This window comes from Pantoea sp. X-Soil-TKNS-1279, from assembly GCF_059730565.1.
In genome coordinates this window covers 230687-346029 of sequence record NZ_AP035949.1, presented here as the reverse complement: position 1 = coordinate 346029, position 115343 = coordinate 230687, and the positions used below count along the sequence as shown (strand labels likewise).

Below are 115343 nucleotides of genomic sequence, written 5' to 3'. Positions count from 1 at the left end.
TTTGGGTACTGCGCGAGCTGGCACGCCAGAAAGGTCAGGCCATGGCCTCAATGCCGGTGGTTTTCACCAGTGTGATCGGGCTGGATAAAGACGCGTCGCTCGATCTTTCAGATGCCTTCCCGCGACAAATCTATGCCATCACGCAAACGCCGCAGGTATGGCTGGATGCAAAAATCAGCGAGTCACGCGGGCGTTTGTTGCTGGAGTGGGATGCGCTGGAGGCGTTATTCCCGGCGGGCATGATCGAGGCGATGTTCAGCAGCTATTGTCAGCTGGTGGAGCAGTTAACCCAATCCGACTGGCGACAGCCGGTGAAGCTGCCCTTACCGGACAGCCAGCAACAGGTTCGCCAGCTCACCAATCAGACCGCGTTGTCCTTCCCGGACTTACGACCGCTGTATCTGCGTTTCTTTGCCGAGGCCCGTAAACATCCCAACGCCACTGCGCTGTTGTGGGGAAAGGAATGGCAGATGGATTACGGCACCCTGGCGCAACAGGCGCTGGCGGTTGCGGGTTATCTGCAACAGCAGGGCGTGCAACCCGGCGACAGAGTCGCCATCACCCATGCAAAAGGTCCACAGCAAATTGTCGCGGTGCTGGGCGTGCTCGCGGCGGGGGGCTGCTATGTGCCCTCCGGCATCAGCTTACCGGAAGCACGTCGTGCGGTGGTCTATCGCGATGCCGGGGTAAAGCGGGTGTTGTGCGATGAAAACAGTTTGCAGCAACTCAGCTGGCCGCAGGGCGTAGCAGTAACCAGCCTCAATGAAGCCTTACAGGCAACGCCACTGGCGGCCCCCTGCATACAGCCTGCTGAAGCAGCGAAATACATCATCTATACCTCCGGCTCCACCGGCACCCCCAAAGGGGTGGTGGTGAGTCATGGTGCGGTAGCCAATACCGTAGATGCCGTCGCCGCGCTGTTCGGCATTAGCGATAACGATCGTTCCATCACCCTGTCGGCCCTCGATTTTGACCTCTCAGCCTACGACATCTTCACTTTCCTCGGACGTGGCGCTTCGTTGGTGGTGGTGGACGAGGCAGAACGGCGTGATGCCGCCGCCTGGGTGGGGCTGATTAATCACTGGCAGGTAAGCGTGATCAGTGCCGTACCCGCATTGATCGAGATGATTACCGTTGCGGCTCAAGCGCATGGACTCAGCAAGGCACTGCGCCTGGTGATGGTCGGAGGCGACCGCGTGGTGCGTCAGCTACCGCAGGCGTTATGGCAACTGTCGCCGCAGACGCGTTTTGTCTCGCTTGGTGGGATGACCGAAGCGGCGATTCACTCGACCTGTTATGAGATCCAGCAGGACGATCCCTGGTGGGCATCAGCGCCGTACGGTGTCCCATTGGCGAATATGCAATGCCGGGTGGTAGACCAGCAGGGAAGAGATTGCCCGGACTGGGTCAAAGGCGAGCTGTGGGTCAGTGGTGCCGGGGTGGCGGCGGGCTACTACGGTGATGAAAAGCGCAGCGCAGAGAAGTTTGTCGAGTGGCAACAACGCCGCTGGTATCGCACCGGCGATGTCGCCAGTTATCGTCCCGATGGCGTGCTGGAGTTCTTTGGCCGGGCCGATAATCAGGTCAAGATCCGTGGTCACCGCATTGAATTGGGTGAGGTGGAGGGCGCACTCAGTCGTCTGCCGCAGGTGGAAAGCGCCGTTGCGGTGGTTTTAACCGGCACGACACGGAAGCTGGCGGCGGCGCTGGTGGCCTCCCAGCCGATCGATCTGGCCGCGGTAAAACAGGCGGCGCAGGCCAGCCTGCCGGATTACGAGGTGCCTGAACACCTGATTCAAATCAGTCAGATTCCGTTGACCGCCAATGGCAAAGTGGATCGTGAAGCGATCACCCGACAGATTGCGGATCAGCTGGCACAGGCAGCACATGCCGATGAACAACTGCCGATCAGTGGTGAGGCGGAAACCCTGTTGGCGCAGCTGTGGTGTGAACTGCTGGCGGTGCCGCATGTGGCGGCCAGTGACAATTTCTTCAGCCTGGGTGGCGACAGCCTGGTGGCAACCCGCCTGATGAGCCGCCTGCAACAGGCGGGCTTCCGTGGGGCGCTGGCATCTCTGTTCAGCACCCCTGAACTCCGCCCGTTTGCGGCCAGCCTGAAACGCGCAGCAACGGCGCAACAACCGGTGTTAACGCATGATGCCACCGGCCGCTATCAACCCTTCCCGCTGACCGATGTGCAGCAGGCGTACTGGCTGGGTCGCCAGGAAGCGTTCACGCTCGGTGATATCGCGGCGCAGTGCTACAACGAATATGAACTGCCGGGGATGGATGTCGCGCGCATGGAGCAGGCATGGCATCAACTGGTGCTGCGCCATGACATGCTGCGTTGTCGCATCACGCCAGACGGGCAGCAACAGATTGTGCAGGAGGTGCCTTTCTACCCCTTCCGCCAGCATCATCTCGGTGACGCTCCGCTGGTTGAACTGCGTCAGCAGATGGCGCGGCAAAAACTCGCACCCGAGAGCGGTCGTCTCTACGACGTCCAGGTGATCCACTACGGTGATAATCAGGTGCGGCTGGCGGTGCTGCTCGACAACCTGATTGTCGATGGCCTCAGTATGCTGACGCTGTTCACCGAGTTGTTCCATTACTACCAGCGCCCTGACCAACCTCTGCCGCTTCTCAACGTCGGGTTCCGTGATTACCAGTGCCTGCGTCAGCAGCAGGGGCAGTCCGCTGAATCCATCCAGTACTGGCAGCAGCGGTTGACCTCGCTACCCGCAGCGCCTGCGTTACCCACCCAGGTAGAACCGGAGACGCTGACTCAGCCTGCGTTTCGTCGCCTGCAGGCCAGGCTGGCAACAGATCAGTGGCAAAAGATCCTGCAACGGGCGCGTCAGGCGCAAATCACGCCGTCCGTGCTGCTGTTGACCTGCTTCTGCGAGGTGTTGAGCCGCTGGAGCGGGCAGCGCTCGCTGGTGGTCAATATGACGCTGTTTGACCGTAAGCCACTCCATCCCGATATCAACCGGGTGATCGGCGATTTTACCTCACTGATTCTGGCGGAATACCACGCCAGCGCGAATGAAAGCTGGCTCAGCCATGCCCAGCGGATGCAGGCGCAAATCTGGCGCGATTTGGATCATCAGGATGTCTCCGCTGTCAGCGTGATGCGTCAGCTGGCGCAACATCATGGTGGTGAAACGCGAGCGGTGCCGGTGGTGTTCACCAGTATGCTCGGCGTTGCCGATGCGCTGGCAAAAGCCGCGCCGTGGCCGGATTTCACGCTGTCCCAGACGCCGCAGGTGTGGCTGGATCATCAGGTGATCGACCTTGAAGACGGCCTGCTGTTGAGCTGGGATTATCTGGAGGAACTGTTCCCGGCACAGATGGTGGAGCAGATGTTTGCCAGCTATTGCCAATTCTTACAGCTGCTTGCCGATGCTGACTGGCAGTTACCACCGCTACGCCAGTTGCCACTTGCTCAGCAGCGGGTGCGCGAACAGATCAACGCTACCGAGGCACCACAACATGGCCCGGCATTGCTGCATCAAGGGTTCTTTGACCAGGCGTGTCTCCATCCGCAACGCATAGCGGTATGGGACGAGCAGCACGGCGGCATCAGCTACGGTGAGCTGCGCGAGCGAGTGCTGGCTGTGGCGGCGGGTCTGCAACAGCAGGGTGTAAAAGAAGGCGACTGCGTGGCGATAGCCCTGCCGCGTGGTGTCGATCAGATAGTGGCAGTGCTGGGCGTTCTGGCGGCGGGTGCTGCGTATCTGCCGGTCAACGGCAAACATCCGCCAGCACGGCAAGCATTGTTGTGCCGCAAAGCCAAGGCAAAGCTGGCGATTGGCTGTGTGGAAGGTGCCACATTGCTCCCCCTGCCACAGCTGCTCAGTTGCACACCGCTGCCTGAGCCGGTGCTGCCCGATGCGGCTGGTCTGGCTTACATCATCTTTACCTCGGGTTCGACCGGTGAACCCAAAGGCGTGGAAGTTGAACACCGCAGCGCCAGTAATACCGTCGACGACATTTGTCAGCGTTATGGCATCCGCAGTCAGGATGTGCTGCTGGGTGTGGCTGCGCTTGATTTTGATCTGTCAGTGTTCGATATCTTCGGTGCATTGAGCCAGGGCGCGAAGCTGGTCCTCAGTGCAGAAGAAGAACATCGCGATGCCGAGGGCTGGCTGGCGTTAATGCAGCAGCACCAGGTCAGCGTCTGGAACAGCGTACCCACGCTGATGGAGATGGTGATTGAAATCGCGCAACTGCGCGGGAATGAATTGCCAGCGCTGCGTCTGGCATTGCTGTCAGGCGATTGGGTCAGCCCGGACATTGCGGCCAGGCTGGAACGTATTGCGCCCCTTTGCCAGACCATCGCGCTGGGTGGCGCAACCGAAGCCGCCATCTGGTCCAATGCCTGGGCGGTTCCGGCGCGGCCACCGCGCGACTGGACATCAGTACCCTACGGTTTACCGCTGCGCAACCAGCAGTTCCGGGTGGTTGATGAACTGGGCTGCGAGCTGCCGGATTGGGTGGCAGGGGAACTGTGGATTGGCGGGATGGGGGTGGCGCGCGGGTATTGTGGCGATCAGACGCTAACCCAGGCGAGTTTTAGTGGCGACTACCCGCAACGCTGGTATCGCACGGGTGATATGGGACGTTACCGTCCTGACGGCATCCTCGAATTCCTCGGACGACGCGATGGTCAGGTGAAGTTACGCGGTCACCGTATTGAATTGGGCGAAATTGAACAACAATTGCAACGTTGTCCGGGCGTACGCCGCGCGGTGGTATTGCTGAAGGGCAGCGGTGTCAGCGCCAGCCTGTACGCCTTCTATGAGGGTGAGGCAACGACTGTCGAACAGCTGCAACGCGGGCTGCGCAGCGTGTTGCCTGGCTGGGCGATACCTGCGGCGATTACCGCTCTCAGCCACTGGCCGCTCACCGCCAACGGCAAAATCGACCGCAAAGCGCTGGCGCAACTCACCACCCAGACCACGCAAACCGCGTTGTCTCTGGACGATCCTCACCAACAGGCGCTGGCAGACATCTGGCAACAGGTGCTGGGTACGCAGCCGGGCCACGCCAGCGAAAGCTTCTTCAGCGCTGGTGGCAATTCGTTACTGGGCACCCGCCTGGTGGCGCAAATCTGCAAACACTTCGGTATCCGTCTGACTCTACGAGACTTTTTTGCTGACGCTACCCTCTCGGGCCTTTGCGCATCCGTCGAAAGGCATTTGGCTGACAAAAACAGTATGGAAGAAGGTTTATTGTGAAAATTTCTGACGTTATCGCACGACTGGAAACCCAGGGCATCGAACTGTGGCAGGAAGACAACAATCTGCGCTTCCGCGCACCTGCCGGGGTAATGACCGAAGCTATGGTGCAGGAGTTGCGCGCCCATAAACCTGCCATCCTCGACTGGCTAAAGCAGCAGGAGAGCGAGGCCTTGCTGCAAGCCGATCCCGATGCACGCTTTGAGCCTTTCCCCTTAACGGAAGCACAGCAGGCATATTTTGTCGGGCGTCATAGCGCTTTTGCGTTCGGCGGTATTGCCTGCCGTGGGTATCTGGAGATTTGTTTTGATCAGCCCGTCACGTCGGCGAAACTCAATCGGGCACTTAATCTGCTGATTGCGCGTCATGACATGTTGCGGGTGGTGATTGAGGAAGAGGGATTCCAGCACGTTTTGCCGCAGGTGCCGCTGTTCCAGCCACCAGAATACGAATGGCCCAATCTGCCAGCCACAGCCATCAGGGCGCGTCTCGACGAGTTGCGCGAAGCGATGCTGGCTGCCCCGGCGGATTATCAGCGCTGGCCGCTTTTTGCTGCGGCCAGTGTCCAGGCGGCAGGGCAAACCCGCCTGTTGCTGTCGATTGAGCTGATCCTGGTGGATTCCGCCAGCCTGTATCTGCTGGTGGATGAACTGGAACAACTGCTGTTTGCGCCCGAAACCCTGCTACCCGCGCCCGCGTTGGGTTTCCGTGATTACGTGATCGCCCGGCGTGCCGCACGCCAGGGTGTGCGCTACCGTAAGGCGCAGCAATACTGGCGGGAGCGTATCCCTGCGTTACCGAATGCCCCGGCTTTACCGTTAAGCACCAGCGCGGAGCAGGCCGTATTTGTTCGGCGTCATCTGCGCCTGTCGCATCAACAGCGTCAGCAACTGAATCAGTTGGCCGCGCAAGCCAGGGTGACGTTGAACGCGCTGCTGCTGGGTGCATTCTCCCAGGTGATGGGGTTCTACAGCGACAGCCGCCACTTCACGCTTAACCTGCCGATTTTCCGCCGTGAAGGGCAACACAGCGACCTTGAACGGGTGGTAGGCGACTTCACTTCCGTGACGCTACTGGAAGTGGATCTGCGTGGCGAAGAGGTTTTTGCGCAACAACTGCTTACCCTCAATCAGCGCCTGTTTGCCGATCTCGACCATAATGCCTTTTCAGGCCTTGAGGTGCTGAGTGAACTGTCACGCCATCATGGTGAGGCAGTGCTAATGCCGGTGGTGTTTACCAGCACCCTCGGTCAGGGTGAACGGCAGGAGGCTCCGGCGCACTATCGTATTGAGCAGGGATTAACCCAAACCCCACAGGTGTTGATTGACTGCCAGGTCACCGCCCAACCCGATGGCATGATGCTGGCGTGGGATTCACGCGAGGGACTCTTCCCTGAGCAGTTTATTGAACACGCGTTTAATGCTTTCAGCGGTGTCATCCAGCACCTGCTGAAAGAGGGTGAATCTTGCCTGAACCAGCGTCAGTTGCTGGCGCTGCCTGCGACACAGGCTGCCATTCGCCAACAGACTAACGCGGATAGCCAGCCAAACTTCGCCCAACTGTTGCATCAGGGGTTCCTGGAGAAGGCAGAACAGCAGCCGGATGCCATCGCGCTGTGGGATGATGCAGGGAGCATGACTTACGGCGAACTGGCCGCCCAGGCTTACGGGCTGGCGGCGGATTTGCAACGGGCCGGGCATGGTCCAGGCGAAGCCGTGGCGGTGATATGTGCTAAAGGGCGTGCTCATGCCCTGGCCCCGCTTGCCATCCTGCTGAATGGGGGTTGCTACGTACCGGTTGATGGGCAACAGCCTGCGCGCCGTCGGGAAGCGATCTTACGCAACGCCGGGGTGCGTTGGGCAATCTGCGACGATGCTGAACAGTTACCTGAGGATGTTGAGGCGATTTCCTGGCGTACCGAGACTGCTGCGGGTGATTTCCAGCCGCTACGAATCGGTCTCCATCAGCCTGCCTATATCATCTACACCTCCGGGTCGACCGGTGAACCGAAAGGTGTGGTCATCAACCACCATGCCGCCTGGAACACTATCGCCGATATCAACCGTCGCTTTGCGGTGAGCGCCGCGGATCGGGTACTCGCGGTCGCTAACCTGAGTTTCGACCTGTCCGTGTACGATCTGTTTGGTGTGCTGGCGGCGGGTGGCACCCTGGTCTATCCCCAGGAGGCGCGAAAGGCTGATCCTTCACACTGGGCTGAACGCATCACCCAATATGGCGTCACGCTGTGGAACACGGTGCCAGCCCAGTTGCAGATGCTGGCGGATACGACACAGCCGCTGCCGACGCTACGCCTGGCGCTGGTATCGGGCGATTGGGTGCCGCTTAATCTGCTGACACAACTGCGGGCGATTTCAGCCGATGCTCAGCTGATCGCATTAGGTGGTGCCACCGAAGCGGCAATCTGGTCGGTATTCCATCCGGTCACGCAGGTCGCCCCACACTGGCAAAGCATTCCGTACGGGAAGCCGCTGGCTAATCAGCAGTTGCATATTCTGGATGAGAATTTACACGATCGTCCTGACTGGGTCAGCGGTGAGATCGCCATCAGTGGTGATGGGCTGGCAGATTGTTACTGGCTGGACCGAGAGAAGACCGCTGCGCGCTTTGTTACTCGTGATGATGGTCAGCGCCTTTACCTGACCGGGGATCGGGGGCGCTACTGGCCGGATGGCAACATCGAGTTTCTCGGGCGTGTCGATAACCAGGTCAAAATTCGCGGCCACCGTGTCGAGCTGGGTGAAATCGCTGCGGTGATGCGTCAACACCCGGCCGTCACCGATGCGGCGGTCTGCCTGACAGAAGGCAATGGCACTGCCAGTAATCTGCTGGGGTTTGCTGAACTGGCTGCGGGTGAACAACCCAGCGCCTGGCCAGCGATGGAAAATGCCCAGAGTCGGGCGCAGCAGATTGAGCAGCAGATTGACGGTGCGGCTTTCGAGGCCTTAATGACCGGTGCGGATCGCGTGGCGATCCTCGCGATGTCCGATCGTCTGCGTCAGGATGGCCTGTTCGCCACCGCCGCTGCCCGTCACACACTGGAGGAAATCTATCAGGCGACCGGGGTGGCGGAGGTTCATCAGCGGCTGCTGCGCCGCTGGCTGGAAGGATTGGTCAGTGCTGGTGCGCTCACCCAGGATGCGCAGGGGCGCTACGGAGACCTGATCCCCTGCGACACCACCACGTTGCAGCAGTGCTGGCGCGAGGTTGAGCAACTTGAGCAGCGTGCCGGTTATGGTAGCCAGACGCTGCACTATATCCGTGTTTGCAGTGATTGCCTGAGTGGGCTGCTGTGCGGTGAAACTGATGTGCGCGGCATTCTGTTCCCGGAAGGCGAGCTGTCGACCGCCCACGCGGCCTACCGCGATAACCTGGTCAGTCAGAGCATGAACGCGATTGTGATTGCGGCGATCACTGCGCTGGCTGCCTCCAGCACTCGCCCGTTGCGCGTGCTGGAAGTGGGTGCCGGAGTAGCGGGCACCGCCAGCGATCTGGTGCCTGCGCTGGCCGCATATCAGCCGGAATACTGGTTTACCGATCTGTCAGAATTCTTCCTCGTTGAAGCGCGCAAGCTTTTCGCCCCTTATCCCTGGATGCACTACGGCATTTTTGACATGAACGAGGATGCCGCTCGCCAGGGGATGGCGGCGAATAGTTTTGATGTGATCCTGTGCGCCAACGTGCTGCATAACGCCCGCAATGCCGGTGACGTGCTGGCACAATTTTCCTCATTGCTGGCACCCGGCGGCACGCTGGTGTTTATCGAACCTTTCCGCCGTCATAACTACCCGTTGCTGGTGTCGATGGAGTTCTTCCCGGAACTGACCGGCTTTACCGACCTGCGCGCCACCACCGATCAAACCTTCTTTACCCGCGAGCAGTGGCTTAGCCTGTTGGCGCAGGCGGGGGCGACGTTAACTGATTGCGCGCCGCTGGCAGAGAGCGCGCTGTCCAGCTCCGGGCAGGGCGTATTTATCGCGCAGTTCAAAACCGACCGTGCCAGCCTGCATCATGATGAGTTGCGGGACTTTCTGCGCGATCGTCTGCCTGGTTATATGGTGCCTGCGCATTTACATCTACTGGATCGTCTGCCACGTACCGCTAACGGTAAAATCGATCGGCAGCGGTTGGTGAATTCAATGCCGCAGCACCTGACAAGGGCGGAGCAGACAGGCCAGGGTAACGCCCCACGCGATGCACTGGAACAGCAGATTGCCGCCGTCTGGGCTGATGTCCTGGGGGTGGCGGACGTGCATCGCGATGCGGATTTCTATGCGCTGGGCGGTGATTCCCTGTTGTTATCCCGCATGATCGGACGTTTGCGCGCCCAGGTCGAAGCCGCGGCCCATTTTGAATGGGAAACCCTGCTGCGCCATCTGCTGCGGGAATCCACGGTGATGGGACTGGCTGAGTTGCTGCGCAACAGCGCGAAGCAGGGTGAGCAGCAGCAACAGGCGCGGGCGGTACTGGTGCCATTGTGGGGGCTGCAGGATTATCGCACCCACTGCTGTGTGCTGCTGCATGCCGGTACGGGCAATCTTCAGCCGTATCAGCATCTGCTGGCAAGCCTGGATAAATCGCAGTTTGATCGTGGTATTGGCCTCGAACTGCCCAGCCAGCAGGCATTTATGGCGCTGGCCCCGCATGAGGCGCTGGTGACGCTGGCTGGTCACTATGCCGATGCGTTGTCAGAACAGGGTGAAAGCTTCACGCTGCTGGGATATTGCCTTGGAGGCTTGCTGGCCGCAGAGATCGCCCGTCAGCTCAGCGAACGCGGCAAAAATGTGCGCGAGCTAGTGGTGATCAGTGCTTATCAGCCGCCGCAGGTGGATGACGTACGCCTGGTGGATTACGTGTTTGCCCGCGCGATCGGGGCCGACCTGGATAAACTCGGTCTGCCGCAGGAGCCGGCGCTGGCGGCAGCCGTCAGCGCGATCCTACAACGCACTCCGCAGCGCATCGCCGAAGACGCATTTGATGGCCTCGAGAGTCATCCCCAGGTGGCGCAAGCACTGACGAGCTGGATCCAGCAGCCACAAGCCGTTCGCCTGCAAGCCTTGCAGACCGCCGGTATGGCGCAGGGAGCCTACCATCAGGAGGATGAAGCCAGCACGCTATTTGCCAGTCGTTATGCCCTGTTCGGACACAGCATGGCGTCGGTGGGGCAATATCGCCCCGATCCCTGGTTTGGCAAAACCATTCTGCTGCGTAACAGCGAGAGCGATCCTCTGTTGCCCGGTACGCCCGGTGATGTTCACGACTACTGGAGCCAGCTGTGCCTCGGGGAACTGATTGTTGAAGATACGCCTGGCGATCACTTTAGCTGCCTGTCCCGTCATCATGCGCCCACCCTGGCGGCGTTGATTACACGCCATACCACGCCGGGAGCAGCCTGATGAACAACAACATCATTGCAGTACTCGGTGCCACCGGTGGCGCAGGACGTGATGTCAGCCGCTGGCTGGCTCAGGCGGGATTTGCATTGCGGTTAGGCGGTCGCCGTCGCGATCCCTTACAGCAACTGGCGTCACAATTGGGTGTGGAAGCTCATCCGGTGGATTTATGGCAGGAGAAGGAACTGCGTGAGTTTTGCCGTGGTTGCGCTGTAGTGGTGAACTGCGCTGGTCCATCCTATCAGGTGCTCGATCGGGTAGCACGAGCGGCTGCCTCGGAGAATGTACATTATGTGGATGTCTCCGGCGATGGCCCGGCATGGCATCTGTTACAGCAGCAACCCGCGGGTGATCAGCACTGGATTGCTGTGTTCTCTGCCGGAATGTTGCCCGGTCTGGCGAATCTGGTGCCGGGCTGGATGAGTCGGCGTGCGGGCGGCAATCTGACGGTCTACAGCGGCGGTATTGAGCGAGTGAGCGGCGCGGCCGCTGCGGATCTGGTGCTGTCGTTAAATGAACAATGCAATGCGTTGCAGGGCAGCGATTACTGGTACGGAGAGGCCGGTGCCAGCTGGCAGCTCGGGCGGCGCAGTCGCCACAGCCTGGCAACCCAGCAGACAGATACGCTGCCGCATTTCCCCGGTCATGTCACCTTACTGCCGTGGCTGAGTGCCGACGCCGAGCGGCTGGCACTGCGCCACAATCTGTCCGGTCTGAGCTGGTACAACGTGTTCAGTGGTCAATGCTTGCGGGAAACCCTGACCGGCCTGCGTGGCAAGGTGGATGGCACATCACAGAGCCTCGCTCTTGCCAGTGCAGCAGTGGAGAAGGCCAGTGAAATTGACCTGGCGGGTTACGCCCCGTATTACCAGATGGTGTTTGACTGGCAGCAGGAGGGGGAACCGCGTCGGCGCGTGGTGATCCGCACGGACAGCAGCCTGGCGCTGACCGCTGCCACTGCCGTCAGCGCGGTGTTGAGTTTGATGCGCGGCGAAATAACCCCGGGCGTGCATTTCGCCGATCGCGTGCTGGCACCGGCGACCGTGCTGGCTGATATCACGCGCCTCCATGCGGGCACCCATATCAGCCAGTATCAGCCAGATATGCAGCCAGAGCAGGGGGTGATATGAGTTCTGCTTCGACGCCCCGTTGCCGCGCGATTGTTTGTGGCACCAGCTTTGGCCGTTTTTATCTGCGCGCGCTCGCGAATAATCCAGCGATTGAACTGGTGGGGATCCTCTCCAGTGGCTCTGCCGCTTCCGCCGGTTACGCGCGTGAGTTGAATATCGCCCACTACACGTCGGTGGCAAGTTTACCAGCCGATATTGATCTCGCCTGTGTGGTGGTGAGGGCGGCCGTCTCGGGTGGCAAAGGGGCGGAAATCGCCAGCCAGTTGTTAAGCCGGGGCATCCATGTGTTACAGGAACACCCACTCCACCCTGACGAGCTGGCCGACTGCCTGCGCACGGCGCATCAGTATTGCGTCCGTTTTGGTATCAATGCCTTTTACCCCTTTGTTGCCCCCATCCGTCAGTTTCTCCGCGCGGCGGAGGTTCTGCGTCAGCATCAGCCGGTGCAATACATTGAGGGCGTGTGCGGCGCACAGGTGCTTTACCCGCTGCTGGATGTGATTGCGCGCGCGCTGGGGAAACTGCGCCCGGCGCAACTGGAACTGATGCAGCCGCGCCAGGTGGGACCTTATACCTGCCTGCACGGCAGCATTGGCGGTGTGCCGCTGACGCTACGCGTCCAGAACCAAATCCATCCGGCTGACGCCGACAACCACGCGTTGTTGCTGCACCGACTGACCATCACCGCCGAAAGCGGCGTACTGGCGCTGGCGGATACCCACGGCCCGGCGATCTGGAGTCCCCGTTTACATACCCATCGTGATGCAACCCATCGGCTGGTGCTGGAAGGGCCAGGGACAGAACGCTTATCAGCACTCAGCAGCGTCGTTTTACCGGGCAGCGAAGCCGTCAGCTTCAGCGAGATTTTCGAACAGGTCTGGCCGCAGGCCATTAACTGCGCGGTGGCGGATTTTCAGCGCTCCATCGACGACAGCGCACTGGCGCAGCAACAGGTGCAATGGGCGTTGGGCGTCACCGGGTTCTGGCATCGGGTGTCATCAGTGCTGGGACCACCAGAACTTATTTATCCCGACACGCCAGCCATGCTGCCGCTGATGGATCGGTTAACTGCGGAGACTTCGCGATGAGCAAACATTTTTTGCGCTTTTATCAGCCCGCTCCCCATGCCCCGTTGTTGCTGGTGTGCTTACCTCATGCCGGTGGGGCGGCCAGTACGTTCCGCCCGTGGCCTTACTTATTCGATGCCTCTGAGGTGGAACTGGCGGTGGTGCAGTATCCGGGACGGGAGGATCGCTTTGCTGAACCCTTTATCGACAATATGCCCGCATTGCTCACCGCCTTGCAGGATGAGTTGCTGCCGCGTCTGGCCGGGCGTCGTTTTGCCCTGCTCGGACACAGTATGGGCGGTGCCATCGCTCATGAACTGGCGCAGATGTTGGCTGTCCAGCGTCTGCAACCGGAGCTGCTGATTATCTCCGGTCGCCAGCCACCGGATTTTCATCCGCTGGATAGCTGCATCCATCTGGGTAGTGACCAGCAGATTCTCGAAGAACTGCTGCGACTCAGTAGCGATAACCAGACCTTGCGCGAACAGCCAGAGCTGGCGGAGTTGTTGTTACCGGTGATCCGCAATGATTACCGGCTGATTGAGAATTACCGCCCACAGCCAGCGCGTTTGCTCACTTGTCCGATCGTGGTGCTGAGCGGTGAAGGGGACAGTGAATTGCCACTGGCTCAAGCCGAAGCCTGGGCGGCATGTACCTCGGCTGAAAGTATTGTGCATCGTTTTCCTGGCGATCACTTCTTTATCGCCAGCCAGCGTGCCGCCGTGGTGGCCTGCGTACGGCAGGCGCTACGTCAGTTCTCCCCCTTGTTCAGTGAAGGATAAGCTATGGAAGACTTCTACTCGCCGGTCGCTGAGTTCTACGATCTGGTTGGCCGCGCGCACTCGGCGGGTGAAACCGCGCTGCGTGAGCGGCTGTCGGTATTCACCGATATTCATGATCCGGTGCTGGATATCGGCGCTGGCACCGGGCGAACGGTGCTGGCGATAGCCGAAACTGTGCCGCTGGTGGATATTCTGGCGGTGGAGCCAGCCCCGGCGATGCGTGCGGTGCTGACGCATCGCGTGGCACAACAGCCGGAGCTGCGGCAGCGCGTCACGATTATCCCGGACACGGTCGACAAGTTGCAGCTACCCGAGCGGCTGGGGGCGGTCGTGGCCTTTGGGGTACTGGGGCACCTGACGGCTGAAGAACGCAGGGCGCTTTGGTCAACATTGCTGCCACGACTCGCACCTGGCGCGCCAGTGTTTGTGGAGTTGCTGCCTGTCGAAAAACCGATGGTGTTGCCGACTATGACGCTGGCAAGTGAGACCATTGGCCAGCGTCACTATCACGCCACCCTTGAAGGTGAGCCTGGACCTGATGACACCATGTTGCTGACGTCATGCTGGACGGTGAGCGGCGGTCCCTGTACCACGCAAGTGATCCGTAACCGCAGCGTCTGGCATACCTTTGGCCTGGACGATCTAGCCCGTGAAACCGGGCTGCATGCCGAACGTCTGACTGCACAGGCGGGGGTGTTGTATGTCTGAATCGATTGCGACTCCCGATCATCGCATCCTGCCGGAAGAGATGCGCTGGCCGGTTGCGTTGGCTGAACGTTATACGCAACGTGGCTACTGGCAGCCGGAGACGCTGGGTCAGTTGATTCTGCAATGGCGGCAGTTTGGAGAACACACTGCGCTGATCGAACCGGGCCGCAGCTGGAGTTATCAGCAGTTAATCAATCAGGCTGGTCGCTTCGCCAGTGAACTCAGGCAGAGGGGGATGCGCAGCGGGGAAACGGCCGTGATTCAGTTGCCCAACGGTGCTGATTTTGTGGTGGCTTTCTTCGCGGTGATCCTCAACGGGGCGGTGCCCGTGCTGATGTTACCTGCTCACCGCCAACGTGAAATCCTGCATGTGGTGGAGCTGGCGCAGGCGCGCTGGTTCCTGAGTGATGCCGAACAGGCGGGTATCGATGTTCAGAGCCTGCGTGCCAACGCCCCGGATTGTCATCGCCTGTTCTCAACGGCAGACCAGCGTTTTGCCTCCAGCCAGGCCCCGGCGATTGACGAATTGCCCCCCGGTGATGCACCGCAAAATATCGCGTTGCTGCTGCTTTCTGGCGGTACCACCGGGTTACCCAAGCTGATCCCGCGTACCCATGCTGATTATCACTACAACTTCCGCGCCAGCGCTGCGCTTTGCCATGTGCAGCCGGATGAGCGTTATCTGGCGGTGCTGTCAATGGCACATAACTTTCCCCTCGCCTGTCCCGGCATCCTTGGCATCTTTTCGCGCGGTGGCTGTGTGGTGGTCCCGGCCACGGTCGCCGCTGAGGATGCGTTTGACGCGATTCGCCAGCACCGCGTGACGCTCACGGCGCTGGTGCCTTCGCTGGCAACGCTATGGCTGGAAGCGGCGGAATGGGAACAACCGGATCTTAGCTCGCTGCGGCTGGTGCAGGTGGGGGGGGCGAAGCTGGCAGCCGATGCCGCTCGTCAGTTGCTTGCCCAGTGGGGATGCCAGTTGCAACAGGTGTTTGGCATGGCGGAAGGGTTGCTGAACTACACGCGACTCGATGATTCACCCGAACTGATTACCACCACGCAGGGCCGACCGCTGTGTGATGACGATGAGATCCGGGTGGTGGATGAGCAGGGCCAGGACGTCGCCAGCGAGCAGGCAGGGGAATTGCTGGTTCGCGGACCTTACACCATCCGTGGCTACTATCGCGCGCCTGAACACAACCGCAAGGCGTTTGCCTCCGAGGGGTTCTACCGCAGTGGTGATCGGGTGCGGCAGTTGCCTGGCGGTGAGCTGCTGGTGGAAGGGCGCACCCGCGACATGATCAACCGCCACGGAGAATCAGTCGCAGCGGATGAAATCGAGGAATGTCTGCGGGCGCATCCGTTGGTGCGCGACGTGACGGTGCTGGCCGATGCGGCCGGGCAGCAACAGGAAGCGATCCATGCGGTGGTCATCGCCCATACCCCTTTCACGCTGGTCGAAATGCGGGCGTTTCTTGAACAGCAGCAAGTCGCGTCATTCAAATGGCCGGACCGCCTGACCCTGGTGGAGGCTTTCCCGCTGACGCCGATTGGCAAAATCAACAAACAAGCGCTGGCAGCCCGGCTGGCGGTTTAATTTTCAGGAGTCAACATGACGGATACACGCACCGAACTTCGACTCAACCTGCCCACAGATCAGGCACTGGCCGCGATTGTCAGCCTTATCCGGCAGAATCCGACAGAGGATTACTACGTCTACGAACGGCCACCCTGCTGGTATGTGGGTATCGGTAAACGTGCGAGTTTAACCCTTTCACCTGATGGCACCGAGGCCACAACCGAAAGCGAACAGGGCTGCCATACCGTGCCGGTTACCTCGTCACTGGCGCATTACGCCCGACAGTTCCATGCGCAACATGCCAGCGCAGGACAACGTGTGTTTGGTATGGCCGGATTTAATTACGCGGCCTGCATTCGCGGTCTACCTTTCCCGACCGGCGAGTGGCCGCTGTTGTCGCTGCTGGTGCCGCGTGATGAACTGGTTTTTGCCGCCGGGGAAGTCAGGATCCTGGCGCAGAATGCCGACCAATGTCAGCGCCTGGCCCAGCAATTACAGGACATCTCTCCGGCACCGACTGGCGGTGCGCTGCTGGCCGACCTGACCGCACAGGGTAAAGATTATCAGCAGCGGGTGACAGGCGCGCTTGAAGAGATCGCCGCTGGTGAATACACCAAGGTGATTGTGTCGCGCGCGCTGGCACTTTCAGCGCGCATTGATATGCCCGCCACCCTCTGGCGCGGCAGAATGGCCAATACCCCGGCACGCAGTTTCTTACTGCAACAGGGAGCGTTTGCCGCCACCGGCTTCAGCCCGGAGATGGTGGTGACGGTCGAGCAGGGCATCGTCACCAGTGAACCTCTGGCGGGCACCCGTGCGCTGTCGGGTTCTGCGGGAGAAGATGCCTACAATCGGGCTGAGCTGCAAAGCGATAGCAAAGAGATTATGGAGCACGTTATCTCAGTCAAAGCGGCGATTGAGGAACTGGAAACGCTGTGCGTGCCTGACTCTGTGGCGGTCACCGACCTGATGTCGGTCCGTGAAAGAGGCAGCGTACAACATCTGGGTTCGCAGGTGCGGGGCGAGCTGGCATCGGGACGCGATGCCTGGGATGCTTTTGATGTGCTGTTCCCGGCGATCACCGCCTCCGGTATCCCCAAAATCCCGGCACTGGCTGCCATCCTCAGACTGGAAGCGGTGCCGCGTGAACTCTACTCCGGTGCGATATTGATGCTGGAAGATGATCAATCGTTTGAAGCGGCATTGGTGCTGCGTAGCGTGTTTCAGGATGCGCACAGAAGCTGGATACAGGCCGGAGCCGGGGTGATTGCCCAGTCGAATGCGCTGCGTGAGCTGACGGAGACCTGTGAGAAGCTTTCCAGTGTCGCGCCTTACCTGGTGGTTTTGCAGGCGAAATGATGGATAGGAGTATCTCCGGTCACTTATCGAGGGTCTCTATGTAAGTTGCACTTGTGCCCCCTTCATCCGCAGGGGGCACATTTGTAATTAGCCTGTCATCCTTTCTTGCCACCCTTGGTTTCTGCATGATGAGAGTGTCAGGAAAGCGTCAAGAATTGATAATGATTATTATTTACATTTTAGCAAGCCTCAGTATGATGACTCTCTGAGTTTCGTTTCGGGAACTAAGCACCTGACCACTTCGCCAGCCGGGTACTTACAAAAGAGGGTTTTTATGCAATCCACTCACCAGTTACATTCTCTGCAGCAGTTGACCGATATGGCGCAAAAATGGGGCTATGACTACGAGCTGGCGAATGCCAACTGCTCGGTGCGTCAGTCTGGCGAGTTTGACGGCACGATCAAAACCGTCACACTGCCCTATGGTGTCGACCTCTGTCTCAACGAGCTGACCGCCAACGGCGACGATCATCGCAGCGGCACGCTCCACCATTGTCTGACCATTTTGCTTACGCTCGACGGCGATGAACCCAATTACCATCTTGATGACGGCAGCCCGCTACCGGCCGAGAGAGGTATGGCGAAGGTGATTGCCACCAAAGATCGTATGCGCCTGTGGTGCCGCAATCCTCGTGGCCATCATTGCCGTAGCCTGGTGATTCAGGCGTCCCCGGAGCGCATCAGTGATAAAGAGCTGGCGGAGCAGGTCGAACGTATTCTGCAACGTAACCATGTCTTCGGGTTTATCGTGCCGCAGTACACCATTGACCGGGCCAATGAGCTGTTTGGCTTTTGCGATAACTGTGTGATTGGCCGGTTGCAGACCCACAGCTGTGTACTGGATCTGATGGCTCAGGTGCTGCGCGCAGCGGATCAGGACCTGCCCCAGGTGGGGGTGATGGCACCGCATCGTGATGTGGCCCGTATGCTGAAAGTGCGAGACAAGCTGGTCACTGAACTGGATAGCAACCATTGCCTGTGTGACCTGGCGCGAGACGTTGGCATCAGCGTCAGCGCACTGAAAAGTAAGTTCCAGGCGGTGATGGGGCAGTCGGTGTTTGCCTTCCTGCGCGATCAGCGGCTCAACCGGGCGCGGCTGGGGTTAGAGTCAGAAGGATGGACGGTCAAACAGGCCGCCTACTATGTCGGTTACCAGCACCCCAGTAACTTCTCGACTGCCTATCGGCGCAAATTTGGTATGCCGCCGCGTGACTCTCTCAGCCTCTGACTGGCTGAAAACATAACTCATTTGGCTTTGCTCATAGCTGAGTTAACTAGGGTGTCGTATGACCGCCCCATACAATTGTGACAGATATAAAAACGATTTTTTTGTCTCTGTTTCAATACCATGGGGATGTCATGCGCACCAGTTCACACCAGCATCGCTTAAAACAAAATCTGACTACCACCATCAAACCTCTTTGCCTGTTGTGCGGTCTGGCGATTTCAGCCCCGGCTTTCACCGCAGAACAAACCACTGATAGTAAAAAAGAAGAAACCCTGGTGGTAACCGCCCGTAAAGTAAAAGAAGATCCGTTGAAAGTCCCGGTCAGCATGACGTTATTTGATCGCCAGACGCTGAACGATCGACGCATTGATGATGTGGAGCACTTAATCCGTGACGTGCCAAACATCAGCTTCAGCTCACTGGGGGATATGCGCTCGACCTATATGTCGATCCGTGGCGTCGGGCCAATGGCACAGCCGCTCGGTTTTGATGATACGTCGGTCGTGACCTACATCGATGGCGTGCCGCAACCTGCCTTCGGTTCGGATCTGCGTTTCCTGGATGTCGAACGGATTGAAGTGTTGCGCGGCCCGCAGGGCACAGTGTTTGGCCGCAATGCGCAGGCCGGAGCGATCAACATCACCACGCGCCAGCCTGGCGATACCTTTGAAGGCACCTTGCGTGCGGAAGCAGGCCTGAACAGTGAATCCGAGAACGTGGGTCAGTTGACAGTTTCCGGACCACTGATTGAGGACCGCCTGGGTGGGCGCTTCTCTGCCGCTTATTCCAACCTCGGGGCCGATGTGGACAACGAAGCGTCAGGCGGCAAGTTAGGCAAGGTCGAAACCGGGGTGTTCCGTGGCTCGCTGGTCTTCACCCCCGACGATCGTACCCGCTTCGTGTTGACCGGCAACTATGAGCGGGATAACAACACGCCGTCCAACTTCATTCTGAAAAATGGGCCGAATTTCCCTACGGTGGAACTGGATCCTAAAGGTTGGGTCGATCGTGAGATCTCCGGACTGTCATTAACGGCGAATCGCCAGTTCGATCAAATGCAGTTCACCTCCGTTTCAGCGGTGAACCATTACGATTTTAAAAACCTGACCAATAACTCCGAGGCGCTGACCTACAGCAAGGTGTTCGGTATGCCGACGTCGGCATTTATTCCAGCCACTGACTGGAGTACGTATGACGAAAGCCAGAACAGCCTGTATCAGGAACTTCGTCTAAGCAGCCTCGATGACGCAGATATTGTCTGGGTCGGTGGCATCAATTATCTGCATGACAGTTACAAACTCACCACCAATTATGATTCGGCGTTCTTCGCTTCCACCAACGGGACGCGCAACGGGGATTATACCACCGACAGCTATGCCGCCTTTGGTGAGGTGACGGTGCCGTTGTTTGGCTCCGAAAAACTAAAAGGGACGTTAGGTGGTCGCTACACCCATGACCGTAAAACCTATGAATCGCTGTATCGGTCCAACGGGTTCCCTGGCACGGTGGCCTCCTTCAATCAGAGCGGGGTGCTGAATTACGACATGGTGACAGGTCGCGCAGCGCTGAGTTATGACCTGACGGATGACTCGACTATCTATGCCAGCGTGGCACGCGGTGCGAAAAGCGGTGGTTTCCCCAATTTTACCAACAACGCCCCCAGCGGTTTGAAGGATGAGCCTTATAAGGACTCCTCCTCATGGAGCTACGAGATCGGCAGCAAAAACCGTTTCCTCGACGGACGTGCTGAACTGAATGCCTCGTTGTTCTACAACACGGTGAAGGATGAAAACCTGTTCGCGCTGGATTCGGCGTCATTCACCTTCGTACCCAAACCGATGGATACCCGTAATTACGGCGTGGAGCTGGAAGGTTCACTGCAACTGGCCGAGCACTGGAAGGTCAGTGGCGGGGCGGGTTACACCCATACGGAGTTGCGCAATGTCTCGGATGATGTCGCGGCTTCATCCGGTGCTCGCGATGGCAACCGGGTACCTGCGGTACCGAAATTCAACACCAACCTGACGCTGCAATATTACGACTCTGCTGCCTGGCTGGGGTTGCCGGAAGCCAATATCTTCGCCCTGGCACAGCATCAATATGTTGGCAGTCGTGAAGCGGATGTCGGCAGCCACTTTAAACTTGATGCCTACCAACTCTACAACGCTAAAGTGGGCCTGGAATTCTCCTCCTTCGATGTCTACGTATTTGGTCAAAACCTGACGGATGAACGTCCACAGTACATTGGTCTGTATTACGGGCCAGGTAGCGAGGCGGTGACCGTTGGACATGGTCGTGTGTTGGGCGTCGGTACACAAATCAGATTCTGATTACCCGCAGCGCCCGGTGTTTTGTCCGGGCGCGTCATTCAGTTGACCCGGATGTAAACATGATGAAATTACGCCTGCCTGGGTGGTTGTTCTTCGGTGTGACAATGATTATTCCCGCCGTTCATGCTGCAACTGACCGTACTCTCCGGGTAGTGATGTTAGGCAGCCAGAGCGAAACGCTTGATTATGGACGTGCGCAAACCTATTACCCCTGGGTGGTGACTGGTAATGTCTGTGATGTGCTGGTGGCGGATAAGCAGGGCAAAACTGACTATCAATTGAGTCGCTCCATTACCCCCAATCAGGACGCCACGCGCTGGACTGTCTCACTGCGTTCCGGGGTACGCTTTTCAGATGGGTCACTGCTGACCGCTGATGATGTGTTGGCGAGTTTGCGCTTTCTGGCCGCATCTCCTGGTTTTGCCGGATTCTTCAGCGATGTTGATATGCAGGCCAGCCGTGTTATCGATGCAGAAACGCTGGAGCTGGCTCTTACCCGCCCACGCGCTGACCTGGTCACCACGGTGTTGACCGCCGCCAGCATGGTATGGAAACAGGGCCGGGGTGATGCGGCGATCCCTGTATGCAGCGGGTCTTATCAGGTCACATCCTTCAATGCGCAGAATGGCGCGCTGCTGAGTCGTAACCCATATGCCTGGCATCCTGCGGCGTGGTTTGATCATATTGAGGTTCGCCCGCTGGCCGATGCCACAGCGCGGGTCAACGCGTTACTGAGTGGTGCGGCGGACTATGCTTTTGACATTCCGGTCAGCAGCGCCCGCAGTGTGGCGGGACGTCAGGGTTGGCAAATCATCCGTAGCGGGGTGGCGAATGCCAGCGGTTACTACTTTGCCATGAACACCCGGGTGAAACCGTTTGATGATGGCGAGGTACGGCATGCACTGAAAATGCTGGTGAATCGCCAGCAGTTGCTGGATGTCGTGCTCGGCGGTTATGGATATCGCGGGAATGATGTGTTCGGCCAGGGACTCAGTGGTTTTGACAACCAACTACCACAGCGCCAGACTGATGTTGCCGGTGCGCAGGCGTTGCTGCAAAAGAAAGGCATCACGCAGCTGACCTTACTGACGGCCGAACTGACTCCAGGGCTGAACGACGCGGCAGAACTGTTGCGTCAGCAACTGGAGGACGCGGGGATATCCCTGAAGGTTGAGACGGTGGCTGCGGCTGACTATCTGGGGGATATTTCACGTCTGCATCAGGCGCAGATGTTGTCGATGTACGCGTTAAATCGTCCCTTCCTGGCGGCGATCCCGATGTTGTTCGGCCATGACAACCCCTATAACTACGGCGGCTGGTACCCGGACGATTTTGCCGCTGGCGTCGAGCAGGCGCGCAAAACGCTCGATCCGCAGCGTCAACAGCAGCAACTCAACCAGTTACAACAACAGTTGTGGCAACAAGGTCCCTATCTGCTCTGGGGTTATCGCGATCAGCTCTCGGCGGCGGTAACCCCTTTGCAAGGGGTTGAGCTGAATCAGGGGATCCCCTTATTCAGCAATGCCAGGATGGTGAACGGGCAATGATGACCAGATTTGTTCTCTGGCGCCTGTTCAGCACCTTGCTGTTGCTGTGGCTGGCGAGCATGTTGATCTTCCTTACCCTGGCGCTGGCACCCGGTGATGCCGCTGTTCAGGCTCTGGGTGAACACGCTACGCCTCAGGCGTTGCAGGCACTGCGTCACCAGTTCGGCCTTGATCAACCGATAACCATAAGATACTGGCAGTGGCTTAGCGGTCTGCTGCGCGGTGATCCTGGCGTTTCCTTTATCAGTCAGCAACCAGTGGCCAAAATTATCGGCCCGGCCGCACAGCGGAGCGGGCTGCTGGCTTTGCTGGCTGCCTGCGGGATGTTGTTGCTGGGCGGCACGGGCGGCGTACTGGCTGCGATGCATCAGGATAAATGGCAGGACCGGTTATTGTCATTCATCGCCATGAGTGGATTAAGTACCCCGGAATTTATTGTCGCCACGCTGATGATCCTGCTGTTGGCGGTTGAGGCAGGTTGGTTACCGGCGGTTTCCCTGCTGCCGCCCTCAGGCAATATCAGTGACCAGTGGTCGATTCTGGTTCTGCCTGCGCTGACCCTGGCGCTGATCAGCGGCTGTTATTTGCTGCGTATGATTCGTGCCTCACTGATCAGGCTAGCTGCCGCCCCCAATATCCTCAGCGCCCGCCTCAACGGTGTGCGCGAGCTGACGCTGGTGTCCCGCCATTTGCTGCCTCAGGCAGTCGGTCCGTTGGCGCAATTGTTTGCCGCCAGTTTGCCCTATCTGATTGGTGGTGCCGTGGTGGTGGAACGCGTATTTGGCTTTCCCGGCCTCGGCGAGTTGCTGCTGACGGCGCTAAATACTCGCGATGCCATGTTGCTCCAGGGCGTAGCAATGTTGCTGGCACTGATTACCGCCCTGTGTTGGTTAACGGCGGATATCCTGGCGGTCTGGCTCGATCCCTGGCGGAGGCGCTCGTGAGAACCGCCACTTTATTGATGATTGCCCTGATTGTCTGTAGCCCGTGGCTGGCGCCCTATAACCCTCAGCGCAGCTTGTCTTTGGCGTGGCAACTGCCGGGGGAAACCTTATGGTTAGGGAGTGATGGGTTGGGACGTGATGTATTGAGCCGTTTGCTGAGCGGTGGTCGCAATATTCTGCTTTTCCCCCTGTTGTGTGCGCTGTGCTCCTCCCTGATTGGCAGCTTGTTGGCGCTGCTGCTGGTTGCTTTACCGGATCGCGGGAGAAGGCTGGTGGTGCTCCTCGATCCGTTACTGTACATGCCCCCGTTGCTGGTGCTGATTGGGGTGATCTATGCCTTTGGCACCGGACAGGTCGCGTTACTGGTCGGGGTTACGTTACTCAATATCCCTTTCACCGTGCGTTACGTGCGTTCGCTGGCGGATCCGATCCTCGACACCGGATATGTCGAGGTGGCGCGTGCGGCAGGCGATGCGCTGCCGTTACTGTTGTGGCGCGAAGTCCTGCCGGTGATCGTTCCCGGCATTCTGACTGATGGGACCACCCGTTTAGTCGCTGCGATTTACCTGCTCGCCTCGGCCAGTTTTCTCGGCATCGCCAGTCCCGGCGGCATTGACTGGGCGTCAATGGTGCGTGATGGGTTACCCGGCCTGATGCTCAATCCCTGGGCTGCATTATTACCCGCGCTGTGTATCGCGCTGGTGGTGGTGGTGATCAGTTTGCAGACCGACCGTTGGAGCAAAAGCTGATGACGTGGATAGCGCAGGTGTCTGGGCTGACGATTTGCAACGCGCAGGGTGATGCGGTGTTGCAGGAGATAAACTTCAAGCTGGCTGCGGGAGGTACTCTGGCAATCATTGGCAGCAGTGGGGCGGGGAAAAGCACCCTTGGTCGGGCGCTGCTGGGTGATCTGGCTCCGGGACAGCGTCACGTCAGCGGGCAAATTGTCTGTTGCGGATGCGAGGTAAGGCAGGCGTCTCCTCGCCAGCTGCAACAACTCAGATTCACACATACCGCGTGGCTCGGCCAGGACCCGGCGCAGGAGCTGACCCCCACGATGACCGTGTGGCGTCAGCTCAATGAATTTTATCACGGCGATGCCAACGCTATTAGCGAGATGCTGGCCTCGCTCGGATTGCCGCAGGATAACGCCTTCCTGCAACGCTTCCCCCACCAGCTTTCGGGTGGACAACGTCGCCGGGTCGCACTGGCTCGGGTGTTATTGAAACGGCCACAGTTACTTATCCTCGATGAACCCTTTGCCGGGTTAGACCAGCGCCACCGGGAACAGATGATGGCGGAACTGCGCCAGTTACAGCGGCAATTTGGATTTGCCCTGTTGCTGATCAGCCACGAACTCAATGCTGTGACGGAGCTGGCGCAGCAGATGCTGGTGCTGCACAACGGGCAGCAGTTGGAGTATGGCGACACCCGGCAGCTTTTCGCCACCCCAAAAAGTCCGCTGCTGCGCGAATGGTTGTCTCCTGTGACGTTGTCACTCCCAGTTGCCAATCAGGAAGCGCCATTGCTGCGGGTTTCACACTGGCAGCCGGGATATTCCCGACCGACGTCATTGCCTGTGCTGGACTTCGAGCTGTCGCCAGGGCAATGCCTTGCAGTCACCGGGCCATCTGGCATTGGCAAAAGCACGCTGGCGCGATCGCTGGCCGGTTTACATCCATCCCATCACGGCGCTATCACCCTGGCCGATCAACCGTTGGCGGGTGATGTGCGCCAGCGCTCCCGCGAACAGCAGCGCGCCATCGCGCTGGTGCCACAGGATCCAGCCCATTCCCTGCACCCGTTGCGTAGCGTCGGACAGCAACTGCAACAGGCGCTTGAACGTTACCGATTATCCCAGCCGCTTAGTGTGGCAGCGCTGCTGCATCAGGTCGGATTGCCTGGCGAGTACGCCAGCCGCTTGCCACGGCAGCTCTCTGGCGGTGAACAACAGCGCGTGGCCCTGGCGCGTGCGTTGGCAGGTCAGCCGAGGCTGCTTATCTGCGATGAAGTGACGTCGGCGCTGGATGTGCTCAGCACCCGCACGATTCTGCAACTGCTGAGTCAGCTCCTGACGCAGGGCATGGCAGTACTTTTTATTACTCACGATTTACCGGCAGCCAGACAGATTTGCACCGCAAGTCTGCATCTCAGTGGTGGTGAAACTGATTCAGGCGCGGTGTTTGACAAGGAGATTTGTGATGACTTCAACCTGCGAGACTGAACCTCAGCAGGCCGGACTGCTACGACCGGTACGAGGCTGGATTACCCTGGCAGTGTTACTCCAGGTGGGTTCATCGGTGCTGGTGCTGGCCCCGCTGATTGGCCTGACAGAACTGGCACGGGTGTTGATGAGTGCGCAAGCAGACCGTGCCGCTTTAGCCTGGCATATCGTGAAAATCTCCGCGTTCTGTCTGGGCGGTGGATTGGCATTGCGTGGGTTGGCCGATCTCACGACGCACCTTGCTGACAATGCGTTCTCCTTGTGGCTGCGTCGCCAGTTAGCCCGGCGTATGGCGCACGCGCCACTCAGCTGGTTCAGTGCCAACAGCAGTGGCAGAATTAAGCAGGGGATGCAGGATGACGTAACGGCCATTCATCATCTGGTCGCGCATGCCTATCTAAATCTGGCAAACGCCGCCGCCACTATCTTGTGTGTCTATGGTTATCTGCTGTCCGTCGATTGGCGTATGACGTTGATCACGCTGATTCCGCTGCCGTTCTTTTTTCTGCTCTATCGCCAGATTATGCGTGCCAGTCAGGCCAAAATGGCGGAATACGGCCAGGAACTGGAACAGGTTAATCGCTCGGTGGTGGAGTTTGTCCAGGGCATACCAGTGGTAAAAACCTTTGGTCAGCACGGCGTTGCTCATCAGGCCTATCGCCGTGCGGTAGACAGCTTTCGCGATTTCTTTCTCGACTGGGTGCGCCCGTTGATCAAACCGGAAAGTCTCTCAGGAGTGATCATTGCGCCGATCACCTTGTTGCTGTTGGTGCTGGTTGGTGGTGTCACCTTTATTCATCTTGGCTGGATGGATATCTGGCAATTGCTGCCGTTTGCGGTGTTGGGACTGGGGATCTCGGTGCCTATTGGCACATTAAGCAACAGTGCGCAGTCTCTGCAGATGGCGAAGGGAGCTTTTACTCGTCTGGCCGGGCTACTGGCAATCCCCCAACAACAGGAGCCAGAGCGGGTAATGCTCAATGCCGGTAACCAGGTGCGTTTTGAGCGAGTCAGTTTCAGCTATGGCCCCGATCGCCAGATTCTGCGTGATATCTCACTGACGCTGGAACCCGGTACGGTGACGGCGCTGGTTGGCGCATCCGGTGCGGGAAAATCAACGCTGGCAAAGTTACTACTGCGCTTTATCGAACCAGACACTGGCCGGATTATGCTCGGGGGTGTCGATCTGGCGAATATTGCTGCCGAACATCTCTATCGTCAGATTGGCTGTGTCTTTCAGGAAGTGAGACTGCTGCGACTCAGTATCAGAGACAACATTGCGCTGGGTCATCCGCAGGCCACTGATCAACAGGTAATTGCTGCGGCGCAGGCCGCCAATATCCATCAACGCATTCTGGCGTTGCCGCGTGGGTATCAGTCGGTTTATGGCGAGGATGCCCGTTTGTCAGGCGGTGAAGCGCAGCGCTTGAGTATTGCCAGAGCGCTACTGAAGGAACCTCCGCTGCTGGTGCTGGATGAAGCCACAGCGCAGGCCGATGCGGAATCGGAAGCGGCCATTCAGGACACACTCGCCAGGCTCATTTCACAACAGGGTCAGCGCTCGTTGCTGGTGGTAGCTCACCGCCTCGCCACGGTGGTGAATGCCGACAATATCGTAGTGCTGGTGCAAGGACGTATTGTTGAACAGGGGACGCACAGCCAGCTGCTGGCTAACCAGGGTGAATACGCACGTTTGTGGCAGGCCCAGTTCTCATCATCACAGGAGGAGATATGCTGCTGACTCGTCTCTCGTCATTACTGGGCAAAGATAACGCGAAGGTTCTGCAACGTTACCTGATCCTGATGGTGCTGTTCTGTGTAGTGCAGGGCATCGTTTTTGCGATGGTCGTGCCGATCATTCAGGCGTTATTGCAGGGTGATATCGCACGGGCTACAGGATGGTTATTGCCGCTCGCGTTGGGTACGTTGCTGACCTGGTATCTCAACTACGTTGCCTCGTTGGGAGGTTTCAAGGTCGCCATCGCCCTGTTGAACACGTTACGTCACCGTATCGGTGATCATGTGGTGATGCTGCCGCTGGGCTGGTTCAGTCCCGCCAATACCAGCCAGCTTGGAGTGCTGCTCAGTCAGGGGGTGATGGAAATTCTGGGGCTGCCCGCGCATCAATTAAGTCCGTTAATGCGCGCCACCCTGACACCGCTGGTGGTGGTGATGATTACCTTGTTCTTCGACTGGCGTATTGCCCTGATTGCGCTGGTGATTTTTCCCCTGGTGGCGCTGATATACTGGTGGGCGGGCAAGCTGGGACGGGCCGCAGACGAGGCTGTTCACCATGCCACGGCGGAGGCCAGCGAACGTATGCTTGAGTTTGCACAGAACCAAATGGTGTTACGAACCCACGGTTGCGGCGAGCAGGGACATGCTAATTTTGATGCTGCCTTACTGGCGCAAAATCGGGCCAGCAAACGCCAGCTATGGCTGGTGCTGCCGCCATTACTGGCTAACTCCTGGCTGGCGCAACTCAGCTTCCTGACCTTGATGGCCAGTGTGACCTGGCTGGGACTGGCCGATAACGATCCCCAGCAATTGGTCACGTTGCTGGCGTTGTTGGTGTTGATTAACCGGGTGATTGATCCCCTTACCGAAGTGGCCGCCTATGGTTCCGGCATCCGCATGGCTTCTGCGCAGATGGATGCGGTGGAACGTGTACTGGCTGAACAGACGCTGCCGCAAACCAACGATCCGCAACCTTACAGCGGCGAGGCAAGTATTCAGCTGCACAACGTGACTTTTGGTTATCAACCTGAACGCCCAATCCTGAAAAATGTGTCGGTCACACTCCCCGCCAATACCACCACGGCACTGGTGGGCTTCTCAGGCGCGGGTAAAACCACCCTTACACGCTTGATCGCGCGTTTCTTTGATCCTGACAGCGGCAGCATCACGCTGGGGGGTACCGACCTGCGTCAGTTAAGCAGCCGCGAGCACATGGCACTGATCGCACCGGTATTTCAGGACAATTATCTGTTCAGCGGCACCCTGCGGGAAAATGTGTTGATTGGTAATCCACAAGCCAATGCAGAGGAGATTGCGCAGGCGGTCAAACTGGCGCGCCTGGACGAGCTGCTGCAACGCCTGCCTGATGGCTGGCAAAGTCAGGTTGGTGAGGGCGGCGGTCTGCTTTCTGGCGGTGAACGGCAGCGTGTCGCTATCGCTCGCGCATTGCTGAAAAACGCACCGATATTGCTGCTGGATGAAGCCACTGGCGCGCTTGATGCTGAGAATCAGGCCGCAATCACCGCCGGATTACAGTCACTGCATCATCGCTGCACATTGCTGGTCATTGCCCATCAGCTCTCGACCATCCAAAACGCAGACCAGATTCTGGTGCTGGATCAGCAGCAAATTATCGAGCAGGGCAGTCATCAGCAATTACTGGCAGCAGGCGGGCGCTATGCCGATTTCTGGCAGGCGCGTAACTGTGCTGAAGGCTGGCGTCTGCAATAAACCGGGGAGGTAATGATGTCCGAAGTGATTTTCAGCAGTGAACAGGCTGCGCAGTATTGGCCGTTGCCTGATGTGGATCTGACCAATCTGGACCTGTTCAGTCACGGATTTCCACATCACGTATTCACAGAGCTACGCCGCCATGATGGGGCTTTGTTCCATCCCCGGACAGCGCTTACGCCTGATGGTGAAGGGTTTTGGGTGTTCACTCGCTATCAGGATATTGCGCTTATCGCAAAAGACAACGACACCTTTTCCTCCGCCGGTGGTGGTGACCGGTCAGGCGGGGGCACCATGATTGAGGATTTGCCACGCGAAATGGGACCGGGGTCGGTAATCAATATGATGGATGACCCACGCCACAAGGCGCTTCGCAGGTTGATTGGCCCGGCTATCACCAATGCCCGTGTGGCGGCGATGGAGAATATACTTTTTGCCGCCGCAGGCTCGGCCGTGCAGGCCGCGCTGCAACAGGAACGTGTCGATTTTGTCTCTGCCATCGCGGCCGAGCTGCCGTTATTTGCTATCGCCAATTTAGTCGGAATTCCACATGATGACCGTCATCAGATTTTTGCGTGGATTAACGCTGTGCTGGACTATTCAGACCGTCAGTTGGGTGAAACCAGCATCAGTAGCCAGCAGGGAATGAAGAACTTTATGGCCTATGGACATAAGTTCGTCGAAGAAAAACGCCAGAATCCAGGCAGCGATATTGTGTCACTGGCCGTTACCGGCGAATTACCCAAAGGGTTGGGAAAACTGACGCCGCTGGAGCAGCTCATGGTGTTCAGCGTGGTGATGGTAGCGGGGCTGGAAACCACGCGTAACGCGATTGCTGGTGGCATTCTGGCCTTTATTCAGCATCCAGCGCAGTGGCAGCGTCTGCAACAAGATGGCAGTCTGATGAATTCAGCACTTGACGAGATTCTGCGCTGGACATCCCCTACGCCCTATAACCGTCGGACGGCAACACGCGATGTGGTTATCGGTGATCGTCTGATTCGCTGTGGAGAAAAAGTGACGTTATGGTGGGCATCTGCCAACCGGGATGAAGTGTATTATGAGCAACCTTTTGCGTTTGATATTGGCCGCCAAAAAAACCTGCATCTGGCATTTGGGGGTGGGGGACACAGTTGTCTTGGTGCCCAACTGGCAAGGCTGGAAATGCGCGTTATTTTGCGTCATCTGTTGGCGCATGTGGATGGCTTCAGCCTGGATGGTGACGTTAATTGGGTGCGCAGTAATAAACATACCGGGATTCGCAGTATGCCGGTGCGGTTTATAAAGCGTTAGCGGATTGCCATACTGTTCCCGAGAAGGAGTGCGGCTTCACGCTGGAGCAGAGTGTGATCGTGAACGCGCTGAATGATGCCGAGCCGGTAAAGATCTTTATCTGTCATGGTCACCAACATAAAGTCTGCATCCTGAGCTGAGCCTGAGGAAATTTAAGACTAGTTCAGGGACGAAATCTGTAAATTGTTCCGTACGACATTAGCGTTTTGGAGTAACAAATGGAAGTGCACATAACGTGAATTATGTTAAATACGATATCCCGTTAATCCCGGAATACCTCCTCTCCCGTAGCGGCGCCTGCTGGGTTTTAATGGTCCAGATAGAGATAATGCATCCAGCTGGTCATTCGCAGCAGCACCTTCCGCATCACCGATACGTGTGTAAAGTGATCTGAATAAACAGCAACCTGAGCAAAGATGCCATCGGGTAATGCATCCACATCAGCATTCGGTTGCAGTTCAATCACTGCCAGGACACCATCAGAGCCAGGTGTGATGGTCAGCGATTGTAGCGTCCCCTGTGCCTGATAGCTGCCGCCAGGAACTACCGGAAGAATGCTGGTCAATTTCCCGGGAAAGACCTGACCCGGAATTGCAGTAAATACCACTTCAGCTTCATCCCCCGGCTCCAGACGTAGCAATGAATTTTGTCGGAATTGCGCAATGATCTGTCGTTTTTGCTCAGGAATAAAAATCATCACTGGTCGCAGTGGCAAGGCTGCGGCATAGGTGCCGGGACGGATCAGCACCTGGGTAACATAACCATCGCTCGGCGCCCGAACGATGGTTTGGTCCAGGTTGTACTGTGCTTCCGCCAGTTGCGCGCGCAGGCTGACAATTTGTGATTGTTCTCCATTAACCGTGCTATCGAGTTGGCTTTTGATCTGCGCCTGTTCCGCCACCGAACTTTTTACCAATGCATCCTGGGCTAAGTAGTTCTGGCGCGCATGATCAATATCACTTTCCGAAAATGGATTAACCTTTGCTTTGCTTCCCTGTAAATAACGCTGGTAGTCTTTTAATAAACGGTCGCGTTCTGCTGATACATTGCTCGTATTCGCAATGGCCTCATCTAATTGACTCTTCAGCGTCTGAATATTTGAAATGGCCGTCGCTAAATCTGCCTTTAATCTGTCCACCCGCGCCTGATAACGCGTACTGTCCAGGCGAAAAAGCATCTCTCCTTTTTTAATTTCAGTGTTCGTTTTGTTGGTCACTTCTTTAACAATACCGGTGACCTGCGGCGTAACAGGAATGGATATCACCGCTTTTTGTGCCAGAGCAGTATAGGGATGGTTATAGTTCATCAACAGGATAAGTGCGCCTACCAGAAAAACGCCACCCAATGCGGCTGTTGGCACCGTCCATTTATTAACCGGTATTTTGAATAGTTTAAAAATGGCCCACGCAAACGCAACATAGGTCAAAATAATCAGTAAATCCATACGATTACTCCGCAGGAGGAGCGTTACTTATACCCTGTTTTCGCTCCAGTTCAGCAACGCGTAACTTAAGTAGTTCCAGCGAATCATTTTGACTTTGCATTCCCCAACCCCGTTCCGGGCGATACAGGGTGGCCCATATCCAGAGAAATGGCCAGATAACATGAAGCGTAAAAAGGCTCACCCAGCCAGCCACATGTATCGCATCGGCGTGAGGATGATTACGTGATTTTGCAATAAGATAAGGGATATCGTGCAGGATAATTATCCCGTAAAAAATAATAAGGAATACAAAGATCAGAACGCCCAGTGCAAAGTAGTTTAGAAACATATCTGCCTCGATATGAAACCAGTCTGCTGATAAATATAGACGTCATAACCAGGACCAGAAAGAAAGATAATAAAAAAATCACCCGCCACGCTTATTATTGGCACTGAGTTTAACGGGTTAAATCATTAAACATACCCCATCATTCTTAACATTGACTGCGCCTGATTCACCGCTTGCGAACGATGAGACACCCCTAACTTTTGATACAGATTCCGAATGTGCGTTTTAATGGTTGTTGCCGCGATCGCCAGCTCACCGGCAATCTGTTCATTGCTGTAGCCAGAATAGATCAGTCCCAGCACTTGCCATTCCCGCTGCGTTAATGGGCTGGTGCGAATGAGTTCCGGAACATCAGGATGATTTAACAAACGGCTGACAAAACCCTCATCAAAATGAGCAAATTTATGGCGGTGATGTTTATTCAGTTCATCAAGGATACGTCGCGCCCGGTGGTTATCCAGTTCATCCAGAATATTGAGCTGAATCAGTTGCCGCAATTGCTGCGCCATCATCTCCCCCTCAATAACAAAATGGCTGACAAAACCCGTGCTGCGGGCCAACTTCAGGGCTTCAATTAAGGTTCGCTGTGCATCAACTTTGCGATCGGTTTGCCAGTAGATTTGGTTCATCAGAAGCAAATTGCGGTTCAAATCACTCATCAATCGTAGTGCGCGTGCGTTGTCATTCAATTCATCCAGCACCACCTCTGCCTGCGTCATATTACCCGACATGATCTGTGCTCGTGCCACGTTACGCCACTGGCCTTGCAGAAAATGATTATTGGCGAACGCCGGTTTCGCCGTCTGACGCATCCAGGTATTGGCGCTTTGTTTATCCCCGGTCATCTGCCAGTAAATCACCCGTACCTCGTCAGCATTGGCGATCCAGTCACTGTGCCAGTTACCGTTATTCAGCAGGTTTTCCAGCCGATTCAGGTGACTGCGGGCATTATCCAGATTGCCCCGCGCCAGCGAGCATTGTGCCAGCAGGCCCAGGCACTGAATTTGTTGCTGCTGCTGATACCCTTTCAACACCCGGATACCCGCGCGAGCCGCCTGCTCGGCCTCATCCAGCCGCCCCCATGCCCACATCAGTTGCGCGCGGATGCGTAACAGGAACTCATGTAGAGGAAATTGCGCCAGGTGTTGTTCATTCACCAACACAAACGCCCGCTCCTGTGTCTCATACGCGCCCTGCAAAAAACCCTGAGCAAACAGAATTTCACTCTGTTGAATCAGGCTCCACAGCGCGTAGTGCCAGGTTTCGTCACGTCGCGCCATTTGCTCCGTCTGACGCATCAGCTTTAATGAATTAACCAGGTCGCCTTTACAATGCATCACTTCACCCAGCACCGACGTGGCGACAATACGGCTGTAATAACAACTTTCAGGCAGGCTCTCCAGCGCCAGCATCGCCAGATGTTCCGCTTCCTCGGCGTTGCCATTGTTGATGGTGACCTGGGCACGAACCGCGTTAAATTCCCCGCGTAATGCCTCGTCGATATCGCGACAACACGCCGCTTCAAAGCGTGCCAGCAGGCTGTTAACCTCATAAAAACGATGCTGACTTTGCATCAACCACGCCTGTAATAACACCAGCCGAGGATTCTCCAGCAACGTCTCCCACGGCAAGGTTTTGAGCGATGCCTCGAGCAGTGTTAATTCGCTCTGATTAAACAGCGTCCAGGCATGGACGAGTAACACATCACGTAACATCCCTGCATCACCGGACGCCAGCGCATGATGAATAGCTTCGCGCGGGTACCCCTGCGCCATCCAGCTTTCTGCGGCGGCGCGATGAATAGCGGGCAACTCGGCGGCAAGTTCCCACTGACAACGCAGCCGCAAAAAACTGCCAAACAACGGATGATAGCTAAACCATTGCCCGGAATTATCCATACGTTGTAAAAACAACCCCTGCCGCTCGATCTCTTCCAGCCGCATCTGTCCGTTCTCTTCCCCGGTAACGCAAGTAATCAGCGCATCGTTCATGGAACGCAGCAGCGCACTTTTCAGCAGAAAATGACGTGTGGCGACGTCAACGTTGTCGAGCACCTCCTCCACCAGATAATCCGAAAGATGGCTGGCGTTGATGCCAGAAAGGCGACGCGCAGAATCCTGGGCGGAGCTGGCCCCCTGACGGGCGGAGAGCGCAATCAACTGCAAGGCAGTGGCCCAGCCTGCTACGTCATCACACAGTTGGTTGCTCTCTTCACAGGCGAGCGGTGCCGTCAGACGCCCATCAAAAAACTGCTTCGCCTCCTGATGGGTAAAGGCCAGCTGCTGGCTACTCAGTTCAATCATTTGTTCACGTACCCGCAGATTGGCGATACCCAGTTGCGGCAAATTACGTGACAGCAGAACCACCGTGAGATTGTCGGGTTGATGGCGCAAAAAGAAGCGCATTGCCTCATGAATGGCGGGATTAGTGATGTGATGATAATCATCGACAATCAGCCACAGCGGTTTTTGCCACTCCGTCAGCTCAATAAACAGTTGCGCAAATAATGCATTGAGGTTCATGTACTGACGCTTTTGTGCCAGCAACTCGCTGCGGGGACACCCCCCTTGCGTAGCTTGTTGCAACGCAGCGATCAGATAATCAGCAAAAGGTTCGGGATGATTATCCCCCTCGTCCAGTGAATACCACCCCAGATTGCTTTGGTCCGCCGCCCACTGTGAAACCAGCGTGGTCTTACCGTAGCCTGCGGGGCTGGTCACCAACACCAGCCGATAATTACCGGCTGCGGTGAGTTTTTGCAGCAGGCGGTCACGCGTGACGGTGCTTTCCAGACGGACAGGGCGACTGAGTTTCGAGGGTATTAACATAGACGCATGCATCTCCCTTACATTTAGCGATTATTTTTTTACGCTTCGAAATTATTATTCACACAACTTCGATTATTCGCGGAGTGATTGCAAGCAAACTCATTAAGTAATCTTTACAAAAGCGGCAGTTATCACATTCCTGACACACTTTCAGATTCCCCTCACCCTCTCCACCCTGCTTATCCTCCCTGGTGAATTTACCGCAGGAGGAGGAGCGTATAGCCAGCCACAGGCACACTGGCGGGCAGACTTTATTCGCTCTCACAGGACATCCGGTTATGACACAGCTTTTTGATCGTTCACGTTTTATGCAATCCCTCACCCGCCAGTGGCAACGTTTTGGTTTACGCGATGCACGCGACATGACACCACATCAGTGGTGGCATGCCCTGAGTGGTGCACTGGCCGATATGCTGGCTGATCTTCCCGCTCACGCCCGCAGCACACCTCAACGTCACGTTAACTATCTCTCGATGGAATTTCTGCTTGGGCGTCTGACCGGGAACAACTTGCTGAATCTGGGATGGTATGACGCCGTTAACGATGCGCTGAAACAGTGGGACATTAATCTGAGTGAGGTGCTGGAATGTGAAACCGATCCGGCATTGGGCAACGGTGGGCTGGGCCGTCTGGCTGCCTGTTTTCTTGACTCGATGGCCACCGTGGGACAACCGGCAATCGGCTATGGCCTGAATTATCAATATGGCCTGTTTCGCCAGCGTTTTGTCGAAGGTAAGCAACAGGAACTGCCGGATGACTGGCAGCGCGATCGCTATCCGTGGTTTAGCCATAACGCCGCGTTAAACGTCACGGTTGGCATTGGTGGCAAGGTGATCAATACACGTTGGCAACCGGCGTTCCTGTTGCAGGGTGAAGCCTGGGATTTGCCGGTGGTCGGTTTTGAAAATGGCATCACGCAACCGCTGCGTCTGTGGCAGGCAAAGCATGCACAGCCTTTCGACCTGCAACGCTTTAACGATGGCGACTTTTTACGTGCCGAGCAACCCGGCATTGATGCCGAGAAACTGACCAAGGTTCTCTACCCCAACGACAATCATGCAGCAGGCAAAAAGCTCCGTCTGATGCAGCAATATTTTCAGTGTGCCTGCTCGCTGGCGGACATCCTGCGTCGCCACCATCAGGCCGGACGCCCCATCGCCACGTTGCCGGATTACGAAGTGATTCAGCTCAATGACACCCACCCCACACTGGCGATCCCTGAGCTGATGCGTCTGTTGCTGGATGAGCATCAGATGGATTGGGAACAGGCCTGGCAGATCACCCGCCGCACCTTTGCTTACACCAACCATACGCTGATGCCGGAAGCGCTGGAGTGCTGGGACGTGCGTATGGTACGCGCCCTACTGCCGCGCCATATGATGATCATCAACACCCTCAATACCCAGCTTAAAAAGCAGGTCGATGCGCGCTGGCCGGGCGATGACGCGTGCTGGGCGAAGCTGGCGCTGGTGCATAACAACCAACTGCGGATGGCAAACCTCTGCGTGGTGGGCGGCTTCGCAGTGAACGGCGTCGCGGCGATGCATTCACAACTGGTGGTGCAGGATCTGTTTCCTGAATATCACAGCTTGTGGCCGGAGAAATTCCATAACGTCACCAACGGTATCACCCCCCGGCGTTGGATTAATCAATGCAACCCGTCACTGGCGCGGCTTATCAGCGACACCTTAGCGCAACCCTGGATCAACAATCTGGATGCGTTGCAGGGCCTCGAAGCCTTTGCCGATGATGCCGACTTCCGCGCGCACTATCGTGCCATCAAGCAACACAATAAAGTTGAGCTGGCGCATTGGGTTCTGGCGCGCACCGGCATCGCTATTAATCCTGAAGCGATGTTTGACGTGCAGATTAAGCGTCTGCATGAATACAAACGCCAACACCTGACATTGCTGCACATCATCGCGTTGTGGCAGACGCTGGTGAGCGATCCGCAGGCGAATCTCGCGCCGCGTGTGGTGTTGTTTGGTGCCAAAGCTGCACCGGGCTATGCACTGGCGAAAAACATCATCTACGCCATCAACAAAGTGGCGCACGTCATCAATCACGACCCGCGTGTCGGTAACCGGTTGAAGGTGGTGTTCATCCCCGACTACAACATCTCGGTGGCGGAGCGCCTGATCCCTGCCGCCGATCTTTCTGAGCAGATCTCCACCGCCGGAAAAGAAGCGTCCGGCACCGGCAATATGAAGCTGGCGTTGAACGGCGCTCTGACCATCGGCACGCTTGACGGGGCAAATGTCGAGATTGCGGAGCAGGTTGGCAGCGAAAATATTTTTATCTTCGGTCACACCGTTGAACAGGTTAACGCGTTGAAAGCACAGGGTTACGCTCCCGCCGTGTGGCGCAAGAAGGATCGTCAGCTCGATCAGGTGCTGAAGGCGCTGGAAGATGGCACCTTTAGCGATGGCGATACCCACGCCTTTGCCGAATTGCTGCACAGCCTTAACGCGCAGGGCGGCGATCCATATCTGGTGCTGGCTGACTTCCGTCACTACCTGAAGGCTCAGGAACAGGCGGAAACGTTGTGGGCCGATCAGGAAGGCTGGACGCGTGCCGCGATCCTGAACACCGCGCGTTGCGGCATGTTCAGCTCCGATCGGTCGATCCGTGATTATCAGCAACGTATCTGGCAGGCGGAACGCTGAGGAATCCGATGAAACCACACAATCTCATCGCGCTGGATTACATCGATGCCCACGGCCAGTCGCAAACTATTTCCGCCGATACCCGCCAGCGCCTGCTGGCGGCCATGCAACCCGCTGTTGCTGAGCGAGCGCCGTTACCCGCCGTGAGGGTGTTTCAGCACGGTCAGCCGCTGGAGTTATCACCAACCCTGACCGGTCCGGCGCTCTGGCGGCTGCAAAGCGAAAGCGGCGATGAGTGGTCAGGACAATGCGTCCCGGACCAATCGCTACGTTTACCCGTTTTACCAGAGGGATATCATCAGCTTACGCTGTCATCAGCCGGCAACAGCTTTAACTGCAAGATTATCGTGACACCGTCACGTTGTTATGAGCCGGGCGAACTGCTGAACGGTGAATCGCTGTGGGGAGCCTGCGTCCAGCTCTATACTCTGAGATCAGAGCATAACTGGGGCATCGGTGACTTTGGCGATTTGAAACTGATGCTTCAGCAAGTGGCGCAGCGTGGCGGTGCCTTCATTGGTCTGAATCCCCTGCACGCCCTGTTTCCGGGGATGCCGGAGAGCGCCAGCCCTTACAGCCCCTCATCACGCCGCTGGTTAAATGTTATTTATATCGACGTGAATGCGGTGGACGATTTTATCCGGAGCGAGGATGCACAACGCTGGTGGCAATCCCCCGCGACGCGGCAGATATGGCAGGACGTGCGTGCCAGCGACTGGGTGGATTATCGTGCCGTAACGCAACTCAAACTGACCGCGCTGCGTCTCGCCTGGACACATTTCTGCCAGCGCGACCTGGCCGATCCCGACGTCAATGCCTTTGAAGCCTTCGTCACCGCCGGCGGTGAAAGTTTGCAACTTCAGGGGGTGTTCGATGCGCTACATGCGGCGTTGCTGGCGCAGGACGAGGGTAATTATGGTTGGCAGGTGTGGCCGCAGGTCTGGCAGCATCCTGACAGCGCAGCGGTACGCGCCTTTCGTATTGAACACAGCGATGAGGTGAATTTTTACCTGTGGCTCCAGTGGCTGGCCGCCCGCCAGTTTGCCGCCTGCTGGGAGGTGTGCCAGCAACAGCAAATGCCAATCGGGTTATACCGTGACCTGGCGGTGGGGGTGGCACAAGGTGGCGCGGAAACCTGGGGCGATCGCCATCTGTATTGTTTACAGGCCAGCGTTGGCGCTCCACCGGATATTCTTGGCCCGCTTGGTCAGAATTGGGGATTGCCGCCGATGGACCCGCAAGTAATGCAGGCGCGAGCCTATCAACCCTGGATTACCCTGCTGCGGGCGAATATGCGCGACTGCGGGGCATTGCGCATTGATCATGTGATGGCGCTGCTGCGTCTGTGGTGGATCCCGCGCGACGGCAACGCGGCCCAGGGTGCCTATGTCCACTATCCGATTGACGACCTGCTGGCCATCCTGGCGCTCGAGAGCCAGCGTCATCGCTGTATGGTGATTGGCGAAGATTTGGGAACCGTGCCGGACGCGATTATTGGCAAACTGCGTGACGCCGGGGTGTATTCCTACAAAGTGCTTTATTTTGAGCAAACCTCGGCAACGGGTTTTCGCCCACCGCGCCAATGGCTGCGTCAGGCGATGGCGGTCGCCACCACCCATGATATGCCGACGCTGCGTGGCTGGTGGCAAAGTGATGACCTGACGACCGGCAGCAAATTGGGGCTGTATCCTGACAAAATTATCCTCGCCGGGTTGCATCAACAGCGGCGGGCGGCTAAACAGGCGCTGGTGCGCAGCCTGCGCCGTACTGGCTACCTGGCGAAATTTACCCGTCAGACCGTGATGAACACCACGCTGAACCATGCAATGCACGGCTTTCTGGCCGACAGCCGCAGCGCCTTGCTTGGACTGCAACCCGAGGACTGGCTGGATATGGCCACACCGGTGAATATACCGGGCACCACCGATCAGTATCCCAACTGGCGGCGTAAATTGCGCGTCACGCTGGAAACGCTGTTTCGTGATGCGCAGGTCAATGCTTTGCTGGCGGATATCCACCAGCGGCGGCAGATCAGTTAGTTTGCGCGATAAATCGCGCCGCTACGGGCCGTTCCGTAGCGGCGTGATTTATCACGCGATTATTGCACGCATAAAAAAGGTGCGCCGTAGCGCACCAGGTGGGGCAACTCAGCACTGCCGGGGTAACATCACCCCTTGCCTTTAACACTGCTGATAAACGTTGGCCGTGCGGTGGTTGATCCCAGCCGTTCGGCCTCATCCAGCAGTTTGAGCGCTTTATCAATGTTGCCCTGCTCAACCGCATGGCGGATGTTCTGATTAAAGTAGCTCTCGGTGTCATTCATAATCGGCGCGCTTTTTGGTGCAGGTGACGTTGTCACAACGGCTGGCGTTGCCGCCTGGGTACTGCCGACCATCACCGGTGCCGGGCCGGACGAACCAAACAACGGCCCCACCAGGATTGACGAGCCAGAACTGGTTTTGACTTTCAGCTTCAGCGTACCGGTGCCGGTGTGGCGCGCGATCGGATCAGGAATATCAGGTATCGCGTTGCTGGTGCCTTTGGCATACGCCTTGGCCGGGTCCAGCAACGTGGTGGTTTGCGTCAGATCCTGCTCGGTAGTAAACACCAGCAAGTAAATCTTGCGCTGGCCGGGCACCGGCGTCAGCTTCATCAACCCTTCCAGTCGGTCCGGTGTCATCACACCCGGTTGCTGATAGGTAAAGAACTTACTCGGAAACCAGGCAGCGGGACGCAGGTTTTCATCCAGCACCAGAACGTTCGGTGCGAACACCTGATTGTTTTCCACCTCGCTGGTTAAAGTGACGTTCAGTTCACCGATATTGGCAGGCAGGCTATAGGCTGCCACCGCGCCCGTTACCCCGGCAGCACCGGTCGGGATAGCGCTGTTCGACAACTTGCTGACCTGAGTGCGCGAAGCATCTACCGGGAGCCAGCTCAATTGTTGCAGGCTGGCGGTTGGGAATGTCGGTGCCGCAGAGAGATCCTGGGGCACGAGGGTGATATCGGCATAGGCTGGCAGACTTTGCCCCGCCAGCAGCGCAGCACTCAGGCAGAGCGCCGCCAGTGTTTTTGTCATTTTCATTGTTTTGGCCTTATGAGCAGATCAGCAGCGACGGAACCAGGCAATGGCCGTCGCTGCCGAATAAACGATCGATAAACTAGCGAATTACCACCAAATCTCCATCTGCGCACCAAACGTCCACTCGTCGTTATTACCGCGACTGTTGGTCAGGATGCCGTTACCGCTGCTATCCGCTGCGGCAAAAGAGGTGATATCGCCAGAGGAGTCTTTGGTGTAGCCCCACTTCTCATCCCATTTGGCGTAGGTCGCGAACAGACGCAGCGCCGGACGCGACCAGATGCTGTCGCCAGCCTGCCATTGTTGCGCGAGGGTGATTTTGTACTGACCGTTGCGCTCATTCGCCTGTTGTGACTTGACGTTGTCGTAGCCCACTTCCAGCAAGGTGCTCATGATCGGCGTCCATTTGTACATCGGACGCACACCCACGGTGTACCATTCGGTACCACGGTTATTGTCGAGATCAATGTCCTGGTACATGGCGACGTACATCAGATCCCAACGATCCGCCAGCGAAATCGCCCCGTGGTCGAGGATCCGGTACATATTACCGTTGTTATTCAGGCTGGTGCCCTGTGGCAGCCCTTTGCCTTGTGAGGTCATGGCATCGGAGGCGTATTGCAACACAAACTTGTTGTAGCCCTTCAGCATGCTTTGGGTATGTTCAGCTGTGAACATCCAGCCATCTTTTGACGCGCCATTTTCCAGATGGTAGCCATCACGCTCATTGGCACGTCCGTAATCAACACCCAGTTCCAGTACGCCATTCGGGTTAGTTTGCAGCCCCGCCAGACGGATATCGAACACATCGTTGGCCGTGGCGGTGGCGTAATCACGCGTTTGATCGCTGGAGAAGGTGTAAGAACCGCCGGATTCTGACGAACGCGTGGCAGCGAAGGAGAGTTTGCCAAAACCGAGATCAACATCTTCCAGACCCGCGCCCGGACCGGAGATATCCCAGTAGTAGAAGTCGATCATATGGACGTCATGGCGTTGATAGAAGCGCTTACCGGCCCACATGGTGGCGCCTGGCAGGGCATCAATCAGGTTTTTGCCTTTGACGTTGGCTTCACGGAACGCCGGGGAGGTCGCTTCCCAGTCGTTTTGCTGTGATACCGAATAGGCCACGTTAGTGTCGAAATAGAAGCTCTTATCACCCTCTTTCCACACTTCCTGGCCCAGTTTCAATTCAGCGTAGGTTTCGCATTCGTTACCCAGACGGTATTTGCTTTGCGCACCGGTTGCCTGAAAACATTGTTGTTCACCACCACTGCCGGTCCAGCCGATGCCGGAACGGGCATAGCCGGTGAAATCCACCGCCATCGATGGGGCAGAGAGCGTACCCGCCGCGATGGCAACCGCGAGAGGGAGTTTGCGCAGAGTTAACATGTTTTTATCTCCTGAGGTCATTGCTTTTCTTGTTTTTACGGGGCTAAACACCAGGCTCCTGATGCAGCCTGCGACAGGCGCTGCCATCTTCACGGAACAGATGGCAACGTTCTGGCGGCAGGCCAATGCCCATCAGGGCGCCCTCTTCTACCAGCACCACGTCTTCCTGGCGGTAAACCAGGTTCTGACGGATGGCGGGGATTTGGATGTGAATTTGCGTTTCAAAACCGAGTTGCTCGACCACCTGCACCTCACCTTCGAGGGTGACATCGGCGATATCGCTGGAAATCAGATGTTCGGGACGAATGCCTAACGACATGTTGCTACCCACCTGCACCCCGGCACTGTCCACCGGCAACCACACCAGTTGATCGTTGGGCAGCCGTACCTGAACCTGCTCAATCGAGGTCGCGGTGACTTTCACCGGCAGAAAATTCATCTTGGGGGAGCCAATAAAACCGGCGACAAAGCGGTTGGCGGGATAGTGATAAAGCTCAAGTGGACGACCGACCTGGGCGACGCGTCCGGTGTCCAGTACCACGATTTTGTCAGCCAGCGTCATGGCTTCGACTTGATCGTGGGTGACATAAATCATGGTGCGTTTCAGTCGCTTATGCAGACGGGAAATCTCAATGCGCATCTGCACACGCAGTGCCGCGTCGAGATTGGATAACGGTTCATCCAGCAAAAACACGCGGGGTTCAGCCACCAGCGTACGACCAATGGCGACACGTTGACGCTGCCCGCCGGAGAGCGCTTTGGGGCGGCGGTCGAGCAGATGCGCCAGTTGCAACACCTCCGCCACCTGATTTACCCGTTGTTGAATCTCCGCCTTTTTCACCCCGGCCAGTTTCAGGCCGAAGGACATATTTTCCGCCACGGAAAGATGGGGATAGAGGGCGTAGGACTGGAACACCATGCCAACGCCACGTTCGGCAGGCGGTACATCATTCATGCGTTGATCACCAATCAACAACTCGCCGCGGGTGATGGTTTCCAGCCCGGCGATCATGCGCAGTAGCGTGGATTTACCACAGCCTGATGGGCCGACAAACACCACGAACTCCCCTTCACCGATCTCCAGATTGATATCTTTCGATACCTCGGTGTCGCCCCAGGTCTTAGTGACATTGCGTAACGCGACGCTCGCCATGATGCTTTTCCTCTCAGCTTGCTAATCCTTGCCCGTATCACGGCGGGCAGACTCCGGCGACCACTATGGGCAAGGCTGACGCCGGTAACATCCTCCACACCAGGCGGATTTATGGGGGAGGAGACGGGAGGAGGAGAGCATGGCTGACAGTCAGGGGTGACGGGGCCGCCAGGCATTTTTGTGATCGGCAATACAAACTGACAGCGCCATTTTTGTGCGCCAGACCGTGATAACCGGGCAGTTTTGCAACGGCGATCACATTGGACGCGCGACAGGCGTAGAGGGGAGGAGGATGAGAACGCAACCTGAATCCACACAATGTGGCGACAACAGAAATTTTCGTTACCGCTAACAGGATGGAGTTATGACGATGAAAACCGGCGCACGCATTCTCGCCTTATCAGCCCTTTCTGCCGTTTTATTTTCGGCAACCGCGATGGCAAAAATCGAAGAAGGAAAACTGGTCATCTGGATCAACGGCGATAAAGGCTATAACGGCCTGGCTGAAGTGGGGAAAAAGTTTGAGCAGGAGACCGGCATCAAGGTGACGGTGGAACACCCGGACAAAATGGAAGAGAAATACCCGCAGGTGGCGGCGACCGGTGACGGCCCGGATATCATCTTCTGGGCGCACGACCGGTTTGGCGGTTATGCCGAATCGGGCCTGCTGGCGGAAATCACCCCGGATAAAAATTTTCAGGAAAAACTCTTCCCGTTCACCTGGGACGCGGTGCGTTTCAATGGTAAGTTGATCGGTTACCCAATTTCAGTTGAAGCCCTGTCGCTGATTTATAACAAGGATTTATTGCCCTCCCCGCCCAAAACCTGGGAAGAGATCGCCGCGCTCGACAAGCAAATGCGTAAACAAGGCAAAAGCGCTCTGATGTTCAACCTCCAGGAACCCTACTTCACCTGGCCGCTGCTGGCGGCAGGCGGTGCCTACGCCTTTAAATACGCCGACGGCCATTACAACGTGAAAGACGTGGGTGTCGATAACGCCGGGGCAAAAGCCGGTTTGCAGTTCCTGGTGGATCAGGTCAAAACCAAAACCCTCAATGCCGATACCGACTACTCCATCGCGGAAGCGGCGTTTAACAAGGGCCAGACCGCCATGACCATTAACGGTCCCTGGGCATGGAGCAATATTGACAAAAGCGGCATCAAATATGGCGTCACCCTGCTGCCGACACTGAATGGCAAGCCGTCGAAAGCCTTTGTCGGCGTGTTGAGTGCCGGGATCAATGCTGCCAGCCCGAACAAAGAGCTGGCAAAAGAGTTTCTCGAAAACTATCTGCTGACCGATACCGGACTGGAGGCGGTGAATAAAGACAAACCGCTGGGTGCCGTGGCGCTCAAATCCTTCCAGCAGCAGCTCGAGAAAGATCCGCGTATTGCCGCCACCATGAGTAACGCCCAGAACGGCGACATTATGCCGAACATCCCGCAGATGGCGGCCTTCTGGTACGCGATGCGCACCGCCACGCTTAACGCCCTGAGCGGCCGTCAGACGGTTGACGCCGCGCTGAAAGATGCCAAAGCACGTCTGAATAAGTAATTTCCACTCGCCGGGCCGGGGCAATCCGGCTCGTCACTGGCTGTTAAGGAAAACCGGATCATGTCAGGAAAACCGCAAACGGGAAGCACGTTGCTGAAGGGCCTTCTCGTCGGGATCTGCTGTCTGCTGGTCGGCTACCTGTTGGTGCTGATGTATATCCAGGGTGAATATCTGTTTGCCCTGATTTCGCTGGTTATCAGTGCGCTTGGTATCTGGATCTATGCCAACCGCCGTGCGTATGCCTGGCGCTATGTTTATCCCGGTATCGCCGGGATGGGTTTGTTTGTGCTGTTCCCGCTGGTTTGTACCGTCGCCATTGCGTTTACCAACTACAGCAGCACCAACCAACTGACGCTGGAACGCGCACAGCAGGTGTTGCTGAGTCGCCAGTATCAGGACGGCGCTGGGTTAAATTTCAACCTGATTGCGGCAGGTGACCGCTGGCAGCTGGTACTGACCGAGACCGATAGCGGCCAAACCTACGTTTCAGCGCCGTTTGCCTTCGGGGGTGAACAGTCACTGAAATTCACGGTCGCCACGCCGCCTGCCGGTGAACGTGCCAATTTGCGTGTTATCACCGCCCATCGTCAGGCGCTCAGTCAAATCCATGCGGAACTGCCGGATGGACGTCAACTGGTGATGAGTTCCCTGCGCCAGTTTTCCGGTACACGCCCGCTTTATCTGCTGAGTGATGATGGGCGGTTGAAAAACCAACAAAGCGGCGTCTTCTATCGCGCCAACGGGCTGAGTGGTTTTTATCAGAGCGTCAATGCCGACGGTAGCTGGGGCAGCGAGAAACTCAGTCCCGGGTTTACGGTAAATACCGGCTGGAAAAACTTTATCCGCGTCTTTACCGATGAAGGGATCCAAAAACCATTCCTGGCGATCTTCGGCTGGACGTTGATCTTTTCGCTGCTGACCGTGGTGCTCACGGTCGCTGTGGGGATGGTGCTGGCCTGCCTGGTGCAGTGGGAAGCCTTGCGCGGCAAAGCGGTCTACCGCGTGATGTTGATCCTGCCGTATGCCGTTCCGGCATTTATCTCGATCCTGATCTTTAAAGGATTGTTTAACCAGAGCTTCGGCGAAATCAACGTGATGCTTAAGGCGCTGTTTGGCTTTCAACCTGCGTGGTTCAGCGATCCGACGCTGGCGCGCGCCATGCTGGTGATCGTCAATACCTGGCTGGGCTATCCCTACATGATGATCTTGTGCATGGGGCTGTTAAAAGCGATCCCGGACGATCTTTATGAAGCCTCAGCGATGGACGGGGCCGGGCCGTTGCAGAATTTCTTTTTGATCACCCTGCCGTTGTTACTGAAGCCGTTGATGCCGCTCATGATCGCCAGCTTTGCCTTTAACTTTAATAACTTCGTACTGGTGCAATTGTTAACTAATGGTGGCCCCGACCGGCTTGGCACCACCACTCCGGCGGGTTACACCGACCTGCTGGTTAACTACACCTGGCGTATCGCCTTTGAAGGCGGCGGTGGTCAGGACTTTGGTCTGGCGGCGGCGATAGCCACCCTGATCTTCCTGCTGGTGGGCGCACTGGCGGTGATTAACCTGAAAGCCGTGCGGATGAAATTCGATTAAGGAGACGTTATGGCGATGGTACAACCCAAATCGCAGAAATTGCGCCTGCTGCTGACGCATCTGGTGTTGCTGGCCTTTATCGCGGCAATCCTGTTCCCGCTGCTGATGGTGGTGGCGATCTCGCTACGTGCCGGAAACTTTGCCACCGGGAGTTTGATCCCGGATCAGGTGTCGTGGGAACACTGGCGGCTGGCGCTCGGTTTCAGCGTCGAGCACGCCGATGGCAGCGTGACGCCCCCGCCCTTCCCGGTGCTGCTGTGGCTGTGGAACTCGGTCAAAATTGCCGGTATCAGCGCACTCGGCATCGTGGCGCTCTCCACCACCTGTGCGTATGCCTTTGCCCGTATGCGCTTCACCGGTCGCGCCAGCCTGTTGAAAGGCATGCTGATCTTCCAGATGTTTCCGGCGGTGTTGTCGCTGGTGGCGCTTTACGCGTTGTTTGATCGTCTGGGCCAGTACCTGCCGTTCCTCGGCCTGAATACCCACGGTGGCGTGATCTTTGCCTATCTGGGGGGCATCGCCCTGCACGTCTGGACCATCAAAGGCTATTTCGAAACCATTGACGGTTCGCTGGAAGAGGCCGCCGCCCTGGATGGCGCGACGCCGTGGCAGGCGTTTCGTCTGGTGTTACTCCCGCTGTCGGTGCCGATCCTGGCGGTGGTGTTTATCCTCGCCTTTATTGCAGCCGTTACCGAGGTGCCAGTGGCTTCGTTGCTGTTGCGCGATGTCAACAGCTACACGCTGGCGGTGGGGATGCAGCAATATCTCAATCCACAGAACTACCTGTGGGGCGACTTCGCCGCTGCGGCGGTGCTTTCCGCCATCCCGATTACGCTGGTGTTTCTGCTGGCGCAGCGCTGGCTGGTCAGCGGGCTGACCGCCGGGGGAGTCAAGGGTTAAGACTTCATCATTGTGTTGCCACTGCTTCCTCAATGTTCACTGCCATTGAGAGTTGAGATGCTTCGGCGGCCTGCGGGCCGCCTCTTTTATTGTCACCATATAACAACAAATTGATGGAAAATTCATTTTTGTCACTATATAGATACGTTTTATCGCTTCACTTCAGCAATACATCGGTCTTTCTTTTCTTCGGCCTTTTCACATCGGTATTCATGAACAGGTTGTTAGTTGCACCGCTGCGGGTCAGCGAGCGTCCAATGGCAGCCTGCAATTCAGGGAAGTCAGCAAAATGCGTCAGTTGGGTGCTGATGACATCAGCAAACTCCTCCAACACTCGCTCGGGATGAATGATTTTTAACTCGCGGCCAAATTTAATCAGACTGTCCCGATCGGGAAATTGTTTGTTTTTATTCAGTTTTAACGCCAGCTCGTTATCGTTGGTTGGGTAAATCTGCGTATTGACCACATCGTATAAGGGCGAGAGTTGTGGCATTGCTGCCCCTTCCGCCTGATAAACCAGCGAAAAGTTTTTCAGATGCGCATCACCGTTGCCCACCATGCAACTGAACAACACGTAGCGCCAGTACAACTCAACCTGCGCCTGATCGCGGGTGAACAGGCTGACAATTCTGGCACCTGTTTCGTATGAACCCGTGTATTTATGGTCTGAAGTCTTACCTGCCAGCACGCAGAAATCTTCCATTGCCAGCCGCTTTTCTCCCTGAATATCAAAGCGCTCCATTATGAACAATTCTTTGTTATCTGAGAGCCAAAAATCCGCTACCGGCAAGCCACAGGCGCGCGCCAGAGACATACAGATAAACTCGTTCTCCGCCAGACGGGGATACTCTTCATCACCGGTTTTCGCAATCAGATTGGGATACAGCACCGTGCCCCGGCTTTCACTGCTGATCATCACTTTCGGCTGCACACCGGAGATGGTGGTTTGCAGCAGATATTTGTTAAGCAGATACTGGAAGGCGCTCTCTTTATGATCCCAACGCAGTAAATCCTCCAGCTTCTCCGGTGTGGGACGCGGTAAATTGATATCGCTGACGTAGGAAAGCGCGCCAATCCCGGTATCTTGCTGCAACGCCAGAAACAGCATATCGGAGATGCTACCCACGTAGCGACGCAAGCGCTCCGCGATATGGTAACGCACGTACCCTTCCGGGATATTCATCTCAAAGATATTAAATAACCGGCTGGCGTTATAACCCATACGGTTATCCGGCAACATGGTCAGCGATACGCGACGGCTGGCGGGACTGGCATAGGTGAAGTTATAACTGCCGTGTTCATGCAACAACCTGCCACTGTATTCACCGCCGTTATAGACCTCAATCTGACGAATGGGTCGGGAGAGCTGGCTCAGATCAGTCATCATCAAACAACGCCTCCAGCTCATCCAACTGCGGTAAACCCGCGGTTTGTACCGTCAGCATCAAATCCATCGCGGTGAGATAAAGGGTAAACGCCTTGAGCGAGCCAGTGTAGGCACCGTTCTCGATCTCTGAAACCAGCGTACGATGGATGCCCGCGCGTGAGGCCGCGACCTGTTGGGTCCAGCCTTTGGCTTTGCGCCGTTCGCGGCATTTCAGGCCGATGGCTTTCATACCTGGCAACATAACCCCTCCGTATGTATCCATATAGTGACAAAATATCTATTAATATAATTTTGTCACTATATGACTACAAGGTCCATTTAAAAGAAAAGCGCGATAAATCGTGCCGCTACGCTTGTTTTTGCTGGTTGTAGCGGCGCGATTTATCGCGCATTGATAAAATGATTACGAACGCAAAAAATCCTGCCAGCGGCGTGTCAGATAATTGTGTTCATCCATCACCGAGTTCCACACCGCGATATGGCTCATGCGTTGTTCATAGCTGCCGCCGTCACGGCTTTCGCCTTCCGGTATCAACGGGGCGCCCCATGCGTCGTAAAGCATTTCTGCGGCGGGTTTGCCGCCATACCAGAAATCCCACTCGGCGGTAGAGAGATGCGCGCGGCTGCGCTCCGGGTTAGAGATGTAATAGCCCTGGCGCGCCATCACCGCCCCCGGCCAGCCGGATTGCCACCAGTTCAGGTAAGCGTAAGCCGCGTCTTTAATTCTGCCGGTGGCGCAACGTGACAACGACATGCCGCCATACCATGCACGATAGCCTTCGCGCGGATGCGCCATCTTATAACCACGTTGATGGAAGTGGTGACGGAAGTAGATCGGTGCCCACAGACTCTGCACCTCCACCTGACGGTTTTCAATCAAATCACACGCCTGCTCCTGGGTGGCCCAGAACGCGGCGAAATGCCCGTGGCGATTAAGGCGCGACAGCGCCTGCGTCAGCACATCAATCTCTTCCAGCGTCAGGTTGCCGGTGTTGGCAAACCGCGCCAGCCCCGCGCCCTGCATCGCCAGCGCCGCATCGAGTCCCCCCATCGCGGCATCTTCCTGCAACGCGACCTGGCCGGTAAGCGCCGGATGCAACAACCACCCCCAGCTCTCCTCTGCGCCCTGCAAGGCCGCAGGCAGCCGGTCAACGTGATAAGCGAAGCTATCCGCATTGTGGGTCAGCGGCAGCATACTGATGTGATCGCTTGGCTGGCTGCCGAGGTGCAAATCACGTTGCACATATAAGCGTTGCGATGGCACGCTGCCATCGGCCAGCACCCCATCGGTGTTGAGGGTGCCGGTTTTTGCCAGGGCATTGATTTCGTCCCACCAGGTCAGCCGCTTAATCTCCAGCGGTTGGATGGCGCGTGCAGGCCAGACAAAATCGATGTTGTGGAACCATTGGTCGTACAGGTCATAACTTTCGGGATGCATCACCGCGATGCGCTGCGCATCTTCGACGCTGCGCAGCATATATTCAATTTTGATGCCGAGATCCTGCTCCGCGCGCACGCGCAGCATTTCAAGCAGCGTGACGGAGGTTCCGAGCACGCGTAAGGTCAGTTGGTCGTTGACCACTGCCGCAGAATTCATACCGTTATGGCTCCTCAAACGCCCGCAGGTAGCGGCTGAACGCCTGTTGCAGGCGATCGGCCTCCAGACCGCGCAAAATAAATACCAGTTTTGAACTCTCCAGCTCACCGGGCCAGTCGTGCAGATGTACCGGCGGATGTAAGGTGTGTTGCACACCGTGGATAACCATCGGCGTGCTGCTGTCGCTGACGCGTAAAATGCCCTTCATCCGCAGCACCGTGCGACCGTGGCAATGTAATAGCATTGACAGCCAGATAGCAAATGCTGGCCAGTTTAACGACTGATGCAGAGTGATCACGCAGGTTTGCGTAACCGGATGTGAAACGCTGTGCGTCGTCGGTGCCAGCCGGTAGCCATCATCCGCGCAGGCACCCAGCCAGCGAAAACGCTGTTGGCGTGAACCGCTGCGTAACGGCAGGAGAAACAGGCTATGCGGGTCGTTCAGCGCCGTACGCGTATCGCTAAGTTGTGCGAGTGGGTTGAGCTGACCTAGCCAGTCAGCCAGCAAGGTCTGCTGCGATGGGTTGATGCGATCGCTTTTGCTTATCAGCAATTTATCTGCCGCGCTAACCTGCGCCAGCCATTCAGGTTGTAGTTCCGCCTGCATACGCGCATGTTCTGCATCCACCAGTGTCACCAGCGTGCCCTGAATGAAATGATGCTGGAGTTGTCGATCGTGCAGCAGCGTTGAAAGAATCGGAGAGGGGTCGGCGAGTCCGGTGGTTTCCAGAATCACCTGCTTAAACGGTGGCAGCAGGCCACGCGTGCGACGTTCAAACAGATCGAGCAGCGCGGTTTTCAACTCGCCACGGATCTGACAGCAGACGCAGCCACTCGGCAGCAGCACGGTATCCGGTGCCACTTCATTCAGCAAATGGTGGTCAATACCCACTTCGCCGAACTCATTGACCAGCAACGCGACCTCATTCAGGTTTTGTTGCGCCAGCCAGCCTTTCAGCAAGGTGGTTTTACCGCTGCCAAGGAAGCCGCTCAGTACGTGTAAGGGTATCTTTTCCTGATAATCCATCCGCTCTCCTTACAGCACGTTCAGCCAGTTATCATCCAGTGGATCGACAGGACGTCGGATCATCTTTTCCGCTTCCTGCCACAGTACATCCAGAGAATTCACCAGCACTTGTTGTCCGGTTGGGCTGGCTAACAGCCAACTGTTGTGAAACTCGGTTAACGTCAGTCGCCACGGCTTGAGCGCGCGGTTAAGCAGCGCCAGTTGTTGCAAACGTAGCTGACGTTGGGGGATATCCTGGCGCAGTGGATCGCTCCACTGCGGCCCGTTATCCAGCAGGCCGCAGACTCCACACATCATTGCCTCCGTCAGGGCATCACATCGCCAGAATTGGGTCCCAGCGTCTGGCCGACAAACAAGTTGCCGCCGGGTTCACTGGCGAGCAGCAGCGCCACCGGCGCCACTTCTTCAGCACGACCAAAGCGTCCAAGCGGCAATTCAGCCGCTTTAGCCTGCTTCCATGCCTGATTGATGCCATCAATCAGTGGCGTCTCAATCGGGCCGGGGGCGATGGCGTTGACCAACACGTTATCCGCCGAGACTTCCAGCGCCAGCGATTTGGTAAACCCAATCACACCGGCTTTGGCGGCGGCATAGTGACACAACTCCGCGCCTCCTTTGATCCCCAGTTGCGAGGCGATGTTAATCACCCTGCCCCAGCGCTGCGCCTGCATGGCGGGCAGCGCCTGCTGAGTGGCGAGAAACACGCTACGCAGATCCACCGCCATCATCTCTTCCCACATCGCCAGGGTAATCTCCGTGCAACGCGCCTGAGTTAACATCCCGGCGTTATTGACCAGCACATCAATACCGTCAAAACGCGTGAGGCAGGCGTCTACGCCAGCGGTGGCACCCTTGATCTCACCAACATCCGCCACCACCGCGTGACACTCCGCACCGAGCTGCTGGCATTGCGTCACCTGCCACGCCAGTTTATCGGCGTCACGATCGGTCAATATCAACCTCGCCCCCTCACGGGCGAACAGGACGGCAATCGCCGCCCCAATGCCGCTGGCCGCGCCGGTAATCACACAACGTTTATTCTGCAATTGCATAGTGGCTCCTTAATCCGGCCAGCGTACCGTCAGACCGCCATCAACAATCAGGCTTTGTCCGGTGAGATAGCTGCTCTCTTCACTGGTAAGGAAGGCAATCACTTTGGCGATCTCTTCCGGTCGCCCCACCCGCGCCAGCGGAATGGCGCTGGCTGCTTTTGCCAACCCTTCCGGGCCAAGAGAGTTCTGCTTATCCAGCGATTGCGGCGTTTCGATCAAGCCGGGAATGATGGCGTTACAGCGCACGCCGCGCGGTGCCAGTTCCACCGCCAGCGAACGACAGATGCCCGGCACTGCCGCTTTGGCGGCAGCATAATGAGCATGGTCTTGCCAACCGTAAACGCCACCGGCAATGGAGGAAACCGCCACCAGACTGGCTCCGGCGTGCAGATGCGGCGTGGCCGCACGGAAACAGCGCATCACACCGGTCAGATCGACGTTTAACATGTCATCCCAGCGTGCGTCGCTCATCTCTTCAATCGGCGCGCGACGCAGGATACCGGCATTCGCCACCATATAATCGAGACGACCAAAGTGCTGCACGCCCTGAGCGATAAACGCATCTACCGAGTCAGTCGAGGCCACATCCAGCGGTAGCCAGAGGGCATTGCCCCCGGCGGCTTCTACCTGCGCCGCCGCTAAGGCCGGATCGTGCGGATCGGCAGGATAGTAACCGGCGATAACGTTAACGCCACGCTGGGCGTAGAGCGTAGCCAGCGCCAGGCCAATTCCGCTGGCGGCGCCGCTGATAGCGGCAACCGGTTGAGTTGAGGACGTAAGGTGCATAACCATTCCTTAAGCGGTGGTGACCGCTGAACTGACACCCGCGTGTTGTGGTGCATGTGCGCGAGCGAAAAACATAATGATGCCGGAGATAAAGCACGGGACAGCACCGAACCACAGCGCAGCATCCTGCCAGTGTCCACCACTACTCAGGACGCTGGTCGTACCGACACCGGCGATAATCGCGCCGACCGGTCCCATCGCACCAATCAACGCACCGGCCGTGGCACGGATGGCGGTCGGGAAACTTTCACTGATAAAGAACAGCGCTGCTGCGTAGGGGCCAATCAGGAAAAACAGGCCGATGCTGTACAGGGCAACGATAGTGGCGAAGTTATCCGGGCAGTAGAGCATCGCGGCAAAGGAGACGCCGCCCAGCATCCAGCCAACCGCAATGGTGTTGCGACGGCCAATGCGATCGCCGAGCCAGCCGTGCACGAGATAGCCGCAGTAGCCCACGAGGTTAGAGAGAATCAGGATCAGCAGCGAGTTATTAAAGGAAACTTCATGGGTTTTGGTGATCACCGTGGTGCCGAGTACGCTAAAAATCTGGATGGCAAACCAGTTGATTAACACCGCACCACCTAACACCAGCGTGGCACGCAGTGACGGGCCACGGAAGGCAGCAGCCAGACCGGCGTTGTGCTGTTCTTCATATGAAACCTGATAATCGTCTGCAACCTGGCGGGCATCGCGATCGTTACCTTCAGCGCGCAGTTGCTGGATCTTTTTCTGGACCTGGAATTGCGGAGTTTCTTTCAGTTTCAACGCCAGAACCGCAATCACCAGTGACGGCAGCGCGGCAAAGATAAAGCTGCCCTGCCAGCCGATGATCGGCATCAGAATCGCCGTCAGCGCCGAGGCCACCAGCGCCCCTACCGGCCAGCCGCCCTGCACCAGGCTGTAAACAAAACCTTTGCGTTTATTAAGTTTCGGGTCGTCAATGGCGGTGTAAAGCTCCGACAGGTAGGTTGCATTGACGGTCTGCTCGGCATAACCCAGCCCCGCCACCGAACGGATCGCGGTCAGCGCGCCTTTACCCCAGGCACCACCGACAGCGGTCAGCAGCGAGCAGATCGCCGCGCCCCCGACGGTGACCACAATCCCCATGCGGCGACCGAGACGGTCGACCAATGGGCCAATTGCCAGTGCAATCACCGCTCCGCCGACCGCCACCCAGGTGGCGATTTCCGCCTGCTCAACCTCGCTCCAGCCGAAATGGCCGCCGATTTCCGGCAGCAGGGTGCCAAACAGGATGAAATCATAAACAGCAAAAACCCAGGCGAAAAAAGCAATCCAGGTGGCAAATTTTACGTCCCTGATGGTCAACTGCTGCGGCTGCCAGCCATTTACGGAGATTTTCTTAAAGATGCTCATAGCGCTATCACTCTGTCAGGGGTTCATATTCCGTAGCGGCGCGATTTATCGCGCTGTCCTGCCATTCACGCGATAAATCGCGCCGCTACGGGACGGTATGCGTACTTAGCGCGGTTGGCGCTGTTTAAAGTCGTCGGCAATCTCATCGAAGGTGACGAAACGGACGCCTTCGTGGCTACGGATGTACTGGATCAGACGCTCCAGCATCAGCAACACCTGAGGGCGGCCAGACACGTCGGGATGGATGGTCATGGTGAACACCGCGTAGTCGTTCTCGCGGTAAACCCAGTCAAACTGGTCACGCCACATCTCTTCCAGATGACGCGGGTTAACAAACCCGTGGCTGTTGGGGGATTTTTTGATAAACATCATCGGCGGCAGATCGTCGAGATACCAGTTGGCCGGGATCTCCACCAGATCGGTTTCTGCTCCGCGTTGTAACGGCTTCATCCAGCTATCGGGGTGCTGGCTGTAGTCGATTTTGGTCCAGCTATCGCCGACGCGCACATAGTAAGGATGGAAATCGTTATGCATCAGGCTGTGGTCATATTTGATACCCTTCTTCAGCAGTAACTCGTTGGTGACGTTGCTGAATTCCCACCAGGGGGCGACATAGCCGGTCGGACGTTTGCCTGCCAGTTGGGTCACCAGTTCGATGCTGCGATCCAGCACCGCCTCTTCCTGCGCTGGCGTCATGGCGATGGGATTTTCATGGCTGTAGCCGTGAATACCGATTTCATGACCGGCATCCACCACCGCTTTCATTTGCTCGGGGAAGGTTTCAATCGAGTGGCCCGGAATAAACCAGGTGGTACGCAGATTCTGCTCGGCAAACATCTTCAGCAGACGTGGCGCGCCGACTTCACCGGCAAACAGGCCGCGAGAGATATCATCAGGGGAATCTTCGCCGCCGTAAGAACCCAACCAACCGGCAACAGCATCGACGTCTACACCAAATGCGCAAAGGATTTCTTTGGCCATATCTGCAACTCCATAAATGTATATTTGAAAATAATATCCATTTGTTCATTGCAATGGTTATGCCAGGATCTTGCCGCCGGGAGGAATTGATCACCTGATAAGATAGAAAAATACCGGTTAACTACGTGTTTTCAATTCGTTACATGATCATCGTCAGCATCTGAAAGAAAACGATGCGAGTCTCTCCAGCTCGTCCTTAAGATGTATATTTATAAATATGATCCGTTATTGTGCGAGCTGCACCATAATTGTGCTTCGCCATTACGCGACTTTGCAGCCCGCCCGGATGTGATAATGTAGCGCGATGAAAACAGGGCCGATGACATGAGAATGCTGACAAACAACACCCCGGCAGCGACGGAAGAAACCGGTTCTGCGCGCTATGAAGTGATCCGACAGGTTTTGCATAACGTATTGATACAGAAGCGAGTTCCGCAAGGTCTGGTATTGCTGGAGGGGCCACTGGCACAGTTGTTTGGTACCAGCCGTGTCCCGGTACGCCGCGCCCTGAGCCTGCTGCATGAAGAAGGGCTGATCGCGCGCTTTGAAGGTCGCGGCTTTATTGTGGCGAAAGAGGACGAGGAACCAGAACCGTTGCGCGCCGGACTGACGCGTGAACTGCTGGGTCTGGATGAACAAGAGGCGCTGGTGGATACCCGCAGCACCGGCGAAAAGGTGCTGGATAACCTGCAAGTGGTGCTCTCGACGGCAATGGTGTTTGGCTGCTATCAACTCGACGAACAACTGGCCGCACAGCACTACAACGTCAGCCGCGCGGTTATCCGGGAAAGCCTGATGCGCCTGCGTGATAAAGGTTTGGTGGAAAAAGAACCCTATTCCCAGTGGCTGACCGGTCCCCTGACCGCACGCGAAATTGCTGACCACTTCGAAATTCGCGCCAGCCTCGAGCCCACCGCGCTCCGCAAAGCAGGTCACCTGCTGCCGGTCGAGTGGCTGACGGCATCGCTGGAAAAAGCGCAACGCTATAAAGGTCAGCAACTCAGCGCCGCCGAACTGGAGTTGCTGGAGGAGGATTTGCATGTACGTTGCCTGGAACCCGCAGGTAATAAACTGATGATGCAAATCCTGCGGCAAAACCAGTCGCCGTTTATCGTCACGCGCATCTTTTATGATCTGCTGTCGATCCCGGTGGAAACCGCGATGCTGGAAGAGCATTGCCTGGTGTATGAGATGCTGCTGAAAGGTAACTGGGAGCTGGCTGCTGGCTGCCTGCGTGATCATCTGGAACGTGCACAGGTACGCACCCTGCAACGTCTGAAAGTGTTGTCGGTGCTGCCGGTGCCAGCACTGCCCTCATTTATGGATCGAATTTAATAAAATCCATTTTCCCATTACGTAGCGGCGCGATTTATCGCGCGGGGTTTTCTGGCTCCACGCAGGAAATTGCGCGATAAATCACGCCGCTACAGATATGATGTCGCTTATGCGATTTTCCGCATAGCATTACCGTTTTTGTCATTTGTGATCGCCGGGTGATGCACATAGCATTGATTTTTATTGCCTTCCTGACCTAAACCCCTGAAGAAATGCGCAAACTTGCCAACCGCTGCCTGTCGTTAAATGATTTCGAGAAGTACGCCCAAAAACATCTGCCACGCCCGTTGTTCGCCTATGTTTCCGGTGGTGTCGAGGACAACCTTTCCCGCGACCATAACCTCACGTCGTACGCACGCTACAGCCTGATACCGGACAATATGGTGGATGTGTCACAGCGCAATACCGAAGTTACGCTGTTCGGTCATCGCTATGCCGCTCCGGTGGGGATTGCGCCGATGGGGATCAGCGCCATCACCGGTTTTGAAGGCGATCTGACGCTGGCAAAAGCGGCGGCGACGAAAAATATCCCGTTTATTATGAGCGGCTCCTCGCTGATGCGGCTGGAAGAAGTCGCGGAGGCCAATCCGGCGATGTGGTTTCAGGCATACCTGCCAAAAAGCTATGAAGAGATTGATCTGCTGATCGACCGCGTGGCGCGGGCGCGTATTCCGGTGCTGGTAGTGACGGTGGATACTCCGGTGAAAGCTAACCGTGAGAATAACGTACGCGCCGGGTTTGCCACCCCGTTCAGACCCAGCCTGCGACTGGCATATGAGGGCCTCACCCATCCCCGCTGGTTGACCGGCACCTTAATCAAAACCCTGCTAAAACGCGGAATGCCGTGGTTTGAAAACAATCAGGCGGTGCGCGGTGCTCCGCTGTTTTCCAAACATGCGGTCAGGGATTTCAGCGGCCGCAGCCATCTCACCTGGGAACATATTCAACATATCCGCCGTCGCTGGTCTGGCGCGATGGTGATTAAAGGCATCCTCAGCCAGCGCGATGCGCAACGCTGTAAAGAGATTGGCATTGACGGCATTGTGGTGTCGAACCACGGGGGACGGCAGTTGGATACCAGCATCGCGCCCATCCATGTATTGCCGGAAATCGTTGCTGCCGCGGGTGAAATGACGGTGATGCTGGATAGCGGTATCCGCCGGGGCACCGATGCCATCAAAGCATTGGCACTCGGTGCCGAAGCCTGTTTTATTGGGCGGCCATTTAACTACGCCTGCGCCGTTGGTGGCGAGCAAGGCGTGCATCTGGCGATTGACCTGATCACCAGCGAAGTCAGCCGTGATTTAGGTATGCTGGGCGTTGCCTCGCTGGCGCATCTTGATAGCCGTCATCTGCGTTTTATTCAGTGACGGCGTCACGTTTACCATCCCATAATGCGTGACCAGACGCGCGGCTGGTCGCTTTCTGCCTGCCACACCTGATAATGCTGATGCATGGCGGCGGTGGCGCAGGCGTGGTTGGGCAGGATGCGCAGACGGGAACCCACCGGAAAATCCGCGGGTGTCAGCGTACCGTTCTCAGGCAGGCTGATGATGCCGTGTTCCTGATTGGTGGTACTGAGGCATACATCCAACGGGGCACCCTGCATATCGCAAACCAGCCCATAACCATAATCGACCGGCCCCGCTGCGGTGCCGCGATCGCGTGACATCGCCATCCAGCCCGCATCAACAAACACCCAGTTCTTTGCCGCGTTATGACCGATCACGGTAGTTACCACCGACAGAGCAATATCCTGCTTCTGGCATACCCCCACGTTATGCATCACCAGATCGAACATGGTGAAAACCCCGGCACGCACCTCACTGATGCCCTCCAGCTCCGCGGCATAATGCGCGGTCGGTGTTGCGCCAACGCTGAGAATCGGGCAGGCAATGCCCGCCGCCCGCACCCGCTGTGCCGCCAGACGAATGGCGTCACACTCAGCGCGAGCAGCAGCGCGAATCGCTTCTTCGCTACGGCAGTTATAAGATTCACCGGCATGGGCCATCAGTCCGCTGACGATCGCACCGTTTCCTTCCAGTTGCTGCGCCAGTTGTAACAACGTCTCGCTGTCAGGTGGAATACCGCCGCGATGGCCATCACAGTCGATTTCGATAAAAACCGAAAAGGTCAGCTGCTGCTGGCGGGCGAACTCGGTGACCGCCTGGGCTTGTTCTGGCGTATCCAGCAGAATGTGTAGCTGGACACCCTGACGCATCAGTTGCGCCACACGCGGCAATTTATGCGGCGCAATCCCTACCGCATACAACAGATTGCGGTAACCGGCAGCGGCAAAGCCTTCCGCTTCTGCCAGGGTGGACACGGTGGCCGGATGATCCGCCTGCGGCAACAGATACGCGGCAGCTTCCACCGAACGCAGCGTTTTCAGATGCGGTCGCACCTGGCTACCCAGCTGCGCCACGCGCTGGTACAAACGGTCGATATTGCGTTGATAACGCGCTTCATCGATCAATAAAAACGGGGTTTCAAGTTGCGTAAGCCACTCGGGAAGCGATTTCACACACGTCTCCTGCGCGATTAGTTAGCCAGCAAGGTGCCGAAACGGCTGATATCGACGTTACCACCACTGATTACAATGCCAATGCGTTTCCCACGGAAACGCGCTTTATCGGCCCGCACCGCGGCCAGCCCCAGGCAGCCGGTCGGTTCCACCACCATTTTCATGCGCTCGGCAAAGAAACGCATTTCCGCGATCAGCTGTTCATCACTGGCGGTAAGAATATCGTCGACCAGACTTTGAATCAGCGGGAAAGTGTAGCGACCAAGATATTGGGTCTGTGCGCCATCGGCGATGGTCTTGGGCGTCTCGATGCGGATGATTTTTCCCGCGCGTAACGACTGCTGACCGTCATTTCCGGCTGCGGGTTCCACACCATAAATGGTGATACCCGGACTGAGATGACGTGCTGCCAACGCGCTGCCTGCCAGTAATCCGCCGCCGCCGAGTGGTGTTAACAGCACATCCAACGGGCCGGTCTGCGCCAGCAATGCCTGAGTGGCGGTACCCTGTCCGGCGATCACATGTGGGTGATCATAAGGAGGGATCAGCGTCAGGCCGTGTTTTTCCGCCAGATCGCGACCAATCTGTTCCCGGTCTTCGCTGTAGCGATCATACGTCACCACCTGAGCGCCATACCCTCTGGTCGCGGCCAGTTTGGCCGCCGGGGCATCCAACGGCATCACGATGGTGGCTGGAATGCTGAGTAATTTTGCCGCCAGCGCGACACCCTGCGCATGGTTGCCGGAGGAGAACGCCACCACCCCGGCTTTACGCTGCTCGGGGGTGAACTGTAATAACGCGTTGAGGGCACCGCGAAATTTAAACGCTCCCATGCGCTGAAAGTTTTCACACTGGAAGAAAACTTCGGCCTGTAACGTCTCGTTCAGACTGCGCGAGGTCATGACCGGCGTCGGGTTGATATAAGGCTGGATACGCTGTGTGGCGGCTGCGACGTCATCATAAGTCGGCAAAGTAAACTCAGTCATGCGGTTAACCTTTTAGGTGAAGGACTTTGCATTGAAATGACAAAATATATAAAATTAGACAAATAATCTAGCCATTTTGGAGAGCCACGATGCCCGATCAGCAAAATGCCTTGCTGCTGGCGCAGCTGACCACCATCGCCGAAGGACTGAGCGCCACTTTTGCCCCGTTTTGCGAGGTGGTGGTGCACGATTTACAAAATCCAGAACACTCCATTCTGGCCATTTATAACAATCTTTCCGGGCGGGAAGTCGGTGAACCGACTACCGAACTGGGCCTGGCGCGTATTGCCTCGCCGGAATTTCCTTCGCTTCTGACAAACTATGCGAATCAGCTGGCTGACGGACGTCCGGTAAAGAGCACCTCGATTGGTCTGAAAGATGCCAAAGGGAACTATGTGGCGGCGCTGTGTCTGAATGTGGATATGACGCTGTTTCGCGGTATGCAAAGCGCACTGGCGCAGTTCACCCAGATTGCCACCCGTGATATTACAGAGCAGTTGGAACCGGCAGGCACAGAAGCCTTACGGCAGCGGATCGAACAGTTCGCCGCGCGTCTGGCGACCACGCCGCGCGCGCTAAAAGCGGCCGATCGTAAGACGCTGATGCAGGAACTGCGCACCAGCGGGTTACTTGAGGTAAAGCGATCAATGGAGGTGATTGCACAGCAACTGGGCGTTTCGCGTGCTTCGGTGTATCTCTACGCCAAAGAATAACGACTATTTTCTGCCGGGTAGCGATACACAAAGTAATCCGGCAGCTATCAACCCCACTCCGGCGAGGCTGCTCCAACGGAATGGCTCGTCAAACATCGGCAACGAAATCGCGGCAAGCCATACCAGCACATAACTGATGCTGAGTAAGGGATAGAGTCGGTTCAGCGCCAGGTGACGTAATGCCAGCATCCAGCACAGCATCGACAATGCGTAGGCACTTAAACCGATAAACAGCAAGATCAACGGCAACGGTTGCTGCCAAAGTTCACCGTCAAAGATGGCCTGCCACCCGGGAAAATGCAGCATCGCAGCGCGCAACAGGAGTTGCGCCAGCGACACCAACATCACGCTGCATAACGCCAGTCCATACCCTTTCATAAGTGGCTTCCCATCAGGGCAACGCCTGCAACAATCAACAGCGTGCCGATTATCTGCCGCAGGCTAAAACTCTCGCGCCAAATCAGCCGGGCAGCCAGCGCCACCAACACGAAATTGAGACTGAGCATCGGATAAGCGACGCTAACGGGCACCAGACGCAACACCACCAGCCACAGCAGCATCGCGAGACCAAGCAGCAACATACTCAGCGCGATCCACATCAACAGGCGCGCTTTACCTTCGCGCCTGCCGATCCAGGCCGCCTGCTTCTGACACAGCTGCGCGGCACAACTCAGCAGGCTTACCAGCAGGATCAGGAGAAGATTCATGGCTGCTGATCGTAGCCGTAATACAACAACCGTCCCTGACGATAAACAAAATCAGGTTTCGGCAGGCGTGCATGCGGGTTGGTACCGGTTGAAGACATGATCATGGTCAGTGACACCTTGCCCTGCTTGCGATGCTGTGCCAGCCAGTCGGCAAAAGCATCCGCAGAAACATAGCGATGCGCAGCATCGGGATAGCTCAGACCATATCCCACTTCGCCCTTGCGTTCATAGAACAGAATATCATCGCGCTTCATCTCCCAGGCCACCGCAGACGCAATGCCGGGATCATTCGCCAGGATATAGCGACTGTCAGCCAACTGCCCGGATACCGCCGCCACGAAGTTTTGTGGTTGTTTGCTGTCACGGACCCGATCCGGGATAGCAAAACCAATCACCAACGCCAGTACCAACGGGCATAAGGCAGCCAGTTGCCAGTTTTTCTGACTCACAGCACCAAACAATGTCCAGCCGCCAAACGCCAGGATCCCGAGCATCAGTTTGTAATGTTCAGTGACGCCAAATGGCGGACGATGCGCCAGCCCCCAGGGAGCCAGCACCACCGCCAGCGCCACGGCGGCAACGCCACCAAAAAACATATTGATCCACGCGTTGGCCTTCATGGCTTTGATCACCTGCGGCGTCATGCTGTGAGCATAGTGCGCCATCAGCAGCGCCAGCGGGGCAAAGCACGGCAGGATGTAGGTCGGCAACTTACCTTTCGCAATGCTGAAAAACAGCAGCGGCAGTAGCGTCCAGCTGAGCAAGTAGCTCAAACCTGGTCGCTGTCCACGCTGACGCCAGCCCTGAATCAACGATCCTGGCAACAATCCCAACCACGGCAACGATCCCGCCAACAAAATCGGCAGGTAATACCAGAAGGGAGCTTTGTGCTGAGCATCCGACTCGGCAAAACGTTGAATATGCTCAACCCAGAAGAAATAGTGCCAGAAATCCCCCTGCTGATGATAAATCGCCAGCGACCACGGAGCACTCGCCAGCACCGCCACCAGCACCGTCAACGGGCCAAAACGTAACAGCTCACCAAAGCGGCGTTGCGCTACCGCCCACGGCAGAATCGCCAGAACCGGAACGGCCAACGCCAGAAAGCCTTTGGTCATAAAGCCCATAGCGCAGGCAATACCGAGCAAGACATAGCCCAGCAAACGCTGACGTGACGTGCTGGCCTGCACAGCAAGGTAATAGCTCGCCATCGCGGCCACCATCCATAGCGTCAGCATCGGATCGAGCACCGCATAGGTGCCTACTGCGTAGACCAGCAGCGAGGTCAGAAAGATGATACTGGCGCTTAACGCCACCGTACGGCTGGCAAACAGGCGGGTACCCATCCAGTACACCAGCAGCGCGGTAAGGGTGGTGCTGAAAATAGACCCCACGCGCACGGCAAAATTAGTGTGACCAAACAACAACTGTCCGAAGTCATTGATCCAGTAACCGGCAATCGGTTTTTCAAAATAACGCAGACCGAAAAAATGCGGCGTCACCCAGTTACCGTTGGCGAGCATTTCGCGACTGATCTCCGCATAGCGGGTTTCATCAGGTTGCCATAAGGCGCGGAATTCAATAGGGATAAGGTAGTAAAGCGCAAATACAAACAGCAGCAGCGCTGTTTTAGTACCAGTTCGCATCCGTGGTTACCTGTATTGTTGTTGCTGGCAGCCGAGCCAGCCTTCACGTCCGGGAATCTGTCCGCGTACGACGTTGCCGATGGGCAGTGTATTGAGATCTTCAGGCAATAACTCACTCAGCGGGCAAAATTGAATGCCCTGTTTTTCCGCCCGGCTGAGCAATTGGCTAAACGCCTGATGTCCGACAATCCCTTCCACCTCGGCATGAATGGTATAAACCGCCATTTCGTCGGCCTGACTCAGCTGATTAAGCAAAAAGTCGTTGAACTCGTGGACACCCACCCTGGGGCCAACCACCTCGTCCCAGGTGGGTAACGTGACCGGAATCTGCACCGTTCCCAGACTGCCGTCACTCAGGCGCGGCAGAAAGGGGCCGGTACCCCGGCAGTCGCTGTTATAGCGGAAACCGAAGCGTTGTTTAGCCTCAACAACCCGGCCATCAGCCCGCCATCCGGCCACAGCCGAACAGGTGACAGTGTCACCTGTGATTGCTTCCAGCGCCTGCTTACCCCGGGCAATTTCCTCTATCAACCGCTGCTCCGGCCAAACCCCCGCCCAGGTCTGCCAGGCAAAGTGGTCCCAGGCGTGCAGACCCACTTCGTGGTGATCGGCGGTGGCGCTGATAATCTCCTCCAGTCCACGACCGATCTCCTTACCCGGCCAGGCCGTACCGGCCAGCAGGATATCCCAGCCATATAAGGAGGCAGCGCGCGAGCGCAGCATCTTCCAGAGAAAGCGCGGCTTTAGCAGGCGCCACAAGTGGCGCCCCATGTTGTCCGGCCCGACGCTGAAAAAGAAGCTGGCCCGCACCTGATGCAGGCTGAACAGCTCCAGCAGCGCGGGTACGCCTTGTTGCGTACCGCGCCAGGTGTCGACATCAACGCGCAAGCCGACTTTTTTCATCATTGCTCAACCTGTAACTCGACGGTGCGCAGGAAGAAATCCAGCGTGTTGTCGATGGTGGTATCCATCTGCACTTCCGGTGTCCAGCCCAACAAGCGACGGGCGTTTTTGATTGACGGTTTACGGTGCTCAACATCCTGGTAGCCTTTGCCGTAATAGCTGCTGCTCTCCACTTCGCGGAAACCGGCAAACGGCGGGAACTGATCACGCAACGGGTGGCGCTCGAAACTTGCCAGTAACTTCTCAGCCAATTCCTTAATGCTGGCTTCGTTTTCCGGGTTACCGATATTGATGATCTGACCGTCGCAGTTGTTCTGCTTGTTCTCGATAATGCGGAACAAGGCTTCAACGCCATCACGGATATCGGTAAAGCAACGTTTCTGCGCCCCGCCGTCAATCAGTTTGATCGGCGAGCCTTCAACCAGGTTAAGAATCAACTGGGTGATGGCGCGGGAGCTACCGATACGCGCGGCGTTAAGGTTATCCAGACGCGGTCCCATCCAGTTAAATGGACGGAACAGCGTAAAGCGCAGACCTTCTTTTTCACCGTAAGCCCAAATCACCCGATCCAGCAGTTGTTTGGAAACGGAATAGATCCAACGCTGTTTGTTAATTGGCCCCACCACCAGGTTCGAGTTATCTTCATCAAAATGGCGGTCGGTACACATGCCATAAACTTCTGATGTCGATGGGAAAATTATGCGTTTTTTGTACTTCACGCAGTCACGGATGATTTTAAGGTTCTCTTCGAAATCCAGTTCGAACACGCGCAGCGGATTGCGGGTATACTCAATCGGCGTGGCGATGGCCACCAACGGCAACACCACGTCGCATTTCTTGATGTGATATTCAATCCATTCCGAGTGAATGCTGATGTCACCTTCAACAAAATGAAAACCCGGATGGCCGAGGAAACGGCTGATGGCATCGGAACTGATGTCCAGGCCGTAAACTTCAAAATTATCATCATGCAACAGACGTTCGGTCAGGTGGTTACCGATAAAACCATTCACGCCGAGGATCAGCACGCGGGTGCGACGTTTCACGGCGGCGACCGGTTGTGAATACAACAGCGCGCTGGGCACCATACCGAGGCTGAGTGCCAACTGGCTGCCATTCATATAGACGCCGTTATCGCTCTGGCCAGTGACCACTTCCAGCGCACCCTCTCCGCAGGCAATCAGGAAAGGATCGACGGATAACACCGTACCCGGTTTTGAACCATGAGCGGTTGGGTGCACGCGTCCTTTCCAGACGATAAATTTCACCGTTCCGGCATAGGCAAACGCGCCCGGCCAGGGATCGGTCACTGCACGTACCAGGTTATTGATCTCGGTCGCCGGACGCGACCAGTCAATGCGGCCATCTTCCGGCGTGCGACGCCCTACCACGGTGGCATCGTTATCATGCTGCGGGACAGCCCGAATCTCACCGCGCTTCATGGCGGGTAAGACGTCTTCCAACAGCTGTGCCGCGCTCTGTACCAGTTTGCGATGCAGCGTCAGCACATTGTCCTGCGCGTCAATCGCTACACGGGTTTGTGCCACGATATCGCCCGCATCCGCACGCTTCACCATACGATGCAGCGTCACACCGGTTTCGGTTTCGCCGTTGACCAGCACCCAATTCAGCGGCGCGCGGCCACGGTATTTCGGCAGTAGCGAACCATGCAGGTTGTAAGCACCACGTCGGGCGCAATTGAGGATGGCATCACTCAACAGGTTGCGATAATAGAAGGAAAAAATAATCTCCGGTGACATCGCTTTGATACGATCGACCCACAACGGATGATTCACATCATCCGGGGCATACACCGGGATGCCCTGCTCTGCGGCAATGCGCGCCACCGAGCCAAAAAAGTGATTTTCACCGGCCGTATCGGGGTGCGTGAAGATGGCACTGATCTCGAAGCCAGCCTGTAGCAGCGCATTAATGCCGGCACAGCCCATGTCATGGTAGGCGAAGACGATGGTTTTCATTGTTCAATTTCCTGTACAGATGCATTTTTATGCGAAGGAATAACACGTTGAATAAAGTAGCGAGGGCGGGCACGGACATCGTTGTAAATACGGCCGATATATTCACCCAGTAGACCCATACCGACGAACTGTGCGCCGATAAACATAAACAGCACGGCGAACAGCATAAACACGCCATCACCGGCCCAGGCTGCGCCAAGGAATAAGCGCAACACCACCAAAATCAGTGAGAAGGCAAAACCCGCCAGCGCAATCACACTTCCCACCACGCTTAACAAACGCAGCGGCGTGGTGGTCAGGCAGGTCACCAGGTCGTACATCAGGTTGATCAGGCGCATAAAGCTATATTTCGAATCACCAAATTCACGCTCCGCGTGTTTCACCGGTAGCTCGATGGTGCGTCGGGCAAACGTATTTGCGAGGATCGGGATAAAGGTGCTGCGCTCATGGCAATTCAGCATGGCATCAACAATGTGGCGACGGTAGGCACGCAGCATGCAACCGTAATCACCCATAGCTTTGCCGGTAACGCGTTGAATAAGTTTATTAATCAGGCGCGAGGCGCGACGACGAAACCAACTGTCCTGGCGATTCTGGCGTACCGTACCGACCACGTCATAGCCCTGCTGCGCTGCCGCCACCAGATTAGGGATCTCTTCCGGCGGATTTTGTAAATCAGCATCCAGCGTAATGATGAGGTCACCGGTGACATGGCTGAATCCCGCCATAATTGCCGAGTGTTGGCCGTAATTGCGATTCAGCAACACCCCCACCACATGACTGTCGGGCATATCGGCGGCATCAGCGATCATCTCGCCGGAACGGTCACTGCTGCCGTCATCTACCAGCAAAATTTCATAATCCAGTTTGAACAAGTCGCAAGCGGCATGGGTACGACGTACCAGCTCAGGCAGACTCTCTTCTTCGTTGTAGACCGGGATCACCACGGACACTTTACGAATCGGTTTTTCTTCCAGCATTTCAGCCTCCGGCCAGCGCGTGCAGCGCTTTGACGACACGGGTAACGTCGTCATCGGTCATATCAGGGAACAGCGGAATCGAGCAGATACGGTCGCTGTTCCATTCGGTATGAGGTAAAGAAAGTTTCGGGTATTGCTCGCGATAATATTTGTGGGTATGCGCCGCGCGGAAATGCAGGCCAGTACCAATGTCTTGTGCTTTTAACGCTTCCATCAATCCATCACGGCTGATGCCGCACCGGGCTTCATCCACACGAATGATGAACAAATGCCAGGCATGCTGGTGCGCCCAGGTGGGCAGCGACAGTGGCAGGAAAGGTGTATCTGCCAGTTCGGTCAGGTAACGCTGAGCAATCGCACGGCGGCGTGCGTTGATGGCATCCAGTTTTTGCAATTGCACCAACGCAATCGCGGCACTGATATCCGGCAGATTGTATTTGAACCCCGGGGTAATGACCTCCGCCTGCGGGCGGCGACCGTGAGTGTGGCGGTCGTAAGCATCCACACCTAAGCCATGAAACTTGAAGCTGCGAATGCGATCGGCCAGCGCGGCATCATCAGTCACCACCACGCCACCCTCAGCACAGGTGATATTTTTAATGGCGTGCAGGGAAAAGATCGCCGTGCCGCGTTGCCCGACCTGATGACCTTTGTAGTGTGTACCCAGCGCGTGGGCTGCATCATCAATGATCGCGATACCATGCTTTTCCCCCACGGCACGAATCGCATCAATATCGGCGGGCGCACCCGCATAATGCACCGGAATAATGGCGCGGGTGCGCGGCGTAATCGCGGCTTCCACCAACGCCGGCGTCACCATCAAGGTATCGCGGTCGATATCAATCATCACCGGCGTTGCGCCCATCAAAGTGATGATGTTGAGGGTGGAAACCCAGGTCTGCGACGGCGTAATCACCTCATCGCCCGGCTTAATTCCCAGCGCCATCAGCGTCACATGCATGCCGGCGGTGGCAGAACAGACGGCAACCGCGTGCTGATTGCCGGTTAACTGGCAAAAGGCTTGTTCCAGTGCGGCGTTTTGTGGCCCGGTGGTGATCCAGCCCGATTCAAAAACCGCTTTGACTGCTGCTAACTCGTCTTCGCCCAGTGACGGGCGCGAGAACGGAAGAAAGGACATAAATTAGATTCCTTAATGTTTAAGGCCTTTTGCTTAAAATTGACTGGTTAATTGCCAGAATTATCTAGTGTAAACGACGCTTTTCACGGGCTATCAATCTTATTATTATCTGAACAAACACTTAGTACAGCATGATGAACTAATCAAATTTTTCTCACATTTTGAAAGCATTAGACACACTGGGTTGTTTCGCTAAAAAACAAAATACGGCGGAAAACTTAACGGAACATTAAATGACACGAAGAAGTGAGACTGTTTCTGTCTGGTGTTGAGGATTGGTAGAACATCACGGCAGGTATTCTGGTTGACGGGGATATGCCTCTTTGATGCGGGATTCACAATCTTTAATTCCCTGCAAATCCTGACATTAAAGGATTAACTATACTCTTCTTAAGGGAAAACTAAGGTAACGGCATTATGCTGATTTACCTGGTTTTTTACTTAATTTCAGGCATCGAGGTGAACTGTGAAAACTGAAATTGACCGTCTCTCGCAGGCCGCACTGCGCCGTCATCATATTGGCATTAAAACCAAAGGGTTACGCTTTCGTGGGGCGCTCTATGTCTTCCGCTATAACGCCGGGCATTATGATGTTTTCCTCAATAACGCGTACGTGATGCAGTTTGAAACCAGCAACGTGCAGGAAGCGATCCAGATGTTTAAGCGTCAGCAGTAATTAAATAGCGCACGACTAATCGCAATAAAATCAGATAACTGCCCTACCCCCGCAAATTTATGAATGCAGCGCTGAAAACTTTGTGCAACTTGTTGTAATAGCTCATTTACCCTCGCCTTGTTTATCTCTGCCGGCATAAAGTATCCGGAGAATACTGCGAGGATAAACACATGGAATGGTGTTATTGGTTGATGCTGGGCCTGAGCATCGGCAGCTTTATTAATGTCGTGGTCTATCGTTTGCCGCTACGATTAATGCAACCGGATCAACAACTGAGCTTGTTGTTTCCCCCATCACACTGCCCGAATTGCCTTAATTCGCTCTGCTGGCGCGACAATATTCCTCTCTTAAGCTGGATGTTGCTGCGGGGTAAATGCCGCAATTGCCACCAACCGATAAGCATAATTTACCCATTGATTGAATTGCTTATGGCTGTCATCAGTCTGGTTCTGAGCAAATTTTTACCGGATATCCCTTTGTTGTTGGCGACATTATTTTTCTGTGGCTCCTTGTTGGCATTGTCGCTCATCGATATCCGGTATTATCTATTACCTGATGCCGTCACGCTGCCGTTATTGTGGGTCGGCTTATTATTGCACTGTCTGGCGCTTATGCCCGGTTCGCTGACGGATGCGGTGCTGGGCGTGGTGATTGGGTATATCTCACTGGCGGGGCTTGCACATGGCTATCACTGGCTGCGCCACCAGCACGCACTGGGAATGGGAGATGCGAAATTGCTGGCGGCGATCGCGGCCTGGACAGGCTGGGAGGCTTTACCGATTGTGCTCATTATTGCCTGTAGTAGCGGCATTTTATTTGCCTTAATTTCCAGAATTTTGTGGCAGCAACGCCTGAATCAGGCCATCGCTTTTGGCCCGTGGTTATCGCTCGCAGGCATAAGTCTTTTTATTCACTCGATTATTTAATACGCACGTCATACAACCACATTAAAATAATCGGACAATTCTTCAGCAAAGCCCTGATTCGTATATAGAAGTAATAAACAATTCTAAACAAAATTAATCATTGCCCCCCAGGGTAAAAGGCTCTATATTGGCGGCGCTTTTTTCACAGGTGGTAGTTTTTTGTTCAATTAACCAATCGGCGCGCATTTCCTGCCCCCGGTTGAGGAGAGATATGATGACGGATAAAGTCCGTATTGATAATTTTGGTGCCAACTCATTCCACGGAAACAACGACGCGTTCTTAGCCCGTCAGGCTGAGTTCGAATCGAATGTCAGGAGTTATCCACGTAAATTGCCTTTAGCAATTGCGAAAGCACATGGCGTGTGGATTACCGATGTTGAGAATAAACAATATCTTGACTGCCTGGCTGGCGCAGGAACTTTAGCACTGGGTCATAACCACCCGGAAGTTCTGCAAAGCATCCAAAATGTCATTACCAGCGGCTTGCCGTTACATACCCTTGATCTGACGACTCCGTTAAAAGATCAGTTCTCTGAAGCCCTGCTGTCTCTGCTGCCGGGTCAGGGTAAAGAGTATTGCCTGCAATTCACCGGCCCTTCCGGTGCCGATGCGGTTGAAGCCGCCCTTAAGCTGGCGAAAAAAGTCACTGGCCGTAGCGGCGTTATCAGCTTCTCTGGCGGTTATCACGGTATGACCCACGGTGCGCTGTCAGTCACCGGCAACCTGTCACCGAAAGAAGCGGTTGACGGTATGATGCCAGAAGTTCAGTTCATGCCTTACCCGCACCTGTACCGCTGCCCGCTGGGCCTCGGTGGTGAAGCGGGCGTGAAAGCTCTGACCTACTACTTCGAAAACCTGATCAACGACGTGGAAAGTGGCGTGCGTAAACCGGCTGCGGTGATCCTCGAAGCCGTTCAGGGTGAAGGCGGCGTGAACCCGGCTCCGATCGAGTGGTTGCAGCGCATCCGTAAAGTAACCCAGGAACACGGCATTCTGCTGATCCTCGACGAAGTGCAGGCTGGCTTTGCCCGTACCGGCAAATTCTTCGCCTTTGAACACGCAGGCATTGAGCCAGACATCATCGTGATGTCAAAAGCCGTAGGCGGCGGTCTGCCGTTGGCGGTTCTGGGTATCAAAAAGCAGTTCGATGCCTGGTCACCGGGCCATCACACCGGCACCTTCCGTGGCAACCAGCTGGCAATGGCTACCGGCCTGACTACGCTGAAAATCCTGAAAGAACAGGATATCGCGGGCAAAGTGGCAGAACAGGGCGAATGGCTGAAAGCGCAGCTGGCAGAAATGCAGAAGCGCTACCCGGTAATCGGCCACATTCGTGGTCTGGGCATGATGATCGGTATCGAGATCGTGAAACCGAACGAAGCGGCTGATCATATGGGTGCTTACCCGGCTGATGGCGAACTCTCTGCCCTGTTGCAGAAGAAATGCTTCGAAGCGGGCCTGATTCTGGAGCGTGGCGGCCGTCATGGCGCGGTACTGCGTCTGCTGCCGTCGCTGCTGATCAGCAACGACGAACTGAAGATTTTCCTTGATAAATTTGAGCAGGCGCTGCTTGGCGCTGGCATCAAACCAGTTTGATTCGGAAGAGTTAGATGACTGAAGTAAACCCGATTCTGGCCGCTTCTGCACAAAGCATTGAAGCGTACCAGCAGGCGATTGCGCAGAGCAGCGCCGCCGTGGTGCAGTGGCTCAAGCAGCCTGAAATGTACCAGGGCAAAACCGTTGCTGAACTGCGTGAGCGTATTACGCTCGACTTCAATCCGAATGGCCTGGGTAACCAGGCCGCGATTGAGCGCGCGATTGAATACTTTCTGAAAGACAGCCTGTCGGTGCATCATCCGCAGTGCGTGGCGCATCTGCATTGTCCGAGCCTGGTGGTAAGCCAGGCCGCGGAAGTGCTGATCAACGCCACTAACCAGAGCATGGATTCCTGGGACCAAAGTCCGTCTGCCACCATCATTGAGATCAAACTGATTGAATGGTTGCGTACGCAGGTGGGTTATCCGGCCGGTGACGCTGGCGTGTTCACCAGTGGCGGTACCCAAAGCAACCTGATGGGTCTGATGCTGGCGCGTGATGCATTCTATGCGCGTCAGGGTCATTCCGTTCAGCAGGATGGCATCACTGGCGATCTGCGTAAGATTAAAGTGCTGTGCTCGGAAAACGCCCACTTCTCAGTGCAGAAGAACATGGCGCTGCTGGGCCACGGTTATCAATCTGTGGTGCAGGTGAAGTCAGACCGTTTCGCCCGCATGGATGTTAACGACCTGAAAGCCAAACTGGCACAGGCCGAAGCTAACGGCGAGCAGATTCTGGCGATTGTTGCCACCGCTGGCACCACTGATGCGGGAGCCATTGATCCGCTGCGTGAAATCGCCGGCATTGCTGCTGAGCACAACATCTGGGTTCACGTCGATGCGGCATGGGGCGGCGCACTGCTGCTGTCTGAGAAGTATCGCGATTACCTGGATGGCCTTGAGCTGGTGGATTCTGTCACCCTGGACTTCCACAAGCAGTTCTTCCAGACCATCAGTTGTGGTGCGTTCCTGCTGAAAGATGAGCGTCATTATGAATTGATGCGTTATCAGGCGGCTTACCTGAACTCTGAGTTCGATGAAGAACAGGGCGTGCCAAACCTGGTTTCTAAATCACTGCAAACCACCCGTCGTTTCGATGCGCTGAAGCTGTGGATGGGTCTGGAAGCTTTGGGTCAGAAACAATATGCCGCGATTATCGATCACGGTGTGACCCTGGCGCAGGAAGTTGCGCAATACGTAAGCGACCTGCCGCGTTTTGAGCTGGTCATGCAGCCGCAGCTGGCAAGCGTTCTGTTCCGTTTCCGCCCTGAGCAGCTGGCATCCAGCGGCGATGCGGCCGTAGCGTTGTTTAACCAGCGCATCGGCGATGCACTGCTGGAGTCAGGTCGCGCTAACGTGGGTGTGACTGAGGCTGATGGCATCACCTGCCTGAAGCTGACGTTGCTGAACCCAACCGTGACGCTGGAGGATGTTAAAATCCTGCTGGCGCTGGTGGAAAAGACCGCGGATCAATTGCTGAGCGCATAATGTTTGCGTAAAGCGAAAAAGCCGATAACTGGCAACGGTTATCGGCTTTTTTTATCTATACGATTTATCGCGCCTTTTTACCGCCGTATAAATCGCGCCGCTACGAATGGAAGCCATTAACGATTCCGCGCTAAAAACTCACCCAGACGCGCCAGGCCCTGCTGCAACTTATCGGTGGAGGACACCGCATGGCACCAGCGAACCCAACCATTGCCTTCCGGACCAAATGCCGCACCAGGTGCCAGGCCGAGTGAGCTTTCCCGTACCAGTCGTTTGGTCAGCAGGGTGGTATCCGCGAAGCCCTCAATTCGGAAGAACGCATACATCCCCCCGCCGCTTTCTGGCACCGTCACGCCCGGCAATTCTCGCAGTCCATTGGCCAAAAATTGATAGCTGTGCGCCAGCTCGGCACGCAAACTGATAATGCCGCTTTCACCACTCAACAACGCCGCCTGCGCCGCGCGCTGGCAGGGTTCAAACAGACAACTGGTGTTGAACTCAATCAACTTGCCCAACGCTTCGATAATCAATGGTGGCGCGACCACCCAGCCCACACGAAATCCGGTCATCAGCCAGGCTTTGGAGAAGGTATTCACCGAAATCAGGCGATCGTCCGGTGTGGCGTAATCAAGGAACGACGGTGCATAGTGACGATCGCTGGCATAGATCAGCCGTTGATAAGCATCATCACTGAGGATCCAGATGCCATGTTTGCGGCAGTGCGAGAGGATGGTTTGTACTTCTTCGTCGGTGATCGTCCAGCCCGTCGGGTTACCCGGCGAGTTGATGATCAACATCCGTACATCAGGACGCAACGCACTCAGCAATTGATCCATATCCAGCGCCCACGCCCCCTCCTTCACCGTCAGCGCGACACGATCCACGGTTGCGCCGAGGATCTGCGGGATCTCCACCACATTTGGCCACACCGGGGTGATCGCCACCACCTTATCTCCCGGTGACAGCACCGTTTGCGCCACCAGCATCAGCCCGTTGATACCCGCGCTGGTGATCGCCAGTTGTTCGCTACCGATGGGGCGTCCATGTAACTGGCTGAGGTAATCCGACAACGCCTGGCGTAAATAAGGCCGCCCAAGGTTCTGGATATACCGCGTTTCCCCCTGCTGTAGCGAGGTGATTGCGGCGTCGGTGATATATTGTGGTGTCGGTTTGTCCGACTCGCCAAACCAGAAGGCGAGCATATCGGGACGATCCATCCCTTCATTGGCAATTTCGCGGATAAGCGAGGGTGAAATCTGGCTGATAGTGGCGCGCGAAACGAGGGGAAAAGAAGACTGCATGAAAAAACCTCCAACGATGATCCCTGTTTAACTGTTATTTCAATACATAGCACCTGCCTGGTATATCACGCCGGGTAAAAGTTCAGGAATAGCAATTTCATCTGGCTGTGTTCAATTCACGGACATAATCGATAAAGGCCTGGAGCGGTGCCGGAATTAAACGACGGTCATTGTAGTAGAGCCACAAGCCGGAAAAACTCAGCCACCACTCCGTGAGTATCGGTTGGAGCAGCCCGTTCACCAGAGCCGGTCGCAGCCAATCTTCAAACAGATAAACAATCCCGGTACCGGCAATCGCCGCTTCCACCGTTAAATCCATCGCCGCCCCGATGCTACAGGTTAACGGCCCTTTCGGCTGAAGCCGCACAGTTTCATCCGCACGGGCAAATTCCCATTCGGCCATCACCCCGGTGGCATAACGCCCCAGCAGGCAACGATGCTGCATCAGCTCGCGCGGATGTTGCGGTATGCCATATTGCGCCAGATATCCCGGTGCCGCCGCTGCTGCAAAACGCTGGATACGTGGGCCAATCGGGAGCGCTACCATGTCCTGCTCGAGATGATCGTCATAGCGGATGCCCGCATCGCAACCGTCGCGAAAGATGTCCTGAACATTGCTTTCGGCCACCACCTCCAACTGAATATCGGGATAGCGCGCCAGGAAGCCAGGGATGATCGCAGGCAGCACCAGACGCGCAGCACTGACGGGGACGTTCAGACGCAGGGTGCCACCCGGTGTATCGCGAAAACGATTAAGCGCATCAAGCGCAGCATCCACTTCATTCATTGCTGGCAGTAGGCGCATCATCAATGCCCTGCCCGCTTCGGTCAGCGCCACGGTGCGCGTGGTGCGGTTGAACAGCCGCACCCCCAGTTGTTGTTCAGCGCGGCGTACGGCATCACTAAGGCGCGAAGGATTGCTGCCAATCATGCGTGCCGCTTCGCGAAAACCGCCTGCTTTTGCCACCGCCACCACCGCATGCAGCAAAGCGATATCTAACGACATTGTGCGTCACTCCGTACACTGTGTCCTGATTTCACCGGATAGTTGCACAGCCGATACGCCATTACAATCAATGAACAGCTTATAAAGGAGGTTCCCATGACTGATCCTGAAATGACGTATTCCCTAGGCCATCGTCGCGTTAACCGTCTGGGTTATGGTGCCATGCAGCTTGCCGGGCCGGGGGTATTTGGCCCGCCAAAAGATGAAGCACGCGCTGTACAGGTGCTGCGCGATGCCATCGCCGCTGGCGTCAATCATATCGATACCAGTGATTTCTATGGCCCCCATGTGACCAATCAGCTGATTAAAAAAGCGCTGCATCCGTACCCAGAGGATCTGGTGATTGTCACCAAAGTTGGCGCGCGCCGTGACCAGCAAGGGGGCTGGCTACCCGCGTTTTCCCCCGCTGAGCTAACGACCGCGGTGGAAGATAACCTGCGCAATCTGGGGCTTGAGGTGATCGATGTGGTGAATCTACGTGCCATGTTTGATGTCCACGGTCCGGCGGAAGGCTCACTGGAGACGCAATTGGCAACGCTGGTCAAACTGAAAGAGCGCGGCCTGATCCGGCACATCGGTTTGAGCAACGTCACACCAAAACAGGTGGCAGACGCCCAGGCCATCACCCCTATCGCCTGTGTGCAGAATCTCTACAATCTTGCTAACCGACAGGACGATGCCCTGATTGACCAACTGGCTCAGCAGGGCATCCCCTATGTTCCTTTCTTCCCACTTGGCGGTTTTTCCCCATTGCAGTCGGAGCAGCTGAGCGCCGTAGCAAATGAGCTGAATGCCACACCATTACAAGTTGCGCTGGCGTGGTTATTGCAACGCTCACCCAATATTTTGTTAATTCCAGGCACCTCTTCGCCAGCACATCTGCAACAAAATCTGGCCAGTTCGGCGCTCAACTTGTCCAAAGAGATTGTTTTGCGACTGGAGGGATTAAGTAACAACTCAGACTAACCCACTGATAAATAGATATCCTTTAACCTTTCCTGAAAACAGCGAGGATCATGCTCCCGGCGGATCCTCGTTAATGCCTGCTCGGAACGGCGGTTAATACTGCCCGGATCATGCACCACATCGGTAATATACCCTTTCAGCTGGCTGATAATGGTATTCCTGATTTTTTGCTTCGTCTGGTCAGAATCAACCGTAAACTCAAACATATCATTGAGTTTGTGCTCAATAAGCCAACCGGCATAAGAAGGATTAATTTCCGGCAGCGCCCTGACATTGGTGGTGATGACCGGACAGCCACAGGCCTGCATTTCCAGTACAGAAAAACCATAGGTATCCTGCCAGGTAGGCAGCAGCCCGACATCGGTCTGTTTGAGCAATTCAATTACGGATGTATTGGGTAAAGAAGAAGCATGATGGAAAAAGGACCACTTATTGATCAGATCCTCGATTTGATGATGGAAACTATCATTATCCTGATAATGGTGATGTGCAATATTATGTCGTCGCCCGAGGTCACCAATAAGATTCACCTTTATTTTTTGTGGATCAATCAACCCCTCATTGGCTAACTCAGTAAATGCCATCACCACTTCCGCCCCACCTTTGCGATAAAACTCATTTCCAATAAAACTAAAGGTGATCAGCGTATCTGTGGCTTTGCGCACTTTGTCGGTCAACAGGGGCTGTGGAGGATGCATAACGCACAGCTTAGCGGCGATACTGTCTTTCAGCGTAGGGAAAGCATCCAACAGCTTGAGTTGAATACGGTGAGTAGCTTCAGAAATGGCGATCAGACGAACACATTCCTTGCGAGCGGCCAAACGCATTAAGGCATGGAGTTCCGGGTTTTGGGTTTTCGCGATGCCTGCAACCGGTAATACGCGCGGGATTTCAGTCTCGAATGTCGATACCCATCGGGAGGATGTACGAGCCACTTCATTAAAAAGATGAATAATATCCCCATTATCAGAAATCATGCCGGGGAAAGGCTGAAAGATGAATATCTTATTCTTTTTAAAAACTTTCTGTCGCAGGGTATTGATATAGAGATAGATGTTTTTCTTCTTTAGGTTTACATAATTGTTTTCAGGATCAACCATTATGTTCCTTTTCTCTGGGTAGCCGTCGCTACTGACTACAATATTCATCAATCCTCCTAAACACGAAACGAGTTCGGTGGAATTAAAAATGTCAGTAAGATAGTTATAAAATAAATTCTTCGCGAGTAAAGTTGTTTGATGAAAAATAGGATTAGTAATAGCGCGGCGTTTAAGAAGCATTAAAAAATTGACATTATTAAATCATGTCAATGTATTTCAATGCTGGATGTGCCAGTAATAATTAGAAATACCCGTCACCGGGTATTTCCAGCCCAATTAACGACCTTTCTTTTTACGACCGGGTTGGGTAAAGCGTTTGCGCGCACCAGGATTGCTGCCCGGTTTTTCACCGTTCTTTGGCCCGCTGGCAGTTGGTTTTTTCGCACTGCTCTTTTTCGCCTGCGCTTTTTGCGTCGATTTGTCTTCCGAAGAGGAATCCTCGATCAACTTAAACAGTTCAATTAACTCATCGTCCGTTAAATCACGCCATTCCCCCAAAGGTATTCCCTTCAGATTGACGTTCATGATGCGGGTACGTTCCAGCTTAGTGACTTCATAACCAAAATGTTTGGTCATGCGGCGAATCTGCCGATTAAGCCCCTGGACCAGCGTGATACGAAACACAAAGGTCGACTCTTTCTTCACCTTGCATTTCTTGGTCACGGTGCCGAGCATGGGGACACCGGCCCCCATGCCACTAATAAACTCATCGGTGATCGGTTTATCCACCGTCACGACGTACTCTTTCTCGTGATTATTCCCGGCACGCAGGATTTTGTTCACCAGATCGCCATGATTAGTCAGGAAAATCAGCCCCTGGGAGTCTTTATCCAGTCGGCCAATCGGAAACACGCGTTTGCTATGGTTGACGAAGTCGCTGATGTTATCGCGCTCGCCCTCTTCCATCGTGGTAATGATGCCCACCGGCTTGTTCAACGCAATCAGCACCAAATCTTCTGCGTCACGCGGTTCAATCAGCTGACCATTCACTTTAACTTCATCACCAGCAAACACCTGCGCACCCACGCTGGCGCGTTTGCCGTTGATAAAAACATTGCCCTGTTCGATATAACGATCGGCATCACGGCGTGAGCAAATACCGCTCTCGCTGATGTATTTATTAAGGCGGGTGGATGAGTTGGTCAGCATGGTTCCTCCGAAAAAAGAAGCGGACTATACATCAACCTTTGACATTCTGTGAGTGCTTTGCGCAAAAGTTGTAACACAAAAGCTAACTGTGGTCTGTGGCCTGAATCGGCCAGACGGATTGGGCTTTGATTTCTTTCAGCACAAACATGCTTTGCATCTCTTTAATGCCCGGCAAGCGGCGAATTACCGACATAGCAAAATCGGCATAGCGATCCATATCTGCCGCCACTACCTGCAACAAGAAATCGGCATCGCCGCCAATGCTATAGCAGGCAACCACGTTCTCCAGCGCAGCAACTTCCGCCTCAAACTTCCGCGCTTCTGCCTCGCTATGGCTGTCGATAGTGACACGCACAAACACCATCATATTGAGGCCGATCTTCTTGCGGTTCAGCACCGCGCGATACCCCTGAATCACGTCATCTTCTTCCAGCTTGCGGACTTTGCGCCAGCAAGGCGAAGGCGACAGGCCAATCGCATCGGCGAGGTTCTGATTGGTGATGCGTGCATCCTGCTGCAACTGCGTAAGAATTTTGATATCTGTCCTGGTCAAACTCATTGCGGGAATATCCTTTCTTTTAAAGATCGTATCAGGGTTAATTCTGCCTTAACTTAAGGAAATCGTCTGCTAAACAGCAAGCACTTTTCTCTGCGCGTCGCGCACAATATCTGCCACAGCAACCGCAGGAGAAAAGTATGAAATTTGACGCCAATGTGCACCGTTGTACCCTGGTGATTGACCAGCAATTGCCCGCCGGGCTGGCGATGAATGCTGCCAGCGTGATTGGCATCAGCTTTGGCAAATGGATTGATAATCTGGTAGGGCCGGATATGCACAGCCAGGACGGTAAGTACTATCCGGGGGTGATATATGCGCCTTTGCCGGTGTTACTGGCGCAGGGGAATTATTTGCGCGAATTGCAGCAAAACTGTGCCAATGATGCGGAGATTTTCACCATGCCGTTCAGCGCCCTGGCGCAGTCCTGCAAAACCTATGATGAATATGGTGAACGCATTGCTTCAGCGCACAGCGATCATATCGAGCTGGTGGCGATCGGCTTGATCGGACCAAAGAAAAAAATTACCCGGCTGACGGGAAATCTGAAGCTTTATCGTTAGACTGTCTCTCTCCGGGAGAAGACATCTAAGGAAACGCCATGCAAATCAGCTCGCTGCAACAGCAGCCCGCCCTTATCACGCCGCTAACGCAACTGTTATTTCGCGAATGGGCGGCGTATCCCAACTGGAACAATCCGGGGCAGATCGAGGCGCGTTTGCAGGCACGCAATCTGCCCTCGGTCAAGACCCTGACACTGGTGGCAACCGCAGCCGATGGCGCTTTGATGGCATCCGCCAGCCTGATCCAGCATGAGTTAACCGATGTTGTCGAGCGTGAGTTCTGGTTGGGTGAAGTGATTACCGCCCCTGAACATCGCGGCAAAGGGATCGGCAGCGCGCTGATCAGCCGGATGATTACGGAAGCCCGCGCGCGGAATATCTCCGCGCTGTGGCTGTATACCCCGGACCAACAGGGGCTTTACCAGCGCTTCGGCTGGCAGGACGTGGAACAGCGCGAAGTGGATGGTGACCGGGTTTCAGTGATGATGCTCCGGCTGTAACGCCGCCAGCCCATCGCGCGCAATCAACGTACGGAGCGGAGCAAACAGCGGTTCCGGCAAGGCTTCCGGCGCAAACCACTGCCAGCCTTCGCATTTCTCAGGTTCGAGACACTGTGGCTCCCCCTCCGCATGCAGCGCCACCATAAACAGCGTGATGTAATGCTTTTGGACTTCCGGGAACACATCGCTGACAAAAGCGCCATTTTGCAGGCTGTGCAGCTGTAACCCGGTTTCTTCCAGCGTTTCCCGCCGCGCGCACGCCTCCGGCGTTTCACCAAACTCCAGGTGACCGCCAGGCGCTGACCAGTCGCCCGCACCGTGGCTACCTTTGCGCCGCCCCAGCAACAATTTCCCGTGACGGAAAATCAGAACACCCACACCAATTTTGGGAGACATACACATCACCTTTATGTTCCATACATTGCGGCACTCAATCGCGCCGCAACGGACAAATAACGATTACTCAACACCTATCGGCTGATATCCCTGCCACTCTGGCTGAAACGGCTGGCCGTTTGCATCCGGGGTCAGGTGCACATATAAGTTCCCTATCTTATCCAGCAGCAGGCAATCATCCACCTCTTTCAGATTGTCCTTGTGTTGCTGATCTGCCCCTTTCAGCAACCGCTCCAGCGCGCTGGCTTTTGCTTGCGCGGCATCCTGCGCCACAAACAAGTCAAAGGCATGCAGTTCCGCCAGGGTTGAAGGATGGTAGGCACCGGCATTCACAAAGAACAAGTGCTCGCCACCGGTTGCCGGTTCTGGCGACAGCGACACGCGATAGCCATCCGCCCAGGTAATACGTGCATAGCCATCAATATGAATTTTATCCGCGTCACCAAACCAGGCTTCACGTAACGCAGGCCAGGCATCCTGCGGCTGGTCGGCCGCAACAAATTGAATATCATGGACTTCAATATTCGATTTCCCGGCATTACCACCAACATAAAACATAAACAGGTTCATGCATTTTTCCTTGTGTTATAGGTCAAGTGGTATGCGTTATAAATCATGATATACAGCGATACAATTGTTTCATCAGGTCATCAATTGAGGGCGCAGACGCAGTGCCATCCCCATCAACAGCACGATCCCGACACTCATCAACGCCCAGGCGCTATCAAAGGAGGCAGCATGATCACGTACCATGCCGGCGATCAACGGCATCAATGCCGCCAGCAGATAACCTCCGCCCTGCACCATCGACAGCAGCGCACCCGCCTGCTCCGCTGTCCGGGCATGATCGAGAGTGACGATCAGCGACAGGGGAAACAACGCGCCAATTCCTAACCCCAGCAGTAACGTGGGCAGCCAGGCCTGTTCGCCGCCCAACATCATCAGGCTGATCAGGCCAGCGAGGATAAGCAGCAGTACCAGTAACAGGGGACGTCGACGATCGGGAAAACGATGGATCAGCGCGGAAAGTACAAAACCAGCCACCACCTCCGTCAGCGTCAATGCGCCGAGCAGAAAACCGCTTTGTCGGGCACTCCAGCCATGTTGCTGATAAAACGCGGGCAGCCATGCCAGTACCAGCGTGTAAGCACCGGTACCGATACCGAAGAACACCAGCAACAGCCAGGTACGTCGCGGATTGATCGCCTGGACTCGGGGGTGTACCTCAACGGGCGCGTGAGAACGCAGCATTTGACGCCAGAGCAGCAAAGCCAGTAACGCTGGCAATGCCGGCAACGCCAGCGTCAACGCTAAGCCCGAGCGTGCGGCCAGCGGTGCAGCACTGGCGGCCGCCAACGCCGCACCGGCCATAATCCCGGTGGTAAATAGCGCCATCAGCGTACCGGCATGGCGCGTAAAGCGCCGTTTAATCAGTGCAGGCATCAGCGCCTGAATCAGTCCAATACCGATCCCGGCCAACAAGGCACTGGCGATTAACATCAGCCCCTGCTGGCTGACTCCGCGAGCCAGACAGGCCAGTACCAGCAGGATTAATCCGCTGGCAATCCCTTTGACCTCCCCCAGCCACCGCAGCAGCAAGGGTCCCGCCAACGCCGCCAGGCCCATCATAATCACCGGTAAGCAGGTGAGCAGGCTGACCTGGGTCGCCGTGAGATGAATATCTTGTTGTATCCGGGTAAAAAGTGGCCCGATTGCGGCCATCACCGGCCTGAGATTAAGACCGACGATAAAAACCATAAAGGTAAATAAGCCGATTGCAGGTAAGGTACGTTTCACAGTGCTTCTCCATTGCTGATTTATCTTAACGTTAAGATAAATCATGATGACGGAGTAGACCATGCGCACAAAACAACACGGTAACCACAACAAGTGAGGGGAAAAGTGGCGGATCACGTCGATTTCGTGACACAACAATGGGCCAGCGCCATGCCGGAGCTGGATGCATCGTCGATGGCCGTTTTTGGCCGGATGCTGCGCATTATGAAACATCTGGCGAAAACGCGAGGCGAGGCGCTGGCCCCGTTTGGTTTTCACGAGGGGGAATTTGATGTGCTGGCGACGTTGCGCCGTGCAGGAAACCCCTTCTGTTTATCGCCCACCCAACTGTATAAGTCGCTGCTGGTCACCTCGGGAGCAATGACCCATCGACTGAATCGACTGGAACAGGTCGGGCTAATCACCCGCGTGGCCGATCCACAAGACAAACGCAGCACGCTGGTGGCATTAACCACCGCCGGGCAGGAGAAAATTGAGCAGGCGTTGCAGGTGCATACCCACACGCAAAGCGCGTTACTGGCCGCGCTGCAACCGGCACAACAGCAACAGCTTTCGGCGTTGCTGAGTCAGCTGCTCACTGCCTGTGAACAGGAAACGTAAAACCTTATGTCAAAATATGAATTCACACTCACACTTTTCCGTTATCTTATTTGTTTGCCAGACTTTTTAACGGAATAGATATGCAGAACAAATTCGCCCCCTCGCAGGTTTTTCTCCACTGGCTGACATTTCTACTGGTCGTCACCGCGTATTGCACCATGGAATTTCGCGGGTTAGCGACGCGTGGTTCCTGGCAGGGGTTTGCTATGATCATTGGTCATTTCAGCGCGGGAAGTTGCGTGCTGGTGCTGATGCTGTCGCGTGTATTATTGCGTTTTCGCCATCGCAGTCCAGCCATCGTACCCAAACCGCCGCACTGGCAAACCGGGCTGGCGCATCTGATGCATCTGGCGCTGTATCTGTTTTTTATCGTGCTGCCGATTCTCGGCATTTTGTCGCGTTTCTATCTTGGCCGTACCTGGTGGTTGTTTGGCATCCCGATGCCCGTCAGCAGCGATCCCGATCCAGATTTCTCGGATACCCTCAGTGGCTGGCATGAAACCCTCGCCCCTTACGGTTACTGGCTGGTGGGCTTACACGCTGCCGCCGCGCTGGTGCATCATTACCTGATCAAAGACAACACCCTGCTGCGTATGATGCCCGCACGTCGTTCACGTTGACTGACCACGCCCGGCAACCTGACTGGCCGGGCGTCCAAAGTAGCGTTGAAACGCCACGCTGAAATTGCGTGGATGCTGATACCCCACCTGCCACGCCGCCTGGGCGACCTGGTACCCTTCCTCCAGCAACTGATGCGCCTTCTGCATGCGTAACGCCAGTAATTTATCTCCGGGGGTACAGCCGAAATGCTGCTGGAAGCCTTTCTTGAGCTGGTAATCACTGAGTCCGACAGCCAACGCCAGCGTTGCCAGGGTAAAAGGTTCCGCCAGATGGGTTAGCATCCAGTTATGCGCCTGCTCAACGCGTTCAAGATCCTGAGGATGGCGTTTTTTTTCCGGAACAACCTGCGGTTGCAACTGATGACGATGCAGCGCCAGCAAATTTAACGCCTGGATTTCACGCAGCAGTGGATCGGTCGGCACGTTATTAAGTTGTGCGGCAGTGGCGCCACCAAAAGGGCTGAACAGATGACGCTTCAGTTGCGGCTGGCGCAGCAACATTTCTGCCGTCTCGGCTCCCAGATAACGTTGCGCGCTGTCGGCGTTGAGCACCAGACGGAGCTGCTGTACCCGCTCACCGGCGCGATAAAGACGTTCGCCGCTGCTGTGCTGAAAGCTGGTGACGGTAAGATGCCCGGCGTTAAACAGCACTTCACAGCCGCTATCGGCACGAAACCGCGAACTGCCACACAAGCCAAAGGTCAGCACCAACTGGGGGAACGAACTTCCAGGGCGCGAAACTTCGGCCAGCGCGGTGAGGGGTTGATAGTCGGACTGCACCAGCCGCATACCACCTGACAACGTGAATTGACGCGAGCGAAATACACCAATACCTGGTTGATGTTCAACCCAGGGCATGTCGTCGCCGTCTGGCTGGTTTTGCATGCTTTCGCCCTCGCGCAGAGTCAAATCACCGTTTTGCAGACCAACGAGCATAAATGTCTGCTGTCTGAAACGCTAGTCTGTTGCTATCACCTTCGCTCTGGAGACAGCCATGACATCCCCGTTACCTTTTCTCGATAACCTGCTGGCACAACATGCCCTGAGTGGCGCTGTGGCGCTGGCGTTTGAACAGCGATTATTCGATTTCCTGACCCGACAGGCGGATGCCACGCAGGTGGCAAATCATTTTGGCTGGCAGCCCGAACCGGTGGAGCACTGGCTGCGCCTGCTGTGGAGCGGGGAATTGTTGCAGCGCCGTGGGGCGGAATACCACACGCCGCAAACAGCACAACCGTATCTGTGCCATAGCGGAACACGATATATCGGCGACGCCTGGCATTATCGTCAGCAACTGTTGCAGCAGTTTGCCCGCAAACTGCCTGACTTGCTGAAGCGCAGCACCCCCGGCTGGCAGGACCCGCTGGAGATTGAAACTGCCTGGGCTGATGCAGCGATGAGCCAGATTGCCCAGGAGCAGCGGGCACTGAGCGGCGCGACCGCCTGCGTCATTGCCAGCACGCTGGCTGATTTTCAGCGTCCGGCGCGCCTGCTGGACATGGGCGGCGGGCCAGGCCTGATCACTCTGGCGTTGGCTGAGCGTTTCCCCCAGCTGTCCGGTGTGGTGCTTGATCTGCCCAAAACCGCCACGGTGGCACAGCAAAATATTGAACGTGCCGGATTAGGCGGGCGCTTTAGCGCCTGTTCACAACTGGCGGAAAGCGAGTTGGTCGACATTATCTGGTGCTCCTCCTTGTTGTATTTTGTCGAGGATCGCCAGACGATGTTGCAGCAGTTATACCGCCGCCTGAAACCAGGAGGGCTGTTGATCAGTGCGCATGCCGAGGTGCCTGCCGACCCGGTGGAAGCACGTCAGGTGCTACCGTTCTTCACACCATTAATGATGCGAGGTTACACTGTCACGCAGCAAGGCGCGTTAAGCGGGGAATTGCAGCAGGCGGGTTTTATCATTGAGGCGATTCAGCGGATGCAACCTTTCCCGATGTCGCCGCTTGATGTCCATCTGGCACGCAAAGCGAGAATCTAAATGTGTAGCGGCGCGATAAATCGCGCCGCTTGTATCTTGAAGTTGTAACTGGTTAGCTACCCGTTACACGAAACGGAGGCAGCTTGTCGCGCCGCTTAAGACCCGATCTTGTGCCGTAGCTTAAAGCCCTCCGTTTCTCCTTTCACGCCAGCATCTACTCTGCACGGTAACCAGAAGCTCTGACTTCGTATGTACAAGGCAAGATGGCGTGATGGTTCATGTGAAAGGGAGCTGTCTTATGATTTATCTCGGTATTGATGTCAGTAAAAACAAACTCGACCTCTGCCTGTTGCCCGGCAACGGGAAAAAGAAAACCAAAACCCTCAAAAATCATCCCGACGCTGACCGGGAGATAAATGACTGGTTAATCAGGCAAAAATGCCATCCTGAACAGGTGATGGTGGTGCTCGAAGCGACCGGCATTTATCACGAAAACGTCGCCTTCGGTCTTCATGAAAATACTCCCGTCACGGTCTGCATCAGCAATCCTCAGCGGGTCAGGGAGTTCGCCCGTGGAATGGCTATCCTGACTAAAAACGACTCCGTTGATGCTTACGTCCTGGCCCGTTATGGCGAACTGAAACAGCCTGATGCCTGGGTGCCTCCCTCCCCGGAGGTCCGTAAACTTCGGGAGCTGACGCGTCTGCGGGACTCACTTCAGGCTGATGTCCAGCGGGCGGAGAACCGACTGGAAAAAGCCCATTCAACCCGCACAGCGCCTGAAATCATTGACTCGCTGGAGAGAACCCTGAAAGCCCACAGGGACGAGCTGAAGCGTATTGAAGCGCTCATCTCAGACCACACAGATAATCATCCGGGTCTGAAGGAAGACCGTGAGCTGCTGGAATCGATAAAAGGAATAGGCAGCGTGGTGGGCACGACAATGCTGTCGGTACTGCGCTCGTGTCCGTTCCGGAGTGCTTCACAGGTCGCTGCGTGGCTGGGTGTGGTACCGGTGGAAAAAACGTCCGGGAGCTCAGTCAGGGGGCGTGCGCGGATGTCAAAAACAGGCCCGGCAGACGTAAGGGCGAAACTGTATATGGCGGCGATCGTAGCGATCAGGTGGAATGCCCCGGCGAAGGCGCTGTACCAGAGGCTAATCGCGAAGGGCAAAGCCAGCAAGGCCGCGCTTGGAGCGGTGATGCGCAAGCTGGTTCATCAGTGCTTCGGGGTGCTGAAAACGCGGATAAAGTGGGATGAAAATTACGCAGCTACCGCTTGACGTCCAAGACGGTAGCTACGACTCCGCATCAGGCGAGATGAAAACGTCCAACGGTCTGCGCCAGTTGCGCAGCCTGATCTTCCAGCGAACTGGCGGCAGCCGACATCTGTTGCACCAGCGCGGCGTTCTGCTGGGTGGTGCCATCCATCTCATTGACCGCGATAGTGACCTGGCTGATCCCGCGCGCCTGCTCATCCGACGCGGTGACGATCTCGCCGATAATGGTGCGTACCGAATGTACTGCCTGAGTCATCTCCTGCATGGTTTTCCCGGCATCACGCACCAACTGCACACCGCTGTCGACACGCTGGCTGGACTCCTCAATCAACGCGGCAATCTCTTTCACCGCATTGGCGCTGCGCTGCGCCAGGTTACGCACTTCAGAAGCCACCACCGCAAATCCGCGCCCCTGCTCGCCGGCCCGCGCCGCTTCTACCGCGGCGTTCAGCGCCAGGATATTGGTCTGGAAAGCGATACTGTTAATGATGGCGGTGATGTCGCCAATCTTTTTCGCGCTATCGTCAATTTGCGCCATAGTCTGCACCACTTCACCGACCAGCGCCTCGCCACGGCTGGCAATGTGCGTCGCGTTGTCGGTCAGGGTGGTCGCCTGATGCGCATTGGCGGCGTTATGTTTCACCGTCGCGGTAATCTGCTCCATGCTGGCAGCGGTCTGCTCCAGGGCGGCAGCCTGTTGTTCCGTGCGTGACGCCAGATTCAGGTTACCACTGGCAATTTCACCTGCCCCCTGGCGCACCGAGGTGCTGGCATCCTGGATCTGGCCAACGATATCGCGCAACTGGTCCTGCATGGTATTCAGCGCATAGAACAGGCTGCTGGTATCGCGGTTTTTCACGGCAATCGCGTTGTCCAGTTTGCCATCCGCCACAGCCAGCGCGATGGTGGCGGCTTCCAGCGGCTCGCCGCCAATCGGTTTCAACACCTTGCGGCTAAACAGGATACCCAGCAAAGCGCTGACCAACAGGATGCTGATGACCATCAGCACGATGGCGTTGATCAATTGGCGATTGGCTGCCGCCATCACTTCACTGACCGGTGCCACCACACCGAGATACCATTTCTGATCGCTGTTGCCGATGACGATCGGCTGCCAGGTCATGAGGGCATTTTCACCGAGAATGGCGTCATGACCCTCACTGACGGCGCTGCTGAAGTGGTTGGTATTACCTTTCCACGCTTTGGTGGTCTGGCTTTTATCCGGGTAAGAAACCACATTCCCGGCGCTGGAGAGCAGCATGGCGTAGCCTGTGCCTTCCCAGGGTTTGATTTTATTCACCCGATCCTGCAATGACGCCAGCGAAATATCGGACGTCACCACGCCCCAGAGTTTGCCCTGGCTGACAATCGGTGCCGCAACTGAGGTGAGCAGCGTCGGCACGCCATTGTAGGCGTAGCTGTAAGGCTCAATCAGCGTGTCTTTCTGGCTTTTCTGCGGCAGCAAATAATAGTCACCCTGGCCCGGTGTAAAAATCGAGGTGAGCGGATGCATGGCGAAATTGCCGGACTGATCGCGGTCAACAAACCAGGCATAGCGGCCTTTCGGAGCCTGTCCTGCCTGGCTGGCAAACTCGGCATCACGCCCGTCAAAGGCGTTCTCTTCCATAATCACCGAAACAGAGAGATAGCTGGGATTGTCGCGCAACGTAGATTCCATCATCTTGTCGATGACTTTTCGATCCTGCACACCCGCGCCCGGCAGCGCAATGATGCTGTGCCCGAGGTTATGCGCCACATCACGCGCATAGCTGAGATCCTGCTGGATTTGCAGCGCCTGGCTCTGCGCTATCTGTTGCAGATAATTTTCGGCCAGGGATTTTTGTTCATGGCTGGATTGCCAGTTAAGCACACCAATGGTGACGGTAAAGCCAAGGGTAATGGTTAAGGCACCCGTCAGCAGCATTTGCGTGCGGGTACTCATCTTTTTCTTATCAGACAGTCGTTTGGCCATGCTGGCGCTCCTGGGGTCGACACTTTTTCGGTAAAAAGAACCACTCCCTGTGCTCTCACATTCCTTCAGGTAATCTATCGGCGCGTTGAGGGGGAACTTGATGGGTCAGCAGGTCTGATCAGTAAGTGAGCAACATGGTAGCAATGAAGTTAAAACACCGGTGGTTAAATTTACATCATCATTGTACAATGACTGGGTCAACTCGAAGGAATAAAACATGCGTACCATAACTTATAGTGAAGCCAGACAGCATCTTTCTGAAACGATGATGAAAACGGTAGAGGATCGTGCCCCCATTTTGATCACCCGACAGAATGGCGACGACTGTGTCTTGATGTCGTTGGAAGAATACAATTCATTGGAAGAAACAGCCTATCTTCTGCGTTCACCCGCCAATGCCAAACGATTGATGAACTCGATTGAGAGCTTGCGTAATGGGAACACCATTGAAAAGGATATTGATGAGTGAAATTAACATGGTCGCAGGAAGCGTGGGATGACTATCTCTACTGGCAGGATACAGACAAAAGAATGGTCAAAAAAATCAATGAACTCATCAAAGACGCCAAAAGAACGCCTTTTGAAGGTAAAGGAAAACCAGAACCCTTAAAGCATAATTTGGCAGGATTCTGGTCACGAAGAATCACGGAAGAACATCGTTTAGTCTATTCAGTGAACGAGGGAGCACTTTTAATTGCCGCCTGTCGTTATCACTACTGACGTTCAAGGCCAGGCATACGCCCGGCCCCGGCCATTTATTTAAAACTCTCACTCGCCGCTTTCGCGATGGCGATTTCATTCGGGTTAGCCGAACCGCTCACGCCCACCGCACCCAGCGTGTTACCGCGCCACTCCACCGGTGAGCCGCCGCCCAGCGGGATCACGCCCGGCAGTGTGGCAATAGCGGGTTCTTTACCGTTGGCACGATCCATATATTTGTCGGTCGGGGTGCGATACAGCGCCGCAGCGCGTCCTTTCAGGATTGACGAATCGATACAACCAACCGGCGCATTGTCCATACGCTGAAACGCCAGCAATTCCCCGGATTGATCCAGTACCGCGATGCAGACGTTGGCATTCAGTGCGTGCGCTTTTTCCTGCGCAGCTGCAATCAGCTTCTGTGCATCCGCCTGCGTCAGGATGGTTTGGGTGGTGACAGCCTGGGCACCCGCTGCGCTAAACAGGGCAGCACTCAGCAGCGCCAGAGACAGGATCTTTTTCATTTCAATCACTCCATAATAAGGGAGCCAGATCGCGGCTCCCGGAAGTTAACCGCGTCGACGACGCAGGATATAAACTAACCACAGCAGTACCACCAGCGCGATAACAGCGCCAGCAATAGTTAGAGGTTGCGCATAGCGAATCAGCCAGCTGCCACTTTCCCCGTGCAACGTTTGCCGCACGTCATCACCAGAAATGGTGTGTTGCGGGTTACCAAAGCTGGTGGAGACATAATTCGCCACCTTTGCCAGTTGTGCCTGACTGAACTGGGTGCGGAACTCCGGCATAAAGGCGTGACCTGCCGGGGTTTGACGGTCCACCCCTTCGGCGATAGTCATGATCAGGTTGGCCGGATCACTGGAGAGCACCGCAGAGGAACCCACCAGTGACGGGTAAAAACGCTGTTGATCATGAGTACCGCGCCCATCACTGGCGTGGCAGGTGGCGCAGGCACCGTTATACAACTGCGCACCGCTCATGGCATCCGCCGAAACGTAATCGTTGATGTCGCCTTTCATCCCGGTTTCGATTGCCGACAGCGGCGTGCTGGCGGGCGCCGCGGCAGGGGCTTTGCGATCGCTTCCGCCAATCGCGGGCACCTGTTTCAGGTAGCGGGCAATGGCCTGGAGATCGCTGTCATCGAGTTTTGAGAAAGAATTCTGCACCGCCGTCCCCATCTCGCCCGCGGCAATCGCTTTGCCATGCAGCGCGCCGGTACGCAGGTAGGTTTCAATCTCCGCTTCGCTCCAGTCGCCAATCCCGGCCTGTGCATCTGGCGTGATATTCGGCGCACTCCAGCTACCCACCTTCCCACCGGACAGGAAACGATCGCCCTGCTCCGCCATCATGCTGTTGCGCGGCGTATGGCAGGTGGAACAGTGCGCCAGAGTCCGTACCAGATACTCGCCGCGTTCGGCGCTACCTGGTGCGGCCGTACTCCCCGGCACCGCGCTTTTATCGAGGAACATCAGGTTCCACATCGCCATCACCGGACGGAAAGAGAACGGGAATGGCAGATGGGTTTCCGGTGCCGGATGGTCATCCGCGGGCACGCCCAACATCAGGTACGAGTACAGCGCATGGATGTCATTATCTGACATGCCAGCAAACGCGGTGTACGGCATCGCCGGATAAAGATAATGATTACCCGGCGCTTTCCCTTCACGCATCACTGCGGTGAAATCCGCCAGGCTATAACCACCAATCCCGGCGCTTTTCGATGGCGTGATGTTCGAGCCGTAAATCATCCCCATCGGTGACTGAATGGCGTAACCACCAGAAAAAGGTTGACCGCTCTCCGGGTTGCGATGGCAGGCGGAGCAGTCTCCGGCAATCGCCAGATATTCGCCGCGTTTGACCAGATCCGGTGAGGCGTCCTGCGCCAGACTCAGGCTGCTGACCAGCAGCAGGCTGGTGAGGCTGAACAACTGATGTAAGCGCATCGTTCAAACCTCCCTGGCAATGGTCGCCGCCATGCGGATCGCCAGTGCGATGCCGGTCAGCGTCGGGTTAACGGTCGCCGACGTCGGCATCACGCCGGTGGTGGCGAGGAACAAGTTGGGGTGATCCCAGCTACGACAATCGGCGTCAACCACCGAGTCCTTGCGGTTATCGCCCATAATGGTGGTGCCCATAATGTGGTACTGGTTACGCCAACCGGTCGGCGCTTCAATCACTTCACCGTTAAACGCCTGCAAAAAGTTGGCAAAATCCTTGTATGCCTGCGGTCGCATGCCACGTACATAACTGTCGAGGTGATAATTGACCTTCAGCATTGGCAGACCAATCGAATCTTTGCGATCGTAATTAGGCACCACACGGTTGGTCGGGCTGGGTAGCGTTTCACTCATGGTGCTGATGTTCATAATGCGTGAAGCGCGATCGCGGATTGCGTCATCCAACGCCTGGCCCATCATACCCTGCTTCAACAGCGGCACCGTGACATCGACGTTGGGCACCAGATTACGCAGTGAGTAACGAATGGCAGAATGCTGCGCGCGACTCGCTTCATCGCGGCGATTGGCGATAGTGCCGTGCTGCACCGAACCACGGCCGGTCCACAGTGGTTCATCGGCGAGGAAGGTCAGACTCAACCCGGTGTGATCCATCAGGTTGCGGCCCACCTGATCCGAACTGTTGGCAACATCGTTCATCAACAGCAGCTTCGGCGTTTCCAGCCCGTGGGCGGCAACGATAAACACCTTGGCGGTCAACCGGCTATCCTTGCCATCCGGCTTACGCCAGGTCAATGCGACAATTTTATTGCCTGCGCCCTTCTCCAGCTTCCAGGCCACCGCTTCGGTGATCAGTTTGACGCCCAGCGCCACCGCTTTGTCCACATGCATATCGCCGGAATACATAGCACCAATCGGGCAGATCGGTTCGCAGTTGTTATTACCGGCGCAAGCCGGACGACCATCATAGGGACGAGAGACACGGGCGTGCGGTTCATGCACCACCTGGTAGCCCATCGGCCCCAGTTTGGCCTGCATGCGCTGCACCATATACGGTTTTGCCTCGGGCGGCAGCGGATACTCCGCTGAACGTGGTGGATAATGACCGCGTCCCTGGCCGCTCTGATCCTCTTCGCCGGTACCGACCACACCAATTTCACGTTCGGCTTGCAGATACCAGGGTTCCAGCTCGCTGTATTCAAACGGCCAGTCACGACCCACGCCGTAAACGCTTTTTAGTTTGAAATCATTGGGTAACAAACGCCAGCAGGCAGAGGCCCAGTGGCGGGTACTGCCTCCGGCGACGCGCAGGTAGCTGGTGACATACTCGAAATCATCATCCCCTTTGGCATCGATATAACCTTCGGTGTAGGAGTTGGGCGCCCACGGCAGATTGGGATACGGTGCGCACCAGTTCCGCTTGCTGGCGCCGTTGCGGTAATTCTCCACCACTTTCCAGCGCGGGATATAGGGTCCGGCTTCCAGCATAATCACCGACTTACCGGCTTTCGCCAATTGGTAAGCGGCATTGGCGCCGAGGGCGCCCGAGCCGATGATCACCACATCAGCATCAAATTCGCTCATTTTGTCTTCCTGCTCACGTTCTTGTTATGTGTTGTTGTGCTGCGCCAGTAACGCCTCGGCTTCCACGAGGGTCTTTGCTTTGCCCTGAATCATCAGCAGCCAGGGGGCTTCCGGTTCTTTGATGGTGCTGGCGGCCAGCGGCGAGCGATCGCCCCAGGCACGAATTTCCGCAGGCATGGTCGGTGCGGTAACGCCCGGCGGGACTTCAGCCCAGTAATCTCCCCCGGCGCGCGCATAAGTAGGACGAATAGTGTGATCCTTCGTCGGTTCATACATTAACGCCGACAGGAAGGTCACAAAGTGCGCGTCATCCACCGCTTTGGTGGTGGAAGGATGGCCGGTGTAGCCGAGATACCACGGCGAAATAATCATCAGCGCGGTTTTCACTTCGTCGTCGCTTAATTGGGCAACGATCTGCTCACGGTCTTCGCTGTGCAGCGCATTCAGATGCGCCATCAGGCTGGCGAGTTGCGCGGGAAACGTGCTGTCCTGTTGGCACAACAGCGTCCACAGGCGTTCGGTAATCCCGATATCCAGGCCGCGACGTCCGGTCAGCAGTTCACTGGCGCGCAGCAGCAGCGCCACGCTGCTGTCTGTCGGAGCGGCCAGCAGTGGCTGCATGGGTATGGCAACAATCACCGGCGTCGCCATCATCAGTTTTAAAAAGTGTCGTCTTTCCATCGTCAGTTTCTCGCGCTAGCCCGCACTCAGGGCCGACAACGCCCCTTTGGCCGCTTCAGCATCAACGTTACCATCCGGGGTACTGACGCCAATCGCGCCAACCACCACGCCATTCAGTTTGACCGGCTCACCGCCAGGCAACGGCACCACCGCCGGGTTACCCAGCATTCCGATATTTCCAGCGGCGATCTTCTGCTGGAAACTGGCAGTAGGCACACCAAATGCGGCAGCGGAATGGGCTTTCTTCGGTGCCAGTTCGCTGTTTGCCAGGGTTGCGCCATCAAGACGGTCAAAGCTGATCAACTGACCAAAGGGATCAACCACCGCCACCACGCCGCCAATCTGGTGGCTGCGGATGATTTGTTCGGCTTTGTTCACCAGCGCCTGAGCCTGCTGGTGGGTAAGTACGGATACCTGGTTAACCGGTTGGGTAGCCTGCGCAGCGGCACAGAACAACCCGGTACACAGCAGTGCGCCTGGAATCAGTTTCATGGTGTAGTCCTGAATTAAATGGGTTAGAGGGATTAACTATTTAGCGTACTCAGCGACGTGCGAGACGGCGTTGAATCAGATGATCGAGGCTCCATTTGCCGCCACCATGCAGACACAACAGCAAGAACGCGGCTGCACAGGAGATGTTTTTCAGCCACACCATCAGGTGCGCATGACTGTAGCCCTGATAGAACAGAAAACCGGCGACCACCGAGAAAACCGCCATAAAAATGGCGGTGAAACGGGTGAGGAAACCAAGGGCGATCGCCGCGCCACCGCCCACTTCCAGCAGGATCACCAACGGCAGGAAGAAACCCGGCACATGGTTGTCGGCCATCAGTTGCAGGTTTTCACTGTAGTGCGAAATCTTGTCCAGACCGGAGGTAAAAAACAGCCCCACGGTCATCACCCGGACGAGGACAGAAACGAAATCTTTGGACTGATTCATGATGTAACCATTCTGATATGTAGTTGTTAACGAACCAGACAGTACATTTTAAATCTTTACTAACTTTTACCAATTTGTGCGGCTGAAAAATCTGCTGTTTTTTTGCGCGAGCGCGCGGGTGGCACAATTTTGCCCACGGGGAAGTAAGAAATTGTTTCTTTTGTTACAGATGCTTGAGGGCAGAGTTTGAAGCCGATCACACTATGAACTCAGGGTTAAGGTTGAGGGTATGCGGGTGTGTAACAGCGTCATCAGAAGCGTTGGTGCGCGATCATCCAGCAAAAATGGTTATCCACTGTGCCTCTGCCGGTGTCACCAAAAAGTGAACAAGTTGTTAACGCAGTATGGCGACGCGTTTGCCGGGTTTTTACCCAAAGCCCGGAGCAGAAAAAGTGGCATAAATTCCTGTCAGGAATGAATTGATAACTAACACAGAATATTTTTTATCGGTTTCCGATGCCAGGATGACGCTAAACCCTATCGGAGAACCATCATGACTTACCGCTTTCTCGTGACCACCACGAGCCTCGGCCAGGGAGGCCGTACGTTACTCGCTGACGCAAAATGCGCCGTGGATTACCTGGATAACGCCAACGATGCGGCGGAAGTTGAACGCCGCATGAGCAGCGTGCCCTATGACGCGGTGATTTCGCGTACCGTTGAGCTGAGCGCCAAAGCGATAGCCGCCTGTCCGACGCTGAAAATCATCTGCAAACATGGTGTTGGTGTCACCAATATCGATGTCGATGCTGCTACGCAGCACGGCATTCCGGTACTCACCACGCCAGCCACCAATGCGCAATCCGTGGCTGAACTGACGCTGGCGTTGATGCTCAACTGCGCGCGCCGCCTGCCGTTTTTCCAGCAGGAGGTGGCCGCCGGACGCTGGACGCGCAGCGGTGATGGTGAAGAGTTGCAGGGCAAAACCCTCGGCCTGGTGGGCTTTGGTGAAATTGGTCGTCGGGTCGCCCGTGTGGCTCGCGCCGTGGGGATGAATGTGGCTTTTTTCGATCCGGCCCTTGCCGCCGACGCAGATCTGGCAGACGCGCAGCGCTGTACATCGCTGGATCAACTGCTGCCGCTGGCGGATGTACTGAGCCTGCACTGTCCGGTGACACCGAAAACCCGCCAGATGATCAATGCACATTCGCTCGCCCTGTTGCCATCAGGCGCAATCCTGATTAACACCGCGCGCGGCGAGTTGGTGGATGAAGCGGCGTTGGCAAGCGCACTACAAAACGGACAACTGCGGGCCGCCGCACTGGATACCGTAGCGGAGGAGCCACTGGCTGCCGATCATCCGTTCCGTACCCTCCCGAATCTGATTATCACCCCACACATCGGCGGATCGACCCCACAAGCGCTGGACGCGGTGGCGCAAAGCGCAGCACGTCAGTGTCTGGCCTGGCTCGATAATCAACACATTTACCTTCCCGCCTGCGTGAATCCGCAGGTGCTTAACCGGAGTTAACTTATGACGATGCGAAGTGACTGGCCGATTGGCTATTTTATTGGCGAACGCGGCCCACAGATTGATGACGCGACACTGGCGGCATTCCGCCAACTGCCGGTCCCCAATATTGGCGACTCGATGGGCCGTAGCGTTGGCGCGCTGGGCCTGACGGCCTATCACAACGATCCGCAACTGGTGCTGTGTGGCCCGGCCTTGACGGTGAAGGTACGTCCGGGCGATAACCTGATGATCCACAAAGCGATCGAGCTGGCTCAGCCCGGTGATGTGATTGTGGTGGATGGATCCGGCGATCTTACTCAGGCACTGATTGGCGGCCTGATGCGCACCTCAGCGGTGGCGAAGAAAATCGCCGGTTTTGTCATTGATGGTGCGGTGCGCGACCTCAACGAATGGGCCGAAGGTGGCGTAGCCGTATGGGCGCGCGGTAATACCCTGCGTGGTCCCTCTAAAGACGGTCCGGGTGAAGTCAACACCACGGTGCACTGCGCCGGTCTGGTGGTATCACCTGGCGACTTGATCGTAGCTGATGCCGATGGCGTGATTGCCATCCCGCATGACGAGCTGAGCGTGCTGCTGCCGCGCGTGCAACAACATGCGCAGCGTGAAGAGAAGATCCGCGCCAGCAATATGACAGGGACCAACGATCCTGAGCGCTTTAACGCGATCTTACGCGCCAAAGGTTGCCCGTTATAACGTCCTGATTGACCGATCGCGGCGCGATAAACCGCGCCGCTACACCTGCACGAACATTATAAAAACTGGAGTACCCTACCGTGCTTAAGAAAATTTCACTGAGCGAGTCGTTACCGCCGCCGATCACCTGGCGTGATAACTTCACACCAGAAGAAGGGAAAGCCTTTGGCGCGCAGCTCTCCGCGCGACTGGAGCGGTTACCTGCCGCACGTCCGTTATGGCTGATCATTTTCGCACTGGCGCTGGGTGGCTGGTTTGAAGTCTATGATGTGTTTCTCACCGCTTATGTCGGACCGGGTATGGTGCGTGAAGGGATCTTCACCCACGGCAGCCATAACTTTTTCGATCCCAGCAGTCTTGGTGCCTTTGTGGCCGCAATGTTCCTCGGCGTGTTTCTCGGTACCCTGTTGATTGCCAACCTTGCCGATCGCATGGGTCGACGTAAGGTATTTATTATCGCGCTGCTGGTGTACGCCATTGCCAGCGGCATTATGGCGTTTCAGCATCATCCTTATGCCATCGTGTTCTGGCGCATTGTCTCCGGGATTGGTGTCGGTGCGGAGCTGGTCACTATCGATGCATACGTTTCGGAGTTTATTCCTGCCCGTCTGCGTGGCCGCTCCTACGCCTTTGTCCAGGCGATTCAATACACCTCGATTCCCACCATCGCCTTTTTATCCTGGCAACTGGTGCCGCTGGCGCCATTCGGCCTGACCGGCTGGCGCTGGGTGGTGTTGTTTGGCTGCATCGGCGCGGTGGTGGTCTGGCTGATCCGTATGGGCCTGCCGGAAAGCCCACGCTGGCTGGTCGAACAGGGGCGCTACAAGGAAGCGGAAGATATTGTGCGACGTCTGGAAGCGCGCGTGGCGAAATCCACCGGCGCGGTTCTGCCGCCAGTGGAGATGGCAGAGTTGAAAGCGGTAGAGCACGTCCCGGCCATTAAAAATGAGATGTGGCGTCCTCCTTACCGTCGCCGCACCATCATGCTGCTGGTGTTTAACTTCTTCCAGTCGATTGGCTACTACGGGTTTGCCAGTTGGATCCCTACGCTGCTGGCGGCGAAAGGCGTAACCTTTACCCACAGCCTGATGTACTCGTTCCTGATTGCCTTCGCCAGCCCACTGGGGCCGCTGCTGGCAATGACCTTCGCCGATCGCATCGAACGTAAATGGCTGGTGAGCGGTTCAGCGCTGGCGATTGCGCTGGTTGGCACCGTGTTCTCATGGCAGTCGCAGCCGGTAATGTTGGTGACCCTTGGCTTGTTGCTGTCGCTCGCCAGTACCTGCATGACTTTCTCCTATCGCGCCTATCAGGCCGAGCTGTTTCCGACGCGTTTTCGTGCCAAAGCCATTGGTATGGTTTATTCAGTCAGCCGGATCAGCGGCATGTTGTCGGGCTTTACTATCGCCTGGGTACTGCATGAGATGGGGGTGGGTTCGGTGTTTATGGTGATCTCGATTGCGATGGCGATCGTGGTGTTTACCATTGGCGTTTTCGGCCCACGTACCCTCAATCGCCGCCTGGAGGAGATCAACACCTGACACGGCGTGGTGGCAAAAGCTGCGCAAATTGTCTGATTTGATCGCAATTAAAACATCAAGGGGATACTTGCATCCCCTTTTTTGATCCAGCGCAATAACCTCCCCCGCGTCTCCTGTCAGCTTATTCCTCACAGGGTCTTCACACCCACATAACAAGAGGATACGAAGATGACAACTAAAGTGACTTTGGCAGGCGTGTTAGTGGTATGGCTGGTCTATGTCGCGTGGATGGTGCATTACTACGCGGGCACCTTTTCGTTGTTTACGCATTGATGACAGCGATAACGCACTCGGTAGCGGCGCGATTTATCGCGCCTTTCCCGGCAAATTTATTATCTGATTAAAACTGCGCGGTAAATCGACCTGCTACATCTCCAACCTCGGTCAATTGCGGTGACGATTTCGCAGTGGACTCACCATTAATTCTCCGCCACATCCCGGCAAAAATCTCCCCGAGCATTTTGTTGCCAAACTCCGACAGATGATTGCTATCACGGTACAACGGCACCTCACCACGCGCGCCATAACAGAAATGGTTATCACACAGCGCCTGCGTGGCATCGAGTAACGTGACATTGGGGGTCTCCGCCACCACCTGATGCAACATCCTCAACGCATCCTGATTACGCGCCAGATATTCCTCACGCGGTAACTGGATAGCGAAAGGTTTTCCGCGCATCGCATCGCGTGTCATGCGGTAAATAACGTCGTAATCAAATTCCGGTACCGGCGTCATGATAAATACTTTTCGATGCGTAGCCAGTTTCTTCACTGCTCGGGTGAAATGTTTCTGGAAACTTGTCAGTGAACTGACTTCATTGGCGAATGTATATTGTGGGATATCATCGCTGCTGCCATTTTCACCATGTAAATACAGTGAAAAGCGATTGATGATCAACACCGAGGCCTGGGGATATTTCTCTTCAATGGTGGTGAGGGCATTTTTAACAAAATCCCCGCAATCAGGTCGTCCCGGTCGGTTAATATCCGGCACCGTCGGACAACCCGACTGCGCGATAAATACCACCGCATCAGAAGCTGCATTACCGCTGGCGACCACCGAAGATAAAAGCGCATTAGCATGGCTGTCGCCCAACACCACCAGATTAACTTCATTGCCCTCGCCGAAAGTACATTGCGGAGACTGCTTGCTGTTCACCACCAGACACCCGCGCGCAGCGGTAAAACGTTGTTTTGCGTATTGACTAATCTGGCTAACGCTCTGCGGCGCGCGGGCTGGAAATCCCTGTTGTGCGACGATTAACAGGGCCGCCAGCAGCACCAGCGCCGCATTCCCCAAAGCCACTGATGTTGTTGCACTCAGAAAACCCGCTTTATTCTCAACCAGCGCCCAGGATAATCCCCCCAACAACAACGACAAGGTAATTAACACGGCCTGGCTGACCGGTGTAACCGGCAAATCCGCCAGATGCCAGAACACCCACAGCGGCCAATGCCACAAATAAATGGAATAGGATGCTTTGCCAATCGGCTGTACCACGCGGTTATTGAGCAACGGACTATCGTTCGCTGTAACGTGAATAATTAACGCGGTCAGCACTACCGGGATGAGAGTCATCACGCCAGGCCATGTGGTTCCTGCATCAATCCACATCGCGCTGGCAATTAACCCCAACAGCGCAGGCAATATCACCCAACGCTGCCCGGTCAGCCGACTGTTGGGTGCCAGATATACCATCCCCCCCGCCAGCATCTCCCATGCGCGGGTTGGCAACATAAAGTACGCCAGGGTGTCATGCAAATGCGTCACCACCAGCGCCAGGGTAAATGACAGCAACGCACCAATTGCCATCACCCAGCCAAACTGACGCCGCAGATAACGGGCGGTAAACATCAGCGCCAGCGGTAGCAGCAGATAGAACTGCCACTCTACGCTTAACGACCAGGTATGTAGCAGCCATTTATACATCGAACCGGCATCAAAATATCCGGCTTCTTTAAAATAAACGAGGTTAGAAATAAAGCTCAGGCTGGCGGCAATATGCCCGGAGAGGGTTTTATATTCATCGGGCGGGATCAGGAAATAACCCACCATCAGCAAGATGGCGCACATCGCCATCAGCGGAGGAATAATACGGCGACAACGGGATGCATAAAAACCTGACAGCGAAAACCTTTGCTGTTGCAGACGCGAAAGAATAATTCCCGTCATCAAATAACCGGAAATGACAAAGAAGATATCCACGCCAAGAAATCCCCCGCTGATACCACTGACACCAACGTGATACAGCAGCACCAGGATCACGGCGTAAGCACGCAGGCCATTAATATCAGCACGGAAATTCATACGGAATCGTCCATACAATTTGTGTATTTTAAAATCGTAAATTTGCCACCGATGCGAAGCAAGAGAGTTATTTCATTTTGTTACCGTGGGTTTATTTTTGCCGGAACTGAATTCCTGAGTTTTATCTAAAGATTTCATCAGCAAAACCAGATGGCGATGGATAATACGGTGCGGCGGTGATTTTTTTCGCATCATGAGTTGTGAAGTGATAATCGGAAAAGGCCGCAATGTTCCCCATCGCGGCCCTGATACTCTATCGCCCCTCCTGCGCCAGCCACAGGCTACGATATAACCCTTGCTGCTGAACCAGCGTTTGATGCGTGCCGCGCTGCACGATGCGTCCCTGCTCCATGACCAGAATTTGATCGGCAAATTCAACTGTCCGCAGTCGGTGTGCCACCATTACCACGGTTTTATCTTGTGCCAGACGCGTCAATGCCTGTTGCACCTGCACCTGCGACAGCGGATCGAGCAAGGCGGTAGCTTCGTCCAGCACGATAATCGGCGGATCTTTCAGCATCATCCGCGCAATCGACAACCGTTGCCGTTCGCCACCCGAAAGTCGCTGCGCCCCCTCTCCTAACTGCGTGTGATAACCTTGTGGCAGTGAGTTGATAAACGCCTCACAGCTGGCCGCCCGACAGGCCGCCATCACCGCCTCATCACTGGCGTCTGGCCGACCAATGCGAACATTGTCCAGCACACTGCCATCAAACAATTGCACATCCTGAAACACATAACCGATGCGGCTATAGATCTGTTCACTGCCGAGCTGAGCCAGCGGTACACCGCCAAGCATGATCCCCCCCTGTTGTACCGGCCAGAAACCGCCCAACAGGTGTAACAGGGTACTTTTACCGCTGCCCGATGTCCCCACTAAGGCGGTGACACTGCCTTCCGGCACCTGAAAATTAATATCATGCACCACATCGCGCTCATGATAGCCAAAGCTGACATGTTCAAAGCCGATGTCATTGAACGCAGTTAACGCCCGTTCGCCCTGCTCCGGCATGCCGGGTTGCGCCAGCAGAGTATCGATGCGCTGCGCCGATTGCTGCATCACCCGTAGCAACGTGAAATAGGCGGCGGCATCGAGCAGCGGGTCGATCACTTTCACCGCCACCAGTACAAACAGCAGCCAGGTGAGGGTGTCGATCTCATGCAAACGAAACAACCAGGCGGCACACAGGAACAACACCACTAACCCGCATTCCGCCATGAAACGAAACAGCTGCACACTGCCGCCGCCCCAGGCTTCAATGCCCATGCTGGCGCGACGGATGGCGGCAAAGGTTTCATCCAGTTGCTGCAACATCGGGCTGGTGCGATTGAACAGACGCAATGTTCTGATGCCACTGATAAACTCCAGCAGTAAACCGGAAGCCCGCACAAACCGGGCCCCCTGCTGCTGTGTACCCCGCAACAGATAACGCCCCATCCACCACAACAGCAACGCCCCAACGGGCAACGGCAAAAGCAACGCCAGCGTTAAACGCGCGTCAACCCAGGCCAGCGCCAGCAAAAACAGCAGCGCCGTCGCCAGTCCGGTGATCACCTCTGGCAGCAGATGCGAAAATATCTCTTCCACGCGCCGCATCGCATCAGTCAGCAACGTGCTGGTTTCACCCAGCCGGTGTTGTTGAAAATATCCTAATGGCAGATGGCGTAAATGGTCCGTTGTTTGCTCACGAACGTCGTTCATGAGCTGATAACTGCCGAGAAAACAGCGTAACTGGCCGATATGTGAAAAAATCAACTGCCCTGCCAGACACAGTAGCAATGCCGCCCCCAGTTGGGTCCAAAACCAGGACGTCAACGGTGACGTTGTCACCTGTTTCAGCGCCCACCAGGCGATAAAGAACGGCAGCACCATGCAAAGTTGTGCCAGAAAACGGCATAGCATGCCGCTCACTACCTGATGACGTCCCGCAGAAGGCTGACTTAACACCCGTTTAATTAGTGACATCTTTCACCTCCTGTGCACGAATATGCCAGTGCGCCAGTGCAAACTGGCTCTGCCACAGAGTCTGATAACGGGCATTACTGGCGAGGAGCACATCATGACGCCCCTGCGCCACTATCGTTCCCTTGTCCATCAACACCAGGCAGTCGGCGGACTGCACGGCATACAAGCGGTGAGCAATGCTGATCACCGTGGTAGCGGGACGCGCCAGACGCAACGCTCGGTAAAACGCTGTTTCCGTCAACGCATCGGCAAAGGCGGTGGCTTCATCGAGAATTAAAATGGGTGTATTGGCGACCAGCGCTCTGGCAATCGCAATACGCTGACGTTCACCGCCAGAGAGTGTCAGCCCACGTTCACCCACCGGGCTTTGCAACCCTAGCGGCAATGTGCGCACCCAGGTTTCCGCCTGCGCCAACGCAAGGGCCTGCCAGAGTTCAGCCTCACTGGCGTCGAGATTGCCGAGTCGCAGATTGTCAGCCAGCGTCCCTTGCAGCAGGAACACCTCCTGCGACACCAGCGCCAGATAACGGGCGCGCGTCGCATCGTCCAGGTGTTGCACGTCGCAATCGCCAAGGGTTACCTGCCCTGCGTGGCTGGGCAACATGCCAGCCAATAGCCAGGCCAGGGTTGACTTACCCGCGCCGGACGGACCGATCAGGGCGTAGAAGCGACCAGCGGCAATTTGCAATGACACCTTGTTGATGACAGGCGCTTCGCCATAGCCAAAACTCACCTCAGTTGCCTCAAGGGCGGTGGAGGTAGGGATGGATGAGGTCCTCAGTGCTGAGGGTGTCTGTAGCAGTGGCATAATACGTGCCGTACCGGCAAAAATTTCCCGCAGCATTGAGCTCAAAAAAGTCACGCGTAACAGCGGTTTAAGCAAGCCGCTACCCAGAATTAAGCTCAACAGTAGGGTCGCGGGCGTTAACCCGTCATGTGCCACTCGCCAGATGCCAATCGGCAGCAGGATAAACAGGTTGGCATTGAGGATCACCACAAACACCGACCAGGCGGGCACGGCATGGCGGGTAAATTGCGTGACCAGTTGCTGATACGCCGTCAACCGCTGGTGCAACAGGCGAAACGCACGCGCCGATTGCTGATACGCCTTCATTACCGGTATGCCGCGCACATACTCCACCAGTGCACTATCGAGTTCGCCGGAGGCGCGATGATACTGTGCCGTGCGCTCCGCCATGCCGCGTGAAAACCATTTTTGCGCCAGCAAGGCCAGTGGCACGGTTGCCAGCGCCGCGAGCGCCATTGGCCAGTCAAGCCAGAACAAAAACAACGCGGCGATCAATGGACTGAGCAGCGCCGCGACAATATCCACGCAGTGGTGGGCGATAAAGTGCTCCACGCGTTCAACATCGTTGAGGATGATATTGCGCAATGACGCGCTGCTGTAGGGATTGAGTTGCAATATTGGCATGCGCGCCAACGCCTGAGCCAACCGCAATCGGGTGCGATACAGCACGCGAAATGCCGTCAGATGGCTAAAGTAACCTGCCAGTGTCAGCAACGCGTATTTTGCCAGCAGCGCCAGCAACAGCCAGAGCGCCAGCCACATCAGCATTACGCCAGGATCGGCAACCACGGCGGCTTGCCACAGCAGCGCGTAAGGGATCAACTCCAGCACCACGGCGATTGCCGCCAGGCACAACGCCAGCAAAAACGTGCGACTTTCACCCTGTAGCAGGCTCAACGTATCGCGTAATGGTGAACGGGATTCAGCGCGCGCCATGCTGGCCTCCTGACAGCCAGCGTTGTGCCTGACTTTCGGCTTCCTGCGCGCTGGCAACCACCTGATAGGGATAAGGGATGGTGCTGCTGGTCAGGTAACGCAGGGCTTTGCGCCACAGTGAACGTCGTTTGGCGTCATCCGGTTCAACCCGCACCGCGCCAAGGCAATAACGTTGCTGGGCCGATCGCGTGCGTTTACCCCAGGCTTTGTACTGACGAAAGAACGCCGCAGAATCACTGGGCAACTCCACCCCACTGAAAATCAACACAAAAGGTTGCTGGCGATCCAGTATGGCCTGAAGCGCGGCAATGTGGTGGTGAGCATCCTCAGCGCTCACCCGTTCGGGCATCACGTAGTACACCAATGGCCAACGACTGCTATCAATCACTGATTCCACCATAGGGTTCTCCTTGTCAGTTCAAACCGAAGTTCGGGGGATAATTTCTTCCTGTCTTGTCACCTGCAAACGGCAAATTGATGCGAATAATAATCATTATAATTCGCATCGCAAGTGAAAATTTCAGGCTGAAATCGCCACAACTGCACAGAAAACACACAATGAAGGGGGTGAAAAAGTGCTCAGGATGCGCTGATTTGACGTCGATAGCGGCCCGGAGACTGCCCATATTGGCGCTGAAAATAACGGCTTAAGTGGCTGGCGTGGGAGAAGCCACAGCGAGTAGCGATATCATCCAGCGTCAGCATGGTTTGACTCAGCAGCAACTGCGCTTGTTGCAGACGACATTCGATAACAAAATTCCATGGCGTGATGGTAAACATGGCGCGGAAACCGCGCTTGAAGGCCAGTTGGCTCATCCCGGCGGCGCGCGCCACCTCCTCGAGCGTCAAGTCCCGGCAGGCATGCTGCTGCATGTAATCACGAGCGCGAATCAGCCGTTGACGATCGCGTCCCATTAGCAGCGCGCCGCCCGTACGGCAATCCTCCCCTTGCTGTACCTGCACAATGCCGTGCCACAGCAGTGACAGCAGCAAACTCTCCAATTGCAACTGACCGAAGGCGCTTTGGTCACGACAGGCCACGTCGATCTGCTGCTGCAACGCCCCCAGAGTGTCGTTCAGGGGCGCACGCCAGACTTGCCCCTGCACACCGCCGCTATCCAGACCCGCGCAGTCAAGCGCATCACACCAGCCAACCGGATAGTTAACTATAAACAAATCATAGAGATAGTGACGCGGAAAGAAGTCTTCACCCTGGCAGGGAAAACGCGAACTGGAAAGCAGTAATGACCCTGGCTGGAAGGGCTGGATCTGCCCCGGTTGCAGGGAAAAATGGCCACTCCCTTCACGCATGATCACAAGCGACAGATGGGCGGCACTGGTACCACTGAGGCGCAAATCCTGTTGCAAAGTGGTGTAAACCCGCGTGAGCCGAAGATTGCCAGCGAGAAAGTGGCTAATCCCCGGTTGCAGCAGCGCGTCCTTGTGCGATTGATTCACCCCAAACTCCTTAATGATAATGATTTCTATTTAACTTTATCGTGCAATTTTGCACCTTGTCGTGCAATGTTTTTTTCCGTCACTGCCGTAACCTCAGGATTTTTCGAACCTCAGGGACGCCATACCATGCAATTAACTCCCCTTGCGCTGTGGATCGGCAGCAGCCTGGCTTTTGCCCCACTCGCCTTTGCCGATAGCGCCACTCAGACCGATACCCTGGTGGTGACAGCCAGTAAACAGGCACCGACTGCGGCATCTTCACGCAACGTGTCGGCGGTAAAAGTCGATAGCAGTACGTTGACTGATGCCAATGTCAGCCGTACCGATCAGTTACCCCGCGTGCTGCCAGGTTTACAAATGGGCAATAGCGGCAGCCTGCTGTTTCAGTCGGTGTCGCTGCGCGGCATCTCATCGGCACAGGATTTTTATAATCCGGCAGTCAGTTTTTATGTCGATGGCGTACCACAATTATCGACCCTGGCGATGCAACCATTACTGGATGTGGATAGCGTGGAAATGCTGCGCGGCCCGCAAGGTACGCTATATGGTAAAAGCGCTCAGGGCGGAATTATCAATATCGTGACGCATCAACCTGATAGTACCGCGCGCGGTTATATCGAAGGCGGTTATGCCAGCCGCGACGGCTATCACGGTAAGGTGCAGCTGAGTGGCCCCATTCAGGATGGGCTGCTGTACGGTAGCGCTACCCTGCTGCGTCAGGTGGATAACGGTGCGATGACCAACCCCGCGACCGGTAGCGATCACCTCGGTGGCTCACGCATTAACGCCGGGAATGTCAAACTGCGTCTGGCACCGGACGGTCAACCGTGGGAAGCCACAGCGGATGTGACGGAAACCTGCACCCACGCCACCCAGGATACCTATGTTCCGTTTGCCAATGTTAAAAGCCGCACGCTGGCGATTGATGCCGGGGGCGGTGATCCTTACTTGCGCAGTTGCAGCCACAGTCAGTCACTGAGCGGGCATTATAACGGTGACAACTGGATTATCAGCCTGGTGACAGCATGGCAGCAGCAAAATTACGATCGTAAATTCCCCTACAGCGGCTACACCGCCAACCTCCCCGAGCGCTGGAACCAGAATGTGCAGGAATTGCGCGCGGCAACGCGCGGTAATGACACCCTTGACGCGGTATTTGGTCTCTACCGCCAGGACACCCGCGAAGCCATGGATTCGCATTATGATTACGCCGGAAGCGCCATCACTGCTACCCATTCACACACTCAGATGGAAACCCTCGCGGCATACAGCGATCTGACCTGGCATGTCACCTCTCGCTGGGACTTAGGCACCGGCCTGCGTTTTTCTCATGACAAAGCGGAAACGCGCTACAGCGGCAATAGCCTGGGCTATGGGTGGGGTGACAGCAACAGCACCCGCGATAATCAGTGGTTGGGTCAGCTCTCCAGCGGCTATCAATTGACCGACGCCTGGCGGCTGTATGCGCGTATCGCCCAGGGATATAAACCGGCCGGTTTCTCCATCTCACCAGTCGCCGGAACCTCTGCGGACCCCTATGATGCCGAGCGTTCCATCAACTATGAAATTGGCAGCCGCTATCAGCAGGGCAACGTGCAACTTGATGGTGCGCTGTTCTACACCCACACACGCAACCTGCAACTCTATTCGGGGCCGGTGGGTTATCAGACGCTGAGCAATGCGGGCAGCGCGAATGCCGGCGGTGCTGAGTTAAACGCCAGTTGGCAGTTCACGCCGGGTTGGTCGTGGGGCGTCAATGGCAGCTATGTCCGGTCGGAGTTTAGCGATGACAGCGAAAGTTATGCCGGTAAACGTGTGCCCTTTGTTCCTCGCTATGCGGCTGGCACCAGCATCACGGGTAATATAGAAACACCGTTTGGATCGCTGATGCCGCGCGCCGCCATCAATCTGGTGGGGCCACAATATTTTGATGGCGACAACACGCTGCGCCAGGGGAGCTACACCACCACTGACCTGCGTCTGGGGTGGCAGGCCACGCAACACATCACCGTCTCGGCTTATATTGATAACCTGTTTGACCGCCGTTATCGCACCTATGGCTTCCTGAGCGGCACCACCGCATTTGCTCAGGTCAATAATGGTCGTACTGCGGGTATTGATGTTCGAGTGGATTTGTTCTGATGTAGTGGTGCGATTTATCGTGCCGCCAGAAGGAGGTGGTCGAGGTTAACTGGTTAATGAGCCGAATATGATCTATTATTCGGCTCATATTGTGAGCCGAATAAGTGATGTTATCGGCTCATCCAGCGAGCTGATTAGCAAAATATTTGGCTCACTGACAGATTAACCTGAGGTAAAACATGTGGATATGGCAACAGCCTGATTGGCCGAACTTTCTCTGGCAGGATGCGCGATTACTACCCTGCCTGAGACACCTGCAACAACAGCGTGGTGTGTTGCTAGGACGAGCCAGTATTGCCGACAACAGCGATCAACAAACGCTGGATACCCTGCTGACCAATATCCTCTCCTCATCCGCCATTGAGGATGAGCGCGTGAATGCCCAGTCGGTAAGATCATCTCTTGCCCGCCGCCTTGGGGTGTCGCTTGACCAACCTTACCCGGTATCAGAGCGTTCCGAAGGTCTGGCGGCCATGATGATGGATGCCATCACCCTGCGCGATCAACCTTTAACTCTGGAACGCTTATGTGGCTGGCATGGCTGGTTGTTTCCCACTAACGAATGGTCAGTACAACGGGTGAATGTGGGCACCCTGCGGGGTGATGAACCGATGCAGGTGGTTTCCGGCCGCATCGATCGCCCCACGGTTCACTTTGAAGCCCCACCGCGCGCCGGCTTAGAAGCGCAACTACAACAGTTTATCGCCTGGTTTAATGACAGTTGCACAGATGTGCTGCTCGACCCGCTCTTACGCGCCGGATTATGTCATTTGTGGTTTGTCACCTTACATCCCTTTGATGATGGGAATGGGCGTATTACCCGCGCGTTAACCGATCTGGCATTGGCGCAAGCGGATAGCCAAAGTATTCGTTTATATGCCATGTCAGCATCCATTCTGGCGCGGCGCGCAGACTATTACCGCATTTTGCAGGAGACGCAGTGCGGAGGAATGGATGTCACGGCCTGGCTGGTGTGGTTTCTGGAGGTGTTGGATGACAGCCTCGAACAGGCATTGCAGGCGGTGAAGCGTACGCAACAAAAAGCGCGTTTTTGGTCGAACCATCGTGACGACGCGCTGAGTGCAGAACAGGCGAAAGTATTGAACCGTTTGCTGGGTGGCGGCGAACAGGGATTTGTCGAAGCTATCAGCGCCAGTCAGTATCAAAAAGTGGCGAAAGTCAGTAAAGCGACGGCAACACGCCATCTGACCGAGTTGTTGGATAAGGGTTATCTGGAAAAGTTGCCGGGAGGCGGTCGTAGCACCCGTTATCAGATAAAAAACTCAGATTGATACCAAACGTAGCGGCGCGATTTATCGCGCTGTTTTTTCTGACATTGCATCAAATTGCGCGATAAATCGCGCCGCTACGGGATAACAACCGCGCCGTACTTAACGACGGCGTGGTGTTAAATCAGGCGGCTTTTACCGCGCGAGGTTTCTTTTCCGGTGCATCCGCCGGTGCCTCTTCGGCCTCATCGGCTTTGGCGGTTTCGGCTGACACCGTCTCTTCCGCGTTTACCGGCTCCGGCAGCTTGCTGGTACGCAGGATATGCTGCACTGCGTCTTTCTGCTCTGCCAGTTGCAAGCCCAGCGCCTCGGCCTGGCCTTCATCCATTTCAGGATTGTTTTGCAGCAACCAGTCAGTAAAGGCATCTGCCATGTCGAGCATTTTGTCCCAGGCATCTGCGTCTTTTTTATTGGCAAACGTCATTTTCTCTTCACCCTTTCTGACCACAACATATTTGGTTTCGACTGCCATGATGCACCTCGTTAACTGTATTTATATACAGTATATTCCGAATTGTCGTTGCCAGGCAATGGTTTTTTGCCTGTCAGGCGATCAATTCCTGCAAAAAATCCGCGAGTGCTTTGCGCGGATCATCCTCTTCAGAGACGATCATCTCAATCCCCCACTGCCCCAGTACCTCTTTCGCCACCGGATTATTGCGGTTGGTAAACAGGTAAGATTTCGGTCGCGCCGATGCCAGTCCGGTACGCCCCCACATTTTGGTCAGGCGATAGAACAACAGACGGATGTTGAAATCGCTGATGCTGTAGCCCACAAACAACACCGAGTTACCCATCACATCATGAGTCAACTTAATATCCAGCGGCGAATCGAAGTACAGTCGTTCAAAATAGCTGCTTTCATCAAGGACAATCGAGGTGTCATCGTCAAAATCACCATGTAATTTGATGATATGCCGCTTATCTTCAGTGAGCGACACCAGATCGGCGGCATTTGCGACCTTACTGTAGGGCACGCCATGCGCCTCGTGCGCCATCTCCAGCCAGCGATCGTAATTGGTCGTGTAGATGCGCGAAAAATTACCCTGGGTGATCATGGTATGGATTTCTGAGCTGCGCACATCAATATCCGGGCGATGCCATTCACGGTCCATCCAACTGCGCAACGGACCGAGCGACCCTTTACGCTGCTTGTAATATTCCGCCAGCGACAGATGCGTACCGTAAGTATTGAAAATTTTCGGATCGTAGCCCAGTTCATTGGCGAGATGGGCAATCAGCTCATGCCACTCCGGCAGACCGAGGTTGCGTGAAATCCCGGCCCCGGCAAACAGAATCAGCTTGCCAGCATCGTAGGCACGTTTCAGTTCCGGTTTCATGCCAATCCCCGTGATGTTTTCAAAAATGTGGCGAAGCGATCCAGCGCCAGGCGTCGCATCGAGATCTCATTTTTCAGCTCGCCCATCTCGGCAAAGGTTTGCGTATGCCCTTCCGGGATAAACACACAATCCCACTGAAACTGGCGTGGGCCCGCCGCCTGTGCGGCAATGGTGCCGCGGACTTCGCCTTCAAACAGATACATTTTACGGCCATCACAATAGCCAAGCACGGTTTTGGCGGTCACGCTTTGGCTCTCCAACCCCTGAACCAGCTTGGTAAAGCGCTCCGCTTCCAGGCGATTCCAGAAAATGCGGGTCAGTCCGGCCGGTAAGCCATTTAACCCATCCAGATACAAGCCCGTATGCTCGACAAACAGCGGGCGACCGATAATCGAGAACGCCTTGGTGAGCTTATCGCGCACCAACTCGACTTCATTTTCGGTCTGGATCTCTTCGATACGGCGCGCGATAGGGATCACCTCGACACCGACCGGCTCAAGGATGGTGCGTACTTCAGCCAGTTTATGCTCATTAGCCGACAGGAAGCGTATTTTCATTGCAACCAGTTGATTTTAAATGGATGGATTACAGCAGTTATGATTGTATGACGCAGGATAGCTGCTTTTGTGACGGCGGTTTTAGTCCCGCCGTGTTTGTGAGGATAGTGCAGTTTATTTTGAATGCAACTGTTTGACCAATAAGTAGCTGCACGATTTATCGCGCTTTATCAGGTAGTTCCTGCACATGATGAATATTCGTTACAGCACCCTCGCCAGAAAGCGCTTCGTCCTTTCATGACGCGGCTGGTTGAGCACCTGCTGGCTGCTGCCCTGCTCGACAATCCGGCCATCCACCATAAACACCACGTTATCCGCCACTTCACGGGCGAAACCGATCTCATGGGTGACGATGACCAGCGTAGTGCCGGACCGCGCCAGTTTCTTGATCACATCCAGCACTTCGCCCACCAGTTCCGGGTCAAGCGCCGAGGTGGGTTCATCAAACAACATCACGCGCGGATTAAGCATCAACGCACGGGCGATGGCGATACGCTGCTGTTGACCACCAGAAAGATGGCGCGGCCAGGCATCCGCCTTATGCCGCAGGCCAACGATATCCAGCAGCTCGCCAGCGCGGTTTATCGCCGCGCGGCGCGTGAGCTGGCGATGCGCTATCGGCGCTTCAATCAGGTTTTCCAGCACCGTCAGGTGGGGAAACAGATTAAAATTCTGAAACACGTAACCCACGTTAATGCGCTGACGCAGAATGGCTTTCTCTTTTAATTCATAGAGTTTATCGCCCCGACGCTGATAACCAATGTAATCGCCATCAATCTGGATAAACCCTTCATCCACCCGCTCCAGATGATTAATGGTGCGCAGCAGCGTCGATTTTCCCGAACCGGACGGCCCGAGGATCACGGTGACGGAACCGGGAGCGAGTTCCAGCGACACATCATCCAGCGCCTGATGTTTGCCAAAAAACTTGCTTACATGGGTGATGCTGATGGCACCGGTGGCATGGAGATTACGGTAATCAATGGCTTCGGACATGGGAGAGATCCTCAGTAGTGACGCGGTTGCGCCATTGACGCCAGCGCGAGGGTTGCGGTTCGCGGGTGACGCTGCGCGCCAGCCAGCGTTCAACGCTGTGCTGCAATAACGACAACACGGTGGTGATAATCAGATACCAGGCAGCCCCAACCATCAGCAACGGGATCACCTGCTGCGTGCGGTTGTAAATCATCTGGATGGTGTAAAAAAGTTCAGGCATCGCCAGCACATAAACCATCGCCGTGCCTTTGGCGAGGCTGATGATTTCATTAAATGCAGTGGGGATGATGGCGCGCAGCGCCTGCGGCAGAATGATGCGAAACGTACGACGCGAAGAGGACAAACCCAGCGCCGAGGCAGCTTCAAACTGCCCGTGATCCACACCGAGAAAGCCACCGCGAATGATTTCGGCGCTGTAGGCGCTTTGTACCAGCGTCAGGCCGATCACCGCTGCCGGGAACTGCCCCAGCACGTTGATGGTCTGGAAATGCCCCCACGACAACGCGGTAAAGGGAATGCCGAAGGAGAGCGTGTCGTATAAGTAGGAGAAGTTATACAGAATGATCAGCACCACAATCAGCGGCAGCGAACGAAACAGCCAGATATAACCAAACGCCAGCCAGCTCAACAACCACGAGGATGACAGCCGTGCCAGCGCCAGCAGGCCGCCGAAGATCAGGCTGAACACGGTGCCAAATAGCGTCAGCAACAGGGTTTGTCCCAGCCCGCTGAGGATCACCGGATCGAAAAACCAGCGGGCAAATACGCCCCATTCCCAGCGCGGGTTAAACGCCACCGACTCAATCACCCCGGCGAGGATAAACAGCGCAACAATCGCTCCGAAGGTGCGCGCCGGATAGCGCGCCGGGACCACAGTTAAAGGTTGTGCGGATTTCATGCAGGCTCCTTGCTGTGCACATCAATCACTTTCAGGAAGCGCAAGCGCCCGTCATGTGGCGGCTGGCCGTAGATCTCCATATCGTCACGCAGTTCAAACTGCGGCTGATAACCGTGGCCGATATACAAACGCACCGCTTCCGGCTGGCGGAAACCGGTGGTGAGGAAAATACGTTGATAACCGGCGCGCAGCGCGCGCCGTTCCAGTTCCTGCAAAATCAGCAGCGCCAGCCCCTGACGGCGCAGGTCGCTACGTGTCCAGATCCGTTTGAATTCAGCGGTGTGGTCGTCATAGGGTTTGTACGCCCCCATAGCAATGATCTCGCCGTCCCGTTCCAGCACAATAAACAACCCATGCGGTGCTAAGTACCATTCGGTCTGCTCCACTTCTTTGCTGTTGCGGAAGAAATCACCGTAGCGCGCCTCATATTCGCCGAATAATCCGGTGAGAATTGGCTGTAACTCAGGCGCTTCCGGCGACACTTCACGGAAAACTTGTTGGCTCATGCCGCCTCCTTAATCGCCCAGACCCGCCGGATTCACTTCCGAGCGGTCGATATGTTCGACACCCTCACCCCAGCGATTAAGTACCTTGAGATAGTCGCCGTTCTGCATCACGCCATTCAGCGCGGTGCTGATCGGTTCCGCCAGACCGCTGCCTTTCTTCACCGTCACCGCGATGTGCGCCGCTTTCGGCCAACCACCGTCAACGCTGCCGACTAAACGCGTCTGTCCGGTCAGGGCCGCCTTCCAGGCACCAATCACGTTGGGGCCGAAGTAAGCGTCAGCCCGGCCCGATTGCAATGCGAGGGTTTGCGCCGCGTCATCTTTGGTGTAGATCGGCGTGAACGGTTTCAGACCTTTGGCCTGATTGGCTTTGTCCCACGCCAGCAAAATCGCTTCCTGATTGGTGCCGGAACCGACGATGATGCGCAGCCCGGCGATATCTTCCGCTTTGGTGAGGGATTTTATCGGGCTGCTGGTTTTGACATAGAAACCGAGCGAGTCCTTGCGATAAGTGGCGAAATCGAAGCGTTCTTTACGTTCTTTGGTCACGGTGATGTTGCTGATGGCGGCATCGTATTTACCGGAAGCCACGCCGAGCGGCCAGTCCTCCCATGAGGTTGGTACGATCTTCAGCTTCAGCCCAAGGCTATCCGCCACCAGCCGGGCAATATCCACTTCGCTGCCCAACAGGGTTTTGTTGTCATCGCTAAACACCGTCAGTGGCGGTGAGTTCTGCGCCGCTACCGCCACGGTAAAGGTGCCGGGCGCGGCGAAATGGTGTCCGGCGGGGATCTGTGCCACGGCAGCACTGTTTTTGCTGGTGTTGATCGGGGTTTTGTTCGCTTCAAGGCTGACCTGCTGGCCGTTCAGCGCCACCTCTTCGGCGAGGGCGGCAGCGCTGCTGGTCAGTAATAACAGGGCGATGAGGGAGATCTTCTTCTGCATAGCATCAACTCGCTTTTATTGTTGTGTGAACTGATTAACCGGATCGGACAGACCGAAGCTGGCACGCAGCGTGGTCCCAGGGTATTCAAGGCGTGACAAACCGCGTGCCTGCAAAATCGGCACGACGCGATCAACAAAACGTTCGAAGCTATCCGGCGTACCGCCGTTAATAATGAAACCGTCAGTTGCTGCACTTTCGAACCACAGTTGCAGGCCATCCGCCACCTGTTCAGGCGTACCGTGGAACAGGGGGCGCGGCGTGGCTGCCTCCAGCGCCGCCTGACGCAGCGTGTGGCCGTTCTCGCGGGCTTTACGTTTGATTTCATCGGTGGTGCTACGGAAGCTGTTCTGACCGATATCACCGATATCGGGGAAGGGTTCATCCAGCGGGTATTGCGAGAAATCGTGGTGGTCGAAGAAGCGACCAAGGTAATTCAGTGCATCCTTAATCGACACCAGCGCGGCAGTGGTTTGATACTGACGCTCCACATCCTCGGCATCATCACCCACAATCACCCCAACCCCCTGGAAGATATGCAGATCCTCGGGCTGGCGGCCATTGGCGACCAGCTGCTTTTTCACATCGCGGTAGAATGCCTGGGCCTCTTCGCGCGTCGGCTGATGGGTGAAAATGGCGTCAGCGTGTCGTGCTGCCAGCTTTTTACCATCTTCGGAGGCACCGGCCTGAAAGATAATCGGACGCCCCTGCGGCGTGCGCGCGATATTCAGTGGCCCCTGCACCTGGAAAAAATCACCATGATGGTTGAGGGTGTGCAGTTTGGTGGCATCGAAGAACTGCCCACTCTCTTTATTGCGCACAAAGGC

96 protein-coding genes (2 of these 96 running past the window's edge) are annotated in these 115343 nt (G+C 56.0%); 43 read left to right on the top strand and 53 right to left on the bottom strand.

The features are described 5' to 3' along the window. The 17 genes from AC6I8N_RS21740 to AC6I8N_RS21660 form a co-directional block, all read left to right on the top strand. Positions 1–5240 carry the 3' portion of a non-ribosomal peptide synthetase gene (locus AC6I8N_RS21740; protein WP_497830723.1) on the top strand. Its footprint begins 4342 nt before the window's first position, so the window shows 5240 of its 9582 coding nt (coding positions 4343–9582); its start codon lies beyond the left edge, outside the window; it ends in the stop codon at positions 5238–5240. Then, positions 5237–10654 (top strand): amino acid adenylation domain-containing protein, encoded by a 5418-nt coding sequence (locus tag AC6I8N_RS21735; RefSeq protein ID WP_497831146.1) that lies wholly within the window; start codon positions 5237–5239, stop codon positions 10652–10654. Before AC6I8N_RS21740 ends, AC6I8N_RS21735 begins: the two co-directional genes overlap by 4 nt. Beyond that, on the top strand, positions 10654–11781 hold the full coding sequence (locus tag AC6I8N_RS21730) for a saccharopine dehydrogenase NADP-binding domain-containing protein (RefSeq protein ID WP_497831145.1): 1128 nt from the start codon (positions 10654–10656) through the stop codon (positions 11779–11781). Before AC6I8N_RS21735 ends, AC6I8N_RS21730 begins: the two co-directional genes overlap by 1 nt. After that, positions 11778–12869 (top strand): Gfo/Idh/MocA family oxidoreductase, encoded by a 1092-nt coding sequence (locus tag AC6I8N_RS21725; RefSeq protein WP_497831144.1) that lies wholly within the window; start codon positions 11778–11780, stop codon positions 12867–12869. Before AC6I8N_RS21730 ends, AC6I8N_RS21725 begins: the two co-directional genes overlap by 4 nt. Continuing rightward, positions 12866–13630, top strand: a complete 765-nt coding sequence (locus tag AC6I8N_RS21720) for a thioesterase II family protein (RefSeq protein WP_497831143.1) — start codon at positions 12866–12868, stop codon at positions 13628–13630. Before AC6I8N_RS21725 ends, AC6I8N_RS21720 begins: the two co-directional genes overlap by 4 nt. A gap of 3 nt (positions 13631–13633) precedes the next feature. Continuing rightward, positions 13634–14338: a class I SAM-dependent methyltransferase gene (locus tag AC6I8N_RS21715; RefSeq protein WP_497831142.1), complete on the top strand. Its 705-nt coding sequence runs from the start codon at positions 13634–13636 to the stop codon at positions 14336–14338. Then, a complete protein-coding gene (locus AC6I8N_RS21710) occupies positions 14331–15935 on the top strand; it encodes a (2,3-dihydroxybenzoyl)adenylate synthase (protein WP_497831141.1) in 1605 nt (534 codons plus the stop codon). Before AC6I8N_RS21715 ends, AC6I8N_RS21710 begins: the two co-directional genes overlap by 8 nt. 15 nt (positions 15936–15950) lie before the next feature. After that, positions 15951–17276 (top strand): salicylate synthase, encoded by a 1326-nt coding sequence (locus AC6I8N_RS21705; RefSeq protein ID WP_497831140.1) that lies wholly within the window; start codon positions 15951–15953, stop codon positions 17274–17276. 274 nt (positions 17277–17550) lie between these two features. Continuing rightward, positions 17551–18504 carry a helix-turn-helix transcriptional regulator gene (locus tag AC6I8N_RS21700; RefSeq protein ID WP_497831139.1) on the top strand — a complete coding sequence of 318 codons (954 nt, stop codon included), beginning with the start codon at positions 17551–17553 and terminating at the stop codon, positions 18502–18504. 131 nt (positions 18505–18635) lie between these two features. Continuing rightward, positions 18636–20834, top strand: coding sequence for a TonB-dependent receptor (locus tag AC6I8N_RS21695; RefSeq protein WP_497831138.1), 2199 nt, complete (start codon positions 18636–18638; stop codon positions 20832–20834). Between the two features lie 59 nt (positions 20835–20893). Beyond that, positions 20894–22381, top strand: a complete 1488-nt coding sequence (locus tag AC6I8N_RS21690) for an ABC transporter substrate-binding protein (protein WP_497831137.1) — start codon at positions 20894–20896, stop codon at positions 22379–22381. Continuing rightward, the gene (locus AC6I8N_RS21685; RefSeq protein WP_497831136.1) at positions 22378–23325 is read left to right on the top strand and encodes an ABC transporter permease; all 948 of its coding nucleotides are present in this window, start codon (positions 22378–22380) and stop codon (positions 23323–23325) included. The genes AC6I8N_RS21690 and AC6I8N_RS21685 overlap by 4 nt, the downstream gene beginning before the upstream one ends. Beyond that, positions 23322–24074 carry an ABC transporter permease gene (locus AC6I8N_RS21680; RefSeq protein ID WP_497831135.1) on the top strand — a complete coding sequence of 251 codons (753 nt, stop codon included), beginning with the start codon at positions 23322–23324 and terminating at the stop codon, positions 24072–24074. Before AC6I8N_RS21685 ends, AC6I8N_RS21680 begins: the two co-directional genes overlap by 4 nt. Continuing rightward, positions 24074–25549: an ABC transporter ATP-binding protein gene (locus AC6I8N_RS21675; RefSeq protein WP_497831134.1), complete on the top strand. Its 1476-nt coding sequence runs from the start codon at positions 24074–24076 to the stop codon at positions 25547–25549. Before AC6I8N_RS21680 ends, AC6I8N_RS21675 begins: the two co-directional genes overlap by 1 nt. Beyond that, positions 25527–27290 carry an ABC transporter ATP-binding protein gene (locus AC6I8N_RS21670; protein WP_497831133.1) on the top strand — a complete coding sequence of 588 codons (1764 nt, stop codon included), beginning with the start codon at positions 25527–25529 and terminating at the stop codon, positions 27288–27290. Before AC6I8N_RS21675 ends, AC6I8N_RS21670 begins: the two co-directional genes overlap by 23 nt. Next, positions 27281–29017 carry an ABC transporter ATP-binding protein gene (locus tag AC6I8N_RS21665; RefSeq protein ID WP_497831132.1) on the top strand — a complete coding sequence of 579 codons (1737 nt, stop codon included), beginning with the start codon at positions 27281–27283 and terminating at the stop codon, positions 29015–29017. The genes AC6I8N_RS21670 and AC6I8N_RS21665 overlap by 10 nt, the downstream gene beginning before the upstream one ends. Positions 29018–29029: 12 nt before the next feature. Next, positions 29030–30310 (top strand): cytochrome P450, encoded by a 1281-nt coding sequence (locus tag AC6I8N_RS21660; RefSeq protein ID WP_497831131.1) that lies wholly within the window; start codon positions 29030–29032, stop codon positions 30308–30310. Positions 30311–30617: 307 nt separating this feature from the next. On the opposite strand, the gene AC6I8N_RS21655 is transcribed toward AC6I8N_RS21660, so the two are convergent. The 3 genes from AC6I8N_RS21655 to malT form a co-directional block, all read right to left on the bottom strand. Beyond that, the gene (locus AC6I8N_RS21655; RefSeq protein ID WP_497831130.1) at positions 30618–31754 is read right to left on the bottom strand and encodes an HlyD family secretion protein; all 1137 of its coding nucleotides are present in this window, start codon (positions 31752–31754) and stop codon (positions 30618–30620) included. A 4-nt stretch (positions 31755–31758) separates the two neighbouring features. Beyond that, entirely contained in the window at positions 31759–32082 is a 324-nt protein-coding gene (locus AC6I8N_RS21650) for a DUF3302 domain-containing protein (RefSeq protein ID WP_208725604.1), read from the bottom strand. A 125-nt stretch (positions 32083–32207) separates the two neighbouring features. After that, the gene (gene malT, locus AC6I8N_RS21645) at positions 32208–34910 is read right to left on the bottom strand and encodes an HTH-type transcriptional regulator MalT (RefSeq protein WP_497831129.1); all 2703 of its coding nucleotides are present in this window, start codon (positions 34908–34910) and stop codon (positions 32208–32210) included. 278 nt (positions 34911–35188) lie between these two features. Between malT and malP the strand changes: the two genes are divergently transcribed. After that, the gene (gene malP / locus AC6I8N_RS21640) at positions 35189–37576 is read left to right on the top strand and encodes a maltodextrin phosphorylase (protein WP_497831128.1); all 2388 of its coding nucleotides are present in this window, start codon (positions 35189–35191) and stop codon (positions 37574–37576) included. A gap of 8 nt (positions 37577–37584) precedes the next feature. Then, on the top strand, positions 37585–39615 hold the full coding sequence (gene malQ / locus AC6I8N_RS21635; RefSeq protein ID WP_497831127.1) for a 4-alpha-glucanotransferase: 2031 nt from the start codon (positions 37585–37587) through the stop codon (positions 39613–39615). Positions 39616–39743: 128 nt separating this feature from the next. On the opposite strand, the gene malM is transcribed toward malQ, so the two are convergent. From malM to malK, 3 genes are all read right to left on the bottom strand, one after another. Continuing rightward, positions 39744–40661 carry a maltose operon protein MalM gene (malM, locus tag AC6I8N_RS21630; protein ID WP_497831126.1) on the bottom strand — a complete coding sequence of 306 codons (918 nt, stop codon included), beginning with the start codon at positions 40659–40661 and terminating at the stop codon, positions 39744–39746. Positions 40662–40745: 84 nt separating this feature from the next. Further along, positions 40746–42047 (bottom strand): maltoporin, encoded by a 1302-nt coding sequence (locus AC6I8N_RS21625; RefSeq protein WP_415175480.1) that lies wholly within the window; start codon positions 42045–42047, stop codon positions 40746–40748. 43 nt (positions 42048–42090) lie between these two features. Further along, the gene (gene malK / locus AC6I8N_RS21620) at positions 42091–43200 is read right to left on the bottom strand and encodes a maltose/maltodextrin ABC transporter ATP-binding protein MalK (RefSeq protein WP_497831125.1); all 1110 of its coding nucleotides are present in this window, start codon (positions 43198–43200) and stop codon (positions 42091–42093) included. A gap of 364 nt (positions 43201–43564) precedes the next feature. Here malK and malE point away from each other — a divergent pair, with 364 nt between their 5' ends. The 3 genes from malE to malG are packed head-to-tail and all read left to right on the top strand — an operon-like array spanning position 43565 to position 47248. Then, complete coding sequence (gene malE / locus AC6I8N_RS21615) at positions 43565–44755, top strand: maltose/maltodextrin ABC transporter substrate-binding protein MalE (protein ID WP_497831124.1); 1191 nt, start codon at positions 43565–43567, stop codon at positions 44753–44755. Positions 44756–44815: 60 nt separating this feature from the next. After that, positions 44816–46348, top strand: coding sequence for a maltose ABC transporter permease MalF (gene malF / locus AC6I8N_RS21610; protein WP_497831123.1), 1533 nt, complete (start codon positions 44816–44818; stop codon positions 46346–46348). 9 nt (positions 46349–46357) lie between these two features. After that, entirely contained in the window at positions 46358–47248 is an 891-nt protein-coding gene (gene malG, locus AC6I8N_RS21605) for a maltose ABC transporter permease MalG (protein ID WP_208726532.1), read from the top strand. A 157-nt stretch (positions 47249–47405) separates the two neighbouring features. On the opposite strand, the gene AC6I8N_RS21600 is transcribed toward malG, so the two are convergent. The 9 genes from AC6I8N_RS21600 to AC6I8N_RS21560 form a co-directional block, all read right to left on the bottom strand. After that, positions 47406–48635, bottom strand: a complete 1230-nt coding sequence (locus AC6I8N_RS21600) for a type II toxin-antitoxin system HipA family toxin (RefSeq protein ID WP_497831122.1) — start codon at positions 48633–48635, stop codon at positions 47406–47408. Then, on the bottom strand, positions 48625–48876 hold the full coding sequence (locus AC6I8N_RS21595) for a helix-turn-helix domain-containing protein (protein ID WP_208726529.1): 252 nt from the start codon (positions 48874–48876) through the stop codon (positions 48625–48627). The genes AC6I8N_RS21600 and AC6I8N_RS21595 overlap by 11 nt, the downstream gene beginning before the upstream one ends. A 162-nt stretch (positions 48877–49038) precedes the next feature. Next, positions 49039–50232, bottom strand: coding sequence for an ABC transporter substrate-binding protein (locus AC6I8N_RS21590; protein ID WP_497831121.1), 1194 nt, complete (start codon positions 50230–50232; stop codon positions 49039–49041). A gap of 4 nt (positions 50233–50236) precedes the next feature. Continuing rightward, positions 50237–51259: a CobW family GTP-binding protein gene (locus tag AC6I8N_RS21585; RefSeq protein WP_497831120.1), complete on the bottom strand. Its 1023-nt coding sequence runs from the start codon at positions 51257–51259 to the stop codon at positions 50237–50239. A 9-nt stretch (positions 51260–51268) separates the two neighbouring features. Continuing rightward, complete coding sequence (locus AC6I8N_RS21580; protein WP_208726583.1) at positions 51269–51553, bottom strand: hypothetical protein; 285 nt, start codon at positions 51551–51553, stop codon at positions 51269–51271. An 11-nt stretch (positions 51554–51564) separates the two neighbouring features. Next, positions 51565–52311 carry an SDR family NAD(P)-dependent oxidoreductase gene (locus tag AC6I8N_RS21575; protein ID WP_497831119.1) on the bottom strand — a complete coding sequence of 249 codons (747 nt, stop codon included), beginning with the start codon at positions 52309–52311 and terminating at the stop codon, positions 51565–51567. A gap of 9 nt (positions 52312–52320) precedes the next feature. Then, positions 52321–53097: an SDR family NAD(P)-dependent oxidoreductase gene (locus AC6I8N_RS21570; protein ID WP_208726522.1), complete on the bottom strand. Its 777-nt coding sequence runs from the start codon at positions 53095–53097 to the stop codon at positions 52321–52323. 9 nt (positions 53098–53106) lie between these two features. Next, positions 53107–54471 carry an MFS transporter gene (locus tag AC6I8N_RS21565; RefSeq protein WP_497831118.1) on the bottom strand — a complete coding sequence of 455 codons (1365 nt, stop codon included), beginning with the start codon at positions 54469–54471 and terminating at the stop codon, positions 53107–53109. Positions 54472–54576: 105 nt separating this feature from the next. Beyond that, positions 54577–55452: a polysaccharide deacetylase family protein gene (locus AC6I8N_RS21560; protein WP_480372408.1), complete on the bottom strand. Its 876-nt coding sequence runs from the start codon at positions 55450–55452 to the stop codon at positions 54577–54579. A gap of 324 nt (positions 55453–55776) precedes the next feature. Here AC6I8N_RS21560 and AC6I8N_RS21555 point away from each other — a divergent pair, with 324 nt between their 5' ends. Further along, a complete protein-coding gene (locus tag AC6I8N_RS21555) occupies positions 55777–56787 on the top strand; it encodes a GntR family transcriptional regulator (protein WP_497831117.1) in 1011 nt (336 codons plus the stop codon). Positions 56788–56999: 212 nt separating this feature from the next. Beyond that, positions 57000–58157, top strand: a complete 1158-nt coding sequence (locus tag AC6I8N_RS21550) for an alpha-hydroxy acid oxidase (RefSeq protein WP_208726514.1) — start codon at positions 57000–57002, stop codon at positions 58155–58157. A gap of 11 nt (positions 58158–58168) precedes the next feature. On the opposite strand, the gene AC6I8N_RS21545 is transcribed toward AC6I8N_RS21550, so the two are convergent. Together AC6I8N_RS21545 and AC6I8N_RS21540 are read right to left on the bottom strand one after the other, a co-directional pair. After that, positions 58169–59311 carry an alanine racemase gene (locus tag AC6I8N_RS21545; RefSeq protein ID WP_497831116.1) on the bottom strand — a complete coding sequence of 381 codons (1143 nt, stop codon included), beginning with the start codon at positions 59309–59311 and terminating at the stop codon, positions 58169–58171. Positions 59312–59328: 17 nt separating this feature from the next. Further along, positions 59329–60297 (bottom strand): threo-3-hydroxy-L-aspartate ammonia-lyase, encoded by a 969-nt coding sequence (locus AC6I8N_RS21540; protein ID WP_497831115.1) that lies wholly within the window; start codon positions 60295–60297, stop codon positions 59329–59331. A gap of 89 nt (positions 60298–60386) precedes the next feature. On the opposite strand from AC6I8N_RS21540, the gene AC6I8N_RS21535 reads away from it, so the two are divergent. Continuing rightward, positions 60387–61010 (top strand): helix-turn-helix transcriptional regulator, encoded by a 624-nt coding sequence (locus tag AC6I8N_RS21535; RefSeq protein ID WP_497831114.1) that lies wholly within the window; start codon positions 60387–60389, stop codon positions 61008–61010. A gap of 3 nt (positions 61011–61013) precedes the next feature. On the opposite strand, the gene arnF is transcribed toward AC6I8N_RS21535, so the two are convergent. Genes arnF through arnB form a run of 7 tightly spaced genes read right to left on the bottom strand, consistent with a single transcriptional unit; the run spans position 61014 to position 68363 of the window. Further along, positions 61014–61388 carry a 4-amino-4-deoxy-L-arabinose-phosphoundecaprenol flippase subunit ArnF gene (gene arnF / locus AC6I8N_RS21530; protein WP_497831113.1) on the bottom strand — a complete coding sequence of 125 codons (375 nt, stop codon included), beginning with the start codon at positions 61386–61388 and terminating at the stop codon, positions 61014–61016. Then, a complete protein-coding gene (gene arnE, locus AC6I8N_RS21525) occupies positions 61385–61717 on the bottom strand; it encodes a 4-amino-4-deoxy-L-arabinose-phosphoundecaprenol flippase subunit ArnE (RefSeq protein ID WP_208726505.1) in 333 nt (110 codons plus the stop codon). The genes arnF and arnE overlap by 4 nt, the downstream gene beginning before the upstream one ends. Continuing rightward, positions 61714–63363 carry a lipid IV(A) 4-amino-4-deoxy-L-arabinosyltransferase gene (arnT, locus tag AC6I8N_RS21520; RefSeq protein ID WP_497831112.1) on the bottom strand — a complete coding sequence of 550 codons (1650 nt, stop codon included), beginning with the start codon at positions 63361–63363 and terminating at the stop codon, positions 61714–61716. The genes arnE and arnT overlap by 4 nt, the downstream gene beginning before the upstream one ends. Positions 63364–63369: 6 nt before the next feature. Beyond that, the gene (gene arnD, locus AC6I8N_RS21515) at positions 63370–64266 is read right to left on the bottom strand and encodes a 4-deoxy-4-formamido-L-arabinose-phosphoundecaprenol deformylase (protein ID WP_497831165.1); all 897 of its coding nucleotides are present in this window, start codon (positions 64264–64266) and stop codon (positions 63370–63372) included. Further along, the gene (gene arnA, locus AC6I8N_RS21510) at positions 64266–66245 is read right to left on the bottom strand and encodes a bifunctional UDP-4-amino-4-deoxy-L-arabinose formyltransferase/UDP-glucuronic acid oxidase ArnA (protein WP_497831111.1); all 1980 of its coding nucleotides are present in this window, start codon (positions 66243–66245) and stop codon (positions 64266–64268) included. The genes arnD and arnA overlap by 1 nt, the downstream gene beginning before the upstream one ends. Continuing rightward, positions 66242–67225, bottom strand: a complete 984-nt coding sequence (gene arnC / locus AC6I8N_RS21505; RefSeq protein WP_208726499.1) for an undecaprenyl-phosphate 4-deoxy-4-formamido-L-arabinose transferase — start codon at positions 67223–67225, stop codon at positions 66242–66244. The genes arnA and arnC overlap by 4 nt, the downstream gene beginning before the upstream one ends. Before the next feature lies 1 nt (position 67226). Further along, positions 67227–68363 carry a UDP-4-amino-4-deoxy-L-arabinose aminotransferase gene (gene arnB, locus AC6I8N_RS21500; RefSeq protein WP_497831110.1) on the bottom strand — a complete coding sequence of 379 codons (1137 nt, stop codon included), beginning with the start codon at positions 68361–68363 and terminating at the stop codon, positions 67227–67229. Between the two features lie 466 nt (positions 68364–68829). Between arnB and AC6I8N_RS21495 the strand changes: the two genes are divergently transcribed. The 4 genes from AC6I8N_RS21495 to AC6I8N_RS21480 all read left to right on the top strand — a co-directional run bounded on the left by AC6I8N_RS21495 (position 68830) and on the right by AC6I8N_RS21480 (position 73049). Next, the gene (locus tag AC6I8N_RS21495; protein ID WP_497831109.1) at positions 68830–69039 is read left to right on the top strand and encodes a hypothetical protein; all 210 of its coding nucleotides are present in this window, start codon (positions 68830–68832) and stop codon (positions 69037–69039) included. Positions 69040–69230: 191 nt separating this feature from the next. Further along, a complete protein-coding gene (locus AC6I8N_RS21490; protein ID WP_497831164.1) occupies positions 69231–69965 on the top strand; it encodes a prepilin peptidase in 735 nt (244 codons plus the stop codon). 211 nt (positions 69966–70176) lie between these two features. Further along, positions 70177–71562 (top strand): diaminobutyrate--2-oxoglutarate transaminase, encoded by a 1386-nt coding sequence (locus AC6I8N_RS21485; RefSeq protein WP_208726492.1) that lies wholly within the window; start codon positions 70177–70179, stop codon positions 71560–71562. A gap of 14 nt (positions 71563–71576) precedes the next feature. After that, entirely contained in the window at positions 71577–73049 is a 1473-nt protein-coding gene (locus AC6I8N_RS21480) for a pyridoxal phosphate-dependent decarboxylase family protein (RefSeq protein ID WP_497831108.1), read from the top strand. 116 nt (positions 73050–73165) lie between these two features. Here AC6I8N_RS21480 and AC6I8N_RS21475 read toward each other — a convergent pair whose 3' ends face one another. Both AC6I8N_RS21475 and AC6I8N_RS21470 read right to left on the bottom strand, forming a co-directional pair. Continuing rightward, complete coding sequence (locus AC6I8N_RS21475) at positions 73166–74350, bottom strand: pyridoxal phosphate-dependent aminotransferase (RefSeq protein ID WP_497831107.1); 1185 nt, start codon at positions 74348–74350, stop codon at positions 73166–73168. Positions 74351–74447: 97 nt separating this feature from the next. Further along, the gene (locus AC6I8N_RS21470; RefSeq protein ID WP_497831106.1) at positions 74448–75356 is read right to left on the bottom strand and encodes a LysR family transcriptional regulator; all 909 of its coding nucleotides are present in this window, start codon (positions 75354–75356) and stop codon (positions 74448–74450) included. Between the two features lie 96 nt (positions 75357–75452). Between AC6I8N_RS21470 and AC6I8N_RS21465 the strand changes: the two genes are divergently transcribed. Continuing rightward, the gene (locus tag AC6I8N_RS21465; RefSeq protein ID WP_497831105.1) at positions 75453–76322 is read left to right on the top strand and encodes an aldo/keto reductase family oxidoreductase; all 870 of its coding nucleotides are present in this window, start codon (positions 75453–75455) and stop codon (positions 76320–76322) included. On the opposite strand, the gene AC6I8N_RS21460 is transcribed toward AC6I8N_RS21465, so the two are convergent. The 3 genes from AC6I8N_RS21460 to AC6I8N_RS21450 form a co-directional block, all read right to left on the bottom strand. Then, entirely contained in the window at positions 76319–77470 is a 1152-nt protein-coding gene (locus tag AC6I8N_RS21460) for a glycosyltransferase (RefSeq protein WP_208726483.1), read from the bottom strand. The two genes, AC6I8N_RS21465 and AC6I8N_RS21460, sit on opposite strands and share 4 nt — an antisense overlap. 228 nt (positions 77471–77698) lie before the next feature. Beyond that, positions 77699–78571: a 23S rRNA pseudouridine(2604) synthase RluF gene (rluF, locus tag AC6I8N_RS21455; protein WP_497831104.1), complete on the bottom strand. Its 873-nt coding sequence runs from the start codon at positions 78569–78571 to the stop codon at positions 77699–77701. Positions 78572–78653: 82 nt separating this feature from the next. Next, positions 78654–79130: an Lrp/AsnC family transcriptional regulator gene (locus tag AC6I8N_RS21450; protein WP_208726479.1), complete on the bottom strand. Its 477-nt coding sequence runs from the start codon at positions 79128–79130 to the stop codon at positions 78654–78656. A 137-nt stretch (positions 79131–79267) separates the two neighbouring features. Here AC6I8N_RS21450 and AC6I8N_RS21445 point away from each other — a divergent pair, with 137 nt between their 5' ends. After that, entirely contained in the window at positions 79268–79690 is a 423-nt protein-coding gene (locus AC6I8N_RS21445) for a DUF2000 domain-containing protein (RefSeq protein WP_497831103.1), read from the top strand. 38 nt (positions 79691–79728) lie between these two features. Then, the gene (locus AC6I8N_RS21440) at positions 79729–80190 is read left to right on the top strand and encodes a GNAT family N-acetyltransferase (protein WP_497831102.1); all 462 of its coding nucleotides are present in this window, start codon (positions 79729–79731) and stop codon (positions 80188–80190) included. On the opposite strand, the gene AC6I8N_RS21435 is transcribed toward AC6I8N_RS21440, so the two are convergent. The 3 genes from AC6I8N_RS21435 to AC6I8N_RS21425 form a co-directional block, all read right to left on the bottom strand. Next, a complete protein-coding gene (locus AC6I8N_RS21435) occupies positions 80167–80586 on the bottom strand; it encodes a nucleotide triphosphate diphosphatase NUDT15 (protein ID WP_208726472.1) in 420 nt (139 codons plus the stop codon). The genes AC6I8N_RS21440 and AC6I8N_RS21435 overlap by 24 nt on opposite strands. 63 nt (positions 80587–80649) lie before the next feature. After that, on the bottom strand, positions 80650–81156 hold the full coding sequence (locus AC6I8N_RS21430; RefSeq protein WP_208726470.1) for a DUF1543 domain-containing protein: 507 nt from the start codon (positions 81154–81156) through the stop codon (positions 80650–80652). A gap of 72 nt (positions 81157–81228) precedes the next feature. Beyond that, a complete protein-coding gene (locus tag AC6I8N_RS21425; protein ID WP_497831101.1) occupies positions 81229–82383 on the bottom strand; it encodes an MFS transporter in 1155 nt (384 codons plus the stop codon). A 105-nt stretch (positions 82384–82488) separates the two neighbouring features. Here AC6I8N_RS21425 and AC6I8N_RS21420 point away from each other — a divergent pair, with 105 nt between their 5' ends. Both AC6I8N_RS21420 and cybB read left to right on the top strand, forming a co-directional pair. Next, the gene (locus AC6I8N_RS21420; RefSeq protein ID WP_497831100.1) at positions 82489–82983 is read left to right on the top strand and encodes a MarR family transcriptional regulator; all 495 of its coding nucleotides are present in this window, start codon (positions 82489–82491) and stop codon (positions 82981–82983) included. Between the two features lie 80 nt (positions 82984–83063). Then, positions 83064–83603, top strand: coding sequence for a cytochrome b561 (cybB, locus tag AC6I8N_RS21415; RefSeq protein ID WP_208726464.1), 540 nt, complete (start codon positions 83064–83066; stop codon positions 83601–83603). On the opposite strand, the gene AC6I8N_RS21410 is transcribed toward cybB, so the two are convergent. Further along, a complete protein-coding gene (locus tag AC6I8N_RS21410) occupies positions 83595–84539 on the bottom strand; it encodes a helix-turn-helix domain-containing protein (protein WP_497831099.1) in 945 nt (314 codons plus the stop codon). The genes cybB and AC6I8N_RS21410 overlap by 9 nt on opposite strands. Before the next feature lie 58 nt (positions 84540–84597). Between AC6I8N_RS21410 and AC6I8N_RS21405 the strand changes: the two genes are divergently transcribed. Both AC6I8N_RS21405 and AC6I8N_RS21400 read left to right on the top strand, forming a co-directional pair. After that, entirely contained in the window at positions 84598–85590 is a 993-nt protein-coding gene (locus AC6I8N_RS21405) for a class I SAM-dependent methyltransferase (protein WP_497831098.1), read from the top strand. 238 nt (positions 85591–85828) lie between these two features. Then, positions 85829–86812, top strand: coding sequence for an IS110 family RNA-guided transposase (locus tag AC6I8N_RS21400; protein ID WP_497829548.1), 984 nt, complete (start codon positions 85829–85831; stop codon positions 86810–86812). Between the two features lie 28 nt (positions 86813–86840). Here AC6I8N_RS21400 and AC6I8N_RS21395 read toward each other — a convergent pair whose 3' ends face one another. Then, a complete protein-coding gene (locus AC6I8N_RS21395; protein WP_497831097.1) occupies positions 86841–88781 on the bottom strand; it encodes a methyl-accepting chemotaxis protein in 1941 nt (646 codons plus the stop codon). A gap of 217 nt (positions 88782–88998) precedes the next feature. Here AC6I8N_RS21395 and yefM point away from each other — a divergent pair, with 217 nt between their 5' ends. Continuing rightward, complete coding sequence (gene yefM / locus AC6I8N_RS21390) at positions 88999–89250, top strand: YoeB-YefM toxin-antitoxin system antitoxin YefM (protein WP_208726458.1); 252 nt, start codon at positions 88999–89001, stop codon at positions 89248–89250. Beyond that, positions 89247–89501: a Txe/YoeB family addiction module toxin gene (locus AC6I8N_RS21385; protein WP_208726456.1), complete on the top strand. Its 255-nt coding sequence runs from the start codon at positions 89247–89249 to the stop codon at positions 89499–89501. The genes yefM and AC6I8N_RS21385 overlap by 4 nt, the downstream gene beginning before the upstream one ends. A gap of 35 nt (positions 89502–89536) precedes the next feature. On the opposite strand, the gene AC6I8N_RS21380 is transcribed toward AC6I8N_RS21385, so the two are convergent. From AC6I8N_RS21380 to AC6I8N_RS21355, 6 genes are read right to left on the bottom strand one after another with little or no spacing between them, the layout of a single operon-like run. Then, positions 89537–90004, bottom strand: coding sequence for a GlcG/HbpS family heme-binding protein (locus tag AC6I8N_RS21380; RefSeq protein ID WP_208726454.1), 468 nt, complete (start codon positions 90002–90004; stop codon positions 89537–89539). A 45-nt stretch (positions 90005–90049) separates the two neighbouring features. Continuing rightward, positions 90050–91444 carry a c-type cytochrome gene (locus tag AC6I8N_RS21375; RefSeq protein WP_497831096.1) on the bottom strand — a complete coding sequence of 465 codons (1395 nt, stop codon included), beginning with the start codon at positions 91442–91444 and terminating at the stop codon, positions 90050–90052. 3 nt (positions 91445–91447) lie between these two features. Further along, the gene (locus AC6I8N_RS21370; protein WP_497831095.1) at positions 91448–93040 is read right to left on the bottom strand and encodes a GMC family oxidoreductase; all 1593 of its coding nucleotides are present in this window, start codon (positions 93038–93040) and stop codon (positions 91448–91450) included. A 24-nt stretch (positions 93041–93064) separates the two neighbouring features. Next, complete coding sequence (locus AC6I8N_RS21365) at positions 93065–93721, bottom strand: sugar dehydrogenase complex small subunit (protein WP_497831094.1); 657 nt, start codon at positions 93719–93721, stop codon at positions 93065–93067. 15 nt (positions 93722–93736) lie between these two features. Beyond that, complete coding sequence (locus AC6I8N_RS21360; RefSeq protein WP_497831093.1) at positions 93737–94213, bottom strand: GlcG/HbpS family heme-binding protein; 477 nt, start codon at positions 94211–94213, stop codon at positions 93737–93739. A gap of 49 nt (positions 94214–94262) precedes the next feature. Next, entirely contained in the window at positions 94263–94661 is a 399-nt protein-coding gene (locus tag AC6I8N_RS21355) for a DoxX family protein (protein ID WP_497831092.1), read from the bottom strand. A gap of 493 nt (positions 94662–95154) precedes the next feature. On the opposite strand from AC6I8N_RS21355, the gene AC6I8N_RS21350 reads away from it, so the two are divergent. The 3 genes from AC6I8N_RS21350 (at position 95155) to AC6I8N_RS21340 (ending at position 98369) form a co-directional block, all read left to right on the top strand. Then, positions 95155–96132, top strand: coding sequence for a hydroxyacid dehydrogenase (locus tag AC6I8N_RS21350; protein WP_497831091.1), 978 nt, complete (start codon positions 95155–95157; stop codon positions 96130–96132). A gap of 3 nt (positions 96133–96135) precedes the next feature. Then, positions 96136–96828: an RraA family protein gene (locus AC6I8N_RS21345; RefSeq protein ID WP_497831090.1), complete on the top strand. Its 693-nt coding sequence runs from the start codon at positions 96136–96138 to the stop codon at positions 96826–96828. 80 nt (positions 96829–96908) lie between these two features. Continuing rightward, positions 96909–98369 carry an MFS transporter gene (locus AC6I8N_RS21340; RefSeq protein ID WP_497831089.1) on the top strand — a complete coding sequence of 487 codons (1461 nt, stop codon included), beginning with the start codon at positions 96909–96911 and terminating at the stop codon, positions 98367–98369. Between the two features lie 340 nt (positions 98370–98709). Here AC6I8N_RS21340 and AC6I8N_RS21335 read toward each other — a convergent pair whose 3' ends face one another. The 5 genes from AC6I8N_RS21335 to AC6I8N_RS21315 form a co-directional block, all read right to left on the bottom strand. Continuing rightward, positions 98710–100677, bottom strand: coding sequence for an acyltransferase family protein (locus AC6I8N_RS21335; RefSeq protein ID WP_497831088.1), 1968 nt, complete (start codon positions 100675–100677; stop codon positions 98710–98712). A 253-nt stretch (positions 100678–100930) separates the two neighbouring features. Beyond that, on the bottom strand, positions 100931–102643 hold the full coding sequence (locus tag AC6I8N_RS21330; protein WP_497831087.1) for an ABC transporter ATP-binding protein: 1713 nt from the start codon (positions 102641–102643) through the stop codon (positions 100931–100933). Beyond that, positions 102630–104387 (bottom strand): ABC transporter ATP-binding protein, encoded by a 1758-nt coding sequence (locus AC6I8N_RS21325; protein ID WP_497831086.1) that lies wholly within the window; start codon positions 104385–104387, stop codon positions 102630–102632. Before AC6I8N_RS21325 ends, AC6I8N_RS21330 begins: the two co-directional genes overlap by 14 nt. Then, positions 104374–104787, bottom strand: coding sequence for a hypothetical protein (locus AC6I8N_RS21320; protein WP_497831085.1), 414 nt, complete (start codon positions 104785–104787; stop codon positions 104374–104376). Before AC6I8N_RS21320 ends, AC6I8N_RS21325 begins: the two co-directional genes overlap by 14 nt. A 179-nt stretch (positions 104788–104966) precedes the next feature. Beyond that, positions 104967–105845 (bottom strand): helix-turn-helix domain-containing protein, encoded by an 879-nt coding sequence (locus AC6I8N_RS21315; protein ID WP_497831084.1) that lies wholly within the window; start codon positions 105843–105845, stop codon positions 104967–104969. A gap of 126 nt (positions 105846–105971) precedes the next feature. On the opposite strand from AC6I8N_RS21315, the gene AC6I8N_RS21310 reads away from it, so the two are divergent. Together AC6I8N_RS21310 and AC6I8N_RS21305 are read left to right on the top strand one after the other, a co-directional pair. Further along, the gene (locus AC6I8N_RS21310; RefSeq protein WP_497831083.1) at positions 105972–107987 is read left to right on the top strand and encodes a TonB-dependent siderophore receptor; all 2016 of its coding nucleotides are present in this window, start codon (positions 105972–105974) and stop codon (positions 107985–107987) included. Between the two features lie 179 nt (positions 107988–108166). Then, positions 108167–109279 carry a Fic family protein gene (locus AC6I8N_RS21305; protein WP_497831082.1) on the top strand — a complete coding sequence of 371 codons (1113 nt, stop codon included), beginning with the start codon at positions 108167–108169 and terminating at the stop codon, positions 109277–109279. Between the two features lie 121 nt (positions 109280–109400). Here AC6I8N_RS21305 and AC6I8N_RS21300 read toward each other — a convergent pair whose 3' ends face one another. From AC6I8N_RS21300 to AC6I8N_RS21265, 8 genes are all read right to left on the bottom strand, one after another. Next, positions 109401–109748, bottom strand: a complete 348-nt coding sequence (locus AC6I8N_RS21300) for a YebG family protein (RefSeq protein WP_497831081.1) — start codon at positions 109746–109748, stop codon at positions 109401–109403. A gap of 73 nt (positions 109749–109821) precedes the next feature. Next, positions 109822–110616 (bottom strand): SIR2 family protein, encoded by a 795-nt coding sequence (locus AC6I8N_RS21295; protein WP_013511679.1) that lies wholly within the window; start codon positions 110614–110616, stop codon positions 109822–109824. Further along, positions 110613–111173, bottom strand: a complete 561-nt coding sequence (locus tag AC6I8N_RS21290; RefSeq protein ID WP_497831080.1) for a non-canonical purine NTP pyrophosphatase — start codon at positions 111171–111173, stop codon at positions 110613–110615. The genes AC6I8N_RS21295 and AC6I8N_RS21290 overlap by 4 nt, the downstream gene beginning before the upstream one ends. Positions 111174–111374: 201 nt before the next feature. After that, complete coding sequence (locus AC6I8N_RS21285; protein ID WP_497831079.1) at positions 111375–112169, bottom strand: amino acid ABC transporter ATP-binding protein; 795 nt, start codon at positions 112167–112169, stop codon at positions 111375–111377. Continuing rightward, positions 112153–113067 carry an amino acid ABC transporter permease gene (locus AC6I8N_RS21280; RefSeq protein ID WP_497831078.1) on the bottom strand — a complete coding sequence of 305 codons (915 nt, stop codon included), beginning with the start codon at positions 113065–113067 and terminating at the stop codon, positions 112153–112155. The genes AC6I8N_RS21285 and AC6I8N_RS21280 overlap by 17 nt, the downstream gene beginning before the upstream one ends. Next, complete coding sequence (locus AC6I8N_RS21275; protein ID WP_208725745.1) at positions 113064–113573, bottom strand: GNAT family N-acetyltransferase; 510 nt, start codon at positions 113571–113573, stop codon at positions 113064–113066. Before AC6I8N_RS21275 ends, AC6I8N_RS21280 begins: the two co-directional genes overlap by 4 nt. 9 nt (positions 113574–113582) lie before the next feature. Next, positions 113583–114518, bottom strand: coding sequence for an ABC transporter substrate-binding protein (locus tag AC6I8N_RS21270; protein ID WP_208725747.1), 936 nt, complete (start codon positions 114516–114518; stop codon positions 113583–113585). A gap of 15 nt (positions 114519–114533) precedes the next feature. Further along, on the bottom strand, positions 114534–115343 hold the 3' portion of the coding sequence (locus AC6I8N_RS21265) for an LLM class flavin-dependent oxidoreductase (RefSeq protein ID WP_497831077.1). Its footprint extends 504 nt past the window's final position; only the last 810 of its 1314 coding nucleotides appear in the window; its start codon lies beyond the right edge, outside the window; the stop codon is at positions 114534–114536.

Coding starts and splice junctions, on each gene's coding strand:
- malQ (WP_497831127.1), top strand. CDS start 37,585: ATGAAACCACACAATCTCATCGCGCTGGATTACATCGATGCCCACGGC.
- AC6I8N_RS21320 (WP_497831085.1), bottom strand. CDS start 104,787: ATGGTGGAATCAGTGATTGATAGCAGTCGTTGGCCATTGGTGTACTAC.
- AC6I8N_RS21325 (WP_497831086.1), bottom strand. CDS start 104,387: ATGGCGCGCGCTGAATCCCGTTCACCATTACGCGATACGTTGAGCCTG.
- AC6I8N_RS21465 (WP_497831105.1), top strand. CDS start 75,453: ATGACTGATCCTGAAATGACGTATTCCCTAGGCCATCGTCGCGTTAAC.
- AC6I8N_RS21710 (WP_497831141.1), top strand. CDS start 14,331: ATGTCTGAATCGATTGCGACTCCCGATCATCGCATCCTGCCGGAAGAG.
- AC6I8N_RS21690 (WP_497831137.1), top strand. CDS start 20,894: ATGATGAAATTACGCCTGCCTGGGTGGTTGTTCTTCGGTGTGACAATG.
- arnE (WP_208726505.1), bottom strand. CDS start 61,717: ATGAATCTTCTCCTGATCCTGCTGGTAAGCCTGCTGAGTTGTGCCGCG.
- AC6I8N_RS21535 (WP_497831114.1), top strand. CDS start 60,387: ATGCCCGATCAGCAAAATGCCTTGCTGCTGGCGCAGCTGACCACCATC.
- AC6I8N_RS21365 (WP_497831094.1), bottom strand. CDS start 93,721: ATGGAAAGACGACACTTTTTAAAACTGATGATGGCGACGCCGGTGATT.
- AC6I8N_RS21720 (WP_497831143.1), top strand. CDS start 12,866: ATGAGCAAACATTTTTTGCGCTTTTATCAGCCCGCTCCCCATGCCCCG.
- AC6I8N_RS21585 (WP_497831120.1), bottom strand. CDS start 51,259: ATGGATTATCAGGAAAAGATACCCTTACACGTACTGAGCGGCTTCCTT.
- AC6I8N_RS21625 (WP_415175480.1), bottom strand. CDS start 42,047: ATGTTAACTCTGCGCAAACTCCCTCTCGCGGTTGCCATCGCGGCGGGT.
- AC6I8N_RS21725 (WP_497831144.1), top strand. CDS start 11,778: ATGAGTTCTGCTTCGACGCCCCGTTGCCGCGCGATTGTTTGTGGCACC.
- AC6I8N_RS21485 (WP_208726492.1), top strand. CDS start 70,177: ATGATGACGGATAAAGTCCGTATTGATAATTTTGGTGCCAACTCATTC.
- AC6I8N_RS21580 (WP_208726583.1), bottom strand. CDS start 51,553: ATGTGTGGAGTCTGCGGCCTGCTGGATAACGGGCCGCAGTGGAGCGAT.
- AC6I8N_RS21470 (WP_497831106.1), bottom strand. CDS start 75,356: ATGTCGTTAGATATCGCTTTGCTGCATGCGGTGGTGGCGGTGGCAAAA.
- yefM (WP_208726458.1), top strand. CDS start 88,999: ATGCGTACCATAACTTATAGTGAAGCCAGACAGCATCTTTCTGAAACG.
- AC6I8N_RS21375 (WP_497831096.1), bottom strand. CDS start 91,444: ATGCGCTTACATCAGTTGTTCAGCCTCACCAGCCTGCTGCTGGTCAGC.
- AC6I8N_RS21285 (WP_497831079.1), bottom strand. CDS start 112,169: ATGTCCGAAGCCATTGATTACCGTAATCTCCATGCCACCGGTGCCATC.
- AC6I8N_RS21650 (WP_208725604.1), bottom strand. CDS start 32,082: ATGTTTCTAAACTACTTTGCACTGGGCGTTCTGATCTTTGTATTCCTT.
- AC6I8N_RS21550 (WP_208726514.1), top strand. CDS start 57,000: ATGCGCAAACTTGCCAACCGCTGCCTGTCGTTAAATGATTTCGAGAAG.
- arnD (WP_497831165.1), bottom strand. CDS start 64,266: ATGAAAAAAGTCGGCTTGCGCGTTGATGTCGACACCTGGCGCGGTACG.
- arnB (WP_497831110.1), bottom strand. CDS start 68,363: ATGTCCTTTCTTCCGTTCTCGCGCCCGTCACTGGGCGAAGACGAGTTA.
- AC6I8N_RS21700 (WP_497831139.1), top strand. CDS start 17,551: ATGCAATCCACTCACCAGTTACATTCTCTGCAGCAGTTGACCGATATG.
- malK (WP_497831125.1), bottom strand. CDS start 43,200: ATGGCGAGCGTCGCGTTACGCAATGTCACTAAGACCTGGGGCGACACC.
- AC6I8N_RS21480 (WP_497831108.1), top strand. CDS start 71,577: ATGACTGAAGTAAACCCGATTCTGGCCGCTTCTGCACAAAGCATTGAA.
- AC6I8N_RS21445 (WP_497831103.1), top strand. CDS start 79,268: ATGAAATTTGACGCCAATGTGCACCGTTGTACCCTGGTGATTGACCAG.
- AC6I8N_RS21560 (WP_480372408.1), bottom strand. CDS start 55,452: ATGGCCAAAGAAATCCTTTGCGCATTTGGTGTAGACGTCGATGCTGTT.
- AC6I8N_RS21295 (WP_013511679.1), bottom strand. CDS start 110,616: ATGAAACCGGAACTGAAACGTGCCTACGATGCTGGCAAGCTGATTCTG.
- AC6I8N_RS21555 (WP_497831117.1), top strand. CDS start 55,777: ATGAGAATGCTGACAAACAACACCCCGGCAGCGACGGAAGAAACCGGT.
- malT (WP_497831129.1), bottom strand. CDS start 34,910: ATGTTAATACCCTCGAAACTCAGTCGCCCTGTCCGTCTGGAAAGCACC.
- AC6I8N_RS21400 (WP_497829548.1), top strand. CDS start 85,829: ATGATTTATCTCGGTATTGATGTCAGTAAAAACAAACTCGACCTCTGC.
- AC6I8N_RS21450 (WP_208726479.1), bottom strand. CDS start 79,130: ATGAGTTTGACCAGGACAGATATCAAAATTCTTACGCAGTTGCAGCAG.
- AC6I8N_RS21685 (WP_497831136.1), top strand. CDS start 22,378: ATGATGACCAGATTTGTTCTCTGGCGCCTGTTCAGCACCTTGCTGTTG.
- AC6I8N_RS21715 (WP_497831142.1), top strand. CDS start 13,634: ATGGAAGACTTCTACTCGCCGGTCGCTGAGTTCTACGATCTGGTTGGC.
- AC6I8N_RS21300 (WP_497831081.1), bottom strand. CDS start 109,748: ATGGCAGTCGAAACCAAATATGTTGTGGTCAGAAAGGGTGAAGAGAAA.
- AC6I8N_RS21660 (WP_497831131.1), top strand. CDS start 29,030: ATGATGTCCGAAGTGATTTTCAGCAGTGAACAGGCTGCGCAGTATTGG.
- AC6I8N_RS21350 (WP_497831091.1), top strand. CDS start 95,155: ATGACTTACCGCTTTCTCGTGACCACCACGAGCCTCGGCCAGGGAGGC.
- AC6I8N_RS21475 (WP_497831107.1), bottom strand. CDS start 74,350: ATGCAGTCTTCTTTTCCCCTCGTTTCGCGCGCCACTATCAGCCAGATT.
- AC6I8N_RS21395 (WP_497831097.1), bottom strand. CDS start 88,781: ATGGCCAAACGACTGTCTGATAAGAAAAAGATGAGTACCCGCACGCAA.
- AC6I8N_RS21380 (WP_208726454.1), bottom strand. CDS start 90,004: ATGAAAAAGATCCTGTCTCTGGCGCTGCTGAGTGCTGCCCTGTTTAGC.
- AC6I8N_RS21270 (WP_208725747.1), bottom strand. CDS start 114,518: ATGCAGAAGAAGATCTCCCTCATCGCCCTGTTATTACTGACCAGCAGC.
- arnA (WP_497831111.1), bottom strand. CDS start 66,245: ATGAAAACCATCGTCTTCGCCTACCATGACATGGGCTGTGCCGGCATT.
- arnT (WP_497831112.1), bottom strand. CDS start 63,363: ATGCGAACTGGTACTAAAACAGCGCTGCTGCTGTTTGTATTTGCGCTT.
- AC6I8N_RS21330 (WP_497831087.1), bottom strand. CDS start 102,643: ATGTCACTAATTAAACGGGTGTTAAGTCAGCCTTCTGCGGGACGTCAT.
- AC6I8N_RS21600 (WP_497831122.1), bottom strand. CDS start 48,635: ATGATGACTGATCTGAGCCAGCTCTCCCGACCCATTCGTCAGATTGAG.
- AC6I8N_RS21370 (WP_497831095.1), bottom strand. CDS start 93,040: ATGAGCGAATTTGATGCTGATGTGGTGATCATCGGCTCGGGCGCCCTC.
- AC6I8N_RS21335 (WP_497831088.1), bottom strand. CDS start 100,677: ATGAATTTCCGTGCTGATATTAATGGCCTGCGTGCTTACGCCGTGATC.
- AC6I8N_RS21440 (WP_497831102.1), top strand. CDS start 79,729: ATGCAAATCAGCTCGCTGCAACAGCAGCCCGCCCTTATCACGCCGCTA.
- AC6I8N_RS21730 (WP_497831145.1), top strand. CDS start 10,654: ATGAACAACAACATCATTGCAGTACTCGGTGCCACCGGTGGCGCAGGA.
- AC6I8N_RS21595 (WP_208726529.1), bottom strand. CDS start 48,876: ATGTTGCCAGGTATGAAAGCCATCGGCCTGAAATGCCGCGAACGGCGC.
- arnC (WP_208726499.1), bottom strand. CDS start 67,225: ATGCTGGAAGAAAAACCGATTCGTAAAGTGTCCGTGGTGATCCCGGTC.
- AC6I8N_RS21655 (WP_497831130.1), bottom strand. CDS start 31,754: ATGGATTTACTGATTATTTTGACCTATGTTGCGTTTGCGTGGGCCATT.
- malE (WP_497831124.1), top strand. CDS start 43,565: ATGACGATGAAAACCGGCGCACGCATTCTCGCCTTATCAGCCCTTTCT.
- arnF (WP_497831113.1), bottom strand. CDS start 61,388: ATGAAAGGGTATGGACTGGCGTTATGCAGCGTGATGTTGGTGTCGCTG.
- AC6I8N_RS21275 (WP_208725745.1), bottom strand. CDS start 113,573: ATGAGCCAACAAGTTTTCCGTGAAGTGTCGCCGGAAGCGCCTGAGTTA.
- AC6I8N_RS21280 (WP_497831078.1), bottom strand. CDS start 113,067: ATGAAATCCGCACAACCTTTAACTGTGGTCCCGGCGCGCTATCCGGCG.
- AC6I8N_RS21675 (WP_497831134.1), top strand. CDS start 24,074: ATGACGTGGATAGCGCAGGTGTCTGGGCTGACGATTTGCAACGCGCAG.
- AC6I8N_RS21695 (WP_497831138.1), top strand. CDS start 18,636: ATGCGCACCAGTTCACACCAGCATCGCTTAAAACAAAATCTGACTACC.
- malP (WP_497831128.1), top strand. CDS start 35,189: ATGACACAGCTTTTTGATCGTTCACGTTTTATGCAATCCCTCACCCGC.
- malF (WP_497831123.1), top strand. CDS start 44,816: ATGTCAGGAAAACCGCAAACGGGAAGCACGTTGCTGAAGGGCCTTCTC.
- AC6I8N_RS21355 (WP_497831092.1), bottom strand. CDS start 94,661: ATGAATCAGTCCAAAGATTTCGTTTCTGTCCTCGTCCGGGTGATGACC.
- AC6I8N_RS21670 (WP_497831133.1), top strand. CDS start 25,527: ATGACTTCAACCTGCGAGACTGAACCTCAGCAGGCCGGACTGCTACGA.
- AC6I8N_RS21705 (WP_497831140.1), top strand. CDS start 15,951: ATGACGGATACACGCACCGAACTTCGACTCAACCTGCCCACAGATCAG.
- AC6I8N_RS21540 (WP_497831115.1), bottom strand. CDS start 60,297: ATGACTGAGTTTACTTTGCCGACTTATGATGACGTCGCAGCCGCCACA.
- AC6I8N_RS21310 (WP_497831083.1), top strand. CDS start 105,972: ATGCAATTAACTCCCCTTGCGCTGTGGATCGGCAGCAGCCTGGCTTTT.
- AC6I8N_RS21575 (WP_497831119.1), bottom strand. CDS start 52,311: ATGCAATTGCAGAATAAACGTTGTGTGATTACCGGCGCGGCCAGCGGC.
- rluF (WP_497831104.1), bottom strand. CDS start 78,571: ATGCTGACCAACTCATCCACCCGCCTTAATAAATACATCAGCGAGAGC.
- AC6I8N_RS21665 (WP_497831132.1), top strand. CDS start 27,281: ATGCTGCTGACTCGTCTCTCGTCATTACTGGGCAAAGATAACGCGAAG.
- AC6I8N_RS21430 (WP_208726470.1), bottom strand. CDS start 81,156: ATGAACCTGTTTATGTTTTATGTTGGTGGTAATGCCGGGAAATCGAAT.
- AC6I8N_RS21590 (WP_497831121.1), bottom strand. CDS start 50,232: ATGAATTCTGCGGCAGTGGTCAACGACCAACTGACCTTACGCGTGCTC.
- AC6I8N_RS21570 (WP_208726522.1), bottom strand. CDS start 53,097: ATGCACCTTACGTCCTCAACTCAACCGGTTGCCGCTATCAGCGGCGCC.
- AC6I8N_RS21435 (WP_208726472.1), bottom strand. CDS start 80,586: ATGTCTCCCAAAATTGGTGTGGGTGTTCTGATTTTCCGTCACGGGAAA.
- malG (WP_208726532.1), top strand. CDS start 46,358: ATGGCGATGGTACAACCCAAATCGCAGAAATTGCGCCTGCTGCTGACG.
- AC6I8N_RS21405 (WP_497831098.1), top strand. CDS start 84,598: ATGACATCCCCGTTACCTTTTCTCGATAACCTGCTGGCACAACATGCC.
- AC6I8N_RS21290 (WP_497831080.1), bottom strand. CDS start 111,173: ATGAAAATACGCTTCCTGTCGGCTAATGAGCATAAACTGGCTGAAGTA.
- AC6I8N_RS21490 (WP_497831164.1), top strand. CDS start 69,231: ATGCTGGGCCTGAGCATCGGCAGCTTTATTAATGTCGTGGTCTATCGT.
- AC6I8N_RS21360 (WP_497831093.1), bottom strand. CDS start 94,213: ATGAAACTGATTCCAGGCGCACTGCTGTGTACCGGGTTGTTCTGTGCC.
- malM (WP_497831126.1), bottom strand. CDS start 40,661: ATGAAAATGACAAAAACACTGGCGGCGCTCTGCCTGAGTGCTGCGCTG.
- AC6I8N_RS21345 (WP_497831090.1), top strand. CDS start 96,136: ATGACGATGCGAAGTGACTGGCCGATTGGCTATTTTATTGGCGAACGC.
- AC6I8N_RS21305 (WP_497831082.1), top strand. CDS start 108,167: ATGTGGATATGGCAACAGCCTGATTGGCCGAACTTTCTCTGGCAGGAT.
- AC6I8N_RS21460 (WP_208726483.1), bottom strand. CDS start 77,470: ATGAATATTGTAGTCAGTAGCGACGGCTACCCAGAGAAAAGGAACATA.
- AC6I8N_RS21410 (WP_497831099.1), bottom strand. CDS start 84,539: ATGCTCGTTGGTCTGCAAAACGGTGATTTGACTCTGCGCGAGGGCGAA.
- AC6I8N_RS21565 (WP_497831118.1), bottom strand. CDS start 54,471: ATGAGCATCTTTAAGAAAATCTCCGTAAATGGCTGGCAGCCGCAGCAG.
- cybB (WP_208726464.1), top strand. CDS start 83,064: ATGCAGAACAAATTCGCCCCCTCGCAGGTTTTTCTCCACTGGCTGACA.